This window comes from Larkinella humicola (assembly GCF_008727875.1).
Classification (GTDB): Bacteria; Bacteroidota; Bacteroidia; order Cytophagales; family Spirosomataceae; genus Larkinella; species Larkinella humicola.
This window is the reverse complement of record NZ_VTWS01000005.1, coordinates 288,358-403,700: the sequence shown is the minus strand read 5'-3', so window position 1 is coordinate 403,700 and position 115,343 is coordinate 288,358. Positions and strand designations below refer to the sequence as shown.

The window sequence follows — 115,343 nt, the reverse complement described above, 5'->3', positions numbered from 1 at the left end:
GAAAGACCGTGTCACCGCCGGTTTTGTCCGGTATGTGATGACCGACAGGTTGCCCGCCGAAGGCGGAGGCTGCGATGAACGCCCGCCCGGCAAATACGATTCGTCGCTGGTGGCCGACCCCATCGACCTCACCAGCGTGCTGGATATTCCGCGCCAAACCACGCAGCCGGTGTGGCTCAGCGTTTCAGTTCCGCCAACCACCCCCGCCGGGCAGTATTCCGGCACTGTAACAGTGGGTGGTTCCGCAGCGAAACCGATCGATTTGTCCTACCGGGTTACCGTGCAAAACCGGACCCTGCCTCCGCCGAAAGACTGGAAATTTCACCTGGATCTGTGGCAGAATCCGTATTCAGTGGCCCGCGCTCACGGGGTGAAAGTCTGGTCGAAAGAGCATTGGACGGTCATGCGGCCTTACATGAAAATGCTGGCCGACGCCGGGCAGAAGTCGATTACGACCACGATTATCAACGATCCCTGGCGCAGCCAGACGGAAGATGTCTACGGCTCAATGGTGCAGTGGACGAAGAAAAAGGACGGAACCTGGGCGTTCGATTACACGGTTTTCGATCAATGGGTGACGTACATGATGGAACTGGGCATCGACCGATTTATCAATTGTTACAGCATGATCCCGTGGAACCTGAAATTCAGTTATTACGACGAAGCCGCCCGAAAAGATACCTTTCTCATTGCCAAAACCGGTACGCCCGAATACGACGCCCACTGGCGCCCCATGCTGACCGATTTTGCCAGACACCTGAAGCAAAAAGGCTGGTTCGAAAAAACCACCATTGCCATGGACGAACGTCCGATGGAATCCATGCAGCAGGCCCTGGCACTGATCAAAAGCGTAGACCAGAACTTCCGGGTGTCGCTGGCGGGACTCTACCATCCCGAGCTGGAACAGAATCTGATCGATTACTGCGTCGCCACCAATCAGGTTATCGATGCACCAACCCTGCAGCGCCGACGGCAGGCCGGTTTTAATACCACCTATTATACCTGTTGTACGGAGCGGTATCCGAACACCTTCACGTTTTCGCCCCCGGCCGAGGCCACCTGGATTAGCTGGCATGCGGCCCATAAAGGGTACGACGGCTATTTACGCTGGGCCTACAATTGCTGGGTGAAAAATCCCCTCCAGGATTCCCGGTTTCGGACGTGGCCGGCTGGCGATACCTACATCGTATATCCCGGACCGCGCACGTCGATCCGGTTCGAGCGACTCATCGAAGGCATTCAGGATTACGAAAAAATCCGCATTCTGAAAGGTGAATTCCGGGCGAAAGGCCAGACCGACAAAGCGCAACAGTTGGAAAAAGTCCTGAACCGTTTTGAAATTTCGGCCTTGGACAAAACCCCGGCGGCAACCCTGCTGCAACCGGCCAAAACCGCGCTCAATTCCTTTTAATCTGGCTCACAAGAGCAGTTTTAGCCGTTCGATACGGGCGAATGCCCGTATTCCTGGCCGCGCTTTTTCGAAATTAGTTCGCACTGCCCTCCTGTCTGGCAAAAGCTATCCATCCCAGTGTATTAATCGGTTCGAACATAAACAATCAAATTAGCCTCTATGAAAACAGTTATGCACACGTGTCAGCGCCTGCTCTGCGTCCTGGTTCTGCTGGGTTGCTGCAGCGCCCTGAGTTGGGGGGCGGCATCGCCCCCCGTTCGAAACAACCGGCTGCTGGAGTGGCAGATTTCGGGAAAAGTGACCTCCGAAAAAGGCGAAACCCTGCCCGGTGTTACGGTTATTCTGAAAGGCAGCTCGCTGGGAACCTCGACGGATGCTACGGGCAACTACTTTCTGAAAGTGCCCGAAACGGCCGGAACGCTGGTGTTTTCGTCGGTGGGAACGGTCACCAAAGAAGTTCCGTTCAGCGGTGCCGGGGTGATCAATGTTGCGCTGAATGACGATGCCAAAGCCCTCGAAGAAGTGGTGGTAGTGGGCTACGGAACCGTGAAGAAAAGCTCGGTGACGGCGGCCGTCTCGAAAATTGAAAACAAGATTCTGAACGAAATTCCGGCGGGTCGCGCCGAGACGGCGCTGGTGGGTCGGCTGGCGGGCGTCAACGTGTCGCAGACCCGCAGTTCGCCGGGTTCGGCCCCGCTGATCCGGATTCGGGGCGCGGGCTCGATCGATGCCGGAAACGAGCCGCTGGTGGTGATCGACGGTTTTCCCGGCGGGAGCCTGGGGCAGATCAATATGAACGATGTGGAGTCGATTGAAGTCCTGAAAGATGCGTCGTCGTCGGCTATTTACGGCTCACGGGCGGCTGGCGGGGTCATTATCGTGACCACCAAGCGGGGCAAAACCGGGAAACCCCGGTTCAACTTTAATGCCTACTACGGTTTTTCAAAAGCCCGGCTGCACAACGACTGGCTGTCGACGGAAGACTATTACAACTACGCCGTGAAATACCAGAACCGGGAATATAGCTGGATTGGCGGGGATGCATCCATTCCGGTTTGGGGCGATGCCCGCCGGCCAGCCCAGTATCAGGTGAGCGACACTGTGCGCCGGAGTGCCAGCACCATCTGGCAAAACGAAGTGACCCAGGTTGCGCCCATTCAGAGCTATAATCTGTCGATCGGGGGCGGGAATGATAACGTGAAATATTACGTATCGGGCGTGGTGCTGACCGAACAGGGAACGGTCAAAAATACCGACTACAACCAATACGGTGTCCGGGCCAACCTGGACGTGAAAGTCAGTCCGGTAGTGAGCCTGGGCTTCCTGTTGAACCCGACCTACGCAACCCGCCGGATTGCGCCAACGGACATGGTAAGTCTGGTGAAGTATCCCAACTTCGTAGCGGAGCAGCGGCCGGACGGCACCTACCCGAAAGCCCGCGATTACTGGGGTCAGAATGTGACTTCGCAGGCTAATCCGATGGCCATTCTCGACGGAACGTTCATCAACGCCTATTCCCTGAACAACGTCGGCGAGCTGTTTGTGGCACTTGATCTGATGGAAGGATTGCGGTTTAAATCCTCCGTGGGAACCAACATTTCGTACAACACCAACGAACGGTTTCAGGCGAGTTATGCCACCAACAACGGCATCACCAACGGTTCGGCCAGCGATTCGCGCAGCATCAACCTGATCAACGAAAACGTACTGAGTTACAACAAAACCTTCGGTGGGGTGCATGATTTCAGCGGCTTGCTGGGCGCGTCGTACCAACGCAACACCTCGCGGAACGCCTACATGGCCGCCGTGGCGGGTTCCTACAACAACGACATCATTCATACGCTGAACAACGCCATCATCGACCCGGCTTCAACGGCCACAACCAAGTCGGAATGGGGCCTGATTTCGTATTTCAGCCGGGTCAATTACGGCTACAAAGAAAAATACCTGCTCTCGGCTTCGGTGCGGGCCGATGGTAGTTCGCGGTTTGGACCGGCCAACAAATGGGGTTATTTTCCGTCAGCTTCGGTAGCCTGGCGCGTTTCGCAGGAAGAGTTTCTGAAAAATAGTCCGGCCATCAACGAACTGAAACTCCGGGCCAGCTACGGCGCAACGGGAAATTTTAACATCGGAGACTTCGATTACCTGGGCCGCATCAGCAGCGTTTTCTACGCGCCCAATGGCGTGCTGACAAAGGGTCAGGTCCAAAGCTCGTTCGGCAACAACAACCTGAGCTGGGAAAAAACGAGAGGTTACGATTTCGGGGTGGAACTGGGCATTCTGAAAAACCGCCTGAACATCACCGTCGATTATTACGACAAACGTACCACCGATCTGCTTTACAACGTTTCGATCCCGGCCATTACCGGTTTCACCAGTTCGATTTCCAACGTTGGCGACATCCGCAACAAAGGGATTGAATTTGAAATCCAGTCGAAAAACCTAACGGGCGGGCTGAAATGGCAGACGTCGTTCAACCTGGCCCGCAACCGCAACAAGGTCGTTGATCTGGGCGGAGTTCAGGAGCGAATTACAACCGACACCTACGGCATGAGCTGGATTCTGCGCCTGGGTGAGCCGATGTTCTCCTATTATGGCTACAAAGCCATCGGCGTGCTGCAAAATGCGGAACAGGTGAAAAGTACGCCGGTTCTGGTGGGTTCAAAACCGGGTAACCCGATCTACGAAGACATCAACAAAGACGGCAAAATCGACTCGCAGGACAAAGTAATTCTGGGCAATTTTCAACCGAAACTTTTTCTGGGAATGGTCAATACGTTTTCCTGGAAGGCCTTCGACCTGAGCCTCGCCATGCAGGCATCGCTGGGCGCCAAGATTTACAACTTCGAAAACCAGTTCTATCAGGGCAACACGCTGGGTGCCATGCGTCGGTCGCTCGTCGAAAACCAGTGGTGGTCGGAACAGGAACCGGGCGACGGCAAAACCCCCGCCAGTGCGCTGAGCCAGTTGAATTTCCAGGGCGCGTCGGATGTGTACATCGAAGACGGTTCATTTCTGGCCGTTCGTAACATCAATCTGGGGTATACGCTGCCGGGCGTGCTGGTTCAGAAACTCCGGTTGGGAAGCTGCCGTGTGTATGCCTCGGCTAATAACCTGGTGTTTGTAACGAGCAAGAGCTTCCACGGCTACAATCCGGAAGGCTACACGAGCGGAGAAATCGCCGGGGTGGGCAGCCGACCGGGCTATAATTCCGGTTCCGAGCCCGTCAACCGGGTGGTTACGTTTGGTTTAAATCTGAGTTTCTAACCGAAAACGACATGAAAATCAATCAACTTTATAGCGGTTTCCTGCTGGCTTTGACCCTCGCGCTGTCGAGCTGCCACGACAGTTTGCTGAACCCGACGCCCGAATCAGTCCTGACGTCAACCAATTATTACAAAACCGCCAAGGACATGGATCTGGCGGTGCTGGGAATTTATAACCGGCTGCAAAGCCGGAAACCGGGCGATTATCTGCTGATGGAAGTGCCGGGCGACAACCTCTATATGTCGGCCAACACTTCGGTGGCGGGGGCACCCGAAATCGATCTGCTGGCGCTCAATTCCGACAATCCCATCGTAGCAGACTTCTGGGAAAATACCTACAACGGTATTTTTCGCGCCAACTCCGTGCTGGCCAACATCGAAACGCCGACGGATTACCGAGGTACGCAGAAAGACCAGTTCATTGGGGAAGCCAAGTTCATGCGGGCCTTGTTTTACTTCGATCTGGTCCGCATTTTTGGTGGTGTTCCGAAAGTAACCAGCCTGCTTTCGATTGATGCCGCCAGCACCTTGCCGCGTGCTTCGGAAGAAGAAATCTACGCACTGATTGTGGACGATCTGAAAGACGCCATTGCTAAATTACCGGTGCAAAGTGCGATGGCCAGAGGTCGTGCCAGCAAAGGGGCGGCTACGGGCTTGCTGGCGAAAGCGTATGTGTATCGCAAAGACTGGGCGAATGCCAAAACGTACCTTGACCAGATGGCCACGTTCAACTACAGTTTGCTGCCGAACTTTGCCTCCCTGTGGACGCTGGAAAATGAAGACAATGCCGAGGTCTTGTTTGCGGTCAAATACATCGACGGCACCAATGGACAGAACCTGTCGACGGCGTTCATTCCAAATGCCGGAGCCATCAACATTGTCAACCGGGGTGCCGAAGTCGCCTTGCCGTCCTGGAGTTTGATGAAAAATTACGTGGAAGGCGATACGCGTTATGCCTCCACGGTTACCCAGTTCTGGGTGCCGCCGACCAAACCGACCGACCCGCCGATCTGGTATCCGTTTGTCAGCAAATATGCCGTCAAACACACGTTTGAATCGTCGGGACTGGATTTGCCGGTGATGCGCTACGCCGACGTGCTGTTGCTGAAGGCCGAAACGCTCTATGAACTGAATCAGCCGGAAGCGGCTTTAACCGAACTGAACAAAGTGCGCGCCCGCGCTTTTGGCAACACCACCCACAACTACAAACTGACGGACATTGCCAGCCGGGATGCGTTTGTCGACAAATTACTGCTCGAACGCCAGTTGGAATTTGCGTATGAAAACGAACGCTGGTTCGACCTGACGCGCACTGGCAAACTGACCACTGTGATGACCAAAGAGGAGCGACTTTTCAATTATTCAACGAAGACGCCCGTAACGGTTCAGTTGAACCCCAAAGCATACATGAAGGCGTTTCCGGTTCCGCAGCGGCAGATTAATCAGTCGGCACCCGGTATTTTGACACAGAATGAAGGATATTGACGCAGGAAGTATATCTTCGAAACAACCTTACTTTTCTGAAAATCATGCACCCCAAAACCGCTGACTCACCGAATGAAATGCCTGTGCAACCGGGCCGCACGTCGCCCCGGACACTAAAAGCCTGGCTGTCGTCGCTGGGTCCCAGTATCATCACAGCCGCGCTGGTTTTCGGTCCCAGCAAAATGACGATTACCTCAAAGATGGGGGCCGAATACGGCTATTCGCTGCTCTGGATCATTGTGATGGCCATCTTTTTTATGATCGTTTTCACGGCCATGGCCGCCCGGATCGGTCTGGCAACGAACCAATCCCTGCTGGCGACAATCCGGCAGAAGTGGGGCAATCCGGTGGCGGTCGCGGTGGGAATCGGGGTTTTTCTGGTAGCCACCTCGTTCCAGGCCGGCAACTCCATCGGGGTCGGAATTTCCATCGCCGAAGCCACGCATACCCCGGTTAACAGTTGGATTGGCCTTTTCACGGTTTTGGGAATTAGTCTGCTTTTTTTAAAGTCGTTTTATAACGTGCTCGAACGGCTCATGATTCTGCTGGTTGGCGTGATGCTGGTGGCTTTTATCGCCACACTGACCTTTTCGGGGCCGGATTATGCCGAGGTCGTGACCGGTTTCGTACCGTCGCTGCCCGTGGGTTCGCTGGGGCTGGTCATCGCGTTTACGGCCTCCTGTTTTTCGATTGTCGGCGCGTTTTACCAGTCGTATCTGGTGCAGGAGCGGGTGCGGGTCAATCCGAAGGTGCGGGATGAAAACGTGGATACCGTCACCGGGATGTCGCTGATGGGGTTGATGAGTGCTACGGTTTTGATCTGTGCTGCGGCCGTTTTGCACCCGAAGGGCATCAAAGTGACCAGTGCCTCCGACATGGGAAAAGCGCTGGAGCCGATTTTTGGGCAATATGCCTCGGTGCTGTTTCTGATCGGGTTGTTCGGCGCTTCGTTTTCGTCGCTGGTCGGCAACGCCACCGTCGGCGGAACGCTCCTTGGCGATGCGCTGGGCTACGGCAGTCAGTTGGGTTCCAAACGGGTCAAATACCTGATTGCGCTGGTCATGGTATTCGGGGCTTCGATTGCCATGATTTTCGGAAAGTTGCCGCTCGACCTGATCATTTTTGCCCAAAGCATTACCATCCTGGTGGTGCCTTTCATCGGGGTGGCGATGTATACGATTGCCAACGACCGCCGGATCATGGGCCGCTACGCGAATTCGACCGCCGTCAAAGTGGCCGGGGCATTAGGCTTGCTGGTCATTTTCGGGCTGGCGCTGAGCAATGTCAATCAATTGTTTTTCAAATAAAGGACGCCTTAAGCAGTAAAATGAACGATTTACACGCGTTGGAACAGGAACTGATCAAGCCCTCGACGGCTTTGGTTTCCGATTTACACGAACTGGATGGCGATATCCTCATTCTGGGGGTTGGCGGAAAAATGGGGCCGAGTCTGGCGCGACTAGCCAGACAGGGCATCGATCAGGCTGGTATTCTGAAACGCGTCATCGGCGTTTCCCGGTTTTCGGACCCAAAGCTCCAGGGCGAACTCGAAGCCGATGGCATCGAAACGATTTCGGCTGATTTACTCAACGAAACGGATCTGGCGGCTTTGCCAGCCGTGAAAAATGTGCTCTATCTGGCCGGAACAAAATTCGGCACCACCGGCAAGGAAGCCTTCACCTGGGCGATGAATGCGTATTTGCCCGGCCGGGTGGCGGAGAAATACCGCAACTCGCGGATTGTGGCATTCTCCACCGGCAATGTCTACCCGTTTACACCGGTAACATCCGGGGGCGCAACGGAAGAAACCGCCCCCGAACCCGTCGGCGAATACGGACAATCGTGTCTGGGCCGCGAGCGGATTTTTCAGTATTTCGCGGAGAAAAACAACACGCCGACGCTGATTTACCGCCTGAATTACGCCATCGATCTCCGCTACGGTGTGTTGCTGGAAATTGCCAAATCCGTCATCGCCGAAAAACCGATCAACCTGGCGATGGGCAACGCCAACGTCATCTGGCAGGGTGATGCCAATGAAATGGCCCTTCGGTCGCTGCGGCATTGCGACGTGCCGGCCAAAATTCTCAACGTCACCGGCCCCGAAACCGTCTCGATTCAGTGGCTGGCGCAGGAGTACGGCAGGATGCTCGGCAAGGCTCCGGTTTTTGTCAATGAAGCCCAGCCAACGGCTTTGCTGAGCAATTCGTCGCAGGCCAACAGGCTGTTCGGCTACCCACGCGTCACCTTGCGGCAGATGATGGAACTGACCGTCGCGTGGTTGCAGGGTGGCGGCACAATTCTGAACAAACCGACTCATTTTCAGGAGCGGGACGGCAAATTTTAATCCACAGCAACATGGCATTACGTTCTGATATCCAGCAGTTCTTGCACGCGGGTACGGTAATTCCGGCGCATCCCTTAGCCCTGAACGCGTCCCGGCAGTTTGACGAAAACCGGCAGCGTGGTTTAACCCGTTACTATATGGCCAGCGGAGCCGGTGGGGTGGCGGTCGGCGTTCACACCACCCAGTTCGAGATTCGCGACCCCCGAATCAATCTCTACGAAACGGTGCTGAAAGTAGCCGCCGAAGAAATCGAGAAGGCGCAACTGGATCGTCCATTCATCAAAGTGGCCGGTATGGTCGGACCCACCGAACAGGCACTGAAGGAAGCCGAACTCGCCCTGAAATACGGGTACGATTTGGGGCTGCTGAGCATGGGCGGTTTGCAAAACTGGACCGAAGCGGCCATTCTGGACCGCGTTCGTGCGGTAGCTGAGGTGATTCCGGTCTTCGGTTTTTATTTACAGCCATCGGTCGGCGGGCGCATTTTTAGCTACAATTTCTGGCATCAGTTCGCCGAAATTCCGAATGTTGAAGCCATTAAGGTAGCCAGTTTCAACCGGTATCAGACGCTGGATGTGGTGCGGGCGGTTTGTCATTCCAGCCGCCGGGATGCCATTGCGTTGTATACCGGCAACGACGACAACATTGTGGCGGATTTGCTGACGACGTACCGGTTTACGGTCGACGGCAAAACCGTTGAAAAGCGGTTCGTGGGCGGTTTGCTGGGGCATTGGGCCGTTTGGACGAAAAAAGCCGTCGAACTGCTGGACGAAATCAAAACCTGCCTCAGCAACGGAAACGACGGGCTGGCGGACCTGCTGACGCGCAACGTCGAAGTCACCGACAGCAACGCGGCTTTCTTCGATCCGGCCCACGGTTTTCACGGCTGCATTGCCGGGATTCACGAGGTGCTGCGTCGGCAGGGACTGCTCGAAGGGCGCTGGTGTCTGAATCCGGCGGAGGAGCTGTCGCCGGGGCAGATGGACGAAATCGACCGGGTTTACGCGGCTTATCCGCACCTGAACGACGACGATTTTGTGGCAACGATCGGGTCCGAACACTCCTCACTCCAACGGGCTGATTAAGGATGCGAACGAAAACCGCCGTTGCCCGATTCCGACCGGCAAAAAGAGGGTTGTTCTTCCTTTTTCTGTGGGTAATCACGGGCAAGGCACAGGCTGCTGAGCAGCCGACTCCCGTGGATTCGGTCGCCGTGGACACGGTCTTGACGGTTTCGCTGAAAGCCATCGCGGGTTTGCAATTCGACCGCGTGCGGTTTCGCGTCAAACCGGGTGCGCCGGTTCGCGTCACGTTGGAAAATACTGACGATATGGCTCACAATCTGGTGATTACCAAACCGGGTGCGCGGCAGGAAGTCGTCAATGCGGCTTTGCAACTGGGGGAACGGGGGCCAGCCGCTCACTACATTCCGCAGTCGTCCGCCATTTTGTGGACCATTCCGGTGGTGCTGCCGGAAGAAACCGGTTCAGTCACGTTCATCGCGCCCGCCGAATCGGGCGTTTATCCCTACGTTTGCACCTTTCCGGGACACGGTTTTGTCATGTACGGCGCCATGTATGTGACGGAAGGTCCGCTGCCCGCTCTGAAAGACGATCCGGCGGTTCCCGAAAACCGCCGGAAAGCCGATTCGCCACCGACGGCCAGCCACGCGAATCACGCGCCCGAACGGTTTCATCCCTACGAACCCGCACCTCCTTTTTTGTACCGGATTTTTATGCCGGATGCCAGCCCGGCGGCCATTGCGGTTAGCCTGCCCCACGCGGTGTCGTATTGCTGGGATGCCGGAACCTGTCGGTTGCGTTACGCCTGGCAGGGCGGTTTTCTGGATCAGTCCAAACTCTGGCCGGGGAAAGGCGATACGGAAGCCAAACTGATTGGAACGGTTTTTTTTCGCGATGCAACAGGCTACCCCCTCCGGACCAATTCGTCATCAAAACCGCCCGCAGTTGATTTCAAGGGGTATCAGTTGCTCGACCGCTATCCGGAATTTCATTATTCGGTCGATGGGGTGGAGGTGTACGAACTGATTCGTTCGAAGGAAAACGGCAACGGCCTCCTTCGCCGGTTTAAAATTCCCAACGCCAGCGGCCCCGTCCGGTTTTTGACGGCTCCGGACGATGGCGTGCGCTACCAGGCTTCGGCGGGAAAATGGGCGGATGGCTCTCTGGAACTGTCCCCCAGTGAGGCCCGGGAATTTACCATCACGATGACGAAAAGAATCGATTGAAACCATGCTCAAACCAGGGTTGTTGCTCAGTACGTTAAGTTTTCTGCTGTTCGTAGCCGCCATTCGGGAGGACCCGAAACCGGTGGTAAAAACCGCGTACCGGGTCGAAACGATTCCGATGCCTGAAGGGCTGAGCAGCGAAACCGGAGCCATTGCGTTTCTGCCCGATGGTCGGCTGGTGGCGGCTTTTCACCGGGGCGAGGTGATGATCTACGAGCCCAAAACCCGGAAATGGGCCTTGTTTGCCGAGGGTTTGCACGAACCGCTGGGGATTCTGGTGGTCAGCCCCGCCGAACTGATCATCATGCAACGCCCGGAACTGACCCGCGTGAAAGACCGTGACGGTGACGGGAAAGCGGATCTATACGAAAAAGTGACGGACGCGTTCGGCATATCCGGCAACTACCACGAGTTCAATTATGGCCCCATCAGAGATAAAGACGGCAATCTGTTCATTGGCCTCAACACGGCGTCGCCCAACGGCGGGGTTCGGCGCGAAGTGCGGGGGGCGCTCGATACGCTGGCTGCCGAGCATCCGAAGCAGATGTTTTCGCCGGTTTCGTACCGGGGCTGGCTCCTGAAACTGACGCCCGATAAGCGGCTGGTGCCATACGCCAGCGGTTTCCGGTCGCCGAACGGGCTGGCTTTCGACGCCAGCGGGCATTTGCTTGCCACCGATAATCAGGGCGACTGGGTGGGAACGAGTCCGCTGTACCACGTTCAGGAAGGTAAGTTTTATGGGCATCCGGCCAGTCTGGTCTGGGAAAAAGGCTGGCGGGGTGGGAATCCGCTAAAAATAGAGCCGTCGGAACTCGACAAAAACCGCACGAAAGCCGCCGTTCTGTTTCCCCACGGCATTCTGGCGAACTCGATCACGCAGCCGGTTTGCGACCAGACCGGGGGACGGTTTGGCCCTTTTGTCGGACAGCTTTTCGTGGGCGAAATGAACCAGGACCGGATTTTGCGCGTGATGCTGGAAGAGGTCGGCGGTCAATTGCAGGGAGCCTGTATTCCGTTTCTGGACGGGCAGGGATTGCGAAAAGGGAACAACCGGCTGGCTTTTGCGCCCGACGGCAGCCTGTGGACGGGTCAGAACGACCACGGCTGGGCGGGCGACCGGGGCATCCAGCGGATTGTTTTTACGGGAAAACCGCCGATGGATGTCTACCGCATGAACCTGACTCCCACCGGATTCGACCTGACGTTTACGCAGCCGGTCGATGTGGCTACGGCCCGCCAGCTTAGCCAGTACCAAGTTCGGCACTATTTTTACGAATACCACAAAGCCTACGGTTCTCCACAGTTCGACGTTCAGACGGTGCCGGTTTTGGCCGTCAGCATTTCGCCCAACCGCAAAACCGTCTCCCTCACGCTGGCGGCCTTGAAACCGGGGTTGATTTATGAACTGACCCTCGGCAACATCAAAGGAGCTCAGGGCGAACCGCTGGCCAACAAGCTAATTTGTTATACCCTCAACGCGTTGAAACAGTAGGGCATCGGCTTCCTCTTTATCGGATGACAACCGTCCGTTTTTGCGATGTGTAAGCACTGAAATGGCCCAGCGCACCCCCCGAAAGGTTTGTTTCGGGATTGGTCGGCGATGTGCCCTGGTTGATGTTATTGCCCTGAAGCTTCATTAAACCGTTGAAATAATCAAAAGCAGACTTCGGCAGGCATTGCATATCGACGGTAATGGTATCGCCCGGATGAATCTCTTCTGAATTCAGGATGGTTTGCCGAACCTGATTGCCATTGGTGAACACATCCGAGCGGACAAAGACGTCCGGGGCGGGTAGCCCGTTTCGGGACAAAGTCCAGCGATAGTAATTAGCGACGGCAGCGGGATCCTGATAAACCGCTACCATCTTCGTTTCGGTATTGAAGCGGGTCACCTCTTCATACGTTAACGAATCAAAATGAACCCCTTCGGGCATCGAGGTAGTGGCGGTATAGGTTTGGCCGTCGACCACCACGGTTAGGGCGTACTGGTGGCCCGGAATGCCACGGATTTTCCGGATGGCATACACGCCGGGGGACGATTGGGAAAGCACTTCATTCTGCTGGGTGGCAGCATCGCGGACGGAAACGGTTGCGTTCGTAACGGGCGGGAACTCATTTTTGAGTAGGAAATCGACCGCTGACGTAATCAGAATTTCGTTACCGGTCGAGTCGTCGGTCAGTTTGCCTTCAATGACAAGCTGGTTGCCTACCGCCCTCAAATCCAGTTGAATGGTTTCGACACAGGCGGTCAGACCGAGGGCTAGCAAAAGAAAGAGAGAAAAGGAGCGCATGAGCAAACGAAAAGGAAGACGGGAATCGTCGGCGATTAAAATTTGAAATTGTAGGTGATGTAAGGCACAAACTGGAACAGCGTTACGCGTTGTACCTGTGTGATCGCGGGGTCGTCGGGGCTTTGTTCAAAATTGATCGCATACGGATTGGCCTGTCCATAGGCGTTGTAAAGGCCAAATGCCAGATCCGATTCGAAGTGTCGGCGTTTCTTAAAGTTCACGGTGGCTCCCAGGTCCAGCCGATGGTAGGCGGGCATCCGGTAACCGTTCCGTTCGGTATAATTGAAAAAGACGGCCCCGTCGATGCGGTATTTTCCCGTCGGAAAACTTACGGCATTGCCCGTGTTGTAGACCCAGGTTCCTGACAGGGTCCAGGTCGGGGATAGTTTGTAGATGCCAACGATCGAAATGTCATGCGTGCGATCCTGTTTGGCCGCATACCAGGAACCGTTGTTGATACCTTCGATCTGTTTTTCTGTCCGCGACAGGGTGTAGCCAATCCAGCCGCTGAGGGCCCCGGTTTTTTTGCGGAACAACCATTCGGCTCCGTAGGCCCGCCCTTTCCCGAAGAGTAACTGGGTTTCCAGGTTGTCACTGTACGTAAAATCGGCACCATTGCGGTAATCGATCTGGTTTTGCATGGTTTTGTAATACACCTCCGTGCTGAATTCGTAGGCATTGTCGTTCAGCTTCCTGACGACGCCGAGGGCCACCTGATCCGCGAGTTCGGGGCGGATGACGTTGCTGCTCTGCACCCAGCGGTCGTTGGGCGTCGACGCATTGGCGTTCGAGAGCAGGTGCAGGTTCTGCACGTTCCGGGTATACGACGCTTTAACGGACAGATCCGGTCGGATCGCATACGCCATCGACACGCGGGGTTCGGCATTCAGATACTGCTTCACGACTTCGCCACGGCCATACAGGAGGGTGTCGACGATGGTTTTGTTGGCATCCAGGGTATAATAATGGTTGCCACCCATAACCGAAAAAGCGGTCAGCCGCAGGCCATATTCAATCGTAAACGGATCGGCAGGTTGCCATTTATTGGTAAAAAAAAGGGCACTTTCGAAGGACGTCCGGGCCGGATCACGGGTGTTGTTGATGCTGGAGTTTTCGCCCGTAGCCGTTCGGGTGCGGGGGGTGATGGTATGGTGAATGATGTTTACGCCAAACCGCATCGAATTTTTCGGATTCGGGAAATAGCTAAATTCCTGTTTGAGATTGATGTCCTGAATGGACGACTTGAGATTGAACTGGTTGCTGCCGTTGTTGACCCCTACCTCGTAATCATACTGGCTGTAAATCAGGGAAGTATTGCCAAATAGTTTCGCGTTGTAGAGGTGATTCCAGCGGAGGGTGCCGGTTGCGTTGCCCCAGTTGATGGCAAACAAATCGCCCAGTCCGAACTGGTCGCGTCCGAAATAACCGGAGAGGTAGACTCGGTCTTTGGGCGAAATCGTATAGTTGAGTTTGGCGTTGAGGTCGTAGAAGTAGAGCGTATTTTTGTTCAGATCCGGATCGTTGGAAAGCTTCAGAAAGGCGTCGGCATAGGTTCGGCGGCCCGTCAGCAGAAAAGAACTTTTCCCCTTCTGAATGGGTCCTTCCAGTGCCAGCCGACTCGAGATGAGGCCAATACCGCCACTGGCGTGGAAATCCTGGTTGTTGCCATCGTTCATCTTGACGTCCAGCACCGATGACAACCGCCCGCCATATTGTGCGGGCATTCCGCCTTTGTAGAGGGCCAGGTCTTTGATGGCATCGGCGTTGAAGGTGGAAAAGAAACCCAGCAGGTGTGAGGCATTGTAAACCGGGGCTTCGTCGAGTAGAATCAGGTTCTGATCGCTGTTGCCGCCCCGCACGTTGAAACCGCTGCTGCCCTCGCCTGCCGATTTGATACCGGGCAACAACTGCAACACCTTGAGCGGGTCGCGTTCTCCCATCAACACCGGAATGTTTCGGATGTCCCTGACGGCCAGTCGTTCGATCCCCATCGTCGGGTTGGTGATGTTTTCGTTGGCCGTGGTGGTTTTAACGACGACTTCCTCAAGCATTTGGGACGATTCGGTGAGGACCAGGTCCAGTTTTTGGCTGGACGTTAAGTCAACGGCCACGACCTCATCGGCAAAACCCAGCAGGGATATTTGGAGCTGGTAGTGGCCCTGTGGCAGGGTAAGCGAATAAAAACCGTATTCATTGCTAACCGTTCCGGTTCCGGGCCGTTCTTTCACCCGAATGGTGGCACCAATCATCAATTCTCCTGATTGGGCGTCTTTAACCGACCCGCTGATGGTGAAATTTTGCTGGGCGCAGAGGTTCGTCAAAAAGCGGACTGATGGATCAAACGCTGCTGATGCCCTATCGGCCATGCCAATGAAGCAAAGAATAGTCAGGCCCTTCAGAAAGAAACTGCGGTTCATCTTGTCTGGTGTTAAATCAGGACAAACCTAGCCGTTCCGGATGCGGGCTGTTGGGAAACTTGACGTGAAACAGACAAAGAGAAGCCTGAAACGGACAGAACGATGGGTTATTGTTGCAGCCAGGTCAGGAATTCTCCGGCTTTTGCTTTGCTAATGATCACCGGTTCGGGTACGGGGGCGGTTAATTTGACGACCAGTTTCCGGCTCAAAATACCGCTCTGCATTCACGATGCTCTGTCGATGAATGATATACTGTCGATTGGCGCGGAAAAAGGGTTGCGGAGACAATAAGGCTTCCAACTCATCCAGTGTTTGGGTAAGGACAAAACGTTGATGGGATTGACTGGTTGCCGAGACTAGCCCGGACTCGTAATGAATGAACAGGATGTTGGCCACGGGCAGCGGAATAATCGCATCGCGGTGGTATACCAGCAGCGAGGTCGGAAAGGAGGGGAGACTGAGTTGCTCGAGTACCTGTTTAAAAAAAGGAAGGGTCGGAAGCGGTTGCGGGGCGGCTCGAGTCAGATTTTCGTATTTTTTCAGGGCCGTCGTCAGTCGCTCCGGCTCAACGGGTTTCAGAACATAATCGATGCCGTTGGTTTCGAACGCCCGAATTGCATACTGGTCGAACGCCGTACAGAAAATAACCGGGCATGTGATGGTAACGGTTGAGAAGATCTGGAAGCTAAGGCCATCGGCCAGTTGAATATCGGCGAAGATCAGATCCGGTTGCGGATTGTCGTTTAACCAGCCGATTCCTTCATCGATGGACTGCAGAATCGCAGCGACTGTCCAGTCCGGGCGCAAGCGGGCGAGCAAACCGGTTAGTTCGCGGGCGGCCGGAACCTCATCTTCAATGACGATTACTCTCATACCCTCAGCAACGGGATTTTAACGGTCCAGGTGAATTCATCGGCGATAATATCGATTTTCTGCCGGGCAATCGTCTCATACCGCATCTGAATATTTTTTAAACCCAATCCCGTCGACGGCTCCACCGTATGTTTAGGCTGCCGGTTGTTGCTGACGATGAGGCTATCTTTTTCACTGGAGATGCGGATGTAAAAGGGTTTATGCAACGTGGCTGTATTGTGTTTAATCGCATTTTCAAGGAGAAGCTGGATCACGAAGGGCAAAACAGACCGGAGATACACGGAGGGAGCAATGGCGATATCGCACCGGATGCTATCCCCAAACCGGGCCTTCTGAATGGACAAATACGCTTCTGCAAAAGCCAGTTCATCCTGTACCATGACCACATCGGCGGTCGTATGCCGAAGCAGATAGCGATAGACCTGGGCCAGTTGAATCGTGAAGACCTTCACAGGTTCTTCCTGGCTGATGCTTTTTAGCGTATTCAGGGAATTAAACAGAAAATGTGGGCTAATCTGTTGCTTCAAAACCTCCAGACGGGCTTTCAGATTTTCCTGCTTGAGACGCTCGTTTTCCAATTTAGCCGCCTGTGATTCCTGGTTTTGTTTCAGGTAATAGGCTACAAAAAACATGAAAGAAGACAGCACACTGCCGCGCAGCAGAACCCAGGCCAAACGTCTGGAAGCCGGGATCTCCTTCCAGAGTACACTGAGATTAAATACAGAGGCCATCAGGTAATCATACGGCAAGTAAAGAGCCAGTGTAAAGAGAACGCTTCCCGGGCCGACGGTCCAGCGGGGGCGAAAAACAGAAACGATGCGTGGTTGGTTGAGCACATATTGATGAAAGACCCAGCAACTAAAACCATGGGCGAACGTGTAGGACATGGTCGCTGCATAATGGGTAAAGTCATTGTTTTCCAGTCGAATGAACCGTGGAATAGATACCAGTATGGCGACTGCCAGGGAGAGAAAAAAGCCTATTTTAAGGTGAAAATCGCGCACAGGAAACAGACCGAAAAGGGTTTTAGGCCATCAGGATCATACCCAATTTCCAAATAAAGGTAAGAAATGCCATGCGTTTACCGGATTCTGATCGGGCGTTTTTGCGTACCCGTGAAATCGGGGATTCCTTGCAAATCGTCTCTGCACATTTTGGCACTTTTTTTGTATTAAGTTGAATTTATCGGACAAGTGCCAACGCTGGCTTTGGCGAAGGCATGGCAGAAACCACCGGACTTTGCTGTTCGGGCATTTTGCGAACTTTCAGGGACGCAGTAACCTACAACGGCTTTACCAAATCATGATTCAGTTACCAGTTGAAGACGCGTTAAACGAATTCCTGAAAACCTTCACCGACTTCGGATTTATCCAGGGTAATCACCTTGTCTACTGGAACGAACGGTTTGCGACCGCCGATCCGGCCCGGTTCATCCCGGTTGTTGAAGCCGTGGTTCGCTATGCCATTGATCAGGGCGAATCCGTTCCTTTTGACCGGTTTATGCTTTTCTTGAACAAAGGCAATTTCGATTTGTGTTTCCGCACCGTCAAAGCCTACACCGTCTGGTTTTACGACACGCTTACGGGTATGCTGAACGCTTCTGCCAATTTGGCCAACCCCTTCAGGCAGGAAGCCGATCAAGCGATTTAAGAGACAACGGTCCTGTTTTTCCCAAAAGTAACAGGGATTGACTCATCTGTGACAGGGTTTTTTTGCCCGGAAGCGGACCTTTGGTTCATTCAAAACGGACAACCAAACTAAACTTCTCACGCCATGAAAACGCTCACCAAATCCCTGATCATAGCTTTCCTGTTCACGAGCCTGACGGTTCCGTTCGCAGTAACCAATGCGAGCCAACCGAAACCCGCCGGGAAAGTGCAATCGTATCAAAGCAGTTTATACACCGATGTGGAGGGTAAACTCCGCGTCGCCGTCGATAAAATGATCGGCGGTATCGTTGAAGTCCGGCTGGTCAACAGCACCGGGAAGGAATATTTCGTTCAGCGCGTCGGGCGACGGCAACGGATAGCACGCATCAAGATGGATCTCAATGCGTTGCCCGACGGAGCCTATCAGGTGGTCGTTACCGACGGGTTTGATACCAAGGTCAACAACGTGGTGCTTGCTACCCAACAGCCTGCTATGACGGGGCGGTTGATCGCACTCAACTAATGTACGTTGCAGGATTTAAGCCGTGAGTGTGTCAAGTTGGAATTCGCTAACTTGACACACTTTTCGGGTTTTCTGCGGTCGTGGTTGCTACAAAATGGATCATCGCTACGGGACGAATGGTGCAACCCGGCAGATGGTTTCTCCGACCCGGTTGCTTTTCCATTCAATTACTCGCTTGAGCATGTCATTCCAGTTACTCATAAAGCATTTTCTACTTACCCCTGACTGAAAGAGAAGTGCAGCTTTTTGAAGGCCGGGTTTCACAATGGTAAATCAAATGTCGGCAAGCCATCCTTCAGGAAGGGTTTCCGTGTCAACACTATTCGTTTGTTCTGGGCGGTTGCTTTCGCATGTTTGCGGTCGATCGCAAAGGCGTCGACCATACGATCCAATTCGCGGCTGAAACGAACTGGATTGCCGATATCGGCAGCTTTCATTCGGAGAAACCCAGCGGTCTTTTTATTGAAGCGATTGAGCCATCTCTCATCCTCCAAATCGAGAAACAGGATCTCTATTTTCTCTGTACCAACATTCCTAAACTAGACCGCATTTTCAAAGTCATTATCGAGAACAAGGATGTAGAACTGCAAACCCGCTTCCTGCAAACGATCAGCTCCACCGCCCAGGAACGTTACCTCACCTTTCTGGAACAATACCCCGCCCTGGCCTTGCGGCTCTCCAATACGCCAATTGCCTCTTACCTGGGCATTACTCCGGAGTTTCTGAATAAAATCCGAAAAGACCTCGCTACCGCCCAACGCCATTCTTAACCTTTCTTAAGCCTATTTCTTAAGAAACCTTATTGGTACATCCACGGGATTCGCCGGACCTTTGCAGGGTCAGTTAAACCCGAGCAGGCTGTTCAATCTTTCAGCCGTGCAGACGAGCAGGCTTCCCTGGCCCGAATCGGAGATAGGCAGATGATACTCTTTAACTAAATAAAAAGCATGAAAGCGGCCGTTGTGTATCAACCTGGTGGACCCGATGTGCTACGCATTGAGGAGCGTCCGATCCCCACGCCCGGTGAAGGGCAGGTACTGGTTCGGGTGAAAGCCTTTGGCCTGAACCGCTCGGAACTGATGACCCGGAAAGGCTTATCGCCCCATGTCGGGTTTCCCCGGGTGCTGGGCATTGAGTGTGTTGGTCAGGTGGAAGTTGACCCTTCCGGAGCGTACCCAAAAGGGCAACCGGTTTTAGCCCTCATGGGCGGAATGGGCCGGGAGTTTGATGGTAGCTATGCCGAATACACGTTGCTTCCCAAAGCACTGCTGCACCCGTTTGAAAGCACCCTTCCCTGGGAAATTCTGGGGGCCATACCGGAAATGTTCCAAACGGCCTACGGCTCACTCTATCCGGCCCTGGCCATAGAAACGGGTGAAACGCTGCTCATTCGCGGGGGGAGTTCATCCGTCGGCATGCTGGCAACTCAATTGGCCGGTCTGGCGGGATTGACGGTGCTGGCTACAACCCGCAACCCGCAGAAAGAAAGTGCCTTACGGGCCAATGGCGCTACGCATGTACTGATCGATGAAGGGCGGCTTAGCGAATCCGTACGGTCTATTTTTCCGGAGGGTATCGATAAAGTGCTGGAACTGGTGGGGACATCGACCCTGCATGACTCGCTGCAGTGTCTTAAGCCCGGCGGCCTGGGCTGCATGAGCGGTATGCTGGCTGAAAACTGGACCATTCCCGATTTTGCGCCCATGGAATATATTCCCGCTACGGTTCGCCTGACTACCTATGACAGTGGTCAGATCACGAGTCCAACGCCCGTTTTTCAGGATTTCATTCGCCGGGTCGAAGCCGGTCACGTGAAGCTGGCCATCAGCCGTACCTTTACGCTCGATCAAATCGTGACCGCCCATCACTTCATGGACCATAATCAGGGGACCGGTAAGCTGGTGGTTCTGCCGTAACGAATTGTATTTTTTTTCGACCACCTGACCTCCCGGATCCAGCCCACCTGATTGATCATCAGGTGGCAATGTCGATCGACCCCGTCTTGGAAAAGCAGGCCCTTCGGGCTATAAAAGACTCAACCGGGAGTCGTTATAGGGCTGATAACAGAGTCATGAAACGGGCGTTTATGAGAATCGTGAATCACTTTTGAGAAAGGCCATAATTCAGTGCGGTAGGCGCCATGCCAAACTTTTTCTTAAAGGAATGCGAGAAGTGTGACAGACTTTCAAACCCCAGGTCGAGATAAATGGCCGAGGGTTTTCCATGTTTGGTTTCGATAAGGTGCTTTGCTTCGGTCAGCCGTTTGTCTTGCAGCCAGTGACGAGGTGAAGCACCGAATGTTTTCAGGAAATCGCGTTTGAAGGCTGCCAGGCTGCGACCGGTGAGCTGCGCGAATTTTTCAATGGGAACGTTGAAATGATAGTTACTAAGCATGAACCTTTCCAGGTCGATTTTATAAGGTTCTGAAAAGTCGAATAAAAAGTTGAGAAGTCCGGGTAGGGCAAGCAATAGTAATTTAACGCCTTCCTTCACTTTCAGAATTCCCATCTCATCGGTCATCGCTGCTCCTGAGCTTCGGGCGTACGGAATAATTGATTGAAAATATCCCTGAAGGAATTCGTTGGATGGAATCAGCCTATTGGGCGGACCGATGTATTTCCGTTCTGCTTCAAGCTTTTCTTCCAACACAATCCTGCGCAGCAGGTCCTCCTGCAGGGATATCACGATGGTTTCATAGTTCCCTCCGGGCAGCGGTGTTTTTGTGAGCGTACCCAGCTGGTTTCTGCCAATCAACAGCATTTCTCCTCCGGTCATGGAGATGGTTTGCGAGGAAGTTTCCAAGGTAAACTGTCCTGAAACCTGCAATACCAAGGTATGGTGGTTCCAGAAACAGACTTTCTCTTTCCGCTCGGCAGAGAGGTAAGAGTAAAAGATCACGCCGGGGAGAATTTCTGCTGGACTGGTCATTTAGCGCTGTAAGTAAGTGCCGCCGAGTATAGCACCTGTTGCAAAAGTAGTGTTTAAGGTGTTCATTTCTTCCGGCGTAAACACAATCTCCATGGCCGCGATATTTTCTGGCAAACGCGACCGGCGACTCATGCTTACCAAGGGCATAATGTGATCTCCCTGCTCATTTACCCAGGCGATTGCAAGCTGGGTTGGCGTACACCCTTTATTGCTGGCAAGTTGCTTTAAGACTTCGACTTTTTTCAGGTTGTTGATTAAGCTTTCATCTTGAAAACGGGAGAAATGGGTACGGTAATCATTTTCTGCCAGTGGTGCTTTCATTTCACCGGTCAATAAGCCCTCGGCTGTATTGGCGAAGGCCACTATGCCAATGCCTAATTCCTTTGCTGTTGGCAGCAGTTCGCTTTCTATTTGACGGTCGGCCAGCGAATAGCCGATCTCCAGCGCGCTGATGGGGTGAATGCCGTTGGCTTGACGAAGTTGGTCAGCCGTAATTTCCGATACGCCAAGGTAGCGCACTTTACCTTCCTTAATCAGGTCAGCGACCGCTCCGATGATGTCTTCCACCGGCACGCTGTCATCCATTCGGCTGGGCTGGTAGAGATCAATGGTTTCAATGCCCAAACGGGCTAGCGAGTAGTTGATAAAGTTCTTGATCGCGATGGGGCGCAGATCCAATCCCAGCCATTGACCGTTGTGAAAGATAGCACCGAATTTTACGCTGATGAATGCATCGTCGCGCCTGCCTTTAATGGCTTTGCCTACCAGCATTTCATTATGACCGGCACCGTAAAAGTCTCCGGTATTCAAAAAATTAATACCGCTATCCAGGGCTTCATGGATTGTCGCAATACTTTCTGCTTCGTCCGGGATAGAACCGCCCCAGATCGAAGACATACGCATACAGCCTAAACCAAGCTTGGAGACGGACGGGCCGTTTTGGCCCAACTGAATTTGTTTGATGGTTTTCATGGTACAAAGATCAAGCTTCAAACCACGTTGATAGTTGCTTGCACGGCTCAAATCGTTTGCTCCTACGGCTCATTTAAATTTAAACCAGTGGGGAAATGCTTTTGTGGGCAAAACCGTAGGAATAAGGTGAGTGAGAACTAAAAACTGCCTATGGCTGCATGGTAGCCGTCTCACAAAACCCTCCTTTCTTGGGGCAGGTAAGCTCTGGAAATTGAACTCGCCGACCGGCGTCAGGGGTATGTAGGAGCCTGCCCAAGTGACGAAGCCTGACCTCGATTGCGGCCTGATCGGGAATGGTTCGCCTGGGTGTTGACTGGTTTGGTCAATAATAAGGCATAAACTGGATTAACACATGGGGAAGAATAATCTTATAAGAACCGTGCACCAATCACTAATACGCTATAAAAAGAAAAAAGGCTAATTCGTTGATTTCGAGTTATTAAACTCTACAACGACGTAGCCTTTTTGTAACTTGTGAGCCTCCTACGGGACTCGAACCTGCGACCTACGCATTACGAATGCGTCGCTCTACCAACTGAGCTAAGGAGGCAAAAACGACTTTTTACCGTTTTTGTGGGTGCAAATATAGCGGGTTCTTCACAAACCATGCAAGCAAACGCGGCAAAAATGCGTAAATTTGCCGGTATGATTTCTCTTACAAACCTGTCTTATTATCTCGGAAGCCGGGCGCTCTACGAAAATGCGTCGATGCACATCAAGCCCGGTCAGAAAATTGGTCTCATTGGCCTCAACGGAACCGGAAAATCGACTCTGCTGCGGTTGATCATGGGTGAATACCAACTCGACGGCGGAACGATCTCCAAAGCGGGCGATGTAACCATCGGTTTTTTGAACCAGGATTTGCTTTCCTACCAAACCGACGACTCAATTCTGTCGGTGGCCATGCAGGCTTTTGAACGCCAGAACCACCTGCAAAAACGGATCGACGGCCTGCTGCACGAGATGGAAGTCAACTACCGCGACGAACTGATCGACAAACTGGCACGGGCGCAGGACGAATTTGCCGCCCTGGACGGTTACACGATCCAATCGAAAGCCGAGGAAATTCTGGAAGGGCTGGGCTTCTCGACCAACGATCTGGACAAACCGCTGCGGCTGTTTTCCGGGGGCTGGCGGATGCGCGTGATGCTGGCCAAACTGCTGTTGCAAAAACCGTCGCTGCTCATGCTCGATGAACCGACCAACCACCTGGACTTACCGTCCATTGTCTGGGTTGAAAAATACATTCTGAACTACGAAGGCGCGGTGATTGTGGTTTCTCACGACCGGGAATTCCTTGATAATGTGGTAGACAGCATTGTGGAAGTTTCGGGTGCCAAGCTGAATTACTACGCAGGGAATTATTCCTATTACCTCGAAGAAAAGGCGTTGCGCAACGAAATTCAACAGGGAGCCTACGAAAATCAGCAGGCTAAAATCCGACAAACGGAGCGGTTTATCGAGCGGTTTAAGGCGAAAGCCACCAAAGCCAAGCAGGCCCAGAGCCGGGTGAAAATGCTCGAAAAAATGGACCGGGTCGATGCGGTGATTGATGAAAATGCCCGCGTTAACTTCCGGTTTAACTTTTCGACGCAACCCGGTCGGCACATTCTGCACCTCGATGAAGTAACGAAAAATTACGGCGAGAAAAAAATCCTGACACACACCACCGCCCGACTTGAACGGGGCGATCACGTGGCCCTGATTGGCGCCAATGGTCGTGGTAAATCGACCTTGCTGCGGATTATTGCGGGAACCGAACCGACCACGAAGGGCGAACGGCGGCTGGGTCATAACGTCTCGTTCAGTTTCTACGCCCAGCACCAGCTGGAGTCGCTGAACGTGGAAGACAACATGCTGGAGGAATTAAAATCGGCCAATCCGACTAAATCCGAATCGGAATTGCGGACGGTTTTGGGCTGTTTCCTGTTTTCGGGCGACGATGTTTTCAAGAAAATCAAGGTGCTGTCCGGGGGCGAAAAATCGCGGGTGGCCCTGGCGAAAGTGCTGCTGTCACAAGCCAACTTCCTGCTGTTGGATGAACCGACCAACCACCTTGACATGCAGTCGGTGAATATTCTGATTCAGGCGTTGGATCAGTACGAAGGCACCTTTGTGGTGGTTTCCCACGACCGGTATTTCGTCTCACAGATTGCCAACAAAATCTGGTACATCGAAGACGAACAGATCAAGGAATACCCCGGCACCTACGACGAATACGAATGGTGGCTGGAAGAACGGAAATCGAATCCGGTCGAGACGACCGCCAGTTCTCCGCAACCGAACGTGAATGGTAAACTGGCCGAGGCCAGCAAACCGGCCGATAAGAATGGTCAAAACCGCTCCAACGGTTCTGCCAACGGCAAGAGCATTGCCAATGACGAAGAGCGCAAGGAATGGCAGCGGGCGTTGAAAAAAGCGACGCAGCAGGCCGAAGATTTTGAGCAGCAGATTGCCCGGCTGGAGAAACAGAAGAAGCAACTGGAAACCGAAATGGCCGAGCCGAAAGTCGTTGCCGACGGAAAGCTTTTTCAGTCGAAAACCGCTGATTACAAACGGGTTGGTACGGAACTCGATTCGTTTCAGGAGCAGTGGGAGGACGTGATGCTGGAAGCGGAAAAATTGGAAAAGAAGTTGGGGTAAAGTTCCCTGTTCATCCGCCAAATCGGACATAGAGGAAAAAGATACCGGCTGAAAGAAACGCCCAGGCGACTATTCCAGTTACCGCAGCCAGGGCAGACTTCAAATAGGACGTTGGACGGTCGGGCGGTAAAAATTGGCGATACGCGACGGTTAGATACAGCAGTTGAAAAGCCAGTTGGGCAATGCTAAACCAGTTCCCTTCCGGAAACATCTGCCGGATGGGCGTAAGAACGAGCGTCCAAAACAACGAATAAAAACCGGAAAAGAACACCTGTGCAACCAGGTGTTCGGCATAGTTGATGCCCGTACGGAAAAAAAAGAGCCAATACACCAGAGTAATGACCGGAACCGCCAGGAACGCAACCAGATTGCTGCGCTTTTCGAGAAACAATTGAATCGTTTGCTGTCGTTCGGCCAGCTTTAAGGCAAGCTGCTTTTGCTGTTCGGATTTGTAGTGCCTGGTAGCCGCTACCTGAACCGGATTGTTGGTTCGGGTGTACGGGTGAAAGATGGAGTTGGCAAACAACGTAAGCCCCAATACCAGCACCAGAAACGTGAAGGGATTGAAATATTTTTTTCGCTTCCCCTCCAGAATGTATTCGCGGGCCACCATTCCGGGCCGGATCGCCAGTTCTTTCAGAAGCAACAGAACGCCCTTGTCGGCGTGGGTAATGACGTGGAAAATTTCGTGAATAATGTGCGGCAGATTGAAACGGTGTAGCGATGTCGTTTGTCCGCACCGGGGGCAGTAGTTGAACGAAACGTTCAGGTTCGCCGAGCAGTTCGGACATTCTTTTACCGCATTCAGGCTCATTGCGTTAGGGTGGGGATGAAGCGATTGGCAAAATAGCGGTTTCTCCCCGAAGCTCCAACTCAAAGAAGGCCTGAATTGGAGGGCGTTTTGATGGAGTCCGAAACCGGAATGAGTTGCCGAACCGATTGCCGGATATTCTTGCAGATCGTTTCGGCGGGCAAATCGTTCGCATCTGTCCCAAACGGGTCTTCAATTTCTTCGGCGATGACCTCCAGACTGGCCAGAACGTAGAAGATGAACACGACAAACGGGACGACGAAGTAATGCAGGCTGAAAACGTAGCCGAGCGGAAGCGTAATGCAGTAAATGAAGATGAATTTTTTTAGAAACGAGCTGTAGGAAAACGGAATCGGTGTTTTGTTGATCCGTTCGCAGGAGCCACAGATGTCCATCAGACTTTGTAGTTCGCCGTTCAAAAACAGCAAATGTTCCGGTAAAAAGACACCTTTTCGCTGAAGTTCATAGACTTTGCGGGTAAGAGCCGCCGAAATTTGGGAAGGAATGTGCTCGTGCCGGTTCAATGCAGATAGAGGGAAAAGCGAACATTCGGTAAATTCTTTCTCGATGAATTGCGCCCGCAGGTGGTTTTTCATCGCGTAGGCAAAGTTGGGGATCATCACGCGAAAAAAGTCCCGCTCATCGGTGGCCGCCTGATCCAGTAAGGGTTCCAGCTTCAGGGCCAGGTTGCGGCTGTTGTTGGTGAGCGCCCCCCACATCCGACGCCCTTCCCACCAGCGATCGTAGGCGGTGTTGGTCCTGAAAACCAGCAACATCGAAATGACAAACCCCAGCAAAGAGTGCATGACCGAGATGTGCCTCAAATCCGAATTGTCTTTCATATCGAAGACGTAGAGGAGTGTAAAGGCCACCAAAAAAGAGTAGAGGGTCATCAGGCCTAAAAAAGGCATCAGCTTGCGGACGGTATCGGCTTTGGGGAAATTAATCAGAAACCGGACCCACTCTTTCGTATCGTAATTGACCATCTTCGCCTGAGTTACATCTTGCTGAGTTCAAAAATACATCCTGAAATGTTTTTTATACTGCCTTTCCCTAAAATTTCGTTCCTACCTATACCGATTTATCTATTCTAAATGCGTTCATTCTTCCGACTTTTTTTGCTGCTCAATGGCGTTGTCATGGTTCAGGCTTCCGCCCAAAATCTGCCGACCGAAGACCGGATTGCCGATCCAGCCATCAAAACCGTGATGCTGTATCCGGTGCTTGGCAACGACCCGACCGATCCGGCGCAAACGCTTAACCCGCCCATCATCGATCAATCCGTCGAGACGCAGCTCATGCTGGAATTTGACGATCTGACAGCTACGTTTCGGCCCTTCCGCGCCAAATTCGTGCATTGCAACGCCGACTGGCAACGGTCGATTCTGAATGACATCGAGTTTACGTACGAATACAACGACTATCCGATTCAGGATTATCAGATTTCGCAGAACACCAAAATACCGTATTACCACTACCGGTTTCCGGTACCGAAGGTCAAATTGCCGGGAAATTATGTGTTGGTGGTCTATAACGAGCGGAATCCGAACCAGATTTATTTCAGCCGCCGGTTCAGTACGTACCTCAACCGCGTGGGTGTGTCGGCCACGGCACAGTTTGCCAACGATCCGCAATTGCGCTTTACCGACCAGCAGATCAATTTCGAAATCAGTTACCGGGGCTATCCGCTCATTTCGCCCCAGGACGACCTGAAAATTGTCATTCGCCAGAATTTTCGCGACGACCGCGTGATCACGGGCCTGCGGCCGACCAACGTCCGGGCGTTCGACAACCTGCTGGAATACCGGCTTTTCGATCTGAAAAACACGTTTCCCGGTGGGAACGAATACCGGTATTTCGACACCCGGACGGTTTTGTCGCGCGGCAATTACATCGAACGGATCGATCGTAAGGAAGACCGCAACACGGCGTTTGTGCAAACCGATGGCATCCGAAGTGTGGGTGCGTATGTTCAAACCGACGATTTTAACGGACAATACGTGATCGATCACCTGGAAACCCGTATTGGAGCCACGCAGGCCGACTACATCACGACGGTTTTTACGCTGCGCATGGACGAGGTGCCCAATGCCGAATTGTTTGTGAACAGTGCGTTCAATTTCTGGCGGTTAGATGATCTCAACCGGATGAGCTACGTCCCGGATTTGCATGCCTACCGGGCCGACATTCAACTGAAGCAGGGCGTCTACAACTATAATTATTCCTTAAAAGGCATTCCTCCGCCCGTGTCGCGCTCCGGAATGAACCTGACGGGCAACGAAACCCTGATCGAAGGAAATTATTCGGATACGGAAAACGAGTATGAAATTCTGGTCTACCACCGTCCCCCGGCATCGCGGGCCGATCAATTGGTGGGCTATCGACGGATTGGCTACAACAAGCGGAAGTAAGTTATTTCAGCAGCAGATCGAGTAATTGGTCTTTCATTTCGCCCACTTTCCGCACATACGGTCCGTCGGTGAGCGTTCCCATATTTGTCCCCATGAAGACGTACAGTTGCTTCTCCGGGAAATGATACAGGGCGCATCCGGCACCCAAACCCGCCCCGCCGTGGCCGTAGGCAAGCTGCCCGGAATAATAGACACGGTATAAGCCCATGCCGTAACTCGGTTCGCCGTTTTTGTCGTTCACCCAGGTCATCATCGTCTTCATGCTTTTGTCTGACAACAGTTTTCCTTCCAACAGGCCGCGCAGAAATCTGACGAAATCGAGCGGAGAAGCCACCAGTCCATCGTCGCCCGACAGGGAGTTGACGTTGACTTGCTGCATCTGCGAAACATTTTCCAGCTTGCCGTCGCCAAACCGGTCGAAGTAACTGTTAACCAGATTGGTCTGCTGCTGAACGTTATGGTAAAAGGTTTGCTGAAGGTTCAGCGGAGCCAAAACGCTTTCCTGAATTAGCCGGGCGTGGTCGCCGTGTACCTGGTTGGCGATGAGGGCCAGCAGCAGGTAATTGGTATCGGAATACTGAAAATAACTACCGGGTTTGAAGCGCAGAGGAGACTTTCGAATGTACGACAAATACTCCGCACCCGTGAACGAACGCAGCGGATTTTGCAGAAAAACCGTCACGTAATCGGTATCGAGCGAATAGTTGGGAATACCGGACGTGTGATTGAGCAGCATCCGAACCGTGATGGTTTCGGCATCGGTAATGTTGTCGCTGAGATTTACGGGCAGATAGGTCGTTATCGGCGTATCAAGCTCAATTTTACCGGTTTCAACCAGTTTTAGCATGCCAACGGCCATGTAGCTTTTGGCCACACTCTGGCTGTAGTGCAAATGGCAGATTTGCATTGCGGTTTTATCTTCCAGCCGCGCATAGCCGGACGCTCCGGCCCAATAGCCTTCTTTGGGGGTATAAACCGCCACCGCAACACCCGGTAGTCCTTCCGCAGTGAAACCGTCCAGCAGCGTTTGAATTTGCCGGGCTTTGGAATAATTCGCGTTGATTGGCGTAGTTTCCGTGCAGGAAACCGTAGGCGTGGCGAAATCGTTTGGCTCACAGGCCAGCAGACTGGCCAGCAGGATGCCGATAAAAAAGAATTTCATGGAGTGGTGAGGTGTGAATTAGTGGGAAAAATGAATGCGGGAGCCAATCTGAATCAACTGGTTGGGCAGGAGAGGGACATCCGGGTTGTAGCCTTGCAGAATAAAAAACTGGTAGCTCACGAAGGGCTCCACCAGTCGTTTGGTTTTGGTGCCTTGATAACCGATTGAAAGCCCAACCGGCACCATCAACAGACCTTTGCCGGATTGGCTGGCCGACTGCCATTCGCCGTTTTTAAACACGAGTGTGGTGTTGGGGTGAAAGGCGAAATGGTAGCCCAACCCGGCTTTGACTTCGGTGTAAACCGGCCCAAAATGCGGTTGGTAAGCCGTCTGGGTGAAAACCGATAAGCCGTTTCCGCCGTTTTGGTTCCGGTAAAAACCAAGCTGAACCTGCTGGAGCAGATTGGCCCGGCGGTTGTAGGCCACCTCCGTACCCAGACTGAATCCGACATTTGAAAAGGTGCCTTTCAAAGATTTGAAAGGCACCGAAATGGAATGGAATTGTAAGCTGACGATCAGTGGCCAGTCACGCTTGACAGACTCCGGCGACGGTATGTGTTGCGCAGAAACCGGTATCAAACCCGTCAGGACACAGATAAGAATGTTGAATAAAAATAATTTTTTCATGGCGTGTTCGTATTTGCGTTGGCAAAGTACCGCCAGGAAAAGCATTTGTTGACGGCGTATAAGCCGGTTTTTCGGTGAAGTGTAGCAAAATGATCTGTGAAGTGCAGTTGTATTTATTCAGGAGAAAACCATTTTTTGAAAGCCGGGGCTTTGGTGCGGCTGACCTGAATGCTTTCCGGAAAACCGGGTATATCTTTCAGCCGTACGTTGAGCTTGCCGTTTTCCAGTCGGTCGAAGGCGGTGAGGGTTTGGCGGTGCAGGATGTACTGACGGTTGAGTCGAAAAAACCTCTCGCCCGGCAGTTCATCTTCCAGTTTGTCCAGCGATTGGTCGACCACGTATCGCTTCTGCTGATCGGTTAACACCATCGTGTATTCGCCATCGACGTAAAATCCGATACTTTCATCGAACGGAACGGCAATGCTCTGTTTGCCCGAACGAACGATAAACCCTTCCTGCCGAACGCGGAGCGCTTCGTGTTTGGTGTGGTTGGCCTGTTGAAATTGCTCGTAAAAATGAGCACCGATGTAAATACCGTTGATAGCTAAAATCCAGATGAAAAAAATGAAAATGTCGTGGGTGTAGAAACGGCGCGGAACCGGTTTGTCAGTCGCCAGAAAATTGATCGCTTCCGTCGAGAGGGCAATGACCAGCAGACTGACCACGGACGTAATCACACATTGCAGCAGGATTCGCCGGACGAAATTTCGTTCGTAGGGAAACCGGTGGTCTAACCGCCGAATAATCGCCCGGAGCATCCACCAGGCCGCATACCCCTGAACCGTGTCGATCAGGAACGTAACCGGGAGCCGCCAGCCCGACGGAATGTGGGTATACGTCAGGTAATAATTGAGGACGTTGATAATCGGAATCAGGACCAGAAACAGCGGAATGTCGCGGAACTGGTGGGATTGGGCAGGTTTGACGGAGACTTCTGCCATGGATATAGACGGGTATAAACCAAAAGATAGCGGGCCGGAAGCCCGCTATCGTCATTCATTAAGCGCTGTGCAGAAACTCCATCACATCGCCGTCGGCCACGACGTACTCCTTGCCTTCGACCGACAACTTGCCCGCTTCCCGAACGGCGGCCTGTGATTTGTACTGAACAAAATCCGGAATCTTGATGACCTGCGCGCGGATGAAGTGTTTTTCAAAATCCGAGTGAATCACGCCAGCCGCCTGCGGGGCTTTCCAGCCGCGCTGAATCGTCCAGGCGCGAACCTCTTTGACACCCGCCGTAAAATAAGTAATTAAATTGAGCAAACGGTACGACGCTTTGATGAGCAGATCCAGACCGGATTCCTGCAAACCGTATTCTTCCAGGAACATCTGGCGTTCGTCGGGTTCTTCAATTTCGGCAATCTGGGCCTCAATGGCAGCACACACGATGACCACTTCCGCGCCCTCGGCCTTCGCCATTTCTTTCAGTTGATCGGAATACTGGTTGCCGCCCGGCAGCGATTTTTCGTCGACGTTCGCGACATAAATTACCGGTTTGACGGTCAGCAACTGGAGTTCGCCCACGGCGGCAAACTGTTCTTCGGGCGTTACATCCACGGCCCGGGCGTTTTGTCCGGCTTCCAGGGCTTTTTTGTAGCGGATCAGGATTTCCAGTTCGGCTTTGGCTTTGGCGTCGCTACCGGCGCGAACGGCTTTTTCGGTGCGTTGCAGTTTCCGGTCGATCGACTCCAGGTCTTTCAGTTGAAGCTCGATGTCAATGATTTCCTTGTCAAAAATCGGGTTGACGCGCCCTTCGACGTGGACGATGTTATCGTCTTCAAAACACCGGATGACGTGGACGATGGCATCGACTTCCCGGATGTTGGCCAGAAACTTATTGCCCAGGCCCTGTCCCTGGCTGGCGCCTTTGACCAGCCCGGCGATGTCGACAAATTCGATGATGGTTGGCACCACTTTCTGGGGCTTCACCAGGCTTTCCAGCGTGTCCAGCCGTTCGTCAGGCACCGTGACGACGCCGACGTTGGGATCTATGGTACAGAACGGATAGTTGGCAGCTTCGGCCTTTCCGCTCGAAATGGCATTAAACAAGGTGGACTTCCCAACATTAGGCAGCCCGACAATACCGCATTGAAGACTCATGTATTTTTAATTTTGAATGAGTGAGTGAGTGAATGAGCGAATGAGTAAATAGTTTGACAAGAATCCGGCAGGCTATTCACTCATTCGCTCATTCACTCATTCACAATTGTCTCGCAAAGTTCGGACATTCAGGGGCGAAAAACAAAAAAGCCTCCGGGGATCAGAGGCTAAGTTGTGGAAGAAGAGATAGAGGGGTTATTCCCACTTCAATTCGCTGCCGCCCACATCTTCCAGTTCATCTTTCACGGCGTACTGGGAGAAGTCGAATTCAGGCATCAAATCGGATTTAATATATTGAATGGTATCGTGCAACGCATCAGAGAACTTGTCGAAATCTTCTTTGTAGAGAAACATTTTATGTTTCTCGTAAATAAAACCGTCGCCCTGCGGATGCCGGCGGCTTTCAGTAATGGTCAGATAATAGTCGTTGGCGCGGGTGGATTTGACGTCAAAGAAGTAGGTACGTTTTCCAGCTCTGACGCGCTTGGAAAAGATTTTTTCTTTCTCTTTTTCTTCCACAATCTCTGGTGGTTTGAGGTGATTTAAACGCTAAAATAAGCGGATTAGTATAACTAGCAAAAATATTGCCTTAAATTAATTTTCATAGCGTACGGCCCAAACTGGACAGGTTTAAGAGAACACTAGAATAAAGAAAGAAAACAGTTTGCTTCTTAAGCAGTTGCTGTTATCTTTGTAATGAGGGAATTGTTAAATTTCTGCTAAAGGTGGGGCGTAAGTGTCTGGCGCTCAACCTTTTTTTGTTTTCCACCAAACCTCAAACTGTATGAGTATAATCGTCACGATCATGCTGCTTTTCGGCGGCATGAAATCAACGGAGGCCCAGTCGGGTCTCATACAGAAAGGAAAGGCTTCTTTCTATTCAAAACGCTTTCATGGGAAAAAAACCAGTTGCGGAGAACGTTATCAGAACGACAAACTGACGGCGGCACACATTTCTCTGCCCATGAACACCATGGTCGAAGTGACCAACTTATCCAATAACCAATCCGTTGTCGTTCGGATTAACGACCGGGGGCCGCACGGCAAAGGCCGCATCATCGATCTGGCCTATGCAGCCGCGAAAACCCTGGGAATCGTTAAAACCGGCATCGCCAATGTGGCCATCCGGGTTGTCGGTCATAACCGGAAAATAACCGAGCCTGCCACCGCCGTGTTGTTTCCGCTTACGAACCGTTTAGAACCGTTGCTTGCCCCCATCGATACCATTTAAGCGCGGAGAACGTTTTCATATCGCGGTTGGATCACTGAATCAAAGCGTAGTTTGCGCCGGGCGCATTTCAGACACAAGGCAAATTTGATGTGCCGGATGCCTAAACTACCCTTCGAATCCTTTTGATGATCCGGCCGCGATCTGTATTTTTACGACTATGGCAACGCAAGTAGATTTACTGAAAGTCCGGGAGTACGGTAATGTAGAGTTTCTGGCCCGCCAAATGGTGGAAGGATTCATTACCGGTTTGCACAAATCGCCCTTCCACGGTTTTTCGGTCGAGTTTGCCGAACACCGGCTCTACAACACCGGCGAAAGCACCCGCTACATCGACTGGAAAGTATTTGCCAAATCGGAACGCCTGTTTGTCAAGCGGTTTGAAGAAGAAACCAACCTGCGCTGCCACCTGCTGCTCGACACCTCGTCGACGATGTATTACCCCGAACCGGGCTATGGCAAAATTACCTTCAGCATTCTGGCCGCTGCCTGCATTGCCTATCTGCTCCAGCGCCAGAAAGACGCCGTCAGCCTGACCACTTTTGCCGAAGGGATTGATATTCAGACGCAAACGAAATCGACGCCTTCACACGTTCATAAAATATTCCAGCAACTCAACACGCTGCTGCAACAACCGCCCCCGCTGCGGAAAACGTCGGCGGCCGAAGTGATTCACCAACTGGCCGAAAAAATCAACAAACGTTCGCTGGTGGTGATTTTCAGCGACATGTTCGAGAATGTTTCGGATGTCGACCACCTGTTTTCAGCCCTGCAACACCTGCGCCACAACCTCCACGAAGTGCTGATTTTTCACGTCATCGATAAGAAAACCGAGGAAGATTTCAGTTTTGACGAGCGGCCCTACGAATTCATCGACCTGGAAACCGGCGAAAAAGTGAAAGTGCAGCCTAATCAGGTGCGCGACAACTACCAAACGGCCATCAAGAATTTTTACCACGAACTCAAACTCCGCTGCGGTCAGTACCGGATCGACTTCATCGAGGCCGATATCGCCAAAGGATTCGACCAGATCCTGACGAGCTATTTAGTGAAACGGACGAAGATGAAGTAATGGTTTTCAGTTTTCGGTATACGGTTTTCGCCGGGCCAAGGTTTCGATGGCTGATGCATTCTTAAAATATCGAATAATGAATACCGAATATTGAATAACGAAGTAGCAATGCGTCAGCTACCGTAAACTGAAAACCGTAAACCGTCAATCATTTCCCCTTTACACTCGCCTTGGCATCCTTCATCGGGGCCGGTTTTTTGGTCATTTTCTGCTGTTGGATGAAATTGAAGTAACCTTCCAGATCTTCAACCGGTAATCGGCGGGCCAGGATTTTCTTGTCTTTATCGAGCACATACACCGTCGGGGTGGAATACACGTCGTATTTGGTTTTGTAATCGACCGGCGCACTCGGCCCGTAGACGTTCAGCAGACTCTGCAATTTAAACTCCCGGATAAATTTCTTCCAGATCGCTTCGGTTTTGCCAATGGCTACCGCGTAAATCTGCACGCCCTGGGCTTTGTGTTTATCGTAGAATTTCTTCAGCGAGGGGGCCGACTCCCGGCAGTGTCCGCATTCGGGATCGTAGAAAAATGCAATGGTATACTCCGCTTTGACGTTGTGCAAGGCCTGAAACCGCCCGAGCGTATCCTTCAAACTCACGTTGGGCAGGGTTTTGCCGGCCAGCAGCGGTTTCAGAATCCTGACCCGGTCGCGCATGCTGGTGAGCGTGGAAGTATCGCTGACGGGCATTACCCCGGTCAGCCAGTACTTCTCGGCCATGTGAATGAACAAACCGTCGGTGTTCAGCACTTTCTTTTGCTCTTCATACTGGTTCGTAATGTACCAGATCGTGTATTGCAGAATGTCTTTGTTGGCTTTCGCTTTTTTCACCAGGTAATCAGCCGCCGGAATCAGCGAATCGACGGTTTGCACGGTCAGTTCTTTGAGATAACGGTCGAGTTTGCTTTGAAGAAAAGGCGTCCGCATCAGGCGTTCGTCCGAAAAATCGAAACCGTCGAGAAAGTGATTCCGGTAATAATTAAAAACAAAATTGGAATCCGGGCGTCCGTTCGCCAGCTTCGGTGCTTCCGGAATTTCGGGTTCTTCGGCCGCCCGGAACAGCTTAACCGTCAACGTATTGGCATTTTTGGCCATGAAGTCTTTGCGGTAGTCTTCTACTTCTTTCTGACCGGCGGCAATCTGGCTGGCCGATCCCCCGCTTTTTTGCAAAGCACTGATTTCTCCGTACTTTTTGCTCAGGAATTTCTGGTACCCGTAAAAAAGCTCATTTTCGCGGGAACCGGTCACTTTCATGGATTCAATGACGTTCACTGTATCGGCCTCAATCGAAAACCGCTGTTCGCCAATCACCAGTTGGAGAACCGGTTTGGCATCCACCACGATCATATACAACCCGCCGGGAAGATCCTTCGGCCCGTCGAACACCAGACGTCCTTCGGCGTCGGCGGTAGCGGTGTCGCGGGGCGTAAACTGTGTCTGGCCGTAGAAATGCGCCAGATAAGCGGTTTTGTTGGCCAGTCCTTTGATTTTGGCCGTAACCAGATGACCTTCGGACGATTGCGCCCGTAGACACGGGGCGAAGAGGAGCAGCAGGAACGCCGTAAAACAGAACCGTCGATTCATGAATTGCGTGGTTGGTTGACCAGAGTTTGTCATACAAAGATACGAGTTATAACGATTGGGGCGTTGGCCTTCGCATACACGATGTTCTACTTTCTTTCCAAAGTATTCTCCTTTCTGCTCATGCCCCTGGGGCTGTTGACCATCCTGTTGCTGGTAGCGATCCTCACCAAAAATCATGCCCGCCGACGAAAAGCCCTGCTTTCGGCGGTGGTGTTGCTGCTAATTACCGGCAATGGATTTATTTCCAATGAGGTGGCACGCTGGTGGGAAATTCCGCCGGTTACGCTGCCCGCACCGACGCGCCCCCGCATTGGGGTGGTGCTGACGGGGGGGATGATGAAGGTGGATGGGGAGCCACGCAACCGCATTTATCTGGGCGATCAGGCCGACCGGATGGGACAGGCGTTGCTGTTGTATAAAGCCGGGCAGATTCAGAAAATCCTGATTAGCGGAGGCATTGGGGGGATTTTCCGGAGCGACGTTGCCAATGAAGGGCAATTAACGCGGCAATTTTTGATGCTGGCGGGCGTTCCGGCGCAGGACGTGCTGCTCGAAAACCGGTCCCGCAACACGCACGAGAACGCGCTTTTCTCAGCCCCAATACTCCAAAAACGGTTCAATGGGTATGAATACGTGCTGATCACGTCGGCCTGGCACATGCGCCGGGCGATCGGGTGTTTCGAGAAACAGCACATGGCCGTAACCCCTTACCCGGCGGCTTTTTTCGGCGGACCACGCGAGTTTGCGCCCAACCACCTGTTGCTGCCTTCCGAAAAAGCCCTGTTTAGTTCCTATTGGCTGATCCACGAACTGGTAGGCTACACGGCGTACCGGGTTGCAGGGTATCTCTAAACGCTGAGAATCCGCACCATCCGCAGCAAATCCTCGTTGATCGGCTTGGGCAGCTTGATGGTATCGATGAAGGGCGTGTAGAGAAGCTGGTTATTGACAACGCCGGCCATCACATTCTTTTCCCCGTTTAACAAGCCTTCCAGAGCTCCCAAACCCAGGCGGCTGGCCAGAATGCGGTCGTAGGCCGTTGGAATGCCTCCGCGCTGGATATGGCCCAGGGTCGTCACGCGCATGTCGACATCGACGCCCACCTGCGAGCGGATTTTTTCAGCTACTTCGGCGGCATTGCCTTCTTCGTCGCCTTCGGCCACAATGATGATGGAAGACGATTTGGAACGGCTCCAGCCCTGTTTCAGCGTCTCGACAACTTCCGAAATCGGGGTCAGCACTTCCGGCACCATCACCATTTCGGCACCTCCGGCAATCCCCGACTGAATGGCAATGTAGCCGGAGTCGCGGCCCATCACTTCGATGAAGAAAATCCGGTCGTGTGAATCGGCGGTATCGCGGATTTTGTCGATGGCTTCGAGGGCGGTGTTGACGGCGGTGTCGAAACCGATGGTATAATCGGTGCCGTAGAGATCGTTGTCGATGGTGCCCGGCGCGCCAACGGTGGGAATCTGGTATTCTTCAAAAAACTTTAAAGCTCCGGTAAACGTCCCGTTTCCGCCAATGGCCACCAGGCCTTCGATACCGTGTTTAATCAGTTGATCGTGCGCTTTCTGACGGCCTTCGGGGGTCATGAACTCTTTGCTGCGAGCGGATTTCAGGATGGTTCCACCGCGTTGAACAATGTTGCTCACCGAGTGGGACGTCATGGGAAAAATATCGCCGTTGATCATTCCGTTGTACCCCCGACGGATGCCGAAAACTTCGACGCCGTGGTAAACCGCTCCTCTGACAACCGCCCGAATACAGGCATTCATGCCAGGTGCGTCACCGCCGGAAGTAAAAACAGCTAAGCGCTTCATATTAAAAGTCTATTTTAAATTTACTGTGTGCAAAAAAATATTCGTCTGCCTTTTGCTCGCGAACCGCAAATTTATTTTCATTTTTGGACAAACCGACAAATGTGTTCAACGAAAAACGAATTTAATACGGACGTAATGCTGAAAACCGGTGATTGACAGGTGGTTACTCATTTAAAATACTTAATCAATTAATTGATTAACAGGTGATTGTATTTAGCTTGCCGGTTGCTTGCGGTGGCGTTGTAACTTGCGTTTAATAACGGGATAAACCGCATACGTTATCTTTACGGACGCAATCCCAATGCCTGCTCCGGTCAAAACATCGGCCCAATGGTGCTTTTCGTTGGCCACCCGAAGCACCGCTGTGGCACTCGCCATGGCATAGCCCGCGATGCTGATCCACGGACTCTTGTGTTTATACGCCTGGTGCAGTAATTCCGCCCCCGTAAAGGCTACCGCCGTATGGCCGGATGGGAACGATCGGCGGTCGGAACCGTCGGGGCGGGTGGAGTTAATCGTGCGTTTAAGGACCTCCGTGACACCCCCCATGGCCACGTTCGACAAAACCGTCACGGCAATTTCGTCGCCCAGGTTGACCGCCGGTTTCACGCCCGCCAGTTGCAGCGCGACCCGCAGGCCATACGGCCCGAAACGCAGGTAGTCATCCGCCGAACTGACGTGACCCGTCGAGCGAAAGGGCTCCCGGGTGGGGTGTCCGATCAGAGCTGCTCCGCCCCCTGTCAGCGTGGCCGGAACAATAAAAGACGTTAAGGGATACCGTCGTTCGGTGGGAATGGAATCACCGGCCGTTTGGGCAAAAAGCGGAAGAGAAGTAAGCCAGAAAAAGCAAATAAATAGAATTCGTTGCGTCATTTTATGAGTAAACAAAACGGTTAGAACCGTTGGTCAATTCGAAAAATTTCAATCATTTTATTCCCACGGTTCAAACCGTGGGCTGTGGAATTGCTATTCTGATGACGTGGTTGGTATGAAAACCAGCCCACGGTTTGAACCGTGGGAATAAATGCCAGAAGCTCACCAACCCGAGTCGTTGCAACGACTTCCTGCTTTCAGCTAAAAAACCGAAACCGCACCGCCCGGGCCACAATCCGGACGTGGTTCCACAAGGCCGTTGCCACGCCGAAATGATCGGCCAGCACGGTGAACCGATCCCGGAGCGACTGCCGGTGGCGCTGAACCGACAAACCGCCCACCAGATACTTACACAAGACAAAATCGAGCCAAACTACTTTCTGAGCGGTTTTCAGACAGCGAATTTCCCAATCGACATCCGCGCTGAGATTGTCGATCCGAAAGGGTGGGGCCAGCGTTCGGCGGGCAATAAACGCCTGGTGACAGACTTTCATCCCCAGATTCATGTCGCGCCAGCTCAGGTGGTGGGGCAGGGTGTGGGGCGTAATTTGGCTGCGTAACCCCAGCGCTTTACCCGTATCGTCCACAAACAGTGCGTCGCTGTAATAGACGTCGGCGGGATTGTTCCGGATCTGGTTCAGAAGCTTCGACAAAACCGCTCCGTCGTGAAGCTCATCACCGGCATTCATAAACCAGACGTAGTCGCCCGTGGCCCGTTGCTGGCCTTTGTTCATGGCGTCATACAACCCGCGATCCGGCTCCGAAATCCAGTGGGTGATGTGTTTTTCATACTGCCGCACGATGTCCAGTGTCCCGTCTTTGGAGTTGCCATCGATGATCAGGTACTCCACCTCGGCGCCCGGTTGGTTGGCCAACAGGCTCTGAATGGTGCGCTCCAGAAAGCGTTCGGCGTTGTAGGTGATGGTGATGATGGAAAGTAAGGGCATAGTAAGAGCGCGGGCAATTCACAAAAAAACGGTAATTTTACGTGCTAACCAACGGCTGAATGGAAACGAATTCAACAACCTCATCGGCACTTCAGGACGCATACCGGTCGCAATACGCTGATTCTGACCGCACCTGGCGGAATATGGGCGCCCGGATGAAGGCCGAAACCATTCGTCGCCTGTGTCAATCCTACAACTTTCCGAAAATGCTCGACGTCGGTTCCGGCGACGGGGCGGTTTTGCAGCAACTCGACCAGAACCGGTTTTCGCCGGCGATGTATTCCCTCGAAATCTCGGAAAGTGGCGCCAGCCGAATCCGCGAGCGGGGCCTGTCGTCGTTGCAGAATGTGCAGCTATTCGACGGCTACAAGATACCGTATGGCCCGAAAGAATTCCCGTTGGCGACCTGCTCACACGTCATCGAACACGTGGAACATCCGCGGCTTTTGCTGCGTGAAATTGCCCGGGTTTCGGAGTACCAGTTTTTTGAAGTACCGATTGACTTCAGCTTTTTTGTCGACAGAAAAACCGATCACTTCCTGTCGTACGGTCACATCAATATTTTCACGCCCTCGCTGTTCAAGTTTCTGCTTAAATCCGAAGGGTTCGAAATTCTGGCCGAACACAGCGTTTTCTACGACACGGCCGCCATTCGGCATTCGGCTCCCAACACGCTGGCTTTCTGGGCGATCTGGCTGAAAACTCAAATCCTGAAATCCGTTCCGGCCCTGCGAAAAATCAAACCGAGCGCATTTGCGGTGTTGTGTCGCAAGAAAACCGATCTTACTATTTTTTAAATTAGGTTGTTACACAGGCGGGGCCGCCCGGCGGTTAATCAGAGGTGATCAGGGAACATCAGAGAAAACTTTGATTACCTCTGATGTTCCCTGATTAACCGCCGGGCGGCCCCGCCTGTGTAACAACATCATTGTACAGGCGAATATACTGCCGGGCCACCACGGTTTCGTCATAATGCATCACCACATGGTTTCGGGCGTTTGCCGACAGTTGCTGAAAAGCGGTTTCGGATTGTTCCAGCACCCACTGAATGCCATTGGCCAGATCCTCGACCGAGCGGTAGTTGACCAGATAACCCGTCTGCTGATGCTGAACCATTTCGGGGATACCGCCCACCTCAAAACCGACCACGGGCGTTCCGCAGGCCATCGACTCCATGATGGTGTTGGGCAGGTTTTCTTCCAGCGACGGAATGACGAACAAATCGGCAGCACTGTAGGCCGTGACGATCTGCTGCACACTGTTCAGGGAACCGAGAAAGTGGTAGTTGAACGGTAATGCCTGCAACAAACTTTCGTCGCCCGCTCCGAAAATCAGCAGTTCCAGATCGTCGGGCTGCGCCAGTTGCTGCCGCAACAACCCCAGGGCTTTCTGGAAATACGAAAAGCCTTTGCCCACCGCCGACACTTTCGTAGCGGCAAAAAGAATAAACCGTTTGTGATCCGGCAGTTTCAATTCCCAGCGGGCAACCGCTTTCGGAACCGGAACAAACACCCTGGTATCCAGTGGATTTGGGATTGATTGAACCACTAATTTACCAAACAGGCTGCTTTGCCGCGCCCGGTTCGCCAGCCACTGGCTGCATCCTACCGGCGTCAGCCGGGCGTTTTGATACGCGGTCTGCTTGCGGAGCCAGCCGCTGTGTGAGAGGTCGTCGGGCGCAGCCGTCCGGAGGAACGGGCAGTTGCCGCAGTGGTGTTGGTAGCCCTCGCAGGTGCCGCTGTGGTGGCAGCCGCCCGTAAACGCCCACATGTCGTGCATCGTCCAGACGACCGGTTTTTGCAACGCAAACAGCTTGTTCAACGATCGGGTCGATAAGAAACCAAACGAAGTCCAGTGAAGATGCAGAATGTCAGCCTGTTGCATAAGCGGATGCTGACTGATGTCGGTACCGATCAGCGCAGGCGAGAAGGCAAACCGGACGTCGCGGCTGCGTTCGAAGGGCATAAAGGTCAGACGGTCGAGCGCAAACCGGGCGGTGTGCCAGCGTTTTTGCCAGGGCGTTTGGGCGAGGGACGTCACAAACGGTTCGACCACCGACGTGTCGGCCACCAGCATAGCGGACGAAAAACCGGCCCGATTCAGTGCCTGATTGATCCGGTTGGCGGCAATGGCCGCCCCGCCAAACTGATGAAACGTGCTCAGGTGCAGAACCTTCATTTGGTAGCCGTCAAAACGATGTAGGGCGAAAACGTTTTGGTTTCAACCGGAACCAGTTTGAAAAACACTTTCAGCGGAAGCCACAGGAGCTTTCGGAGCAGGCGACCCAGCAGCGGTTTTTCGGATTCACGCTCAAACCAGAGCATAAACCGCCCGTCGTAGTAGACCTTGATATTTTGCAGGCCCAGCCGTTCGCTGGTGGTTCGGAGCAGTTCCAAATCCATCGACCGGATGTTGTGTTTGGCGTAGTTTTCCGGATCGAAGGTCTTCTGAAACCAGCCGTTCAACCCCCGGAAGTTGGGCAGGGTAACGAGCAACAAACCGCCGGAATTCAGCGATTCGACGTGTTTTTCGAGAATAACCGCCGTGTCGTCGAAGTGTTCGATGAGTCCGTTCGAGGTCACCATGTCAAAACCGCGTTGGGGCGAATACTGAAACAGATCGGTTTCGATCACCCCGACGGAATGTTCCGGCAACCCGTTCGCTTTTTCCAGTTCATGCAGGATTTTCGGATGAACAACGTAGTCGAGCAGCGTGGCGTCGGTGTTCAGGTGTTTTTTCATCCAGACCGAATAATACCCCGGAAAACCGCCCAGTTCCAGCACCGACTGGATGGGGTGAGCCGCCACCAGTTGCCGGATCAGGGGCAGAAACGGGTATTTGTCCGGAATCTGGAAAATGAGCCCTTCTTTTGATTCCCAGTAATTGAGCCAGAAGGCGCGGTCGGTTAAAGTCAAGGTGGTAGGGATTGAGCGGGTGACAGCCCCGCGTGTTGCAAAAATAGACACCCGTCCGACAGATTCAAAGCCACACACCCGAATCCCGGCGCTTATCGGCCTTAAAACGATGCAACCGCCGACCGGGCCAAAAAAAGCCCCGGCCGGGTAGGGCAGGGGCTTGTCAAAAGAAGTTCGTGGCTACGTTAAAATTTCCAGCGGACAAAGGCTTCCATCGCTTCGTATTCGGCCAGACCGAGCTGGTTATACAAACCCGCCGTGGCCCGGTTGCGTTCTTCGGCGCGTTGCCAGAATTCGCGCGAGTCGGAGCCCTGATACACCACGCCGTCTTTCTGCGACTGGTGTTTGAAAATCCCGAGCCGTTTGCGCATCACCTGATCCGGCGACATCGGTACGGCCATTTCAATTTCGTGAATGTCCCACTCAGCCCAGGCACCCCGGTAGAGCCACACCCAGCAATCCTGCATGAAGTCTTCGTTTTTCAACCGGCGAACGGCTTCCATGATGGCGTCGAGGCAAACTTTGTGGGTTCCGTGCGGATCGGCGAGGTCACCGGCGGCATAAATCTGGTGCGGTTTTATCTGTTTGATAACGTCCATCACTACTTGGATGTCGGCTTCGCTCAGTGCACTCTTCTCGACTTTGCCGGTTTCGTAGAATGGCATGTTCAGGAAATGGGCGTTTTCAACCGGAATCCCGACAAAGCGGCAGGTCGATTTGGCTTCGCCTTTCCGAATCAGTCCTTTGATATACCGGACTTCCGTCGAATCCATTTCACTGTCTTTCTTGGCGCGCAGGAACTCGGCCGCATCGCGGAAAATCTGGGTTGCTTCGGGGCTGTCGATTCCGAATTTCTCGTTAAAGTCCACCACATAATCCGCGAACCGCAGGGCTTCGTCATCGGCCACGGCAATGTTGCCAGAAGTCTGGTACCCCACGTGAACCTCGTGGCCCTGGTCGACCAGGCGCTGGAAGGTTCCCCCCATCGAAATGATGTCATCGTCGGGGTGCGGGCTGAAAATCAGGCAGCGTTTGCTGGCGGGCAGGGCGCGTTCGGGGCGCTTCGTATCGTCGGCATTGGGCTTGCCACCCGGCCAGCCCGTAATCGTATGTTGCAGTTGATTGAAAACGTCGATGTTCAGATCGTATGCCTGGCCCACCTGAGCCAGCAAGTCGCTCATTCCGTTGTCGTTGTAATCTTTGTTGGTCAATTTCAGAACCGGTTTTTTCAGCGAGCGCGAAAGGTAGGTCACGGCTTTTTTAACCATGCTGTTGTCCCACTCAACGGTATCGACGAGCCAGGGCGTTTGCATCCGGGTCAGGTCCGACGCGGCCGCCTGATCGATCACAAACAAGGCGTTGGGGTGGGTTTGGAGGTACGAAGCCGGAATGGATTCGGTAACGGTGCCTTCCAAAGCGGCCCGGATCACCGGCGCTTTGCGTTCACCCCAGGCCAGCAGAACCACCCGCCGGGCGCTTAGAATGGCGGCAACGCCCATCGTAATGGCTTTTTTCGGGGTTCTTACCAGACTCCCAAAATCCATGGCCGCAGCCGCCCGCGTCGAGTGATCGAGCATCATCAGGCGGGTGTGTGAATTGATCAGCGAACCCGGTTCGTTAAAACCGATGTGACCATTGCCCCCGATGCCGAGCAGTTGAAAATCCAGCCCCCCGTACGATTGAATTTTTTCTTCGTACGACCGGCTGAACTCGGCCACTTTGTTGACCGGAACGGTTCCGTCGGGAATGTGATAATTGCCTTCCGGAATATCGACGTGGTCGAACAACTGCTCCTTCATGAACCGCACGTAGCTTTGCAGCGAATCGGGTTCCATCGGATAATATTCGTCCAGGTTGAATGTCACCACGTTATGGAAACTCAGGCCTTCTTCGCGGTGTTGCCGGATCAGCTCGGCATACACCGTCTTGGGTGATGAGCCGGTTGCCAGACCCAGCACACACAATTTGCCCTGTTGCTGTTTGGCGCGGATCAGATCCGCAATTTCGTGGGCGACGGCGCGGGACGCATCTTTCGCATCGGCGTAGATGTGCGTCGGAATTTTTTCGTACGTGATGGCCGATTGCACCGGCTCACCCGGTTTACGACCCGACGCATTTTCGACAATGGAAGGTTCAGAAATCATAACGAATGGTAGATTGTGGTTCGTGCGGTGCGGCAAAATTCGGTATACTTATTCGTAACACCAATAAAAATATTTTAAAATTTTTTAAAAATACCGAATGCGATCTAAATTAAGGAATCGCGTTGTATTCTGGTTTATCTTGGTACTCTTTTTACCGCAATTCCTACTACTCGTTTCCGTCCCATGTCGTTTTCCCGCCGAAACTTTTTGCAAATGCTCACCGCTGCTGCGGCCGTCCCGGCTTTTCGCCCACCGCTTTCCGTGATCAAACCCCCGCGGCTTAAACCGGGCGATACGGTGGCGCTGGTAGGCCCGGCGGCTCCGGCTTTCACACACGAAACGGTGCAGGTCGCAGTGGAATCGTTGCAGGCACTGGGGTTCAAAACCGTCATTGCCAAACACGTTTTCGACCGCTACGGCTACCTCGCCGGGACCGACGCCGACCGGGCCGCCGACCTCAACGCGATGTTTGCTGATTCCAGTGTCAATGCCATCATGGCCATGCACGGCGGTTGGGGATGCGCCCGGCTGTTGCCATTGCTCGATTACAACCTGATCCGGCGGAATCCGAAAATTCTGGTCGGATATAGCGACATAACCGCCTTGTTACTGGGCATTTACGCCCAAACCGGTTTGGTGACGATGCACGGCCCGGTGGGTTCGGCGACGTTCAATCCGTTCACGGTGAACTATTTCCGGCAAACGCTGATGGATGGCCAGGCGGTTTTGATGGACAATCCGCACGACAAGGGCGATTTGCTGACGCAGGTCAAAGACCGGATTGACACGTTGAACCCCGGCAAAGCACGCGGGCGGCTGGTGGGCGGTAACCTGACGGTTTTGAGCCACATGATGGGATCAAAATACCTGCCGGACTGGAAAGACAGCCTTCTGTTTCTGGAAGACATTGGGGAAGATGTCTACCGGATGGACCGGATGATTACGCAACTCAAATTGGCGGGCGTTCTCGATCAGATCAGCGGTTTTGTTTTCGGGAAATGCACCGACTGCGAGCCCGGCAAAGGCTACGGTTCGCTGACGCTGGAAGACGTTTTTCGGGATCACATTATTCCGCTGAAAAAACCGGCGTATTCGGGCGCCATGATCGGCCACATTACGCACAAATTCACCGTCCCGCTGGGCATCGAAGCCGAAATGGACGCCAACGCCGGAACGATCCGGTTGCTGGAACCGGCGGTGCGGTAATGGTTTGAGTGCCTGTCCGCCAGCGGTCAATCCAACCGTCCATTTGCGGACAACGTAGCAAAGAAAGGGCTTGTATTTATTGATAATGAACGCATTATTTATTTGGTACGGCTTTTGGAATGGCCTATAATACAGCCTGACCCGGGCTTCGATTCTAATAAGCTTCCGTCTTAAACCTTCAACCCGTTACCGATTATGCTACGCAATTATATCAAAATCACGATTCGGACCTTCTGGAAAAACAAGCTGTTCAGCGGTCTCAACGTCGTCGGACTGGGAATTGGGATGGCTGCGGTAGGGTTGATGGCGCTGTACGTCCTGGATGAATGGAGCTACGATCGTTTTCATACCAAAGCGGACCGCATCGTCCGGGTGGTTCATTATGCCCAGTGGCCCGGTGGAAACCTCAAACTCGCCCCGACTTCCGCGCCGTATGGCCCCGCCTTGAAAAACGAATACCCGGAAGTTGAAAAGGCTGTTCGGTTCAGCACCGAAGGTGGTGGACAGATTACGTTCAACGACAAAAAAATTGAGGTCGGCAACATCTTTTTCACCGACCCGTCGGTATTTGAGGTGTTTACATTTCCGTTTCTGTATGGCGATCCGGCTTCGGCGCTGAGTAAACCGCAAAGCATCGTCCTGACGAAGAGCGTTGCCGAAAATCTGTTCGGCGATGCCCAAAAAGCGGTTGGAAAAGTCGTTGAGTTCAGCAACCATTTTCCCAATACCGTTACGGGGGTGATTGACGATATACCGGCCAATTCGCACTTGCAGTTCAAGGCCTTGCGCTCGCTGCCAACCAATTATACCAGCGGCTGGCAGAGTTTCGAACTCTATACCTACCTGCTGTTGACCGAAGGAAGCAACTCCAAAACGCTGGAAGCCAAGCTACCCGGTTTTTACCAGAAATACCTGAAAAAAGAACTGGGGGAAGGGGTGAATTACCGCATGGAACTCCAGCCGCTCAGGTCGATTCACCTCCACTCGCAGCTCGACTATGAAATCAGCCCGAACGGTAACGCGCGGACGGTGTCCATATTTGCGGTCGTGGCGGCCCTGATTCTGCTGATTGCCTGCATCAACTACGTGAATTTATACACCGCCCGCTCCCTGAAACGGACCCGTGAGGTCGGCGTTCGGAAAGCCATCGGATCGTATCGGCAGCAGCTCATCGGGCAATTTCTGACCGAGTCGATGCTCATGACGTTCCTGGCAGGTTTGGTTAGTACGGGCGTGGTGATGATCGCCTTACCTTTTTTCAATCAATTGGCCGATAAGTCGCTGTCGATTCCCGATGGACCGACTACGGTCCTGGTGGTTGGTGGCCTTTCGCTGGCTCTGGGTGCGTTGAGCGGTCTCTATCCGGCGTTGATGCTGTCGGGTTTTCGGCCTACAGCGGCTCTGCGGGGGCAGGTTGGGTCCCAATCGGGCAGCAACTTTTTTAAGCAATCGCTGGTCGTGTTTCAGTTTGTGGCCACGATTGCGCTGATTGCCTGCTCCGGCATTGTGTACCGGCAAATGGAGTTTGTGATGCACAAGGATTTGGGGTTCAACAAAGAACAGGTGCTCACCTTTCACATCAGCAGTGACGAAACCCGCCAGCGCGTCGAGGCACTCAAAGAGGCCCTGCTGCGAAACCCGTTGATACAGAGTGCGTCGGCCGCCAGCAATCCGATTGGTAACAATAACATCGGTGGTAACGGGATGTTTTTTGAGCAAAACGGGGCGATTGCAGCCAGTACGCAGGTTGTCCAGAAATTTTCGGTCGATTCGGACTACCTCAAGACCCTGGAAATTAAACTGCTGAACGGACGAAACTTTTCTGAATCGTTCAAAAGCGACCTGTTCGGTGCCGTTTTGGTCAACGAAACGCTGGTGAAGCAACTCGGCTGGAAAGAACCCGTCGGCAAGCGGGTGAAATACTACATCGATCAGGAAAAGCACACGGCCGAAGCCCGGGTGGTGGGCGTTGTCAAGGATTTTCATACCTATTCGCTTCAGCATAAAATCGAGCCGCTGGTGCTGCAGATGCCCGCTCCTTTTGAGAAAGACAATGTCTATGTTCGGATTCAACCCACGAAAGTAACCGAAGCCCTGGCCTACATCCGGTCGGTCTACCAAACCTTCGATCCGGCCAATACGCTTGACTTTCATTTTCTGGATGAAAACTTTTCACAGCAGTACAAAGCGGAACAGAAACAGGGCCAAATCCTGCTGACCTTCACGATTCTGGCGGTGTTGATTGCCTGTCTGGGGCTGTTTGGTCTGACGGCCTTTGCGGCCGAGCAACGCACCAAAGAAATTGGCGTTCGCAAAGTGCTGGGCGCATCGGTGGCCAGCATCGTGCTGTTGTTGTCGAAAGACTTTTTAAAACTGGTATTCATCGCCATCGTAATTGCTTCACCCATTGCGTGGTACGCGATGAGCCAGTGGCTGCAGAATTTTGAATACAAGCTGGACCCGGTCTGGTGGGTATTTGCGCTGGCGGGCATGGTTTCTCTGATCATTGCCTTCCTGACCGTGTGTTTCCAAAGTGTGAAAGCCGCCCTGACCAACCCGGTGGAAAGTTTACGCAGCGAGTAAAAACCGGACAAATTATAAGTATGGATAACCCCGGATGCTATCCGGGGCTCAGGTGATCGACCATCAGCCGTCGCAGCCCGCAGCCCCGGATTGCATCCGGGGTTATCCATAGAGCACCCTTCGGGCTTAAATAGGCTGGAAGGTAACAATGATCCAGTTTTAACGCGGAAAAGTCCGGAAATTTTCTAATTTTTGTAGTAGATTTCAATACATTTCCTTTTTCGACTCTTTATAAGGAGTCGAAACCCAGAAACCTGAACTTTTACTTATGAAACCTCAACTCCTGGTGGTTGGCGGGTTGGCCGTGGTGGTTGCGCTTACGCTTTCTTCGTTCCTCGGAATCTTCGAGGATAAGGTGGATTTTAATACCCAGATCAAACCGCTGCTTAACAAAAACTGCATTGCCTGCCACGGGGGCGTCAAAAAGGCATCGAACTATAGTTTACTCTTCAAACACGAAGCCCTCGCACCGGCCAAATCCGGGAAACTGGCCATTGTGCCGGGCGATGCCGATGCCAGCGAACTGATCCGCCGGTTGACGCTCACCGACCACGATGAACGGATGCCGCTGGAAGCCCCTCCTCTCAAACCGGAAGAAATCGACCTGCTGCGGAAATGGATTGACCAAGGCGCCGAATGGGGCGATCACTGGGCGTACCAAACCGTTGAAAAACCGGACGTTCCGAACATCGGCACATTCTGGTCGCGACTCGGCATCGTTGAAAATGACGAACTGAACTGGGCGAAAAATGAAATCGACCATTTTGTGCTGGATAAACTGAAACCGGAAGGGCTGAAACCATCGCCCGAAGCCGACAAAGCCACGCTGATCCGCCGGGTGTCGCTCGACCTGACCGGTTTGCCGCCGACTGAAAAAGAGGTCGCTGATTTTGTCGCCGATACTTCCCCGAATGCCTACGAAAAGGTGGTCGACCGGCTGCTGGCTTCTCCGGCCTACGGCGAACGCTGGACGGGCATGTGGCTCGATCTGGCCCGCTACGCCGACACGAAAGGGTATGAACGCGATCCGGGACGAACCATCTGGCGGTACCGCGACTGGCTCATCAAAGCCTTCAATCAGGACAAACCGTTCGATCAGTTTACCGTCGAACAACTGGCCGGTGATTTATTGCCCAACCCGACGGACGACCAATTGATTGCGACCGGTTTTCACCGCAACACGATGACCAACGACGAAGGTGGAACGCAGGACGAAGAGTTTCGCGTGGCTGCCGTAATGGACCGCGTCAATACGACCTGGGACGTCTGGCAGGGAACCACCTTTGGCTGTGTGCAGTGCCACACCCACCCCTACGATCCATTTGTCCACGAAGAATATTACAAGTACCTGGCGTTTTTCAACAACGCCCGCGACGAGGATGTGACGACCGAAACCCCGACCCTACGGTTTTACAAAAAGGAAGATTCGCTAAAAGTTCAGGCCTTGAATAGCTGGCTGAAAGGGCATGTGAAGCAGCCCCGGCAGGCGCAGGACGTAATGAAATTCGTCCGGATTACCGAACCCAAAATCAACTCGCACGATTTCGATCAGTACGTCAACGCGTCGCTGATTGATGCCAAATTTTTCGGGGTGCAGGATGGCGGTTCGGGGCGGATTAAAAACATCGACCTGACGGGCAGAAACCGCCTGATTATGCAATGGGGAACAAAGGCCAAAAACGCCGTTCTGACCCTGCACCAGGATAGCCCGACCGGCCCGGTTTTGATGAGCTCGCCGACGCCTACCGGCCGCGACACCACCATGATTTTTGCGCTTCCGCCGGTTTCGGGCCGCCATGATCTTTATCTGACGCTGACCAGCCCGGAAACGCCGAAAGATTGGGTCCAGATCAGATGGGTATCGTTTCAACCCGCACTGCCCCATCAACCCGCAACGGAATTAGGCGAGATGGATCTGAAACTGGCGGAAATTTTGAATACCAGGCCCGAATCGACGCCCATCATGCAGGACGGAACCGGTGATCTGGCCCGAAAAACCCACGTTTTCGAGCGGGGCAACTGGCTGGTGAAGGGCAAGGAAGTGAAACCCGACGTGCCGAAATCGCTTCCGCCAATGGCAAAAGAATTGCCTAAAAACCGCTTAGGCCTGGCCAAATGGATGGTGAGCCGCGAACATCCGCTGACGGCGCGGGTGGCCGTCAACCGGTTTTGGGAACAGTTGTTCGGAACCGGCATTGTCGAAACCGTCGAGGACGTCGGAACCCAGGGTATTCAGCCAACGCACCGCGAATTGCTGGATTGGATGGCCGTTGATTTCATGGAAACCGATCACTGGAGTGTCAAGAAATTACTGAAGAAAATCGTGGTTTCGGCTACCTATCGCCAACATTCCGAAGTAGCGCCGGAGCTGCTGGCGAAAGATCCCTACAACAAATTGCTGGCGCGTGGGCCCCGCGTCCGGCTAGCCGCCGAGCAGGTTCGGGATCAGGCGCTGGCGGTTACGGGCCTGTTAAGCAGCAAGTTATACGGTCCCAGTGTGATGCCGCCCCAGCCCGACGGCATCTGGCAATCGCCCTACAGTGGCGAATCCTGGAAGCTGAGCGAAGGCGAAGACCGCTATCGCCGGGCGTTGTATACCTACTGGAAACGAACCGCGCCCTATCCGTCGATGATTACCTTCGACAGCCCCAGCCGGGAGTTTTGCCAGTTGCGCCGGTTGCGCACCAACACGCCATTGCAGGCACTGGTGACGCTCAACGACCCGGTGTATGTGGAAGCCGCCCAGCGGTTGGCCGAGACGATGAAACTGCGCGGAAAAACACCCGAACAGCAGATTCAGGCTGGATTTCGACTGGTGATGCTGCGGGATCTGACGCCGAAAAAACTGGCGGTTTTGACCCGATTGTACCGAAATACCGAAACCTATTATCGCCAGCATCCGGAAGATGCCCACCAACTCTTGTCCTGCGAGGAAGCGACGCCCCAACTGGCGGCTCTGACCGTGACGGCCAATACGATGCTGAATTTGGATGAAGTGATTACGAAAGAATAAAATCCGATGAACAAACTCCTCAAAGAACTCCAGGAAGCGGCTTTGCAACGCGAAACCCGGCGGCATTTTCTGCACACCTGCACCACCGGTCTGGGCGCGATGGCCCTGGGGTCGACCCTGACCAGTTGCGGTTTTTTCGGTGGCAAGGAAGAGAAAACGGCACTCAGCGCGTCATCTGCTTCGGGTGAGCCAATGACGCCACGCCCCTCGCAGTTTTCGCCGAAAGCCAAGCGGGTGATTTACATCCACATGGCGGGCTCGCCCTCGCAACTGGAGTTGTTCGATTACAAACCGGAACTGGTGAAATACCACGGCAAAGACTGTCCGCAGGAATTGCTGGAAGGCAAGAAATTCGCCTTTATCCGGGGCGTTCCCAAGATGCTCGGGCCGCAGGGCAAGTTTGCGCAACACGGCCAGTCGGGTGCCTGGATTTCCGATTATCTGCCGCATTTGCAAACCGTGGCTGATGAGATCACGTTCATCAAGTCTATGCATACCGACCAGTTCAACCACGCCCCGGCGCAGTTGCTGATGCACACCGGCGCGGCCCGGCTGGGGCGGCCAAGCATTGGCTCGTGGGTGACCTACGGGCTGGGGTCCGAAAATGATAATTTGCCGGGATTCATCGTGCTGGCGTCGGGCGGGAAACAACCGGATGCGGGCAAGTCGGTCTGGGGCAGCGGTTTTCTGCCGACGGTGTACCAGGGCGTTCAGTGCCGCACCGACGGGGACCCGGTTTTGTACGTTTCCGATCCGAAGGGCATGAACCGCGACATTCGGAAACAAACCATCGAAGCGATCAACGACATCAACCAGCAGCAGTACGACGACGTGAAAGATCCGGAAATTCTGACCCGGATTTCGCAATACGAAATGGCGTTCAAGATGCAGATGTCGGTGCCGGATGCGATGGACATCAAGAGCGAACCGGAATACATTCTGAATGCCTACGGTGTTGACCCGAATAAGGGTTCGTTTGCCCGGAACTGTCTGTTGTCAAGACGACTAATTGAGCGCGGTGTGCGGTTTGTCCAGCTTTTCGACTGGGGTTGGGACACGCACGGAACCAGCAAGGACGGTTCGATTGAAACCGGTTTGCGGGACAAATGCACGACCTCGGATCAGGCAGTGACGGCCTTGCTGAACGACCTGAAACAACGCGGTTTGCTCGACGAAACGCTGGTGGTCTGGGGCGGAGAATTTGGCCGGACGCCCATGCAGGAAAACCGCGACGGCCAGACGTTGCCGTTCATGGGCCGCGACCATCACCTCGATGCGTTCACCGTCTGGATGGCAGGGGGTGGGGTCAAACGCGGTTTCAGTTATGGCGAAACCGACCCGATTGGCTATTATGCCGTGAAAGATAAAGTTCACGTCCACGACCTGCAGGCTACGATTCTACACCTGCTCGGCTTCGACCATTCCAAGCTGACGTACCAGTTTCAGGGGCGTCCCTTCCGGCTGACGGATGTGGCCGGGAAGGTGGTCAAATCGGTTCTGGCGTAATCACTTAGGGTATAGGAACGCGGATGGAACGGATTTTAATCCGTGCAAATCCGTTCGATCTGTTCCATCCGCGTTCCTATCAATCTGGACTCCAGACTGAAAAAATTAAATTATTTATAGGGGTAAGATAGACACAAAGCCAAAACGCGGTATCATTGTGTTGAAAATACACATTAAGATTACGCCAGATACTTCACCCAATCGTCTATTTTACCGGAATCAACATGAATCGCAGAAACTTTCTTGGAACCTCTTTAGGACTTGGTGCGCTCTCGATGCTTGGCCTGAACGCCTGTTCGGCAAAAGCCAAAACCATAGGCTTGCAATTGTATACGCTCCGGGATGACATTCAGAAACAGGGGATCGAAACCGTCCTGGCGGAGGTAGCCAAACTGGGGTATAAAGAAGTGGAAAACTTCGGGTATGGCGGTGGAAAATTCTTCGGAAAAACCCCTACTGAGTACCTTAAAATACTGAAAGACAATGGCTTGTCGGCTCCTAGCGGACACACTCTGACGGCCCGTTCAACCCAAATGGGCCCGATGGACGGCTTGACTAAAAACTGGCAGCAGGTGGTGGACGATGCGGCCGCTGTGGGTCAGGAATACATCATCATTGCGTATCTGGCCGCCGACGAGCGCAAAACGGAGGACTACAAACAACTGGTCGATCTGCTGTCGGCGGGTCAGGAAACGGCGAAAAAAGCCGGGCTGACGCTGGGCTACCACAACCACGATTTTGAGTTTACGGAGCGCGTGGACGGACAGATGCCGTATGAGTTGATTCTGAAAAATACGACGGTGCAGATGGAAATGGATTTGTACTGGATTTCGAAAACCGGTCAGAAACCCGCCGATTATTTCGCCAAATACCCCGGTCGTTTTCCCCTCTGGCACGTGAAGGATATGGCAAAAACACCGGAGCAGGAATTCGCGGAAGTAGGCACCGGTTCCATCGACTTTGCGGCCATTTTTGAAAAAGCGGGGGAAGCTGGGATGAAGCATTATTTTGTGGAGCAGGACATCTGTAAACGCCCTCCGCTGGAAAGCATCAAAATCAGCATCGACAACATTCAGAAAGCAAGCTGGGGTTGACATTGAAAATCGCCCCTAAATCCCCTAAAGGACGGTCGGCCGCTGCCGGACTTTTTAAATCTGGATTAACCGCGTCCAAGTCCACTTTAGGGGATTTAGGGGCGATTTTCAATGCAAACAGTCGTTCGATGATCCGTCATACCGTTGTCTTTAAACTCAAACATCCGGCTGGTTCGCAGGAGGAACAGAATTTTTTGAACGAAGCCCGGAAGCTGGTCGCGATTCCCGGGGTGCAACAGTTCGAGTGCCTGAAACAAATTAGCCCGAAAAACCCGTATGACTTTGGACTGTCGATGGAATTTGCCAGCCAGGAGCAGTACGACGCGTACAACCACCACCCCGATCACGTCCGCTTTGTGCAACAATTCTGGCTGAACAACGTCGCGGAGTTCCTGGAAATCGACTATCTGGTTTAATTTCGGCTCCATCCTTGTGCTTCAAAACGAAAAAAGCCCGGACGGATCGTCCGGGCGGTCGTTAATAGAGATGGTAAATGGAACTGGTTTGTTCAGGCATGGTGCATAAAATACGTTATACTCTGCACAGAACCCGCAGCACATAAAGAGACGAAGGACCATTTCCTACTGACCCGAAATAAAAAACCGGTAAAGTGTTGAATCAGGTGGGAAGAGACAGGTGAAAAACGCACGGATCGAATGGGCATAGTCTGCCGGAAGTAGGTGGCGATGTAGGAGTCGCCCGGTATAGGGCAGCTCGTTCCGGTTGCCGATAGGACAATCTGTGTGATAGATTAGATATTTCGGGTATTTGTTGGTTCTGCTGGCGGTCGTGTTGGCGAATTCGACGATTTATCCCAAGTTTGCAGTTAGAAGCCAGCGTAGCCACACTGGCTCTGTTTTTGCTGAATAAATCTATTTATTATATAGAATTACTAGCTATAAAGAAGAGTTTACTGAACTGCTTTTTTTATTCACATTTATCTTTCAAATTGCATTAAAAGAAGATTAACCGATTGGCGATGGAACATACCGATGCTGAAGTCTGGGAATTGTTTCGTGCGGGGAGTCCGGACGCCTTCGAACGCTTATACCGGCGGTTCTATGCGGTTTTGTTTCGGTATGGACGGACATTCACCCATGACGATAAGCTGGTCGAAGATTGCATTCAGGATTTGTTTCTGAACCTGCACCGGTATGGCAGTAACCTGAAACCGATTCCCGACGGGGTTGCTTTTTATTTGCTGGGGTCATTGCGGAATACGCTATTCCGCCAGTTGACCCTATTGAACCGGCTGCAGGATTCCTATCCCTTGCCAGAAACCGGGGCGCAGGTCGAACTATCGGTGGAAGATGCCCTGATTATCCGGCAACTATCGGATCAACAATTGCAGCAACTCAACCAGGCCCTGGAGCAGCTTCCCGAACGCCAGCGCGAAGCCATTGTTCTCAAATTTTATTCCGGTCTTTCTTTCGAGCAGATTGCGCAGGTGATGGGCGTGAATCACCAGTCGGCTAAAAACTTCATCCAGAAGGGGTTGCAGGCTTTGCGCCAACGCATTGGCCCGGCTGTTCGCATCTCCCGGATTCTCTATGGAAGTCTCATTCCGATTTTGCCGTATTTTTTCAAAAAATCTTCTAAACGATAGGGTACTTTTTGCCTGAGCCAGACTGTATTCCAAAAAAGCAGGAACGCTTTGGCAACGGAATACGAATTGTTCACGCCCGATGACTGGATTTTTGATACCGCCTTCCGGCGCTGGGTGTTGCATCCATCGGCCATGGAAGACCGGTTCTGGCAGCAGTACATCGCTGCCAATCCGGCCCAGCGGGAAGCCATTGCCCACGCCCGGATTCTCATACTGTATAGCCAACAGCCGCCCGCCGTGCCTGCTGAACAACTCGACCGCTCGTGGCAGTCGTTGCAAAACCGCCTGTCAGAACCGGTTGTGCGCCCGTTGTGGTCCCGTTCGTGGCTTTCAGTGGCGGCTTCCGTAGGTGTAATTCTGTTGTCTGGACTGGCCTGGTGGCTGTACCAGAACACGCCCGAAACCTACCAGACGGCATACGGCGAAACCCGGCAGCTTACGTTACACGACGGAAGCCGGGTGACGCTCAACGCCAACTCCAGCCTGCGACTCGCCCGAAACTGGAAACCGGATGCCGCGCGCGAAGTCTGGCTGGAAGGGGAGGCTTTTTTCTCCGTGACCCACCAGCGAAACCACCAGAAATTTGTTGTTCACGCCCGCCAGCTCGATGTGCAGGTGCTGGGAACGGAGTTCAACGTTTTTACCCGCCCCAAAGCCGTCAAGGTGGTGCTGGAGTCGGGAAGTGTGAAACTCAGCCAACCCGATAAAGCGCCGGATCAGGGCATTACGATGAAACCAGGGCAGTTTTTTGAAGTAAAAGCCGACGGTACCCAGCAGTGGCGAACCATCCGGCCGGAACCGTTTTCGGCCTGGAAAGAAAAACGACTGGTGCTGGATCAAACCACCCTGGCCGATCTGATCGAAATCCTGCAGGATAACTACGGGCTGACTGTTCAGGTACCACAGGAAGAGCTACTGCGGCTGCGGGCGTCGGGATCGATGCCGCTCACCGACGCCGACGATGTGCTCATCCAGATCGAAAGACTTTTCTCGCTGACTATCAAACGTTCCGGAACCACCGTCACCCTCCATAAGCTCTAATTCCTAACCCTTATCGTATGAACCTAAGACGCACTACGCCTAAACTCTATTTTATGGATAGAACAACTCTATTTTGTTTGGTTGTAATCGGGCTATCCATCCGGCAACCGGTCAGCGGTCAGGTGCTGGCGTGGAATCCCAACCGGCAACTGCCGGAAAAACCAGCCAGCCAGGTGCAACGGCGCCTGCTGACCTCCGTGCTGAAAGACATCGAAAACCGGTTTCAGATTTCCATTGCCTATCGGTCGGATTTGCTGGATAACCGCACCGTTGATCTCAAAACCGAGCGGTTTTCGAGTGCCGAAAAGGCGTTGAAAAAAGTGCTGGAAGGGCAACCGTTGCGCTACGAAAAAGTGAACGACGGTTTTTACCTGATTGCGCCCCTGTCGACCGAGAAGAAGGAGAAACCCCAAAACCCGGCTCCGGCTTCCAGCCCGATCAACGGCAACGATCGTTCCGGCGAGGCTTCTCAACTGGGGGGCAGCGGTTTTTTCGCCCCGATCAGTCAAAAAATCGCGGCTGCGCTGGTGCCGGTAACCGGCCGGGTAATCGACCAGAACGGCCAGGCCATTCCGGGTGCCACCGTGCTCTACAAGGAGAATCCGAACCTAGGCACGTCTACCAATGCCGAGGGCCAGTTCAGTCTGAATCTGCTGGAAGTTCGGGGGAGTCTGGTCGTTTCGTCGATCGGATTTCTGAGCCAGGAAGTCGCGCTGGGGCAGCAAACGACTTTTACTATTACACTGGAAGCCGACACCAAGGCGTTGCAGGAAGTCGTCGTAGTCGGCTACGGTTCGCAACGGTCGCAGGATTTGACGGGTTCGGTGGCGGTGGTCGACCAGAAAGCCATTCGTAGCCTGCCGGTTTCGACCATCGATCAGAAGATGATCGGGCAGGTGGCCGGGGTGCAGATTCAGCAGCCGTCGGGTGCACCGGGGGGCGGAACGTCCATCAAAATCCGGGGCAGCGGTTCGCTGGGTGCGGGCAACGAGCCTTTGTATGTGGTGGACGGAATGCCGTATTCGGCGGGCATGAACCAGACACTCAACCCGTTGCTGTTCATCAATCCGAACGACATTGAATCGGTCAGTATTCTGAAAGATGCGTCGTCGACCGCCATTTACGGTTCGCGCGGAGCCAACGGGGTGATCATGATTACAACCAAAAAAGGAAAATTCGACCGAACCGAGGTCAGTGTGTCGTCCATGCGCGGGGTGCAGCAGGTTCCGCAGAGAGGACGCCCCGAAATGCTGAACGAACGCGAATTTGCGGAATTGCAGCGGGATAAAATCGGCATTGTGGTTCGGCAACGCGAAAAACGGGCAGCTACGATCGACGACTATCCGCAGGAATACCGCAACCTCGACAACTTAACCGGTGACGGCACCGACTGGTACGGTTTGCTGCTTCGGCCAGCCGCCATCGAAGACCACAACGTCAGCATTCAGAAAGGTTCCAAAGAATCCCGGCTGAGTTTCAGCATGGGGTATTTCAAACAGGATGGCGTTCTGAAGCACACGGGCGTGGAGCGGTATAGCAGCAAACTGGGTATTGAGTCCAACCTCGGCAAACGCGTCAAGGTCAGCGCCATTCTCCAGCCCACGTTTATTACCCAGAAACGAACCAACACCAATTCCAGCCGGGAGGATATTCTGGGCGTCAGCCTGTGGGCTAATCCGCTGCGGACTCCGTATGACCAGAACGGCAACCTGATTCCGTACATCGTGTCCCCGCAAAGCAAATACCATTCGGCCTGGAGTTTTGCCAATCCGCTGTTTACGTTGCGGGAAACCATCCAGACCGAGAAGGACTTTCAGAACCTCGGTTCGGCTTTTGTGGAGTGGGAAATCATTCCGGGTCTGAAGGCGAAAACGTCGCTGAACACCATCTGGTCAACGGCCAAATACCAGCAGTATATTCCCGCCACGGTCGGCGCGTCCAACACGCCCCCGACGGTCGGCACCGGTCGGTCGAACAACACCCGCAGCGAGCGGTTCGACTGGCTGATCGAGAACACGCTGACGTACGATAAAACGATTGGCAACCACCGGTTCGATGCGCTGTTGGGCTATACGACCCAGAAAAGCACGTCAACGGGCGTTAACCTCACGGCCAATCCGTATACAAACGATCTGATTCAGACCATTAATGCCGCGCAGACCATCAGCGCCTGGGGCGAAACCGTTAATCAGTGGGCCATGATTTCGTACCTGGGCCGTATCAACTACGCCTTCAAAGACCGGTATTTGCTGACGACCACGTTCCGCTCCGACGGTTCGTCGCGGTTTGGGAGCCGGAATCGCTACGCCCTGTTTCCGTCGGTCGCGGCCGCCTGGCGGGTTTCGGAAGAAGATTTCCTGAAAGGCAACCGCATCATCAATGACCTGAAACTGCGGGCAAGCTACGGGCGAAGCGGTAATAACAACATCGGTAATTATTCCCACCTGGCGTCGATCAACGCCGAATCGTACGTCTTCGGAACCACGCAGGTGACGGCTTCCAGCGTGGGTTTGTCCAACCCGTACCTAAGCTGGGAAGTCTCGAATCAGGTGGACGTCGGCGCGGATTTTGAATTCCTGCAAAACCGCCTGTCGCTCTCGCTGGATTATTACTACCGGAAAAGCACGAACATGCTGCTCAACGACGTGATTCCGGCCATCACCGGCTACAACGCCCAAACGGTCAACAAGGGAAATGTGCGGAATACCGGGATCGAAATTGCGCTGGGCGGCACCCCGGTTTCGGGCGCCTTCACCTGGGATGTCAACCTGAACATGGCCTTTAACCGCAACAAAGTGCTCTCGCTCAACGACAACGGCGACCGAATTCTGGCGGGTAGCAACGACAACAATCCCACACACGTTTCGGTGGTGGGCAAGCCCATCAGTCAATTCTTTGGGTACATTTTCGACGGGCTCTACACGGCCGCGGATGTTGCCAATCCGGCCATCATCAAAACCCCGCAGGTGTATGAGGGCAATGTCAAGTACAAGGATGTGAACGGCGATGGCGTGATTACCGACCTGCTGGATTATACGATGATCGGCAGCCCGCACCCCAAGTTCATCTTTGGCGTTACAAACCGGTTTTCCTACAACCGCTTCGATCTGAACGTCATCGTGAGCGGACAGTATGGCGGGCAGGTCATGAACGGCTTGCGGCAGACCGTCGACAACCTCCAGGGCTTTTTCAACGTCAGCAAAGAGTGGACGGCCCGCTGGCGGAACGCCGATACACCGGGCGACGGCCAACACTATGGCATTCCCATTCTGACGCCCAGCCTGGGCCACCGGGTTTCGAGTTTGTGGGTCGAAGACGCGAGCTACCTCCGGATCGGCAACCTGACGCTGGGGTATTCGCTGCCCGAAAGCTGGGTGAAAAAAACCGGGTTTGTCAACAACTGCCGGTTTTACCTGACCAGCCAGAATCTGGCGACGTTCACCCGCTACAAAGGAGCCAATCCCGAAGGGCAGTCGGTGACGGTCAACAACACGCTGGCCCCCGGCTTCGACATGTCATCGTATCCGCTGTCCCGCACAACGTCCATCGGCATCAACCTGACATTCTAAAAACCAGTTTACGGTTTTCGGTTTTCGATGGGCCGTCGCTACGGTGGGTTGACCGCATACTTTCCTTCTTCCACAGTCTAAAAATGTGGTGGCTAACCGTAAACCGAATACAGAAAACCGTAGACGCTAAACCCACTAATTCACAAAATGGTATGAAAAAGATAGTGTATGTGCTGGGCCTGTTTTTCCTGTCGGCCTGCTCCAACGATTTTCTGGAGATTTATCCGGAAACCGCCCTCAGCGAAGGGACTTTTTACAAATCGGAAACCGAATACATTCTGCTGGCCAACGGCTGTTACGTACCGATGCAGACGTACGAAAAAGTGGAACACTGGGTGATGGCCGAACTCATTTCTGACAACGGCAGCTTTCAGTACAGCACCGTAACCGGCGAAGCGTCGAAGGGCGTGATCGACCAGTTCATTCTGGCTTCCAACAACGTCGCCTACGCCAACTTTTGGAATTTTTCGTACAACGGCATCACGCGTTGCAACAAACTGCTGGCCGAAATCGACCGGACGGGCGTAACCTGGTCGAAGGAGTCCTTTAAAAAGCGGTGTGCTGGTGAAGCCCAATTTCTGCGCGCTTTGTATTATTTCAACCTGGTGCGGCAGTTCGGGGGTGTTCCGCTGGTGCTGACCCCCATCGAATCGCGGGAAGCTGTCGGCATCAAACGGTCGACAGAAGAGCAGGTGTACGAGAACATCATCAGTGATCTGAAAGCCGCCGTCGAGAATTTCAACGGAGCCACCGACGTCAAGGAAAACGGACGCGCCAACGAAGGAGCGGCCCTGGCGTTGCTGGGAAAAGTGTATCTGACGCAGCGCAAGTATGCCGAAGCGGCAGCGGCTCTGAAAACCGTGATCGAATCGGGCAAATACAGTTTGTTGCCCAATTACGCGGATGTCTTCAATCCATCGAGCAAAGATTTTAAGGAGACGATTTTTGCGGTGCAGTATTCCGAAAACAGCGCGGCATTGTCCAACCGGTTTCTCTTCTGGTTTGCGCCCTGGACCTCGGCAGGAGCCATCACCGGGCGACCCAGCATCAGCCTGGTCGGCGGGGGCTGGAACCAACCCACTGACGATCTGATCAATGCGTTCGAAGCGGGCGACAAACGCAAGGAGGTATCGATCAAATTCTGGAATGGCGCGGACTGGGACGGCGTCGTGCGGCCCATTCCGTATTGCGCCAAGTACAAGGCCCCGCTTTCGTCGCCCGTCGACCGGAGCAGCGACAACATGCCGGTGTTGCGGTATTCGGACGTGTTGCTGCTGTATGCCGAAGCGCTCAATCAGCAGGGCAACACCGCCGAAGCGATTCCGTATGTACAGCAGGTTCGCAACCGGGCCGGGTTGACGCAGTCGCTGGCGGGTACTGGTAAAACCGCATTGGAAACGCTGATTGCCAAAGAACGCCAGGTCGAGTTCTGCTTCGAAAACCAGCGCTGGTACGATTTGAAACGGACCGGCAAGGCAGTGGAAGTCATGACGGCACACGGCCAGCGCGAGAAAGCGAAAAAATCGTTTCTTTACAATACCGCCTACGAAGTGACGCCCACCAAACTGCTCGCTCCGATTCCGGAAGAACAGGTCCTGGTCAATAAAATTAACCAGAATCCGGGGTATTAAACACGTCAAAAAACCTGACAATAGAATGAAAAGAGCCCTGCAACTCCTTGGTTTCCTTCTGATTGGCGTGAGTCTGCTTTATTGCACGACCCGGCCGAAAACCGCGGTGAAAACCGAAAAACCCAATGTGATCTTTATCTTCTCGGACCAGTGGCGGGCCGATGCCGTGGGCTACGCGGGCAATCCGGATGTAAAAACGCCCTACGCCGACCAACTGGCGAAGGAAAGCGTCAACTTCAAAACCGCCATTGCCACCATGCCCGTTTGTACGCCCTACCGGGCGACGCTGTTGACGGGACAGTATCCGCTCAAGCACGGCGTTTTTTACAACGACAAACCGCTGCCAAACGAAGCCCTGACGATGGCCGAAATCTTCAAAGACAATGGCTACCAGACCGGCTACATCGGCAAATGGCACATCAACGGTCATAAGAACGGCGAACACCCGTTCAGTGCCCGCGACAAGCCGATCACCCGCGACCGGCGGCAGGGTTTCGATTACTGGAAAGTCCGGGAAGTGTCGCACGATTACAACGACTCGTTTTATTTTGATGAGAACGATCGGAAACACCAGTGGCCGGGCTACGACGCGTTTCCACAGACGGACAGTGCCATCGGGTTTATCAAGCAAGCCAAAGAGAAACCGTTTCTGCTGGTGTTGTCGTGGGGACCGCCCCACAATCCGTACCACACGGCTCCCGAAAAATACCGGGCGATGTATGATCCGAAGACGCTGACGATCCGGCCCAATGTGCCGAAAGCCATGCAGGACAGCGCCCGGCGGATTTACGCGGACTACTACGCCCACTGCACCGCTCTGGATGATGCGCTCGGCAAGCTGCTCAAAACCCTGGACGAGCAGGGCATTGCCGACAACACGATTCTGGTATGGACCTCCGACCACGGCGACATGCTGCTGACCCAGGGCGTTTTGCGGAAACAACGCCCCTGGGACGAATCCATCCGGGTGCCGATGCTGGTGCGGTATCCGGCTAAATTCGGGAAGAAAAGCATCGAGATTACCAAACCGATCAACACGCCGGATATTCTGCCGACGCTGCTGGGCATGGCGGGGTTGACAATTCCGGCGACCATCGACGGCAAAGACGTTTCGAAGGGCATTCTCAACCCGGCGGTTTACCCCATCGATGCCGCGCTGGTGTTGTTGCCGGTTCCGTTTCACGAATACAATTTCCAGAACGGGGGCCGTGAATACCGGGCCGTTCGCACCGAGCGGTATACCTACGCCCGGCGGCTGGCCGGTCCCTGGCTGTTGTATGACAACCAGACCGATCCGTATCAGTTAAATAATCTGGTCAACAAAGCCGAATACGCTGCGCTGCAAAAGCAACTGAATGCGGTTCTGGACCAAAAACTGAAGGAAACCAACGATAAATTTTTGCCGGCCGACGAGTATATGAAGCGCTATAACTACACCTATGATAACAAGGATAGTTTGCGGCCGCCGTCGTATTATGCGGAAATTCGTCCCAAGTAGAACCGGGTAGTGTCGAGTCTTCTCACGCTCCAACCCAACGGGGTTGACTGTTGATAACCCCGGATGCAATCCGGGGCAGATGTGGGAGATGAGCAAGATACTATCTGCATCAGGAGACAGACTGATCCGGTGGCCCCGGATTGCATCCGGGGTTATCAACAGTCAACTCCAAACGGGGTTGGGGCCAGTCAAGTAAAGTTAATTAAATTGAAATTTCGATGAATAAAACGGTTTCAATCATTGTCGGTATGCTTGGAATGGCAGCACTGACTGTTCTCTGTGTTTCGTTTATCGCTGGGCCGTCCCGAAAGGAGATGGAAAAACCGCCCGAAAAACCCAACATCATTTTCCTGCTGACGGACGACCACCGCTGGGATGCGCTGGGCGTGATGGGCAATCCGATCATCCGGACGCCGAACCTGGATGCGCTGGCCAAGGGCGGTGTGCTGTTTCCCAACGCCTACGTCACCACGGCGATCTGCTGCGTCAGCCGGGCCAGCATTCTGAGCGGACAGTATGAATCGCGCCATAAAATCAATGATTTTGTGACGGATTTTTCGCCGGAAGCCGTTGCCAATACGTATCCGCTGCTGCTCAAAAAAGCCGGGTATAAAATCGGTTTTGTCGGCAAGTACGGGGTGGGTGATAACCCGCCCGAAAACCAGTATGACTTCTGGGCCTGTAACCGCAAAGGCCAGCCGCCGTATGAATACACCAACCAGAGCGGGAAGAAAATTCACCATACCGACAGCGTGGCGCATGGCGTGCAGAACTTTTTGAACGATTTTGCCGGCAAAGGCCCGTTTTGTTTGTCGGTGAGCTTCAAGGCCCCGCACGAACTGGACGGCAACCCGCCGACGTATCCGGTGCAGGAACGGTTTAAGGCGTTGTACGAAAACATCAAAATGCCGGTGCCGGAAACCGCCGACCCGAAATACTGGGCCAGCTTCCCCGACTTCTTCCGAACCGACCAAAACATTGGACGCGAACGCTGGAAACCGCTGTTTTCCACTCCCGAACTGCACCAGAAAACCGTCAGGGATTACTACCGGCTGATTACGGGGGTCGATGAGGTAGTGGGCAAGCTGAGGGCGCAGTTGAAGCAACTGAAACTGGACCAGAACACGATCATCGTTTTTATGGGCGACAACGGTTTTTACCTCGGCGAACATGGTATGGAAGGCAAGTGGTTTGGCCACGAAGAGTCCATCCGGGTGCCGCTGATTATTTATAACCCGGCTTTATCCGCCAGCCGGAAAGGAACCAAACCGGCCCGGATTGCGCTCAACATCGACATCGCACCCACCCTTCTGTCTTTTGCCGGGGTTCCGATTCCGAAAACCATGCAGGGAACGGACTTGATGAAGCCGAACGCGCCCGCCCGAACGGATTTTTTCTACGAACACACGTTTATGGGCAGTCCGCGGTTGCCGAAAGTGGAAGGGGTGGTCACGCCGGATTTCAAATACATGAAATTCATCGAGCACGGGTATGAAGAGTTGTATACGATCAAAGCCGATCCGCACGAGACGAAAAACTTGGCGACGGCCCCGGCTTTCCGAAAGAAACTGGACGAATTGCGAAACCGCTATCAGGTTTTGAAAGAAACCGTTCAATGAATACGCGTCGCCCGGATCTTTACTGGGTTTTCCAGTGAAGACCCAGGCGAATGCGGAACAGGGTGCCTTCGCCCGTTTTGGTCTCAATTTCCAGGCTGGCCCGCAGGAGTTCGCACAATCGTTTGACAATCGACAGGCCGATGCCTTCGCCTTTGGCGGTTTTGGGTGCCTGAATGACGGCTTTTTCCCGGGCGTCGGCTTCTGGAGTTGGCACGCCAAAAGCGGCACTGGACTCTGGGATAGGGGCCAGCGCCTGCGAATACGAACCGGCTTCCTGATTGGGAAGCCCCGGGCCGGAATCCTGTATGCCGATGAGCCAGCGGTAATCGCTTTCGCGAACCCACGACACCGACACCCAGCCGGATTGGGTATGTTTCAGGGCGTTTAAGACCAGATTCTGTACGATTCGCTGCAACTGGAGGGGGTCACTTTCAACCAGCAGCTCCGCCGGGCCGTCGGCTTTCAGCATCAAACCCGCTTCTTCGGCCATGGGCTGGTAGCTTTCAACCAGTTTATGCAGCAACTGGCCCGCGTTAAAAGACTGAATACTGAGGGATTCCTGACCGGCTTCCAGTCGGGCCAGATCCATTAGCTGGATGACCATATCCCGCACCGTTGTCAGGTTGCGGTTGAGCATTTCGAGCATCTGTTTCCGTTCCGGTTCATCCGCTTCCACCAGATTCAAATACGAAGCGGCTCCCTCGATGATGCCGAAGCTGCCGCGCAGGTCGTGGGAGGCTGTTCGCAGCAGGTCACCCCGTTGACGTGTCAGGTCGTTCAGATCGTCGAGGGCCTGCTGCAGGAGCTGAACCCGGTTGCTGGCGTCCAGGCGCTGTAGTTCCGTATATTGCCCGACACTACCGCTGATGCTGAGTGTTTTGAACCAGGATAAGTATTCATACGATTCGGCGACCCAATCGATTTCAGGTGCCGGATGGCGTTGCCAGTAGTGCCGCAGTTCATCCAGCAGCACCTGATTCAGGTGATGGATTTCAGTCAGCAGTTCCTGCAACGTATACCCTTTCTGCCAGCGGTGCAGACCATGCTCCTCCGACAGCAGCTCAATATCCGCATTCAGAGCGAGTTGCCGCAGCCGCTGATCGAAAACGTTGAGAATAAAAGGAACCTTGTTGTTGAACTCTTCCCGGCTTAAACTGGCGATGGTGTTGCAGGCCGGATCATTTTGACAGGCTGTTCGCCAGGTGTTCAGAATGGCTTCCCGCCGGGCGGCCAGGTAAGTTGCCAGTGCGGCCAGCGAAGGATCGATCGGGGTATTCATAAAGAGTGGGTCAGGTGAAAAGTCCGTTGCCTGAATAACCCGTTCGGGAAAGAATGGTTAAAAATGCAGGTTGATTCAGCGTTTTAGGATAGGTGGAAACCTCGCTAACTTTTTATAAACAACTCCAATCCTCGTCTGTTGATAAGCTACGTTGTCGGGGTATGGAGGCTCTCTCAAACGCCGGCAATCGGGAAATTTTCATCAAAACAACGTTTGAAAACATGGCAACGTCAAAGGGAAACGGAGAAAGCGAATTGAAGGAATTGTTTGTCGATGAGTTAAAAGACATCTACTGGGCGGAAAAACATTTGACCAAAGCACTGACCAAAATGGCAAAATCAGCCACGTCGGACGAATTGCAAACCGCTTTCGAAAAACACCTGACCGAAACCGAAAACCATGTGGCCCGGCTGGAGCAGGTCTTTGAGGTTGTGGGTGAAAAAGCGTCGGCCAAAAAGTGTGATGCAATGGCAGGGTTGATCGAGGAAGCGGAAGGGTTGATCGAAGACACCAAAGAGGGAACGCTAACCCGGGATGTGGCCCTAATTTCGGCGGCACAAAAAGTGGAGCATTACGAAATTGCTTCTTACGGAACGCTGAAAACCCTGGCCGGGGTACTGGGCTATCCGAAAGCGGCTCAACTGCTGGAAGCAACCCTGGCTGAAGAAAAGAAAACCGATTCACTGCTGACGGAAATTGCCGAAGGCTCCATCAATGAATCCGCGAAAGCTGAGTAGTTGATGGAAAATGGGTATGGACGGGTCTTACGCCGGGGCATCATACCGTGGCGTAAGACCCGTTTGCAGGTTACGCAATGAATTGGAGTTGGTTGTGATCTGATTCCAAACGGCGCTTGGGCCAACGAACCTCGGTGGGAAAGACGACGAATGGAGACTTACACGGCAATGTGCCGGATCGCTTTCCGGTAGCTTTGCGGTTGATCGATGTGATCAATAATTTGGGATTTCTGGAAAGACAGCGGTTTTTAAAACCGTCTTTGAAAGCCGCGTAGCCGATTGCGGGTTTGAAAAAACGCGCCCAGGCTTTACAGATTCTGGTCATTTTCGTGAATGACAACGTTGGCCGCTGGCGCTCCGATTCCACGGAAGTGGTGGCGCATTGCCTGAAGGATTGGGATCGACAAACCGCACCGGTTTTGTCGACCCCGACTTCTTTTTACTCCGGAATGAGGGCATGAGCCCGGACGTTTTCCGACGTTTTCAGGTGCTCCTTGATCAGGCCATTCATGCCCGCCCAGGTCAGGTCCCAGGATTGTTGCTGCAAGTGCGCGTCGATCGGCGCCCAGTCGAATTCGGCTTGTTCGTGGAGGGCTTCTGCCATCGCCTGTTCAAACTCCAAAACCGTAGCGGCAATCCGGACGGGCGCGTAGCTGCCGTAGGTAGTGACCACATCCCGAATCGGCGTTGAAACCACCGGAAGCCCGGCGGCCAGGTATTCCGGCGTTTTGGTCGGACTGATAAACCGGGTAGCATCATTGCGTGCAAAAGGCAACAGCGCCACTTGCCAATTGCTGAAATAAGCCGGTAGTACCTCGTACAATTTCATGCCCAGATAATGCAGATTCGGCCCTTGCGGCAACGTGGCCGGGTCAATTTTAACGACCGGCCCCAGCAGAACAAACTGCCAGTCGGGCTGGCGGCTGGCCAGTTCTCGCAGAAGCGTCAGGTCCAGCCGTTCGTCGATGACGCCACTGTAGCCAACGCGCGGGTAGGCAATGTTTGCGTGGTCGGCAGGATCGGCCAACCCCCGACGAGCCTGGGCAAAATGGGGGTTGTCGATGCTGCTGGGAAACGCATGGACAGACCGGTGTCGTTGCTGTTTCGCTTCGAACAGGCTGTAACCGCCGGTGAAGACCAGCCCGGCCCGGTGCATCAGTTCTTCCTCCCGTTCCCGCAACTCGGGCGGGGCTCCGTGAAAGGCCGACAGCTCATCCATGCAATCGTAAAGCGTCAGCCGGGGCCGCAACTGGTCGGTGAAGGCCAGCGCCATCGGCGTATAATACCAGGAAATAAAATCGATAATCCGGTGTTGAACCCGCAGATTGTTGAGCCACTGGCGTTGCAGTTCATGGCCCGCTTCGCCCGCCAGTCCGGGAGGCAAGTGAGGAACCAGAACATGCAGATGAGAATTGACCGCCCGAACTTCCAGCCAGGCATGGTCGTCGCAAACGGGCTCCTCCCAAAACCAGACCCGGTATTGCTGACTGGCCCGACTCATAAGATGCTGAGGGCGCTGATACACAAAGTTCCAGCGTAAATGCGAGAAACAGAGTAAATCGGTGACATCGCGCGCTGAAATTGTTGAAAGGGCCTGAGCCGACAGGACGAATTGGCTGGATTCCTGATGTCCTGACTGACTTCCGGCTATTGATGGAGAATGTGACATTTGTTGATGGTTTATAGATGATTCATTGCGCCGGCAAACCGTATTTACAGGAAGCCATTATCATTTATTCAACTCCATTCGGACGGAAAGGGGAAGGTCGGGCGCTCAGAAGTTAGGAAGCGGCCCGGCTTGCGAAATCAGACGGTTTTGAACCCGGGCTAAAACCGACTGAACTTCCCGTAATGCGTCGGCATACGGCTGGTTCAGCACCTGGTGTGGCGGTTGTTGGGCAACGGTTCCGTCGCTGGTTCCCTCCGCGTCCCACAGCCCCGCCTGGTGCCAGGGCGTCAGGTGATCCCAATCCGGCCGGTCGATGATCGGGTACAGGCAAATTCCCCAGAGTGGCAGGCCCCCGCTCAAGACGGCCGCACTTTCACGGGCCACAAACTGAATCCACTGGGGGCGATCTTCGCCGGGGTGGCTCGTTTCCGAAAGAACGATGGGGCGCTGGTAGCGTCGATACACTTCCCGGAACAGGTCGCGCAGGGGCCGCCAGCGCGGATCGAATCCGTCGTTGGCCCACGGCAAAAACGCTCCGGAACCGGCAATCCACTGGTTGTTGTAATAGTAATTCAAGCCTACCACATCCAGGTAGTCGGGCTGTCCGCCCAGTTCCGGGCACAGCCGGCCACTGAGCATATCCGTAGCCTGAAACTGGTTTTCGTGTGCCAGGGCCGCAAACCCAAGCTGTTCGGGCGTGGCATCCAGTTGTGGTACCACATTGACCAGGGGCTCGGTGGTCAGGATGCGGATGCTGGGGTCGGCTTCCCGCAGGGCGGCCACCCCCTCGATGTAAGCGCGCATCAAACCGTATTTCACTTCCCAGCCCTGCCCCACACAGTAGGGCGACGTACCGCGGGCATCGCCCCCCAGCCACGACAAAAAGCTGACTTCGTTGATCGGGGTTACAATTAGGGTACTGTAGGGGTCCACCGAGCGGTAAAACGCTACGAAACTCCGGCACAGAGCAGCAAACCGGCGCGCAAACAGCGGATGCAGGGGCGTCAGATCGTCGGGAAATCCAAAATGGCAAAGATCCCAGACCTGCTGAATCCCGGCCATCCGGCCCCGTTCCATCATGAACGCCAGCGTTTGCCAGTCATACTGATACGGGCGCTTTTCGACCTGGCTCCAGCGAATGCCTTCCCGGACGGTTTGGATGCCGAACGGGGCCAGATTCCGATAATCATCGTCAATGCGTGGCAGATGACCCGTAATGTGGAGAAAATCGACCCGGTTTCCCCAGGCATTGAGCTGATCGGTGCATTCATACCCCCCCATCCAGAACGACTGAAAAGGGTTGCTGCGTGAATGGACGGGTAAAAAATCGGACGGAACAGGGGAAACGTTCATGCAATTGAACGGCTGGTGTACCGGTAAATGTAAAGAGGAAGATCGGGAGAACCGGGTGTCGAGTAAAAAAAAGAGGCAATGGACTGACGAGGTAGGGGGGGACTGGTTCTTCAGAATTTCACGTTCTACACCGGTTGCCGGAATTTTTACGGACTCCGGTTTGAAGATCGAAACATTCTATTCCGGTCATTGCTTAATACATAGCTGCTCATCCCGGCACGTCCGTTTGCCAACCAGCCTGTCGGTTGACCAACGGTTCTTGAAACAGACTTTATCCGCAGGCTTTACCCGATACTCATGAATAATCCGGTTACTACCTATCGCATCCAATTTCATAGTGGATTTACGTTCAGTGATTTTGATAAAATACGGCCTTATTTGAAGAAACTGGGGGTCGGTACGCTCTATGCCTCGCCCGTTTTTGAATCCGTACCGGGCAGCCAGCACGGCTACGACGGGGTCAATCCGCACCGCATCGACCCGGAAATCGGCACCGAAAAGCAACTGAAAACGCTCAGCAAAAAACTCCGGAAGGAGGGCATCGGCTGGTTGCAGGACATCGTTCCCAACCACATGGCGTTTCATCCCAACAACCCGTGGCTGATGGACGTGCTGGAAAAAGGTCCGTTGTCGCGGTTTATGCCTTTTTTCGATACCGTCTGGACGAGCCAGCTTTTTCACGGACGGCTGGCGGTTCCGTTTCTGGGCGCACCCCTCGATGAGGTCATTAAAAACCGGGAACTTAAGGTCGCTTACCAGGACGGACGGTTGGTTCTGCGGTATTTCGATACGGCCTATCCGTTGCGCCTGCGGTCGTACCCAACGGTTTTGCAGCCTCTGGATGATCAGCCGGTGCTGGAATCGATTCAGCAACTGCTCGACCAGATCCGCCCCCTTCAACTGGTGGAAGAACCCGAAGCCTATGCGCTGGGCATGAACGAATTCCGGCAGCAGCTCACGTCCTTGCAGAAAAGCCCGGTCGTCAAGGCCTACATCAAGTCGTGTCTGAGCGCCCTCAACCGCGACCCGCAGCGACTCCGCCAACTGGCTGACGAGCAGGTGTATCAGTTGAGCCACCACCAGGAAACCGATCGCCGGATCAATTTCCGGCGGTTTTTTACGGTAAGCAGCCTGATTGGCCTGAATGTGCAAAATGACGCGGTGTTTTCCTACGTTCATCAGGGCATCAAGGACCTGGTGGTCGAGGGCGTGTTTACCGGGTTGCGCGTCGATCACATCGACGGCCTGTATGACCCCGGCCCGTATCTGGAACGACTCCGCGAACTGGCCGGGGAAGAAACGTACCTGATCGTCGAAAAAATTCTGGAACCCGGCGAACCGCTGGAACCCGCCTGGCCCATTCAGGGAACCACGGGCTACGAGTTTCTGGCTCAGGTCAATAACCTGTTTACGCAACCGGCCAGCGAGCCGGTTCTGACGCACTTCTACCAGCAACTCGTTGCGGATGCCACGCCCATTCACCAGCAGATTCTGAACAAAAAAGCGTTCATTCTGGCGCAGCACATGAAGGGCGAGTTGAATAACCTGTACCGGTTTTTCCTGGAGTTGAATCTGGTGGATGAGAATGCCCTGACTATTCTACCCCCCGACAGCCTGCAGGCGGCCCTCGGCGCGTTTCTGGTGTATTGCCCGGTTTACCGGTATTACGGCAGCTCGTTTCCGTTGGAGGAGCGGGAGGCTGCAGCCGTGCAGACGATCCTGACCGAAATAAAAAACCAGAAACCGGAACTGGCCACGGCGGTCGATGTGCTGGAAGAAATTCTGCTGCAAAAACCGGCCGATGGCGACGATGCCTACAACCAGCGGGTTTCTCATTTGTATCGGCGGTGCATGCAATTTACGGGTCCGCTGATGGCCAAAGGGGTGGAAGACACGCTGATGTATACCTACAACCGGCTGATCGCACACAACGAAGTGGGCGATTCGCCGGAAACCTTCGGGTTGTCGCCGACCGATTTTCACCGGGCCATGCAGGAACGCCGGCAGCAGTGGCCGCTGGCCCTCAATGCCACCTCGACGCACGATACCAAGCGCGGAGAAGACGTCCGGGCGCGGCTGAACGTGCTGACGGATTTGCCCGACGAATGGCTGAAAACCGTACAGGAATGGCAGCAGCTAAACGCCGGTTTGAAACACAAGGGCGCGCCGGATGCCAACGATGAATACTTTATCTACCAAACGCTGGTGGGGGCATACCCCATGCCGGACCAGGACGACGACGATTTTGAAAACCGGATTCAGAACTACCTGGAAAAAGCCTTGCGGGAGGCCAAACGGCATTCGAGCTGGAACGAGCCCGACGCTGCGTATGAGAAAGCTACCCGGAATTTTGTTGCGCAGTTGCTCGACCGGAAACGACCGTTCTGGAAAAGCTTTCAGAAATTTCACCGGCAACTGGCTGATTTTGGAATTGTCAACTCCCTGGCGCAGGTTGTTCTCAAAGCCACTTGCCCCGGTGTTCCCGACGTGTATCAGGGGTGTGAGTTGTGGGACCTGAGTCTGGTCGATCCCGACAACCGCCGACCCGTCGATTATGACCAGCGCCGGCAATGGCTGGATGAACTGACCAATCCCGATTCGGCACCGTCGGATGCGCTGTTAAGCCATCTGTGGGAAAACCGGTTTGACGCCCGAATCAAGCTCTGGTTGACCCATGCCTTGCTCACCGCCCGAAACCAGGAGTCGACCGAACTCTTTGCCGAAGGTGACTACATTCCGCTGGCGGTGGAAGGGCGTTACCGGGAGCATGTGCTGGCGTTTGCACGCCGACACCGGCAAACCTGGCTGGTGGTCGCCATTCCGCTGCACCTGGCCGTGATGAGCCGCCAGCAAAACAAAAGCGTTCCGGCTCTGGACTGGAAAGATACCCGGATTGTTTTGCCACCGGATGCACCGGACGAATGGAAGCACGTGCTGCTGCCGACCAGCGGAAACACGACGGATGGCATTGCGGTGAAAGATGTTTTCAAAACACTGCCGCTGGCGGTTTTGAAACTACAACCGGCTTTTACCGACCGGAGCGCGGGCCTGCTGTTGCCCGTTACGTCTCTCCCTTCGGCTTTTGGCATCGGCGATTTGGGGCCGGAAGCGCGCACTTTTGCCGATTTTCTGAGCCGCAGCCGCCAGCATTACTGGCAAATTCTGCCGCTCAATCCCACGGAAGCGGGCGCGGGACATTCGCCCTACAGCACCTATTCCAGCATGGCCGGCAACACCCTGCTGCTGAGTCCGGAAGCCCTGGCGCAGGACGGTTTGCTGGATTGGGAGCTGCTGCGCACGCACCAGCTTCCGACCACCGGGCAGGTGGATTATGCCGGAGCCGAGCGGGTTCGGAATGTTCTTCTGGAGAAAGCCTACCGGAATTTCTCCCAACTGAAAGCCAGCCCGTTGCAAAGCCGGTTTCGGGCGTTTTGCCAGCGCGAAGCCCACTGGCTCACCGACTTTGTGCTGTATATGGGCCTGAAACAGAAATTTCAGGGGCAGCCGTGGTATGAGTGGCCGGAAGAATACCGGCTGCGCCAGCCGGAAGCGTTGCGGGCGTTTGCGGAAGCTCATCAGGCCGAACTGGAGAAGGTACGCTGGTTGCAGTTCAGTTTCGACCGGCAGTGGCAGAGCCTCAAAGCCTATTGTAATCAGCGGGGCATTCACCTGCTGGGCGATTTGCCGTTTTACGTGAGCTATGATTCGGCGGATGTGTGGTCGCACCCGGAACTGTTCAGCCTGGATGAATCGGGGAAACTGATCACGGTCGCCGGGGTGCCACCGGATTATTTTAACGCCGACGGTCAGCTTTGGGGGATGCCGGTTTTTCGCTGGGATCGGCTCAAAGAGCGCGGCTACGACTGGTGGATTCGGCGCATCCGGAAAAATGCGGAGTTGTTCGATCTGGTGCGCATCGACCACTTTCGCGCGCTGTCGGAATACTGGGAAATTCCGGCCGGGGAGAAAACCGCCATCCGGGGCGAGTGGAAACCGGGGCCGGGGGGCGATTTTTTCCGGGTTCTGCACCAGGAACTGGGCACTCTGCCCTTAGTGGCGGAGGATTTGGGCGACATCAGCGAAGCGGTTTATCAGCTACGCGACGCGTTTCAGTTGCCGGGCATGAAGGTTGTTCAGTTTGCTTTTCAGGAGGTGTTGCCACTCTCTCCGCACATTCCCCACCAGTACACGCCGAATTTCATTGCCTATACCGGTACGCACGACAACAACACAACCCGGGGCTGGTACCGGCAAAGCCTGAGCCCAACCGAACAGAAAACCGTAGCGGAATACGTCGGTAAACCGGTTTCCGAGAAAACCGTGCATCTGGCGTTGGGGCAACTGGTGTATGCCTCGGTGGCCAGAACGGTGATTCTGCCGGTGCAGGATGTGCTGGGGCTGGACGAAACCGCCCGGATCAATACCCCGGCGGCCACCGCCAACAACTGGCTCTGGCGGCTGCTGCCGGGGCAATTGACCGACGAAGCCGAGAATCGGCTTCGGGCGTGGGCAACGCTCTATAACCGCTGGTAACATAGAATCTGTTTAGGATTTTCTTTTTCTTCAAAACAGAATAAAAAGAAAGGAAATACTAAATGTAAAATGATGAATACTAAATGTAAAATGATGAATGCTAAATGTAAGGGATGCTGGATTGAGAACTCTTTTTACATTTAGCATTCATCATTTTACATCAGTACTGTACGCAGGATTTTTCTCCGTGCTTCAAGGTTGGGATGTTGGCGTAAAATTTTCTGTATCGTATGCATTGAAGCGAACGGTAAGAGACTGGGCCGCGTAGCGGACAGATGCTTGTAGCAAGGCGTGTGCCTGACAGCACGCTGGACTGCGAGCATACCTGCGTCTTGCTACAAACATTCGTCCGCTACGCGGCCCAGTCTGCCCGGGGTTGCTTTATGGTGGCGAAATGGGGGTCAAAAACCAATAGATAAAAAGGTCATTTTAAAAGCATACTTTGCTTAAACCCCAAAGGCTATTCGGCAAAATCAATCCTTCGCACAGTATTAATTTTACATTTAGTATTCTGTTCCTACGCAATCTTAAACAACTTCATTATAAATAGGACTTTCGCTTTCTGCCCCTAAATCCCCTAAAGGGGACTTGGACGCGGCTTAATCTGGATGTTAAAAGTCCGGCAGCGGCCGACCGTCCTTTAGGGGCAGAAAGCGAACGTGTGATTGAATTATCAGACGTAAGTCCTAATAAAAATCAGTGATTGATTAATTGTTCGCCCGTTACAAAATGAATCATCCCTATGGGATTTTTTGGATTCGGTTTTCACATGATTGGTTGGGTTAAAATCCACCGCTACAAGCTGAATCATCTCGGAGGGATGGCCGATCGAATGCCAAAGAACGGGGATTTCCTAAAAGCCAGTTCCGTCCATGCGATTCCAGGGTCTCATCCGTATGACGCTGGCGGACTAAAAAGGGCTCGCTGCCGGGCCGTGGGTGCGGTACAGAGTGACACTGCAGGGCGGCAGACTGATGGGCTGGCCGGGTTCGGCCTGTGCGGGCAGCAGGGCGGTTTCTGACGCGACAACCTCCTGCCAGTTGGGTTCTTTCGAATCCAGGATTTTGTCCCAGGACGATGCCCAGGTGGGCAGTGCGTACGAAACCGCTTCGTCGGACAGATTGAACAGACTGAGGATATGCGATTGTCCGTCAGCCGTTTGGCGATCCAGGACAAAACCGGATTGCTCCAGAACCGTGACGCGCAGGTCGTTTTTAGCGACGTTCTGCAACACCGGCTCGGTTCGGCGCAGGGCGATCAGTGTCCGGTGCCAGTCGAGCATAATTCGGTGTTTGCCTTCCGTGCGCTTTTCCCATTGCAGGATGGAGTCGGCAAACGTCGCTTTGTCAAAGGGATCTTTCGGGTCGTCGGTCCAGCCAAAAGCGGCAAATTCATCCCGGCGGCCTTCCTGCACCGCCCGGATCAGCGCTTCTTCGGAGTGATCGACAAAATAATAGAAGGGGGCCTCTTCGGCGTATTCTTCCCCCATGAACAGCAACGGTACATACGGCGACAGCAAGACGGCGGCTGCGGCCACTTTTTGCCGCTCGAAATCAACCAGCACCGACAGCCGTTCGCCCCCGACGCGGTTGCCGACCTGATCGTGGTTGAGGTTAAAAACCACAAACTGATCGCCCGGCAGGCCCGCCGACGAAGCCCCGAACTTCCGTTTTCGGAAAGAAGCATATTCTCCGCTGACCACAAAACCGTCGGTGTAGGCTTTGGCCAGTTGCTCCATCTGGCCGAAATCGCCGTAGCGGTCTTTGCCTTCTTTATGGATCAGAACGTACAGCGCGTGGTGAAAATCATCGAGCCACTGGGCATCGAAACCGAAGCCACCCATCTCGGGCGTTTTGATGATGCGCGGGTCGTTCAGATCTGATTCGGCCACCAAATGCAGCGAACGCCCCACCCGTTTTTCCAACAGTTTGACTTCCTGGTGAACCAGCTCCCAAATGTGGAATGCACCCATATCGAACACGGCATGAATGGCATCGAACCGAAGCCCGTCGATGTGGTAATGCTCAAACCAGTGCAGTGGATTGTTGGAGAAATAATCCCGTACACCATCCGACCATTCGTCGTCGAAATTGATGGCGTCGCCCCAGGGCGTGTGGTATTTAGGGTTGAAATAAGGCCCAAACTGGCTGAAATAGTTGCCTTCGGGGCCCATGTGGTTGTAGACTACGTCCAGAAAAACCGCCATACCGCGGGCGTGGCAGGCATCTACCAGCTTTTTCAGCCCGGCCGGACCACCGTAGGAATTTTGAACCGAATACAGGTAGACGCCGTCGTAGCCCCAGTTTCGGGTGCCGGGAAACTGGGCGACAGGCAGGATCTCAAGGGCGTTGATCCCGGTTTCCATCAACGCATCGAGCCGGGGAATGATGGCTTCGAACGTGCCTTCGGGCGTAAACGTGCCGACGTGCAGCTCATACAGAATCAGATCGCGGAAGGGCAGGCCCCGCCAGTTCTGATCCTGCCAGGCATGGGCGGAGTGGTCGACCACCGCCGAGGGGCCGTGAACGCCTTCGGGCTGGAAATGAGAGGCCGGATCGGAGTAGGCCTTCCCACCGTCCGGTTTGAAAAAATACCGCGTATCCGGCTGAACGTCCGTCACTTCTGCGCAAAAATAACCCCATTCCACGCGCTGCATGGGAATTTGGCGTTCGGCAGGGTCGAGAAGCTGGAGTATCATGGATTCTTTCTCCGGCGCCCAAACCGTAAAAACACAGGAACCGTTACCGGTATAGTTTGCACCAATGGTTTTCATGATCGTTTAGTCAAGTCGGATGATTATGCCTTCGTCACCACCCATCGTGATGGTTTTGCTTACGGTATTTCCTTCCCGTTCACGGGAAGTGGCCAGGGCAATGACGCCTTGCAGCGACGCGTCTTTCGGTTTAAAATAAGCCGGTCGGTGGCTCAGGTTCAGTACCATCAAAAACCGAGAATGCCCGTTTGCCTGCCGAATGTAGGCCATCAGACTGGTATCGGCATACACCGGCACGTAATCGCCTACCTGGAGCGAAGGCTCCCGTTGTCGCAACACCAGCAGGCGTTTGTGCAGCGAAAGCATCGAGTCGGGATCTTCGTTTTGCACCTGCACGTTTTCGCGGGCGTGGTTTCCGGCCAGTCGGAGCCAGGGCTTTCCGGTGGTAAAACCGGCATTGGGCTGCTGATCCCACTGCATGGGCGTTCGGGCCGGATCGCGGCTCAGGTTTTTGTCCGGCATGTTCAGTCCCTGCGGGTCCTGCACCTCCTCAAACGGAATGGGAACGTCGCGCATGCCAATTTCGTCGCCGTAATAAAGTGTCGGAGTACCGCGCAGGGTCAGCAGCAACAGAGCCGCCACCCGCGCCTGATCGCGGCCAACCCGGCTCGCAATCCGGGGCTGGTCGTGGTTGCCCAGCACCCAGTTGGGCCAGCCATCTGCCGGTAGCAGCCCTTCGTATTGATCAATCGCCGTGGCCATCTGGCGGGCGTCCCAGGGGAGTTGCAGCAACTGGAAATTGAAGGGGAGGTGCGCGCCCTTGCCGTCGATGCCGTAGTACGTCATCAGTCGGTGAATGGGGAGGTAAATCTCGCCGATCATCATGCGCTCGGAATACCGATCGAGGACTTCCCGCATTTTCGACACCAGCGTATGCACATCGGGCTGGTCGGTGGAGTAAACCGGTAAAAGCTGCTCATAGGTTGCCAGGTGCGGCTGATAGTCCGGATTGGGCGGATTATCGCGGAACTGATCGTCCTTGATCATATGCCACATCACATCCACCCGGAACCCGTCAACGCCTTTTTCGAGCCAGAACCGCATGACGTCGACCATCGCTTGCTGCACCGCCGGATTCCGCCAGTTCAGATCGGGTTGTTCTTTCAGAAACGCGTGGTAATAATACTGCCGTGTGGTTTCATCCCACTCCCAGCCACTCCCGCCGAACACACTGAGCCAGTTGTTGGGAACGGAGCCGTCCGGGAGCGCATCCCGCCAGAGGTACCAGTCCCGCTTCGGACTGGTGCGCGACGACCGGGACTCCAGAAACCAGGGGTGCTGGTCGGAGGTGTGGTTGGGAACCAGATCCAGAATCAGCTTCAGGTCCCGCTGGTGTACTTCCGTCAGCAGCGTGTCGAAGTCGGCCAGGGTGCCAAACATGGGGTCGATGCTCTGATAATCAGCAATGTCGTAGCCGAAGTCGGCCATCGGTGACGGATAAATCGGGGAAAGCCAGACGGCGGTAATGCCCAGTTCTTTCAGGTAGTCCAGGCGTTTGAGAATGCCCGGCAGGTCGCCGATGCCATCGCCGTTGCTGTCCTGAAAGGAGCGGGGGTAAATTTGATAAATGACGCCTTCCTGCCACCACAGGGGTTTTGTCGGGTGTTCTTCCATGCGTTTTCGGGGTACGGGATGATTCAGCGTTCCGGTCGTTTCGGAAAGGCGGTTCGCTGCTTAAATAACCCCGATGGGGGTTCAAAGATGGAAAAAAAGGCCAAAAACGATTATGCGGTCCGGTTTCCGGCGTTCGACGAACGCATTGGCCCACTGGTAGAGCCACCCTTTTCGGACGTTGCCCCAACCCGGTCGGGGGGGAGGGCAAGCAGCAGCGCGGCCAGGAACAGACCCGCCAGGATGAAGGCTTTTTGAACGGTAAACCACTCCGTCGGGTTGAACGCAACGTCGGTAAAATGAGGAATGCGAAGGACCAAAAGGAGCAGGACCGACAGAAAGCCCACCGCAAACCGAACCCGCATCAGTTTGCGGTGGGCCGGTATGGCAACGGACTGGATCTGGCTGAAAATCAACAGCAGGGAGCATCCAAAAGCCATCGCCAGCCAACGCCCATAGTCCATGGCAATCAAAGACAGCAATACTGCCATCAACCCCATTCCGCCGATGGCGAGCAGGAGCCGCCCGGGGTTTTGAAACGTCAGGGTGATGTTGAACAGGCGAAACAGCCCGTATAATGCACCGAATTGCGCAACATACAGGAACAAATACAGAAAGGGATTCAAACCGGTCAGATGCACGCGGGCGTTGTTGATGTTGGCCCAGAAAGGTAATTTCTGAAAATAGGCAAACCCATCGAACTGGTGTCGGTTGAAACCCAGAGCAACGTACTGCTCGACAAACTGTTCGGTAATGGTTTTGGAGTTACCATTTAGGGTCGACAGCAGGAGGGTAATGACCGTACCCACTGCAAAATACAGTCCCAACTGGTATCGGGTAGCGGTTTGGTTCAACCAGTGGTAACCCAGCAAAAACGGCAGAAAGAGGAAAAAGAAGCTGTCGTGAACCAGGGCACCGGTTATGATAAACGCGACATTGCCGGGCCAGCTTCTGACGTCATAGATCACCAGCCCGAGAAAGAACAGGTAGAAAAACAGTTCTTTGCGAACCGCCAGCGGGTCTTTCAGGTAGAGGGCGATGCCGAACGGACAGAAGAAAACCAGATAAGCACCGATCAGGCTCCAGACCGCTTCTTTTCCGGATTGAAGGGAACACATCAAAACCAGGGGCGACAACAGACACAGACTGTAGGCCAGTGTGATGAGCGCCAGAAGAAGGCTCCGGTTTTGAAAAAGAACGAAAAAGTTACCCACCAGCGCCCGCCGGTTAAAGCCGAAGCGGTAGTTCATCAGGGTTTCCGCCAGGGTATAGCCCAATTGGTCGTTCGTGAGGGGAATCCAGATGGTTTTCAGGCTCATACCCACGGCAGTGAACAGCAACACGACCAACCACAGACGGGCATACTGCTGCTGGGAAAACGGAATTCGGCCAATCATACGTCCGGGATGCAGAGATCGAGTCGTTTGAAAGCCGGAAAGTTACTGTTTTGTTTATAATGGTAACATAATTTATATCCAGTGGACCGACGGACGTGTCATTGTCCGGCAGGTTGCCGATTCGGAAGCACAACGGTTTGGCTTCTATTTTGACTCTATTTTCTTGTACAGAATATTTTTGTATTGGACGATGAAGGGAGGTCCAGCATGCATTTGAAATCCTAATAACCCCTCTGGAACAAAGTTTTTAGAATCTTCATCGATCGAGATACTCATAACCTGATTATTGATGATGTGGATCATGATGGGTCCGCGGGCGATGATGTGGTAGGAGTTCCAGCCATTCGTATTGACCACCCCCCGCAACAGAACCGGGTCTGCAATCTTTGCCACGGATTTAAAGGTGGGGCCGTCAGCCACCCGCGTTACTTCACCGCGTTTTGCCAAGACCACATGCCCGGTTCTTCCTCGTTCCTCATGCACATTGCCGGTAAATAGATTGGTGAAATCCAGATCAGCCTGATACCCTTTCAGAATCCACTTTCCAACTTCCGGCAGCTCTGTACTTCGATACTGCATCCCGCTGTTGGTTCCGTTGATTTTAAAATCAAATTTGATTTCAAAATCTTTTACTTTTCCTCCGCGCCAGATGAGAAAATTGTTAACCTTAACGACTTTGTCGGGCGTTGTTTCTCCGATGAGTACACCATTTTCGGCGCGCCAAAACGTAGCATCTCCATCCCACCCATTTAAGGTTTTTCCATCAAAAATAGGCACGAATCCCAGGCTGTCATCCTTTACCGTTGCGGGAAATAATCGGCCTGCTCCACCCCCGCTAGCAGGTCTGGCGGCTGAAGTGGGAGCGGGCGTGGTTTGCGCGTCGGCAGCAGAACTCGTTAACAGGGAAAGGGTTGTCAGGCATATTCCTAAAGTAAAAAAAGGTATGCGGTCTATCCAGGATTTTTGCATTTTCGTGGTTGTTTAACTGGTAAATCGATTAGTTTAAAATGACCGTTAAGGAATTTTAGAAGTTAATAAACGACTATCTGTTGCGTCTTCCAACTGTAATAAACCGGATTTTAAGACTGATCCTGTTTTACGGGACCAGTTTCGAATTTACCCGTACGTTTTTGAGTACAAATCCCTCGACTGCGGTTTTATCCATTGCCGCATTTTTGCTTTCCACGAGGAAGTTCTCAAAGGTGAAATTGGCCAGTTTGTCGCGTTCTGAAACCGCTACGTCAAAGAACGTATCACACACCAGTTCAATGTTTTTCAGCGTCACGTGATTCGCGAATGAAAGCGGCTGGTCCTTGCGGCCCTGTAAGTCATAAAACTGGGTCCAGGGTTTGGCATACAGCAGGCTGTGGGCCTGGCCTTTGATGTTTTCGACGGTAATGTATTCGTATAGTTGGGGTGTATCCGGCCGCATCTTCAGCCACAACACCCGGCTGGCCTCGCTGACATGGCAGTTGCGCATCAGAATGTTCCGGTTATGAATGGCTTCACTGCCGCAGGTCAGCGCCGAATGGCAAAAGCCAAATTCACATTCTTCGATGAGGATATTGGTGTTGGCGCCATTGCTGGGCACCCGGTCGGCCCAGGGCCCCTTGCCGCCTTTGAGGGCAATTGCGTCGTCATTGACCGATAGATAGCACCCTTTGATCAATACGTTGGTGCAGGCGTCGATGTCAATCGCATCCGTACTGGGAGCTTTCACGGGTTGGTAGGGCGAATAAATGTGCGCATTCAGCACTTTCACGTTCCGGCACTGGTAATAGTGACTGGTCCAGAAACCCGCATTATGCAGCTTTACATCCTGAACCTGTACGTCGTTGCATTTCCAGATAAAGACTAAGCGGGGCCGGGAAACCTCCAGATTCGTGCAATTCGGATTTTCTTTCCGTCGGGCCCAGAAGGCCTCCCAGAAGCGCAGGCCATTGCCATCAATCGTCCCTTTGCCCGAAATTGTAAAACCGTCGACCTGATAGGCATTGACCAGTGCTGCAAAGTAATCCAGACTCAGTCCTTCCATGCGCGACGGCAATTTCGGGTAATCGGCGATGGTATCAGAGCCTTTCAGGATGGCTCCCTCCATTACGTGTAAATGGGTTTTGGGCTTGAAAAATAAAGCCCCACTCTTAAAGGTTCCTTTCGGGATGACGACAACGCCCCCGCCTTTCCGGGCAGCGGCATCAATGACCTGCTGAATGGCCTCGGTTTGGACGAGGGTGCTGTCTGTTTTTACGCCAAAGTCCGTGATTACATACGTTTTTCCGAGCTGGGCCAGAGTCACTTTCCGGGTCGCCGTAAACCAGGGACTGATCGGACTTCCATCCGGGAAAGACGCTTTTACTGCGTTTTGCGCCAAAAGGGGTGCGCTTAATGCGACCCAATACACCAGGGCAACGATCCTTGTTTTCATACGGACTCCGTTTTGCTCACCGAATTTGTCTGGTAAGCAAACAAGATGCTCACTTCTACTGATTGATCTTTCTTCCCTTTCCCCTATTTTAGCGAAAGTCTTTAGCCCAATCGTTTAACCTGTTGATACCATGCAAAACCGGATGAGTCTGACGATGCGATTTACCCTGCTGCTGGCCCTCTGCCTGGGTGCTACCGGTGCGTTTGCCCAACTGCCGAACACGCCTTTGCGCGTCATCGTCATTGGCGCGCATCCGGACGATTGCGACCTGGGAGCGGGTGGAATTGCCTCCATCTATTCCTCCATGGGCCACCAGGTCAAATTTGTGTCGATGACCAACGGCGACGCCGGGCATCAGGACATGGGTGGTGGCGAACTGGCCCAAAGAAGGTACCGGGAAACCCAGGAAGTGGCCAAACGGCTGGGCATTACCTATGACGTGCTCGACAACCATGACGGAGAGCTGATGCCCACCCTGGAAAACCGGCTGGCGGTTATTCGCAAAATCCGGGAATGGAAGGCGGATCTGGTGATTGCTCCCCGAACCAATGATTATCACCCGGATCACCGAAACACGGGTGTTATCGTGCAGGATGCGGCCTACCTGGTCATCGTTCCCAACGTGCTGAGCAGTGTGCCCCCGCTGACCAAAAACCCGGTTTTCCTCTATTTTCGCGACGGTTTTCAGCGCCCCAATCCGTTCCGGCCCGATATTGCCGTCGATATTACCGAAACACTGGCGAAGAAAGTGGAGGGTCTTGATGCGCACACGTCCCAATTCTATGAGTGGCTGCCCTGGACCAGACAGGATCTGGCGAATGTACCCAAAGACCCCGTGGAGCGCAAAAAATGGTTGCTGGCCGCCATGGAAAAACGTTCTTCCCTGACGCCGGAAATTAAGGCTTCCGTCGAAAAATGGTATGGCCCGGAAAAGGCGGCCAAGATCAAATCGGTTGAAGTCTTCGAAATTTGCGAGTACGGCAGACAGCCTAACCCGGAGGAAATCAAGCGCCTTTTTCCCATGCTGCCACGCTGACGGTATGCCTGGAGGAGCTTTATACGGGTTTGACCGGCATCAGCTTTTTCCGGCTGGCGACAGCCGGTCAGCGAAAAGTTGAATAAACCAGGGCGGTTGGAAACGCCCTGGTTTGGAATGAATCAGAAATAGAGATGGTAGTAAAACGGCACTCGAGGGATGAAAATAGAGATGGTAGTGACGGGGTGAATTTAGCGAAATGCTGCCTTTCCCTACAGCTTTCCGACGGATCGCCAGAGGGCGAGTTCTTCGCTAAACCGGTTGTTGATGACCTCGCATTGGGCATCAATTCGCATGGTTGGGCGGGTTTTCAGGGTATAGGCGGGCCAGGTCGGCACTTCTTTTGCCGCCGGTTTGCCGGTTCGGGCGAAGGTGGTCCACAATTCGGCGAAGTGCCGGGACGCCGTAAACCGTTCGGGCCGGTTGCCACCAAAAAAGCTTTCTTTCGGCTCGGAACCGTCGCGGGGCGGTATTTCATTGTTGAATTTGAACGAAATATCCATCGCGTGAGGTGTTCCCATCGCGTAGTCCGTGCCGGGGATTTTCTTTTCGGACTTATAGCCGAAATTATAGAGATACACCGGTGCCCCGCCCTGCTTCACTTTTTTCTCGGCAATATCGACCGACCCCAAACCCATCATCGTAATGGACGAAACCGCCACGTAAAGATCCGGAGCCGAAGCATTGGGATTGGCTTTGCGGTACGCAGCGACAATTTTCCCGGCATCGGCCCCGTATGGCAGTTCCAGTTTTTTCTGTAGTCCTTCAAAATCCAGTTTGGCAAACTCGGTGTCTTTGCGCTCCCAGGCAAAGAAAGTGTATTCATCCTCGTTCCAGCCCACTAGCAGCGGTTTGTTACGCGAAATGGCCGGGGCGGTCGGATCAAAGGGGTGATGGGGTAACACAACGCCGTCGACCACCGGGCCAAAGCCCCCGTAATTGCGACGCATCATGCCCTGATTCCGGTTTTTTTCCTGAAAAGGCGGCACAAACGGCAGTTTTCCCTGAATGGTCAGCAAATCGGCGGCTGGCACGTCCAGGAGTTTCCGCCAGTCCTTGGGTGCAATATTTAGCTCTTTCAGCAACATAGCCGTCGTTTCGGCCGCAACCTCTTTGGGCGTCATCCGCACCCCCGGACCGCTTTCGATCGAGGCTTTGTTGAAATACGGAGCCGCTTCGGGCATGGCATACAAGCAGGAGGTCTTGGCGCCCCCGCCCGATTCGCCCCAGATCATGACGTTGTCGGGGTCACCCCCAAACCGGGCAATGTTGTCATGCACCCATTTCAGGCCCGTCGTGATGTCGAGCATGCCCATGTTGCCCGACCCGGCATACTCCGACCCACCCAGTTCGTCCAGGTACAGAAAACCCAGCAGCCCCAGCCGGTGGTTGGTTTCGACGACGACCACATCAAAATTCCGGGCCAGATTGGAGCCATCCTGACTGGCCGAGGCTCCCGAACCAATCACAAAACCGCCCCCGTGGCTGTAAAACATCACCGGACGCTTGCGATTATCATTGGCCGGGGTCCAGACGTTCAGAAAAAGACAGTCTTCCGACGGAGCAGGCTCGTTGCGACGGGGTGCTTGAATGGCCGGTGGACCCACCTGCAACGCATCCCGAACCCCGGTCCAGGGCTCGAGTGGGGCAGCCCGGCGAAACCGGCGATCACCGGAGGTACGTCCGGCGTACGGAATTCCTTTAAACAGATTGACGCCGTCTTTCCGAATCCCACGGATACGGCCATAGGCAGTTTCCGTTTCGATGGATTCATCGGCTCGGCTTGCTGTAGAAAAAGCAGCGTGAGAAACAGAAACCGCTGCGGTGGCCAGCGCTAGTTGCGCTAAAAAATCCCGTCTGCCGATTGGGGTCATCTTTCTGTAAAGGGGGTGTTTCTAAAGCCCTGCGCTAAAAAATCATACAAAAAGACAGAAAAGTCACCGAAATGTCTAATCATACTTTCTTACCTTGTGATAAGTTTTTCTTATCAAACCCGATTTCTGATCCAGGGTCGATTCGTATACGATATGGAATTACGCCAGTTAAGATATTTTGTGGGGGTGGCAGATGCCTTGCATTTTGGCCGGGCGGCAAAGCTCCTTTTTGTGTCGCAACCGGCCCTGAGCCAGCAGATTAAGTTATTGGAAGGCGAGTTGGGGGTCGAGCTGTTCGTGACCAGCCAGCGAAACCGACACCACAAAGTGGCGTTAACGGAAGCCGGAAGTTACTTTCTGGCCGAAGCCAAACGAATTTTGCAGCTCAGTGAAAACGCCGTCCGAAACGTGCGACAGGCCGGAGCCAACCAACTGGTCATTACCCTGGGCGTCTTCAAATTGATCCTTCCGGAGCGGATCATGGGGATGCTCGAGCTTTTTACGACCCATTTTCCCTCCCTCGATATCCGGCTGGTGGAGCAACCCAACCCGGTTCTGGTGCAGGATTCGGTGGCGAACGACCAGGTTGATCTGGGCATGACGGTGCTTCCCCTGGAGCGGGAAGGCCTGGTGGCTACGCCTTATGCCGAAGCCGATTACGCCGTTCTGCTGGATAAAAAACATCCACTGGCGACCCAAACGGCCATCCGGCTTACGCAGTTACAAACCGAACGGTGGATCGACCACGGCCCGGTGGCCGGCCTCTATTTTGGCCAGCTTGAGGAGGCCTGTCGGCAGGCGGGCTTTATCCGCCAAAACAACATCGTGCAGTACGTCCCCTCGTTCGATCTCCTGAAAAGCATGGTCCGGCTCGGAAAAGGAATTGCCTTCATTCCGGCCTCGCTGGATTTACGCCAGGAGCCTGATTTGCTGGCGATGCCCCTCATCAATGCCGACGGCAGTGCGTTTAAACAGGTCGTCATTCGGCACGTACTCATTCACAAAGCGGAACACGCCAAACCGCTCGTTCAGGCGCTGAGCGGTTTATTGAACCGGCGGTGATGCGAGCAGGAACAGCCCACGACAGTAATGATTGGCTTTGCGACCAGGCAGCCGCATCCACCCGGTCGTAAAGCGAACGATGGATTCAGTATAATCGGCTCTGCGTCAGCTTTCTGAACCAACTTGACTTTTTACTATGATGACACATTTGGCAAAATACCGGTTCAGAACAAGTGTTTTTCTAGCCGGAGCGTTGTTGATCATGGCCGCGGTCGCGGCTCAAAAACCGCAACAACCGGCCCTGGCCTCCCGTTCGGTCAAGATTTTGACGCAGAAGGGGTTGACCTTTAAAGATCTCAATAAAAACGGTACACTCGATCGCTACGAAGACTGGCGATTGCCCGTTGAAACGCGGGTGAAAGACCTGATCGGTCAAATGACCCTGGAGGAAAAAGTGGGTTTTATGCTCATCAGCACCACCCGAATGGGTGGCGATAATGCCTTTCAACAAAATGCTCCTGCAGCCGGACGCGGCCCGACCGAAATTACCAGTGCCTTTAACGAAGAGGATTTAGTACAGCCCAACAATATATTCACCCGCAAACCGCTTCCGGTGCCGATCATGTCAGCGGCCGGGACCACCAAAGCGGTGACCCAGTTTCACCTGCGCCACTTTATTCTGCGGGCCAATCCATCCGCCCAGACCATCGCCGACTGGGCCAATAATCTTCAGGCACTTTGCGAATCGTCCCGATTGGGTATACCGGCCATCGTCGCTTCCAATCCCCGAAACCATATTACCATCGATGCCGCCGTCGGGTTAAGTGTGGGCACGACGGCGTTTTCCAAATGGCCCGGCGAACTGGGGCTGGCCGCCATGCGCGATTTGAAACTCACCCGTGAATTTGCGGACATTGCCCGTCAGGAGTGGACGGCGGTTGGGTTGCGCAAGGGGTATATGTACATGGCCGACCTGGCAACCGAACCCCGCTGGCAACGGATCGAAGGCACGTTCGGGGAGGATGCCGATTTGGCTTCCGGTATGATTCGTGAGCTCATCCTGGGCTTTCAAGGTACGCAACTGGGTACCAACTCCGTGGCCATGACAACCAAACATTTTCCCGGCGGTGGCCCGCAGGAGAATGGCCTGGATTCCCATTTCGATTGGGGAAAATATGCACATTATCCCGGCGGTATGTTCGAATATCATCTGAAGCCCTTCAAAGCGGCCATTGAAGCGGGCACCTCCGCCATCATGCCCTACTATTCCAGCCCGAAAGGGAAGGAATTTGAGGAGGTTGGGTTTTCCTACAACCAAGCGATTATTCAGGATCTGCTGCGGAAGCAGTTAGGCTTCAAAGGCATCATCAACTCCGATACCGGACCGATTGAAATGATGCCCTGGGGCGTCGAAAACCTCACCATTCCCCAACGCTACCAGAAAGCCCTGGCGGCTGGCGTAGACCTTTTTTCCGGAACCGCCGATCCGACCGTTTTACTGGCAACGGTTCAGCAGGGACTGGTCACGGAAGCGCGCATCAATGAGTCGGTCGAACGTCTGTTGAGCGAAAAGTTTAAATTGGGGCTGTTCGAAAACCCGTATGTGGATGCCCGGAAGGCGCAGCAACTGGTTGGGAATACTCAATTTCAGCAAAAAGCCGATCTGGCCCAGCGGAAGTCCATTGTGTTGTTGCGCAACTCGGCGAAGGTGCTGCCCTTACGGCCCAAAACGAAAGTTTATTTTGAAACCTACTATGACAACGGCCGGAGCGCCAGTCCCATCACGGTTCACAAACCGACCGGGTTTGCGAACGCCCTGGAGTTTGTGTCGAGCAAAGAAGAAGCGGATGTGGTGTTGGTATGGCTGATTCCCAGTGCAGGCGGTTTATTTGCTTCGGCCGGAAAGCCCATTGACCTGAGCTTGTCGAAGAATAAAATTGATGTGGGGCACGTCAATGACCTAATCAAAAGCAAGCCGACCATTCTGGCAATCAATTTTTCGAGCCCCTGGGTGCTGGATGAACTTGACAGTGGTCAGGCAAAAACCATCCTCGCCACTTTTGGTACCACTTCCAATGCCTTACTCGATATCGTCAGCGGCTCCTATAAGCCGACGGGCAAACTGCCGTTTACGATCCCGGTATCCCAACGCGCCGTGGTGGAAAACAAGTCGGATGTGCCGGGCGGGCGGGAGCCTGATGGTTACGCGCTGTTCAAGTTTGGCGATGGGCTGAGTTACGATTCGGTTGATCGATAAACCTGCGAAAGCCCAGTGGCAAACCGCAGCATACCTAAAAATAGCAACGCTTATCGAAACGAAAGTTAATTTGAATTTCTTAACTTTGAGTATGGCCAATCAACGGACACATTCGGTTTCGGAGTTCAATACGGACCTCAAGCTAAAAGGCTTCAATGTCTTCCCGATCGAAAGTGACGGTAACGCCACCCGCATTTACAGTCGGAAAGATTTCTACAAAATTTGCCTGACCACCGGCAAAAGCATCATCCATTATGCGGACCGGAGCTATGAAGCGAACGATACGGTTTTGTTTTTTGGCAACCCGCACATTCCGTATTCCTGGGAAACGATTTCGACCACGTATGTGGGGTATACCTGCCTTTTTTCGGAGGATTTCCTGACGTTATCGGACCGATCGGAGAGCCTGCAAAACTCCCCCTTTTTCAAGCTCAGCGGCACGCCCATCTTAACGATCAGCCCACCGCAACGAGAATTCCTGAATACGATCTTCCAGAAAATGATCGAGGAGCAACAGACGACGTATTCGTACAAGGACGATCTGATCCGCAACTACATCCACCTGATCATTCATGAAGCCCTGAAACTGGAACCGTCCCAAAACTTTGACCACCATACGACTGCGGCTTCCCGCATTACCTCCGTTTTTCTCGAACTGCTGGAGCGGCAATTTCCGATCGAAACCATCGACCGCCCGTTGCAACTGACCACCGCGCAGGACTACGCCCGAAGCCTCCATGTCCACGTCAACTACTTAAACCGGGCCGTCAATGAGATAACCGGCAAATCGACGACAACCCATATTGCGGAACGGGTCATCAGCGAAGCCAGGGCTCTACTGCTGCATACCGATTGGAACATTTCAGATGTTGCGTATGCCCTGGGCTTCGAATACCCTTCCTATTTCAACAACTTCTTCAAAAAATTCACCGGCACTAATCCGCGCAACTTTCGCAAGACGGAAGTTTGAAATGTATAAGTATCGGTTTGAATACTTTTACCTTGCTACCCTTTCATACCCGTAACTTTGCTTCTACATGTCGTCAGAAGCGAAACTAATTGACCCCAGGGACCTTCATGCGCCTGCGTGCGAGTGCTCAAAAGAGACGTGCGCTACCGGTTTGTCATCGGCATGGCGACGCTGTAGCCACTTACCTCATCCGCATCCTAAGCAATAACATGAAAACAAATCACTCAACATTAGGACTCCTAACCGCCAGCGTATTTGCGATCCTGTTCCTGATGGGTTGTCAGAATCAGGATTCAGAAAAAGACGATGAGCAGCAAGCTATTTTTCCCAAAGGCGAACCAGGCCCTGCGCAAAATTTTACCGGTAAGGCCTGGGCTTTGGGTCTGGTCAACAATGACTCCACGTATCAAACCGTTGTGGGCAATGTGTATTTCGAACCGGGAGCCCGAAGTAACTGGCACATCCACCCGGCTGGTCAAATCCTGATTATAACGGCCGGGGTGGGTTACCATCAGTTAAAGGGTCAACCCCGTCAAACGATCAAAAAGGGAGATGTTGTCCAATGCCCACCCAATGTCATGCATTGGCATGGAGCCACGCCCGACAGTGGTTTACACCAAATGTACATACTACCCAACACCGAGAAAGGCATCGTAAAGTGGCTGCATCCGGTGTCAGACGAAGAATATAATACCCCCAATCCGGGTGAATAAAATGAAAAGATCACCGATCAGCTTACTCCCACTCCTTGTTCTTTTAATCGGTAGCATGGCTTGCCATACGGATGGCGAAATCATTTCCCCTGCTACCGGTGTCGATAACAATGGCAACAACAGCCCTGATACGACCGGCAACCGGCTGAGGATCAGGGTCGGGTCCACTACATTCCAGGCAACCCTGCTCAATAATCCAACGGCAAAGGCATTCAAAGCCCGATTGCCGCTGACAGTTTTAATGAGCGAGTTAAACGGCAATGAGAAACTGTACAATTTCCCGCAAAACCTGCCAACCAACTCCGCCAATCCCGGAACGATCCAGACGGGCGATTTGATGCTGTACGGTTCTACTACGCTCGTACTGTTTTATAAATCGTTTTCGACGAATTACAGCTACACGAAGCTGGGGCAAATCGATCATCCGTCGGGCCTGGCTGCGGCCGTTGGTTCCGGAAACATAACCGTTACGTTTGAGTTAGAGCAGAGCAGTTGATACTGCCAGCCGGGTTCGGTCCTAATCTTTCAACCCCTCACGAATTTTTGCTGTATGGCCCAGAACGAACACCCCGGTGACGCGTTGGAAACTCCTGACGCATCCCGCCGGAACTTCTTAAAACAATCCTCCGCTCTGGCTGCCCTGGCCCTGGCTCCACCCGTTGCCGTGAAAGCCATCGATACCGGATGGGATCAAAAAATAGCCACGGCCTTCGACCCGTTGCCACTCCAGGTTACGATCAATGGGACGATGCAAAACTTGTCGATTGAACCCCGCGTCACCCTGCTCGATCTGCTGCGCGAACAACTCCACCTGACCGGCACCAAAAAAGGCTGTGACCACGGCCAATGCGGAGCCTGTACGGTTCATGTGGACGGGCAGCGGGTCAATGCCTGCCTGACGCTGGCGATGACCACCGAAGGCAGCACCGTAACGACGATCGAGGGGCTGGCTCAGGATAACCAGCTCCACCCGATGCAGGAAGCGTTTATCAAACACGACGGTTTTCAGTGCGGTTATTGTACGCCCGGCCAGATCATGTCGGCGGTGGCCTGCATTCGGGAAGGCCACGCCAGTTCGCCGGAGGAGGTTCGCGAGTACATGAGCGGCAACCTCTGCCGCTGCGGGGCCTACGCCAACATTGTGGAGGCAATCATGGACGTTAAACAGGGAGGAAAAAAGGTATGAATCCGTTTCAGTTTACGCGGGTAACAACCCCCCAAGCCGCCATTTCGGCAAGCACGAAAGAAAGCGGAACCTACTTTCTGGCCGGTGGCACCAACCTCATCGACCTGATGAAACGGGAGGTGATCCTTCCCGAACGGCTCATCGACATCAACAAACTGCCGCTGACAACGATTGAAAAAAACGTGACCGGTTTACGCATCGGTGCGATGGCGAAGAACTCCGCCGTGGCTGACCATGAGCTGGTGAAAACGCATTTCCCGCTCCTGTCGATGGCGCTCAACGCGGGCGCTTCGGCGCAGCTTCGGAACATGGCGACGGTCGGTGGCAACCTGATGCAGCGGACCCGTTGCTCGTATTTCTACGATCATTCGATGCCCTGCAACAAGCGCGGCCCGGTGCAGGCCGGTCCCGACAAGGGAAAGCCCAATGGGCCAGCGGGTTGCGGGGCCATCGGCGGTTTTAACCGGATGCACGCCATATTTGGCGCGTCGAGCAAGTGTATTGCCGTTCATCCCAGCGACATGTGCATTGCGCTGGCGGCCCTGGATGCCACCGTGAACGTGTCGGGGCCAAAAGGCGACCGCCGGATTCCGTTCAGCGAGTTCCACCGCCTGCCCGGCGAACTGCCGCAGAAAGACAACACGTTGTTGCCCGGCGAATTGATCATGTCGGTCGATCTGCCCACGAATCGCTTTGCCGATCATTCCCATTATCTGAAAATCCGCGACCGGGCCTCGTATGCTTTCGCGCTGGTGTCGGTGGGGGTTGGTCTGGAGATGAAACGGTCCGACGGGTCGGTGCATACGATTCAGGACGTTCGGCTGGCGATGGGTGGCGTAGCCCACAAACCGTGGCGGCTCTTCGAAGCCGAACAGTTCTTGAAAGGCAAAGAAGCCACCGAAGCCAACTTTAAACAGGCGGCCACGCTGGCCATGAAAGGCGCTAAAAGCTACGGCGAGAATGATTTCAAGCTGACGCTGGCTCCCAACTCAATTATCGACGCCCTGAAAACCGCCACAAAAACCGCCTGATCATGACGAAAGACACAAAAAACCCGCCCATTGATCGGGTCGATGGACGGATGAAGGTGACCGGCGGGGCCAACTACTTCGCTGATTTTGAGTTGCCCAATATGGCCTACTGTGTCATTGTCGGCAGTGAGATTGCCCGTGGCACCATCACCAGCCTGGATACGAAAAAAGCGCAGGGCGCACCCGGTGTGCTGGGCGTGTTTACTCACCAGAACAGGCCGCCCATTCCGGGCTGGGACGCAACCGTGGGAGGACCGGCGGATGGCCCACCGCCCAAACCAAAGACGGAAGAAACCTATCGCATTCTGAGCAGTCCCAAAATCCTGTTCGACGGACAACCCATTGCGATTGTAGTGGCCGACACCTACGAGCGGGCGACTTACGCGGCTTCGCTGGTCAAAGCGACGTATGCCAAACAGGCCGCTCGTACTGATCTGTCGAAACACGTCGCTGAGGGCATTGCGCCCGGCGGCTCAGGCGATTATTCACGGGGAAAAGCCGACGCCCATCAGACGGCCCCGGTGACACTGGAGGCCCAGTATACCATTCCCATTGAAGTACACAATCCGATGGAATTGCACGGTATTCTGGCCCATTGGACGGGGCCGGACACGTTGATGATTTACGCCAAAACGCAGGGCGTAAACGCTACGCAAAACGCTATGGCGCAGGCGTTTAAACTGGACCCCAAGAACATTCACGTACACACCGAGTTCATGGGGGGCGGTTTTGGCATGGGCCTTCGGACCTGGCCGCAGGAAACCGCTGTCGTCGCCATTGCCCGCAAAATCGGTCGTCCGCTGAAGCTGGTGATGAACCGCAGCCAGATGTTTACGCTGGTGGGCCACCGGCCTTACACCGTGCAGACGATCCGGATGGGAGCCGACCAAACCGGTAAGCTGGTCAGTATTTCCCATGCGGCTACGGCGGAAACCGCCCGTTACGAGGACTTTACGGAAGCAACCGTCAACATGACCAAATTCATGTATGCCTGCCCCAACGTCAGCACGCGCTACCGGATTGTGCGACTCGACCGGAGTGTACCGATCTGGATGCGGGGGCCAGGCGAAGCCACGGGGGCTTTTGCGCTGGAATCGGCGATGGACGAAATGGCCCATAAACTGAACCTCGACCCCATCGAATTTCGCCTGCGCAATTACACCGAAACCGACCCGGAACACAACCGGCCTTATTCGAGCAAGCACCTGAAGGAAGCCTACCAGAAAGGGGCCGAAGCCATCGGCTGGAGCAACCGCAAGCCGCAGCCGGGTAGTTTGCGCGAAGGAAACTGGCTCATTGGCTACGGCATGAGCACGGGCGTGTTCAACGCCTTCCGGTGGGAGGCTTCGGCCCGCGCGCTACTGAAGGCCGACGGCTCGCTGACGCTGCAAAGTGCGGTGACCGACATCGGGCCGGGAACAGGAACCGCGCTGACGATGATCGCCCACAACGTGCTGGGCGTACCGGTTGAAAGGATCAAGGTTGAATACGGCGACACCTCCCTGCCGAAAGCCCCCAGCCAGGGTGGATCGGCCATTGTTTCGGCCGTGGGTTCGGCGGTTTTCGATGCCTGCACCGCCATCAAACAGGCACTGATCGAACTGGCCGTGAAAGACGGCGGCTCCCTCGCCGGGCGGCAGGCCGACGAACTGACGCTGGCCGATGGCATTCTTTCGGCCGACAAAGAACCGGGTAAAAAAGTAACCGTGAGCGAGTTGATGCAGGCCAATAACCTGACGGTGATCGACAGAACGAAGGAATCAAAAGCGGGGCCGGACCACCAGAAGTATTCGGTGTATTCATTTTCGGTGCATTTTGTGCAGGTGCGGGTCAATCCCATGACGGGCGTCGTGCGGGTCGCCAAAGCCGTCAGTGTGGCGGATTCGGGCCGCATCATCAGCCCCAAAACAGCCGCCAGTCAGATGATTGGCGGGGTAGCGGGTGGTATCGGCATGGCCCTGACGGAAGAAGCTGTCATCGACCACCGGTTTGGGCGGTTTGTCAACAACAACTTTGCGGACTATCACGTTGCAGTTCACGCCGACGTGCCAGCCATCGAGACGATCATGATCGACAAGCCCGACCCGATCATCAACCCGATGGGAGCCAAAGGCATGGGCGAAATTGCCCTGATCGGGTTTGCCGGGGCCGTTGCCAATGCGGTTTTCAACGCCACCGGTCAGCGGGTTCGTCATTTGCCGATTACGCCCGATAAAGTGATGCAAAAGCTGGTTTAAGATTGACGTATAGGACTTTCGCCTTTGCCCCGTCCTTTAGGGGAACGGGGCAAAAGCGAAAGTATAAAGAATTATCAGACATAAGTCCTAACATAGCGACAAGCTAAAAAGAAGGTATGGAAATTAGTAGAAACGGAACCCAGCCATCAATGGTTGGTCCAGGGGCCTGGTTTACAGGTGCTGTGCGAATAGACCCCTTATTCGCAAAAAAAGAAGCCACGAAAGGGGCTGGCGTGCTGGTCACCTTCGAGCCCGGCGCCCGAACCGCCTGGCATACCCATCCTGCGGGTCAAACGCTCATCGTCGTCTCCGGTATGGGTTGGGTACAGCGGGAAGGGGGGGCCATTGAAGAGATTCATCCCGGCGACGTCATTTGGTTTGCCCCAAATGAAAAGCATTGGCACGGCGCTTCGCCTACAAAAGCCATGAGCCACATAGCCATTCATGAAGAGCTGAACGGTGAAGTGGTAACCTGGCTGGAAAAGGTAAGTGACCGGGATTATTCAAAATAAAAATAACTGGGTTAAAAGAGTACCAGGAAGAGTTTGGCTAACGATGAGTGAAACGGAAAACACACCGACGGGTGCCCCTTCAGCTATCTTTGAGCGGCTACAAGCGGGGGAGCTTTTACGAAAGGATGATCCGGAATATGGCAAATTTGCCGAAGCGGTTTCTCGCACGATCCGGTTATGCGTCGAAATGAATACCACGGCAACCAACGTCGACGAGGTGCGCAACTGGTTGAGTGAAATCATTGGAAGCGAGATTGATCCGTCGACGACGGTTTTCCCGCCGTTTTACACCAACTTCGGCCGGTTCATTAGGTTGGGAAAAAATGTCTTTATCAACCATGCCTGTTCTTTTCTGGATATTGGCGGCATCACGATTGAAGATGAGGTACAGATTGGCCCCCGGGTCAATATTACCTCCGAGAACCACCCGATTGATCCTGCTGATCGCCAAACGCTGATTCCCAAGCCGGTGGTCATCAAACGCAATGCCTGGATCGGGGCAGGAGCCACCATTTTGCCGGGTGTTACGATTGGCGAAAATGCGGTGGTGGCGGCTGGTGCGGTGGTGAGCCGGGATGTACCATCCAATACGGTCGTTGCCGGTGTTCCGGCGAAGGTAATGAAGACCATTTGAAGCAAACATCATCAAAAAAAGAGCGCGGATCTGACTTCCTTTCTGGCATAACCATCCCTAGTCAGTTTTTTCCTAACTTACCGGCCAAACCGCCTGTGGTTAAGTTCTTTTTTTTGAAATGGTTGCCATGATCCTAAACCGTATGATGAAGTTTTCGCTCCTGATTTTCCTCCTTTTGATCGGTGTTTCTGTGACGATGGGGCAGGGTAAAGGCCCGCTCGACACGGTTCTCATTACCTCACTAAAGGGGAGAACCCGCGTATACACAGAAAACGGGGCGTTAACGGTGAACGTAGCCCCAAAGGAGGTCCGCCGGTATAAAGCCGCCGGATTGGTGCGTTACGGCAACTTCGGTGCCAGCGGCAATGGCAAAACCGATGATCTGGACGCGATTGCTGCGACCCATGCTTTTGCCAACCTGCACGGCCTTCCGGTGAAAGCCGACGAGGGGGCTACCTACTACCTGGGAGGGAAAGAGCGCACCGTTCTCATTCGGACTGACACGGATTTTGGCACGGCAGCCTTCATCATTGACGACACTGAGGTGCAAAACCGCAATGCTTCTGTTTTCACGGTCGGTTCGGACCTCAAACCGTTTAAGCTGGAAACGATAACTTCCCTGAAGCGGAATCAGGGAAAGATCGACGTGTCTTTGCCCGGTACCTGTCTGATCACGGTCACGAACGCCAACGTAAAGCAATACATTCGGTTTGGGCTCAACCAGAACAACGGCTCTCCGCAGACCGATATTTTTGTGGTCGACAAAAACGGCACCGTCGACAGGAACGCCCCGATCATCTGGGATTTCGATCAGATCACGGACATTACCGCGCTTCCCATCGACGAAAAACCGCTAAAGATTACCGGGGGACGTTTCACCACGATTGCCAATAAAGCCGAATCAAAGTATACGTATTACAATCGAAACATCGCCATCCGGCGGTCCAATGTGCTGGTGGAAGGGCTGGAACACCGCATTACGGGCGAAGAAGACCACGGTGCGCCCTACGGTGGTTTCATCAACATCGGTGAGTGCTCCTATGTAACGGTCAAAAACACCCTCCTGACCGGACACCGAACCTACAGCACCATTGGAGCGGCTGGCAAACCGGTCACGATGGGTACGTACGATCTCTCGGTCAACCGCGCGCTGAACGTCTCCTTCGTGAATTGCAGCCAGACCAATGACATCAACGACAACCGGTACTGGGGGATTCTGGGTTCTAACTTCTGCAAAAACCTGCTCTACGACCACTGTACCCTCTCCCGATTCGATGCCCACCAGGGGGTTGCCAATGCCACCATCCGCAACTCGACCCTGGGGCATATGGGGATCAATGCCATTGGCAGTGGCATCTTACTCGTGGAGAATTCCACCATCCGCGGCCGGAGCGTCGTCAACCTGCGCTCCGACTACGGCAGTACCTGGCAGGGCGAGCTGGTGATCCGCAACTGTGTCTTTGTGCCGTCGGACGGCAAACCCGTCAGTGCCGCCCTCATCAACGGATACAACTCCGGTCAGCATGATTTCGGCTACACCTGCTACATGCCGGAACGGATTACCATTGAAAATCTTCGCATCGAGGACTCCCGGCATCCGGATCAGTACCAGGGACCGGCCATTTTTGCCAATTTCAATCCGGAAATGACGGATAATTCCTATTTGGAAAAATTCCCCTACGTCAAAACCAAAGAGGTCATTCTCCGGAATGTAACCACGGCCAGCGGGAAAGCACTGAGAGTCAGTGACAACCCGGTTATGTTCAAGGATGTGAAGGTGAGCATGGGTCAGTGACGGTTTCTTCGTCATCTACCATCCGTCGGGTATCGCCACCAGCATACCCGTTAAAATGTCACCACACTCTGAAATGCTTTCTTCGGCTGGCCGTTCGGATCGAATAACAACGGATAATCCTTGCGGCCCGGAACCGGGAAATTATCCAGCCAGGAATACTTGTCAGTCAGATTCCAGAACGTAACGCCGGTAATCTTGTCGCGGTGCTTGCGGAATACCTCGAACAGCATTTTGTAATGAGCGGCCTGTTTGTCGTTCATCTCCGGCGTAAACTCGCTTTTGTCGGTATCTTTTCTGGCACGACGCTCGTGCTCTTTCGGATACACCGACACGTCGACCTCCGTAAACTGGATTTTGAGCCCCAGGCTGGCAAATTTGGTAATGGACTCCTCCAGTTCCTGCGCGGTTGGCTCGTAAATGGACCAATGCGCCTGCAAACCCACCCCGTCGATCGGCACGCCTTTCGCTTTGAGTTTCTTCAATAACTGGTAAATCCGCTCCCGCTTGGCGGCATTTTCGGTGTTGTAGTCGTTGTAGAACAGTTGCGCAGCGGGGTCCGCTTCGTGGGCATACTGAAATGCCTTCTCGATGTAGTCCTCGCCGATGATCTCGTAGAATTTCGATTTACGGTAAAGGCTTTTTCCGGTATCGGGAACGGCTTCGTTCACCACATCCCAGGCATAGATTTTTCCTCTATACCGGCCCATGACGTCGGTAATGTGCCGTTTCAGACGCGCCAGCAACACCTCCCGGCTCACAGTCTTGCCCGTTGAGTCGGTGAAAAACCAGCGGGGCGTCTGGTTGTGCCAGCAGAGCGTATGCCCCCGCAGTTTGATGCTATTTTGCTGGGCAAAGTCGGCGATGGCGTCGGCGTCCTTCCAGTTGTAGCGGTTTTCTTCGGGATGAATCGGGCCCATCTTCATGGCGTTTTCGGGCGTCATGCTGTTGAACTGGGCTTTGATCAACTCCGCATCCGGCCCGGGCTGCACCATGCGCGGGTTGACGGCCACGCCAATCGGAAAATAGTTTTTGTAATAATCTTTCAGCCCTTTTTCGGGGGCCACGAAGCCGACTGACAAGGCAATCAACACACAGGAGCTTAGTTTACGCATGGTCAAAATAGGTTAGTGGCTGATGATGAAACCTGTACGATGAATGAAACCTGCAAGGTCTTTAAGACCTTGCAGGTTTTGTTTCAAGTATCTTACTTATAAGCGTCGATGGTTTTAATCGTTCCGTCCGGATTATAGGTCAGTTCGGTTACCTTCACATTTCGAAGGTGGGTCTTGCCGGAGAGCTGCACGTCGTGATAAAAGAGATACCATTTTTTATCAACCTGCACGATGGAATGGTGGTTGGTCCAGCCCAGAACGGGTTTCAGCACCAGGCCTTTGTACGTAAACGGCCCATACGGATTGTCGCCGATGGCGTAGCAGAGATTGTGCGAATCGCCGGTCGAATACGAGAAGTAGTATTTGCCGTTGTATTTGTGGAGCCAGGCGGCTTCAAAAAACCGCTTGTCGTTGTCTTTCTCCAGAAACGGTTTGCCGTTTTCATCCAGAATCTGCACTTCCCGCACCGGCTCGGCGAAGCTTTTCATGTCGGCACTCAGCCGGGCAACGCGGGGCAGGTAAGCCACTTCGTGTTTCTGTTTCAATGCCCCTTTGGGGTTATACTGGTTGTTGTCCCAGCGTTGCAACTGCCCACCCCAGATGCCTCCAAAGTACAGATACGCTTTGCCATCGGAATCCTGAAATACCGTTGGATCGATGCTGTAGCTTCCCTTGATAGGCTCCGGTTCGGCCTTGAACGGCCCGGTCGGACTTTTGCTGGTGGCAACCCCGATCCGAAAAACATCCTGCTTGTCTTTCGCCGGAAAGTAGAGGTAATACGTCCCGTTCTTGTAGGTCGCATCGGGTGCCCAGAGCTGGCGACCGGCCCAGGGGACACCTTTCAGGTCGAGAGCGACGCCATTGTCCTTGACGGCCCCGCCAATCTTATCCATCGACAGCACATGGTAGTCACGCATCGCAAAGTGGCCCCCTTCGTCGTCTTCCTTGACGTCTTTGGCATCGATGTCGTGCGAGGGATAGATGTAAATTTTGCCGTTAAAGACATGCGCCGACGGGTCAGCCGTGTAGATGTGCGATACGAGCGGCTGCGAAATTGGATTTTTGCCCCCGTTGGTTTGGCCAAAGGTGGTCAGTGAACAGCCCATCAGGGCTGTCAGCACTAGCGTTGTGTAGGCTCGTTTCATCATAGTCGTATAAGGTTAAAAAATAAACTGCGGCATCCGGTTCTGAAACGCTCTTTTACTTGAACAGCACCTGCGAAAAGCCAAACAGATCGTGCCGCCAGACCGGCCAGGTGTGTCCGCCCGCATATTCGCTGTACTGGTATTTAATGCCCAGGTCGTCGAACTTTTTCAGCATGACCTGGCAGTTCTGATGCGCAATATCCTCTTTTCCTCCCATTGATATCCACAGGTTTTTGAGGTTGCCGTTGATGGTGCCGGCATTGGTTTTCATGAATTCGTACTGCGGATCCGACAGCTTGGGATTGTTGGCAAACCAGCCCGAACTGAACACGCCCAGCGACGAAAACAGATCGGTGTTTTTGATGCCCGCGTACAACGTCTGCAAACCGCCCATCGAGAGTCCGGCCAACGCCCGGTTTTTGGCGTCGGTGGCCACCCGGAAGTTGCTTTCGACAAACGGAATGGCGCCTACTTTTAACTCATTTTCAAACATGCGCAGGACGTTTTCGTTGAAACCGGCCAGACCGCCCGCGTTGGGCATGTTGCCGTCCAGCATCACCACCACCATCGGTTTTGCCTTCTTGTCAGCAATCAGGTTGTCCAGAATCATACCCGTTCGGCCCTGCGTGGCCCAGCCGCGCTGGTCTTCGCCACCGCCGTGCAACAAATACAAAACCGGGTATTTCTCCGCCGATTGATCGTAGCCCGGCGGGATGTAAACGTACATTTCGCGCCAGGCATTCGATGCTTTCGACAGGTAGCGTTTGATCCGGATTTCGCCGTGCGGCACGTCTTTCAGGGCGTAATACCCGCCGTCCCGATCCGGGATTTCAATACCACTCGCCATCCGTCCCATGCCATAAAAGGTTTCGCTGGCCGGGTCGACCACCGCAACGCCATCGATCAGCAGGGAATAATAATGAAAACCCCGGCTGATGGAATCCGTCGTGACGGTCCAGAAACCGCTTGTATCTTTCACCATCGCGTACTTTTTACCCAGATCGATCTGCACCTTCTGAGCCTCCGGTGCTTTTACCCGAAAGACAACCCGGTTATCGGGCAAAATCTGCGGGTATTTCGCGGAACGGATGTTGGTCGAAGCGGGGGTACCCAGAATGGAATACGTTGGCAAAGAAGCCACATCGACGGGTTTAAAAAGAAACTGGGAGAACATGTACAGCCCGTTTTTCCAGACTTTGAAGTCGTGGACGCCCGGTTCGATGTAATACACGTGCGGAACCCTGTTTTCGTAGAGGTAATCGTGGGTGCGTTTGCTGAAGGTGATCAGGCCATCGGCATCCCCGCACGAAATCCAAAGCAGTTTCAACTGCTTTTTGGCTTCTTCCGGATTGGGCACCAGTTCTTCCGGCTTTTTCGTGTTGGGGGCCGACGAGAAACCGCCCACCCAAGCAAACCGGTCCAGATTACCCAGACCAAAGTTCAACGATTGCCCGCCCCCCATCGACAGCCCGGCAATGGCCCGGTGTTCGCGGTCTTTCAGAACGGAATACGTCTTCTCCACATACGGAATCAGGTCGGTCAGCAAATCCTTTTCAAACGTCGCAAACGCTTCCACTTTGTCTTTGTCGAACACGTTGCCAATGGCGCGGTCGTCTTTCATGGCGCGGCCGTTGGGCATCACCACGATCATCGGTTCCAGCTTCTTGTCCGCATACAAATTATCCAGAATCACCTGCGGTTTGCCCCCCCGGAGCCATTCTTTTTCATCACCGCCAATGCCGTGCAGCAGGTACAAAACCGGGTATTTTTTCTTTTTCGAATAACCCGGTGGCGTATAAATCAGGGCTTTGCGGTTCGTACCCACGGTTTTTGACGCGTACTGAACCGAATCCAGTTTGCCGGTGGCGATGCCCGCCCGCACCTGATCGAAGCCACTGGGCATTTCTTTTTCGATGGTCTGCGAATAAGCCACCGAGCCCATTAGCAGAGCAACCGTTACGGCTACATACGTCCCTTTCAGGAAGAAACTATTTTTCATGTGTTCGATGCTTTTTTAGGCACTCTTAACTACTTAAACAGCAACGGGGCTACCTCATGCAAACTGCGACGCCAGGTCAGAAACTCGTGGGCGGTTTTCTCGGAGACGTACGAAACCGCGTTGTAACCGGCCGCTTTCAAATCAGCGGTCGCTTTGTTCACCCGATCCGGGTTTTCTTTGCTGCCGCAGCTCAGGAAGATCAGTTTGGCTTTTGGTTTGTCCTTGAGTTCTTCCGGATTGTAGACACCACCGCTCAGCAAGGCGTAAGCACCAAAAACGTCCGGTTTATTAAGCGTAATCGTGTGGGTTTCCATGCCGCCCATCGATAGCCCGGCCATGGCCCGGTTGTCCTTGTTGGCCAGGGTGCGGAAGTTGGCATCCACGTACGGAATCAGTTCGTCGACCAGCACCGTCTGGAATGGCACAATGCTAAAATCCTTCATCCGGCCCCATTTCACTTCGTTGGTCATTCCGTAGGTCATCACAATGAGAAACGGCTTGATTTTGCCTTCCGCCATCAGGTTGTCCATGATCAGGTTCGCGTGTCCCTGGTTGCTCCAGGCGGTTTCGTCTTCGCCCCAGCCGTGTTGCAGGTAGAGCACCGGATATTTTTTCGATTTCTCTTTTTCGTAACCCGGTGGCGTATACACAAAGGCCCGGCGCGAGGTACTGGTGCTTTTGGACGGAAAAAGAATCTGCTGCACGTTGCCGTGGGGGACGTCTTTCAGGGCGTAAAAGTCCTGATCGTGCGCGGGAATTTCAATCCCACTCTCCCACCGGACGGAACCGTAGTAATTCAAAGCGCCGGGATCGTTGAACGTACCGCCGTCGACGGTCAGGTGGTAGTAGTGGAAGCCTTCGTCCAGCGGTCCTTCCGTGGTGCCGGTCCAGAAACCATCTTCTCCTTTGGCGAGTTTGGTTCCGCCCCGTCCGCCCAGCCCCAGGCTCACCCGAACGCTATCGGCTTTGGGGGCCTTGATCCGAAACCGGGCGTACCCCTGGGAGTTTACCTGCGGATATTCCTGCCCCGGCTGGTTCAGGGTAGACGGCTTAAAATCCTCGGCCACTGCCGGTTGGGTGGCCTGCGAAAAACAGTCGACGCTCGATAAAGTGGCTGCGAGTAATACAGTAAGAATCCTGATCATCATATGGTTACTGGTTTAAGGGAAATTACAAGGTTTATTGGAAATGTATTCAAGACTTTCGCTATTGCCCCTACATCCCCTAAAGGGGACTTTTGCATCCGGATCAGTAAGTGTCCAAGTCCCCTTTAGGGGATGTAGGGGCAATAGCCAATAAAACTTATTTAAAAAGCTGCGGCAAGGTTGTAGCCAGATAGAGCTTGCAGTTCATCCAGGTATGGCCGCCCGGCACGATCAGCGGCTCTACTTTCAGGCCCTTTGCTTTGAACATCGCAATGTTTTGTTTTACCGGTTCATACAGGAAATCCTCGGTGCCTACACTGATCGTGAACAGCTTCAATTGCCCGTTCATCTGCCCGGCGTTGGGCGACCAGTCGGTGAAGTTCTTTTTAAACTCTTCCGTCGCGGTGTACGGCGCATACGAACACACGTAGGCAAACTTGTCGGGATTGGTCAGTCCGATGTTGAGAGTCTGGCCCCCGCCCACCGAAAAACCGCCCACCGCCCGGCTTTTGCTGTCTTTACCGACGGGATAGTTCGCTTCGATAAACGGCACAATGTCATTGACCATATCCTTGGTAAAGTCGGGCATCGGTGCCGGGCGGACATTGCCGTACGGCATGACGATCAGCATCGGTTTGGCTTTTCCCTGCGCAATCAAATTGTCGGCAATCAGGTTGGCGCGGCCCACTTTGGTCCAGGTTTCTTCGGTATCGGAGCCGCCGTGAATCAGGTACAAAACCGGGTAGTTGGTTTTGCCATTGGCATTGAAACCGGGCGGGGTGTAGACCAGTACCTGCCGGATCGTCCCCAACGTACCGGATTTGTAGTAGCGGTAGCTGACTTTTCCGTGCGGCACATTCTGGAGCGAATGAATCAGCGGCTGATCGCCCGGCACATCGACGATGCTGCGTTTAAAGCGCTCATTCGCAAAGATATACGTATTGCTCGGGTCGGCGAGATGAACACTGTCCACCGAAAAACTGTACGGATAAATATCCGGTTTGACGGGCGGCACCGTCACGCTCCAGATGCCCGACGTATCTTTCGTCAGGGCGACCGGAGCCTTCAGAAACTCGCCGTTCAGGGTCACTTTCTGGGCTTTCCGGGAAAAATACCGGAACGTAATGCTATGGTCGGGATGCACGTCGGGCGAGCTGATGGACGGCGGCCGCTGCTGGGCAATCACCGCACTGGCCGATAAAAGAAAAGACAGGAAAAGATAGATATGACGTTTCATGAGGTCGGGCGGGTCTTATTGAAAAAGTAAGGGAGCGGTTTCAGCAACGTACTTCTTGACGTTCATCCAGGTATGACCGCCATCCGTGATCAGGCTTTTGAAGACCACGTTTTTCGCCTTCAGGTAGTCCATGAATTCGACGGTGCCTTTGTACAGAAAATCGTCACTGCCCACACTCACCCAGAACAGTTTCAATTGCTTGTTGGTAGTTTCTGGCTTGCCGCCGATGTGCGGAAAGTTCTGGTCCATTTCGGCGGGCGACAGGTACGAGCTGTAGCTGCACACCCACGCAAATTTGTCCAGGTTGCCGAATGCCGTACGGAGCGTTTGCCCACCTCCGCGCGAAAAACCGCCAATGGCCCGGCTTTCCCGATTCGCCACTGCCCGGTAGTTTTTCTCGACATACGGAATAACCTTGCTCACCAGATCCGTCGCAAAGTCGTTGGCCCGTTTGACCGCATCGGCCCCATCCCGCACCGTCGGATCGGCGGGTTTTGCGCCCCCTTTCTGCTCAGCGACCCGGGCCGCCATATTGCCGTAGGGCATGACAATGATCATCGGTTTGGCTTTGCCTTCCGCAATCAGGTTGTCCAGAATCAGATTCGTTTTCCCGACTTTAAAGAAGGTTTCCTCCGTGTCCGTGGTGCCGCTGATGAGGTAAAAAACCGGGTATTTTTTAGCGGGATTCTGGTCGTAACCCGGTGGCGTATACACCACCAGCGAGCCGGTTGTCCCTTCCAGTGACGGATAATATTCGTAATTGATCGACCCGTGGGGCACGTCTTTCATCGCGTGTACCAAAGGCGTATCGCCGGGCACATCGACCAGACTGGCTTTAAACCGCTCGTTCGGAAAAAACGCGACGTTGGCGGGGTCCATCACCGTAACGCCATCCACCTGAAAGCTGTACGGGTAGATATCGGGCTTGACGGGCTCCGATGTTACGCTCCAGATGCCCTGGGCATTTTTAGACATTTCAACGGGTGCTTTCAAAAACTGCCCACTCAACTTAACCTCTTTGGCGGTCGGAGATAAGTACCGGAACGTGACGGTTTTGTCGGCGTTGACCTGGGGTGATACCACCAGCGGACCGCGTGGTGGCTGGGCAATTGCTCCTGTGTAGAGGCAGATTAGGGCGAAAAACAGCCCCAATCGATTGGTTAGTTGTTGGTTCATCGGCAGTTAAGATTTAGGCGTATATAAACCTGCAAGCCGGTCCGCCGGAGCGGTCTTCAAGACCTTGCAGGTTTATTCAAAGTTCACTGGGTAATAATATCCACTTCCGCATAGCCCGGTGCGGAACCTTCCTGCGTATTTTTCAAGGCCCGCAGTTTGATATACCGGGCTTTGGTGGGTTCGAACGGTTTGGTTTGCCAGACCGGGCTGTTTTTAATGTTTGAAAACTCGCCTTCGCTGACGGTTTTCCAGTTGGTATTATCGGCTGAAACCCCAAACTGATACTGGGTAATAATGCTGGCCTCTTCCCACCAGTTCTGGGCAGGCAGATACCGGAAACCGGTCAGATTTTCTTCCTTGCCCAGATCAATGACCAGATCCGCGGGCATTGGTTGGCTTTTGGGTTGTTGCCAGGACGTATTGGGATCGCCATCCAACACCTGATGCGCCGACTTGGCCTCCGTACTCAGGATTTTCCAGCCGGTGCGGGCGATGTCAAATTTCTCTTCACTGACAATGCTGCTTTGTTTCGTAAACGGATTGTAGGCAATCGCCTTCAGGTCTACTTTGCCGGTGCCGGTTTTTACGGGAACCGTATACTTATTCGTGTTGGCGGTTGGCGGGCTGCCGTCGAGGGTGTAATACAGTTCCGATTCCGTATCGCCCGGTTTGATGTGCAGATTTCCGGCCTGGTCACGCCTGACAATGGGTGGTGTTAAAATCAGGGGAGCTTTGTAGACTTCCAGATTTGAAATCAACGGACAACCTTTGGCATCCAGAATCGTCAGCCGCAGTTGCGTGGCTTCGACGGTCGGAAACCGGAGAATGCGTTTATACCCGATCGTCGTTTCTTTGGCAATCTCTTTCCAGTTCCCGTCGACAAAAGCCTCCACGGTAAACGACTTGACCCGCTGCCCCAACCGAATGGGTTCCTGCACCAGAAACCGGTTAAACGCCGTGGGTTTCGTAAACCGGAGCGTCAACGATGCGTTTCGAACGGCATCGTCCGTGGCCCAATAGCTTTCCGGATCGGCATCGATGGCTTTACCGGCGTCGTAAACCGGTTTCTTTCCGCGTACTTGCGAGGCCGTGGCTTTTGCATTTTTAGCCAGATTGACGGCAAAGGCTTCTTTGGTGGCTTTGGCAAATTCCTGTACGGCTTTTTCGTCTTTCTCGTGAATCAGCCCGTTGGGCATGATCGGAAAGTTGAGCAGCAACGTCCCGTTTCGACCGATGGAGTTGTAATACAGATCCATCAGTTGGGGCAAGGTTTTGACTTTTCGGTCTTCCCGCTCGTGGTAAAACCATTCGGGCCGGATGGAGGTGTTGACTTCGCCCGGCACCCAGGTATCCCCATTCTCGACGCCGTGGCGCAGCATTTGCTCCGGCACATCGCCGGTGGCATTCAGTAAGCTCCAGTTGGTTTCGCCCACATACCCGGCTTCGGTGCCCACCCAGCGCAGGTCGGCCCGGTCGCCCCCGTCGTTCCAGATCACCATGTTGGGCTGGAGTTTGCGCACCAGTTTGTACGTGTTCGGCCAGTCGTAATACGTTTTGGAATCGATTTTACGGGTTTCATTCGCCCCGCCATAGTAACCGGAACCGCCGTTGGCACCATCGAACCAGACTTCAAAAATGTCACCGTAGTTGGTCAGCAGCTCCTGCAACTGGTTGCGGAAATACGTGATGTATTCGGGCTTCCCATAGTCGGCATGATTGCGGTCCCAGGGCGACAGATACACCCCGAATTTCAACCCGTATTCCTTGCAGGCATCGGCCAGTTCCCGCACGATGTCGGCCTTCCCGTTTCGCCAGGGCACATTTTTCACGGAATAGTCGGTGTAGTTGGAAGGCCAGAGGCAGAAACCGCTGTGGTGTTTGGCCGTAAAAATGATGCCTTTCATACCAGCCTCCTTACAAATCCGGGCCCACTGGCGGCAATCCAGTTGGGTCGGGTTAAACAACGTGGGGTCTTCGTTGCCGAGGCCCCAGGCCATATCGGTATAGGTGTTGATCGAAAAATGGATGAACGCATAGTATTCCATTTTTTGCCAACGCAACTGGTTTTCGCTGGGAACAGGGCCAACGGGTCGGGGTGGTGTCGGTTGGGTAAATCCCGTATGCTGGAACAGCAGGATCAGGATAATTGCTATCGCAAAACGTTTTTGCATCATTTTCTGAACGTGGGTGAAAGCTTCCGTTTTTGAACAGCCTGAGCGCAGGCAACCAGGCAAAACCGATCGGGTTATTACTCCACTGCTGTCGTTCTGACGCCCAGCAGTGCGAGCATCTGTGCCGCATACCGTTTTCCTAATTCCCGATAACCGGCCGCATCGAAGTGCAGGTTATCAGCCGCGTCGGTACAACCCGCCGACGAAATGACGTGGGCGTTTTTGATGGTTTTTGGGAGCGTCGCAATGATTTTGTTCATACTTGCGCAAATACCACCCTGATCGGCGTGTACGGTTTCTCCGGCCAGCAGCGGCACTTTTTTGGGTTTCAGATTCAGGTCATGCATCAGGTTATCGTAGACCACCTTAACTTTTGCCGTCCACAGCGTGTCGTTGGTATTCGACTCACCCTGGTGCAGCAGAATGCCCTTGATGACCCCGTCTTTCTGCGCCAGTTTCGCCATCTCCACCAGCCGGGCGTAGGGGTTTCCGTCATATTCTTTGATGAAGTTTTTCATCCAGCCCGGCACCGTCGTGACGTACGACTCGTACTGGTCTTTATCGAACAGTTCGATTTTACAGCCCCCCACGGCCACATTAATGACGCCAACCCGGACCTTTTCGGGAAGATTCGTGACCAGTTCCCGACCAAAATAATCGGCGGGCGTCAGGCCCGTCCGGCACCGGCACAAGGGCGGGACTGCCGGATACCATTGCCCCATTGTTCGGCCTAAATCCGGGCAGTTTACGGCTTCCATTACCTGAAACCGACTCGTGACATTGACCGTATCCTGCGGCTCAATTTTGGCATTTCCCTCCATGTTGGATTGCCCCAAACAGAGGAAAATGTAGAAGTTTTTGTCCTGTGCCGAAGCGTTCAGGCTCCACAGCAGGAAGCCAAGCAGAAACGTGGTGGCAGAAAAGCGCTTTTTCATGCGTAAACAAACGTTTGTCGAAACCATGGATCCTGGCGTTAAGGTTGGGCTGCTTCTGAACGAGTAGCCGTAATCCGGAAATAATCGAAATCCGCATACCCGCCCGGCTGCTGCGTGGCATAGTTGAACAAACCAAACCGGTATCCCATGAAATGCGGAATGGTGTACGGCATTTTCAGCGGTTCGCCAATGGGCTTCCAGGATTTCCCGTCCAGACTATAAAAGAAATGAGCGGTGTCGGCCCGGTCTTTAAAATTACACTCGGCTTTTAAATAGACGGTTTTTTGCCCCAGCGGAATCCGTTGGCTTTCCAGCGGTTTTCCGGAGGATGCACTAATCATAACCATGAAATTCTGGCCGTTTTCCCGTTTGATACCCACCAGACCGTAGTTTTTCTGTAACAGGCTCAACCCGGCGAGATCCCCGTCCTTCAGTTTGGATACGTCGAGCAACGTTGACCCGGTACATTCCGGGCCGATGGTCCGCTGCGTCAGGGTGTTTCGGGCCAATACAAACGAGGTGTCGATGCGTCCGGTTTTCAGGCGCAGATAGCCTTTCCGTTCCGTAACCGACCAGAGCTGGTTGTCCGGATTGTGGTTCCACTGCCAGACCAGCGGCAACACCGGTTCCCCTTTCCTGCGGGCGAATTCGTCGGATGCCACGATACCCGGAATCAGGCCTTTGCTGGCGGGCAGATCGAGCGTTTCGGGTGCTTTTCCGTTGACGCCCAACACCGGCCAGCCGTCTTCCCAGTTGACGGGAACCAGATACGGAATGCGTCCGACCCCGCCAAAATCCCGGAAAAGATAGGCGTACCATTTCCCGTCCGGCGTATCGATCAAACCACCCTGCGCGACACCCAGATCCTGCAAGCCGACCCGGCCTTCCCAGGGACCCGTAATTTTGTCGGCCCGGTGAATCACGACCGTCCGCATACCGCCCCGGGGCCATGTAATGTTGAACAGGTAGTATTTGCCCTTCACCTTGAACAGTTGCGAGCCTTCGGCGGGCAACCCTCCGCCCGTGCCGGATGGCGTGCTGGCGTTTTCCATCAGGACTTGTTCGGTGCTGCCCGGCTTCACGCCCGAGGCATCGGCGGTCAGTTCGACCAACCGGAGTTTGCCCGCGCCGTAAATGAGGTACACCCGCCCGTCGTCATCAAAAAACAGGGTATTATCGTGGTAGGACGGTTTGAACGAAGTCTCTTTCCACGGCCCTTTTTCGATATCTTTGGTCGTAAAAACATGGGTTTTGCCGGTGGTTTGGGCAAAGGTGGTCACATAGTAGGTGCCGTTGTGGTAGCGCAGGCTGCTGGCCCACGACCCTCTTCCGTAGGTGCTTTTGCCGTTGGTCAGGTTCAAGGCATCCACATTCGCCAGCGTATCGTAAGCGTAACCAATCAAGTGCCAGTTTACCAGATCGTTTGATTTCATGATGGGCAGGCCCGGACTCAGGTGCATGGTGGTGCTGCTCATGTAATAGGCAGTACCCACCCGGATCATGGACAGGTCGGGTACATCGGCAAAAAGGATCGGGTTGCGGGCGGTTTGGGCGTTCAGCGCGAAACCCGTAACCACCAGCAAAACCGCCATCACAAACCCCGACCGAACAAGACGCTTTTTCATGGAAGAAATGGTAAACCCGGTTTTTCAGGGATCAGTGCAACGGGCCAATCAGTTCAATAAAATTTCCATCGGGGTCCTGCACGAACACAAAGTGCGCTTTGGCATTCAGGGGCGTTGGCGTGCTGCCCAGAAAAGGAACTTTCAGTTGGGTCAGTCGGTCGATGATGGGCTGAAGGGCCTTCACCTGAATGGTAATATACTGCATGCCGGTATCGTCCTGAATGACTTTTGGCTTCGGGTGCGCGGCTTTTTTGCCGAAACTCATCAGCTTCCAGTCGGTGGCGTCGGGACTGTTTTCGAGTTTCAGAATGGTTACGTTCGTGGCCACACCATCCGTCAGGCCCGATCGTTTGCCAAAATCTTCATTGATCGTGAAGCTGCCGGTTTTGACCATACCGATGCCATTCACGTAAAAATCCAGCGACCGTTCGAGGTCGGCGACAACAACCCCTACCCCAATGACCTTGCTGCTGAAATTGGATTGGGCATACGAACTCAGTACACACCCAAACACCAGAAGTGTTAATTTGACCCCTTTACAGGCCGTTATCAATTTTTTGTTCATATCAAAAAGGATTATTCGTTACTGGGTTAAAAGTCTGATCTGATTAAAACGAGGTGTGTTTATTCCCTTAACAGCCACAATTTTTAGTATAACGACCTCTTTATCAGTTGCTCTAAGTCGTATTGTTTTCCCATCGGCAGAAAGAACCTCGGCGGGTCGATCATCGATCAGAACGCTCACCTGATCCGGCTTAATATCGTCTAAAGCGCGGATATCAATGTACTTACCCGTCCGGTTTTTGTTCTGCAACTGGTACGCGATAAACGAACGCGTACGTCGCCAGAATCGCTCGTCGTCGTAGCCCGAATCGCTCTTTTCGCCTTGGTAGTTGTGATCCACTTCGGGTTGCTGTTCTCCACAATTTACCTTGTCGACCGTGCTGGCATCAAGGACCAGTGCTTCGGCTTCCTGCTGTTTCAACCGGGCTTTCTGCTCGTCGAAGGCTTCGCGGGAAAAGGTCTGGAAATACATCTGATAGCGGGCATCATGCACTTCGAAAAACGGTTGCAGCGTCAGCGAGTCCAGATTAAACCGCAGGTTTTCAGCCGGTTTAAGCCTGTTCAGGTATGTTGCCGGGTCACCCACGAGGGCGTGGGCACTGGTGATTGGGAACAGTCTGCCTTTTGTTTCGTGGCCCATCCGGCTGTCGTCGGCAAAAAGCCCTTTCAGGTCGTCGGTCGAGGTTTTGGCGGCCAGCACAATCGGGCCGTTGACAAAAGCCGCCCAGTTCGAGCCATCGGGCAAATACTCCAGCCGCGTCGAGGTCTTGAAGCGGACGGTTACGGTATCGCCCGATTTCCACTTCCGACGAACGGCGACATAACCCGACGGTTTTCCATCGACCGGCTGAGCCTTGCCATTTACCCGAACGTCGAGGTTTTCAGCCCATTTCGGATAGCGGATGTGCAAGGCGAATTCCTGCGGCTTTGTGGTCTCCACGACCAGTTCCGACTGATTTTGATACGGAAATTCGGTGCGCTGCGTAAGCCTGATCTTTTTAGCGGTCCAGTCGACCGTCGACGGAACAAACAGGTTGACAAACAGGTCGCTGGCCGAATGGCTGTAGATCAGCTCGCCGTATTTGGTGTGGTTTTCCAGACCCGACCCCACGCAGCACCACATGCTGGTTTCGGGCTGCGAATACACCCGGTAGTGGTTGGGCCGAATGGGTGTAAAATAAACGAAACCGCCTTTTCCCGGATGCTGGCTCGACAGGATGTGGTTGTAGAGCGTTCGTTCGTAAAAGTCCAGGTAGCTCACCGCATTCTTATCCAGAAACAGGGCTTTGCTCAGGCGCAGCATGTTGAACGAATTACAGGTTTCAGGCCCCTGGTTGGATTGCAGCACCTGACTGAAATCGGTGGTCGGGTTGAAATGCTCGCGTACGCTGTTGCCGCCAAAAGCCACACTCCGCGTCTGCGATACGTTCTGCCAGAAATACTGGGCGGCTTCCGACCAGTCGGTTTTCCCCGTCAGCGTAGCGATTTTCTCAAACCCGATCACTTTCGGAATCTGCGTGTTGGCGTGTAATCCCGTCAGTTTATCCTGTTTCGCCAGTAAAGGGTTCAGCAAAGCCCGGTGCGAAATTCGCTGGGCCGTTTCGAGGTATTTCTTGTTGTTGGTCAGGATGTACAGATCGGCAAAGGTTTCGTTGAGACCGCCGTGCTCGGTGCGCAGAACCTGCTGAATCTGCTCGTCGGACAGGGGTTTGATCAGCTCGATAAACCAGTCTCCCAAGCCGATCAACACCTGTTTGGCCTGCTGATTGCCAGCATATTCGTAGGCATCGCGCAAGCCCGCAAACAGCTTGTGTAGGTTGTAGAGCGGCACCCAGGTGTTGTTCAGTCCGAAGTTGCTGCCGTCGATATCGCCTTTGTGAATCCGCTCCCAGAACACCTTGCCCTGCGGAATGCCGCCCACATAGCCATTGCCGTTTTTGGCCTGACAGCCAGCCAGTTCGGTTACCATATAATCCAGCCGGTTTTTCAGTTCGGCATTCCCGGTCGAGGCATGCATCATCGCCAGCGCCGACAGGTAATGCCCGCCGATGTGGCCATCCAGCCCCGCGCTTTCCCAGTTGCCGTAGCGGGGGGCTTTTATCGGCAACCCGGCATCGATCCGATACGGAGCCAGCAGTTGATCCGGGTTCAGCGCCAGGATGTACCGGAGGTCGACATCCTGCGCATTCTTGAACGGCCCGCCGGTTAGCTTCACCTCCTGCAACGAGAAGGTCTGCATCTGGGCCAGGGCCGGGAAGCTGAGCAGAACGAAGCTAATGATCTGAAATACGTTCATTTTCAAGGCTAACACTGTGTTTGACACGCGATGGGCATCCCCATTTGCTCCGCTTATTTTTTGAACACCGGATCATCCCCCGCGTAGGTCAGGTACCGGAACGAAGCCGAATTGGTGCTGACTTCCCCCGACGACGTCGCGTACATTCCATACAAACAGCCGATAAAGCTGCCCGCTGCTTTGGTACTCAGGAATTTACCGTCCACCTTGTCCTGAAGAAGCTTCCAGTTTTTAGCATCGGTGGAATACTGGAACGCATAGTTATCGCCCTGCGAGGTGATGCGTAACCCCACTTTTCCGGTTTTTCCGGTCAGCGGCACTTCAGTCAGCAGGTCCATTTCCTTGGAGCGCGGTTTGCTTTTGTAGAGTTGCAACACATCCTTATCCTGCGATTTGGATTTACACAGAAAGTAGAAATGGCCCTCATCCTGAAGAATGATCAGCCCGGCTTTTTCTTTTTCCGATGTTGGGGTGAAATCCAGCTCGGTTTCAGCCGTGCTGAACAGGTGCTGCTGGCGTTTCCCGATGAACGCCGGATTGCCGAGTTCCATCACGGTTTCAGGCTTGAGTTTCAGCGTCAGCCCCTGTTTCTTCGACAGCGAATACCTGCTTTTGTCGAGGGTTCGCATGAACAGCAGCGACGGGTCCAGTTCCTTGTCAAACGTCAGCGTATAGGCGAAGTTACCCGACTGCGGCAACGCGCCCTTTTGTTTAATTTCCTTGTAATTAACGGGATAGCTATACGAAATTGCCTTCTCGCCATGCTCGATCATGGGCCAGTCGTTTGTCCAGGTGACGGGCGCAATGAACGTTTCCCGACCGGTGTTGTAGTAATCGCCCTCGTACGGCCGTACCGCCAGAAAAATGCAATACATCTTGCCATCCGGGCCATCGACAAACTGGGCATGACCCGCCGATGTAATGGCGTCTTTCCGGTCGGCGGGCAATTCCCGCTGGGTCAGGATCGGATTGCCTTCAAAAGGCATATACGGCCCCCAGACGTCTCGGCTCCGCAGGATCACTTCCGAATGGTTGACCGACGTACCGCCCTCGGCCGCGTAGAGGTAATACCACCCGTTCCGTTTCAGGAGGTGGGGCGCTTCGATCCAGACCGGTTTTTTACTGAGGTCCACGCCCCCGTTCACCAGTTGTTTTTCTTCGCCGATTACTTTTAAGTTCTGGTAATCAAACTCGTACATGCGGATGGTCCGGTGACCCGAATACAGCGGTTTGTGGTCGGGCGCGTCGCTGTTGTACAGAATGTAGGCTTTGTCGGCGGCTTCGTCAAAGTAAATGGACGGGTCGATGCCTCGTACCGGCGGGATTTTAACCGGATCGCTCCAGGGCCCGGCTGGATTTTTGGCCGTCACCACAAAGTTGCCGTCGTGGTCGATGTCGGTGCAGGTGAGGTAATACGTGCCTTTGTAGTAACTGATGGCCGGTGCAAACAGCCCCCGCGTCAGCCGTTCGCCCATGAAATCCATCTGGGAAGGGCGGTCGATGACATTCCCGATCTGTTTCCAGTTTTTCAGATCCTGGCTGTGAAAAACCGGGATGCCGGGGAAATACGAAAACGTCGAACTCACCAGGTAGTAATCCGGTCCCACCTTGACGATGCTCGGATCGGGGTAAAAACCGGTCAGAATCGGGTTGACCAGCGTGGTGGTCTGGGCGAAAACGGTCGAACTCAGAATCAAACAAACTGCCGTGATAGCGGCCGCGCAAATGCTTTTTTTCATCTTCCTTAGCATAGTAAAATCAATCGATAAGCTACTGGCTCACCAGCGTATATAGTTT

At 53.8% G+C, this 115,343-nt stretch carries 88 protein-coding genes and 1 tRNA gene (2 of these 89 only partly in view); 46 read left to right on the top strand and 43 right to left on the bottom strand.

Annotation, left to right across the window (positions count from 1 at the left end; all coding sequences use genetic code 11):
• From F0P93_RS20535 to F0P93_RS20500, 8 genes are all read left to right on the top strand, one after another.
• Positions 1 to 1,411, top strand: the 3' portion of a protein-coding gene (locus F0P93_RS20535) for a DUF4091 domain-containing protein (RefSeq protein WP_150879422.1). 341 nt of this gene lie to the left of the window's left edge; the window shows 1,411 of its 1,752 coding nt (coding positions 342-1,752); its start codon lies beyond the left edge, outside the window; its stop codon occupies positions 1,409 to 1,411.
• A gap of 159 nt (positions 1,412 to 1,570) precedes the next feature.
• Positions 1,571 to 4,678, top strand: coding sequence for a SusC/RagA family TonB-linked outer membrane protein (locus tag F0P93_RS20530; protein ID WP_225309571.1), 3,108 nt, complete (start codon positions 1,571 to 1,573; stop codon positions 4,676 to 4,678).
• A gap of 11 nt (positions 4,679 to 4,689) precedes the next feature.
• Entirely contained in the window at positions 4,690 to 6,162 is a 1,473-nt protein-coding gene (locus tag F0P93_RS20525) for a RagB/SusD family nutrient uptake outer membrane protein (protein ID WP_150879421.1), read from the top strand.
• Positions 6,163 to 6,206: 44 nt separating this feature from the next.
• Positions 6,207 to 7,469, top strand: a complete 1,263-nt coding sequence (locus tag F0P93_RS20520; protein WP_225309570.1) for an Nramp family divalent metal transporter — start codon at positions 6,207 to 6,209, stop codon at positions 7,467 to 7,469.
• A 20-nt stretch (positions 7,470 to 7,489) separates the two neighbouring features.
• Positions 7,490 to 8,506, top strand: coding sequence for an NAD-dependent epimerase/dehydratase family protein (locus tag F0P93_RS20515; protein ID WP_150879420.1), 1,017 nt, complete (start codon positions 7,490 to 7,492; stop codon positions 8,504 to 8,506).
• A gap of 11 nt (positions 8,507 to 8,517) precedes the next feature.
• The gene (locus tag F0P93_RS20510; RefSeq protein ID WP_150879419.1) at positions 8,518 to 9,591 is read left to right on the top strand and encodes a dihydrodipicolinate synthase family protein; all 1,074 of its coding nucleotides are present in this window, start codon (positions 8,518 to 8,520) and stop codon (positions 9,589 to 9,591) included.
• A gap of 2 nt (positions 9,592 to 9,593) precedes the next feature.
• Positions 9,594 to 10,754 (top strand): plastocyanin/azurin family copper-binding protein, encoded by a 1,161-nt coding sequence (locus F0P93_RS20505; RefSeq protein WP_150879418.1) that lies wholly within the window; start codon positions 9,594 to 9,596, stop codon positions 10,752 to 10,754.
• A gap of 4 nt (positions 10,755 to 10,758) precedes the next feature.
• Positions 10,759 to 12,246 carry a PQQ-dependent sugar dehydrogenase gene (locus F0P93_RS20500; protein ID WP_150879417.1) on the top strand — a complete coding sequence of 496 codons (1,488 nt, stop codon included), beginning with the start codon at positions 10,759 to 10,761 and terminating at the stop codon, positions 12,244 to 12,246.
• 16 nt (positions 12,247 to 12,262) lie between these two features.
• On the opposite strand, the gene F0P93_RS20495 is transcribed toward F0P93_RS20500, so the two are convergent.
• The 4 genes from F0P93_RS20495 to F0P93_RS20480 form a co-directional block, all read right to left on the bottom strand.
• A complete protein-coding gene (locus F0P93_RS20495; protein WP_150879416.1) occupies positions 12,263 to 13,045 on the bottom strand; it encodes a DUF4249 domain-containing protein in 783 nt (260 codons plus the stop codon).
• 35 nt (positions 13,046 to 13,080) lie between these two features.
• Positions 13,081 to 15,462, bottom strand: a complete 2,382-nt coding sequence (locus tag F0P93_RS20490) for a TonB-dependent receptor (protein ID WP_150879415.1) — start codon at positions 15,460 to 15,462, stop codon at positions 13,081 to 13,083.
• A 150-nt stretch (positions 15,463 to 15,612) separates the two neighbouring features.
• Positions 15,613 to 16,335, bottom strand: a complete 723-nt coding sequence (locus F0P93_RS20485) for a LytR/AlgR family response regulator transcription factor (protein WP_150879414.1) — start codon at positions 16,333 to 16,335, stop codon at positions 15,613 to 15,615.
• Positions 16,332 to 17,222 carry a sensor histidine kinase gene (locus tag F0P93_RS20480; protein WP_150879413.1) on the bottom strand — a complete coding sequence of 297 codons (891 nt, stop codon included), beginning with the start codon at positions 17,220 to 17,222 and terminating at the stop codon, positions 16,332 to 16,334. The genes F0P93_RS20485 and F0P93_RS20480 overlap by 4 nt, the downstream gene beginning before the upstream one ends.
• Positions 17,223 to 17,637: 415 nt before the next feature.
• On the opposite strand from F0P93_RS20480, the gene F0P93_RS20475 reads away from it, so the two are divergent.
• The 4 genes from F0P93_RS20475 (at position 17,638) to F0P93_RS20460 (ending at position 20,423) form a co-directional block, all read left to right on the top strand.
• Entirely contained in the window at positions 17,638 to 17,985 is a 348-nt protein-coding gene (locus tag F0P93_RS20475; protein WP_150879412.1) for a hypothetical protein, read from the top strand.
• A 123-nt stretch (positions 17,986 to 18,108) separates the two neighbouring features.
• A complete protein-coding gene (locus tag F0P93_RS20470) occupies positions 18,109 to 18,507 on the top strand; it encodes a hypothetical protein (protein ID WP_150879411.1) in 399 nt (132 codons plus the stop codon).
• A gap of 272 nt (positions 18,508 to 18,779) precedes the next feature.
• On the top strand, positions 18,780 to 19,277 hold the full coding sequence (locus F0P93_RS20465) for a Crp/Fnr family transcriptional regulator (protein WP_225309590.1): 498 nt from the start codon (positions 18,780 to 18,782) through the stop codon (positions 19,275 to 19,277).
• 177 nt (positions 19,278 to 19,454) lie between these two features.
• A complete protein-coding gene (locus F0P93_RS20460; RefSeq protein WP_150879404.1) occupies positions 19,455 to 20,423 on the top strand; it encodes a zinc-binding alcohol dehydrogenase family protein in 969 nt (322 codons plus the stop codon).
• A 184-nt stretch (positions 20,424 to 20,607) separates the two neighbouring features.
• Here the strand turns inward: F0P93_RS20460 and F0P93_RS20455 are convergent, their stop codons facing one another.
• From F0P93_RS20455 to F0P93_RS20445, 3 genes are all read right to left on the bottom strand, one after another.
• Positions 20,608 to 21,435, bottom strand: a complete 828-nt coding sequence (locus F0P93_RS20455; RefSeq protein WP_150879398.1) for a helix-turn-helix domain-containing protein — start codon at positions 21,433 to 21,435, stop codon at positions 20,608 to 20,610.
• A complete protein-coding gene (locus F0P93_RS20450; protein WP_150879391.1) occupies positions 21,436 to 22,407 on the bottom strand; it encodes an aldo/keto reductase in 972 nt (323 codons plus the stop codon). It abuts the gene before it with no gap.
• A 477-nt stretch (positions 22,408 to 22,884) separates the two neighbouring features.
• A tRNA-Thr gene (locus F0P93_RS20445) sits at positions 22,885 to 22,957 on the bottom strand.
• 95 nt (positions 22,958 to 23,052) lie between these two features.
• Between F0P93_RS20445 and F0P93_RS20440 the strand changes: the two genes are divergently transcribed.
• A complete protein-coding gene (locus tag F0P93_RS20440) occupies positions 23,053 to 25,050 on the top strand; it encodes an ABC-F family ATP-binding cassette domain-containing protein (RefSeq protein ID WP_191908872.1) in 1,998 nt (665 codons plus the stop codon).
• Between the two features lie 10 nt (positions 25,051 to 25,060).
• Here the strand turns inward: F0P93_RS20440 and F0P93_RS20435 are convergent, their stop codons facing one another.
• The gene (locus F0P93_RS20435) at positions 25,061 to 25,864 is read right to left on the bottom strand and encodes a DUF3667 domain-containing protein (protein ID WP_150879377.1); all 804 of its coding nucleotides are present in this window, start codon (positions 25,862 to 25,864) and stop codon (positions 25,061 to 25,063) included.
• Positions 25,865 to 25,923: 59 nt separating this feature from the next.
• Positions 25,924 to 26,847 (bottom strand): bestrophin family protein, encoded by a 924-nt coding sequence (locus F0P93_RS20430; protein WP_150879370.1) that lies wholly within the window; start codon positions 26,845 to 26,847, stop codon positions 25,924 to 25,926.
• A gap of 108 nt (positions 26,848 to 26,955) precedes the next feature.
• Between F0P93_RS20430 and F0P93_RS20425 the strand changes: the two genes are divergently transcribed.
• Positions 26,956 to 28,272, top strand: coding sequence for a type IX secretion system plug protein (locus F0P93_RS20425; RefSeq protein ID WP_150879352.1), 1,317 nt, complete (start codon positions 26,956 to 26,958; stop codon positions 28,270 to 28,272).
• Position 28,273: 1 nt separating this feature from the next.
• Here the strand turns inward: F0P93_RS20425 and F0P93_RS20420 are convergent, their stop codons facing one another.
• The 5 genes from F0P93_RS20420 to F0P93_RS20400 form a co-directional block, all read right to left on the bottom strand.
• A complete protein-coding gene (locus F0P93_RS20420; protein ID WP_150879345.1) occupies positions 28,274 to 29,434 on the bottom strand; it encodes a serine hydrolase domain-containing protein in 1,161 nt (386 codons plus the stop codon).
• A gap of 18 nt (positions 29,435 to 29,452) precedes the next feature.
• A complete protein-coding gene (locus F0P93_RS20415) occupies positions 29,453 to 30,061 on the bottom strand; it encodes a hypothetical protein (RefSeq protein ID WP_150879338.1) in 609 nt (202 codons plus the stop codon).
• 113 nt (positions 30,062 to 30,174) lie between these two features.
• The gene (locus F0P93_RS20410) at positions 30,175 to 31,002 is read right to left on the bottom strand and encodes a LytR/AlgR family response regulator transcription factor (RefSeq protein WP_150879330.1); all 828 of its coding nucleotides are present in this window, start codon (positions 31,000 to 31,002) and stop codon (positions 30,175 to 30,177) included.
• A 58-nt stretch (positions 31,003 to 31,060) separates the two neighbouring features.
• Positions 31,061 to 32,164, bottom strand: coding sequence for a redox-regulated ATPase YchF (gene ychF / locus F0P93_RS20405; RefSeq protein WP_150879323.1), 1,104 nt, complete (start codon positions 32,162 to 32,164; stop codon positions 31,061 to 31,063).
• A 195-nt stretch (positions 32,165 to 32,359) separates the two neighbouring features.
• The gene (locus F0P93_RS20400; RefSeq protein WP_114407973.1) at positions 32,360 to 32,683 is read right to left on the bottom strand and encodes a DUF3276 family protein; all 324 of its coding nucleotides are present in this window, start codon (positions 32,681 to 32,683) and stop codon (positions 32,360 to 32,362) included.
• 265 nt (positions 32,684 to 32,948) lie between these two features.
• Between F0P93_RS20400 and F0P93_RS20395 the strand changes: the two genes are divergently transcribed.
• Together F0P93_RS20395 and F0P93_RS20390 are read left to right on the top strand one after the other, a co-directional pair.
• Positions 32,949 to 33,395: a septal ring lytic transglycosylase RlpA family protein gene (locus tag F0P93_RS20395; RefSeq protein ID WP_114407974.1), complete on the top strand. Its 447-nt coding sequence runs from the start codon at positions 32,949 to 32,951 to the stop codon at positions 33,393 to 33,395.
• Between the two features lie 157 nt (positions 33,396 to 33,552).
• Positions 33,553 to 34,464 carry a DUF58 domain-containing protein gene (locus F0P93_RS20390; RefSeq protein WP_114407975.1) on the top strand — a complete coding sequence of 304 codons (912 nt, stop codon included), beginning with the start codon at positions 33,553 to 33,555 and terminating at the stop codon, positions 34,462 to 34,464.
• Positions 34,465 to 34,612: 148 nt separating this feature from the next.
• Here the strand turns inward: F0P93_RS20390 and F0P93_RS20385 are convergent, their stop codons facing one another.
• On the bottom strand, positions 34,613 to 36,049 hold the full coding sequence (locus tag F0P93_RS20385; protein ID WP_150879310.1) for a TlpA family protein disulfide reductase: 1,437 nt from the start codon (positions 36,047 to 36,049) through the stop codon (positions 34,613 to 34,615).
• Positions 36,050 to 36,130: 81 nt separating this feature from the next.
• Between F0P93_RS20385 and F0P93_RS20380 the strand changes: the two genes are divergently transcribed.
• Positions 36,131 to 36,901, top strand: a complete 771-nt coding sequence (locus F0P93_RS20380; RefSeq protein WP_150879303.1) for a YdcF family protein — start codon at positions 36,131 to 36,133, stop codon at positions 36,899 to 36,901.
• Here the strand turns inward: F0P93_RS20380 and pfkA are convergent.
• From pfkA to F0P93_RS20365, 3 genes are all read right to left on the bottom strand, one after another.
• Positions 36,898 to 37,872, bottom strand: coding sequence for a 6-phosphofructokinase (pfkA, locus tag F0P93_RS20375; RefSeq protein ID WP_114407978.1), 975 nt, complete (start codon positions 37,870 to 37,872; stop codon positions 36,898 to 36,900). The genes F0P93_RS20380 and pfkA overlap by 4 nt on opposite strands.
• Before the next feature lie 213 nt (positions 37,873 to 38,085).
• Positions 38,086 to 38,745: a phosphatase PAP2 family protein gene (locus tag F0P93_RS20370; protein WP_150879296.1), complete on the bottom strand. Its 660-nt coding sequence runs from the start codon at positions 38,743 to 38,745 to the stop codon at positions 38,086 to 38,088.
• A 197-nt stretch (positions 38,746 to 38,942) separates the two neighbouring features.
• Positions 38,943 to 39,692, bottom strand: coding sequence for a glycosyltransferase family 2 protein (locus F0P93_RS20365; protein WP_150879289.1), 750 nt, complete (start codon positions 39,690 to 39,692; stop codon positions 38,943 to 38,945).
• Positions 39,693 to 39,751: 59 nt separating this feature from the next.
• Between F0P93_RS20365 and F0P93_RS20360 the strand changes: the two genes are divergently transcribed.
• A complete protein-coding gene (locus F0P93_RS20360; protein ID WP_150879281.1) occupies positions 39,752 to 40,489 on the top strand; it encodes a class I SAM-dependent methyltransferase in 738 nt (245 codons plus the stop codon).
• Positions 40,490 to 40,583: 94 nt separating this feature from the next.
• Here F0P93_RS20360 and F0P93_RS20355 read toward each other — a convergent pair whose 3' ends face one another.
• From F0P93_RS20355 to nagB, 3 genes are all read right to left on the bottom strand, one after another.
• Entirely contained in the window at positions 40,584 to 41,870 is a 1,287-nt protein-coding gene (locus F0P93_RS20355; protein ID WP_150879274.1) for a glycosyltransferase family 4 protein, read from the bottom strand.
• Positions 41,867 to 42,607: a class I SAM-dependent methyltransferase gene (locus F0P93_RS20350; protein WP_150879267.1), complete on the bottom strand. Its 741-nt coding sequence runs from the start codon at positions 42,605 to 42,607 to the stop codon at positions 41,867 to 41,869. The genes F0P93_RS20355 and F0P93_RS20350 overlap by 4 nt, the downstream gene beginning before the upstream one ends.
• Before the next feature lie 185 nt (positions 42,608 to 42,792).
• The gene (nagB, locus tag F0P93_RS20345) at positions 42,793 to 44,751 is read right to left on the bottom strand and encodes a glucosamine-6-phosphate deaminase (protein WP_150879260.1); all 1,959 of its coding nucleotides are present in this window, start codon (positions 44,749 to 44,751) and stop codon (positions 42,793 to 42,795) included.
• Between the two features lie 183 nt (positions 44,752 to 44,934).
• Here nagB and F0P93_RS20340 point away from each other — a divergent pair, with 183 nt between their 5' ends.
• The 12 genes from F0P93_RS20340 to F0P93_RS20285 all read left to right on the top strand — a co-directional run bounded on the left by F0P93_RS20340 (position 44,935) and on the right by F0P93_RS20285 (position 65,117).
• Positions 44,935 to 45,957 carry a S66 peptidase family protein gene (locus F0P93_RS20340; RefSeq protein WP_150879252.1) on the top strand — a complete coding sequence of 341 codons (1,023 nt, stop codon included), beginning with the start codon at positions 44,935 to 44,937 and terminating at the stop codon, positions 45,955 to 45,957.
• 195 nt (positions 45,958 to 46,152) lie between these two features.
• Entirely contained in the window at positions 46,153 to 48,540 is a 2,388-nt protein-coding gene (locus F0P93_RS20335) for an ABC transporter permease (protein ID WP_150879246.1), read from the top strand.
• 268 nt (positions 48,541 to 48,808) lie between these two features.
• On the top strand, positions 48,809 to 51,553 hold the full coding sequence (locus tag F0P93_RS20330) for a DUF1553 domain-containing protein (protein ID WP_150879239.1): 2,745 nt from the start codon (positions 48,809 to 48,811) through the stop codon (positions 51,551 to 51,553).
• 6 nt (positions 51,554 to 51,559) lie between these two features.
• Positions 51,560 to 53,059, top strand: a complete 1,500-nt coding sequence (locus tag F0P93_RS20325; protein WP_150879232.1) for a DUF1501 domain-containing protein — start codon at positions 51,560 to 51,562, stop codon at positions 53,057 to 53,059.
• Positions 53,060 to 53,283: 224 nt separating this feature from the next.
• Positions 53,284 to 54,153, top strand: coding sequence for a sugar phosphate isomerase/epimerase family protein (locus F0P93_RS20320; RefSeq protein ID WP_150879225.1), 870 nt, complete (start codon positions 53,284 to 53,286; stop codon positions 54,151 to 54,153).
• A 128-nt stretch (positions 54,154 to 54,281) separates the two neighbouring features.
• On the top strand, positions 54,282 to 54,569 hold the full coding sequence (locus F0P93_RS20315; RefSeq protein WP_150879218.1) for a Dabb family protein: 288 nt from the start codon (positions 54,282 to 54,284) through the stop codon (positions 54,567 to 54,569).
• A gap of 563 nt (positions 54,570 to 55,132) precedes the next feature.
• A complete protein-coding gene (locus tag F0P93_RS20310; protein WP_150879205.1) occupies positions 55,133 to 55,759 on the top strand; it encodes an RNA polymerase sigma factor in 627 nt (208 codons plus the stop codon).
• A gap of 48 nt (positions 55,760 to 55,807) precedes the next feature.
• Positions 55,808 to 56,800 (top strand): FecR family protein, encoded by a 993-nt coding sequence (locus tag F0P93_RS20305; RefSeq protein WP_150879198.1) that lies wholly within the window; start codon positions 55,808 to 55,810, stop codon positions 56,798 to 56,800.
• Positions 56,801 to 56,853: 53 nt separating this feature from the next.
• Complete coding sequence (locus F0P93_RS20300; RefSeq protein ID WP_150879191.1) at positions 56,854 to 60,369, top strand: SusC/RagA family TonB-linked outer membrane protein; 3,516 nt, start codon at positions 56,854 to 56,856, stop codon at positions 60,367 to 60,369.
• Between the two features lie 152 nt (positions 60,370 to 60,521).
• Positions 60,522 to 62,000, top strand: coding sequence for a RagB/SusD family nutrient uptake outer membrane protein (locus F0P93_RS20295; RefSeq protein WP_150879189.1), 1,479 nt, complete (start codon positions 60,522 to 60,524; stop codon positions 61,998 to 62,000).
• Positions 62,001 to 62,025: 25 nt separating this feature from the next.
• Positions 62,026 to 63,498 (top strand): sulfatase family protein, encoded by a 1,473-nt coding sequence (locus F0P93_RS20290; RefSeq protein WP_150879187.1) that lies wholly within the window; start codon positions 62,026 to 62,028, stop codon positions 63,496 to 63,498.
• Between the two features lie 218 nt (positions 63,499 to 63,716).
• Complete coding sequence (locus tag F0P93_RS20285) at positions 63,717 to 65,117, top strand: sulfatase family protein (RefSeq protein WP_150879185.1); 1,401 nt, start codon at positions 63,717 to 63,719, stop codon at positions 65,115 to 65,117.
• 19 nt (positions 65,118 to 65,136) lie between these two features.
• Here F0P93_RS20285 and F0P93_RS20280 read toward each other — a convergent pair whose 3' ends face one another.
• On the bottom strand, positions 65,137 to 66,396 hold the full coding sequence (locus tag F0P93_RS20280) for a sensor histidine kinase (protein ID WP_150879183.1): 1,260 nt from the start codon (positions 66,394 to 66,396) through the stop codon (positions 65,137 to 65,139).
• A gap of 221 nt (positions 66,397 to 66,617) precedes the next feature.
• On the opposite strand from F0P93_RS20280, the gene F0P93_RS20275 reads away from it, so the two are divergent.
• The 3 genes from F0P93_RS20275 to F0P93_RS31545 all read left to right on the top strand — a co-directional run bounded on the left by F0P93_RS20275 (position 66,618) and on the right by F0P93_RS31545 (position 67,594).
• Positions 66,618 to 67,133 carry a YciE/YciF ferroxidase family protein gene (locus tag F0P93_RS20275; RefSeq protein ID WP_150879181.1) on the top strand — a complete coding sequence of 172 codons (516 nt, stop codon included), beginning with the start codon at positions 66,618 to 66,620 and terminating at the stop codon, positions 67,131 to 67,133.
• A gap of 116 nt (positions 67,134 to 67,249) precedes the next feature.
• A complete protein-coding gene (locus tag F0P93_RS31550) occupies positions 67,250 to 67,408 on the top strand; it encodes a hypothetical protein (protein ID WP_191908871.1) in 159 nt (52 codons plus the stop codon).
• A 12-nt stretch (positions 67,409 to 67,420) separates the two neighbouring features.
• On the top strand, positions 67,421 to 67,594 hold the full coding sequence (locus tag F0P93_RS31545) for a hypothetical protein (RefSeq protein WP_191908870.1): 174 nt from the start codon (positions 67,421 to 67,423) through the stop codon (positions 67,592 to 67,594).
• On the opposite strand, the gene F0P93_RS20270 is transcribed toward F0P93_RS31545, so the two are convergent.
• A complete protein-coding gene (locus F0P93_RS20270) occupies positions 67,573 to 68,802 on the bottom strand; it encodes a glycosyltransferase family protein (protein WP_225309569.1) in 1,230 nt (409 codons plus the stop codon). The two genes, F0P93_RS31545 and F0P93_RS20270, sit on opposite strands and share 22 nt — an antisense overlap.
• Before the next feature lie 105 nt (positions 68,803 to 68,907).
• The gene (locus F0P93_RS20265) at positions 68,908 to 70,155 is read right to left on the bottom strand and encodes an amine oxidase (RefSeq protein WP_150879179.1); all 1,248 of its coding nucleotides are present in this window, start codon (positions 70,153 to 70,155) and stop codon (positions 68,908 to 68,910) included.
• A 297-nt stretch (positions 70,156 to 70,452) separates the two neighbouring features.
• On the opposite strand from F0P93_RS20265, the gene treY reads away from it, so the two are divergent.
• Complete coding sequence (gene treY / locus F0P93_RS20260) at positions 70,453 to 74,688, top strand: malto-oligosyltrehalose synthase (protein ID WP_150879177.1); 4,236 nt, start codon at positions 70,453 to 70,455, stop codon at positions 74,686 to 74,688.
• A gap of 910 nt (positions 74,689 to 75,598) precedes the next feature.
• Here treY and treZ read toward each other — a convergent pair.
• The 5 genes from treZ to F0P93_RS20235 all read right to left on the bottom strand — a co-directional run bounded on the left by treZ (position 75,599) and on the right by F0P93_RS20235 (position 82,894).
• Entirely contained in the window at positions 75,599 to 77,461 is a 1,863-nt protein-coding gene (treZ, locus tag F0P93_RS20255) for a malto-oligosyltrehalose trehalohydrolase (protein ID WP_150879175.1), read from the bottom strand.
• 6 nt (positions 77,462 to 77,467) lie between these two features.
• Positions 77,468 to 79,075: an alpha-amylase family glycosyl hydrolase gene (locus F0P93_RS20250; RefSeq protein WP_150879173.1), complete on the bottom strand. Its 1,608-nt coding sequence runs from the start codon at positions 79,073 to 79,075 to the stop codon at positions 77,468 to 77,470.
• Positions 79,076 to 79,185: 110 nt separating this feature from the next.
• Positions 79,186 to 80,469 carry a hypothetical protein gene (locus F0P93_RS20245; RefSeq protein ID WP_150879171.1) on the bottom strand — a complete coding sequence of 428 codons (1,284 nt, stop codon included), beginning with the start codon at positions 80,467 to 80,469 and terminating at the stop codon, positions 79,186 to 79,188.
• A 144-nt stretch (positions 80,470 to 80,613) separates the two neighbouring features.
• A complete protein-coding gene (locus F0P93_RS20240) occupies positions 80,614 to 81,438 on the bottom strand; it encodes a 3-keto-disaccharide hydrolase (RefSeq protein ID WP_150879169.1) in 825 nt (274 codons plus the stop codon).
• Between the two features lie 127 nt (positions 81,439 to 81,565).
• A complete protein-coding gene (locus F0P93_RS20235; protein ID WP_150879167.1) occupies positions 81,566 to 82,894 on the bottom strand; it encodes a rhamnogalacturonidase in 1,329 nt (442 codons plus the stop codon).
• 130 nt (positions 82,895 to 83,024) lie between these two features.
• Between F0P93_RS20235 and F0P93_RS20230 the strand changes: the two genes are divergently transcribed.
• Positions 83,025 to 83,930 (top strand): PIG-L deacetylase family protein, encoded by a 906-nt coding sequence (locus tag F0P93_RS20230; protein WP_150879165.1) that lies wholly within the window; start codon positions 83,025 to 83,027, stop codon positions 83,928 to 83,930.
• Between the two features lie 212 nt (positions 83,931 to 84,142).
• Here F0P93_RS20230 and F0P93_RS20225 read toward each other — a convergent pair whose 3' ends face one another.
• Entirely contained in the window at positions 84,143 to 85,804 is a 1,662-nt protein-coding gene (locus tag F0P93_RS20225; protein WP_150879163.1) for a carboxylesterase/lipase family protein, read from the bottom strand.
• 153 nt (positions 85,805 to 85,957) lie between these two features.
• Between F0P93_RS20225 and F0P93_RS20220 the strand changes: the two genes are divergently transcribed.
• The 11 genes from F0P93_RS20220 to F0P93_RS20170 all read left to right on the top strand — a co-directional run bounded on the left by F0P93_RS20220 (position 85,958) and on the right by F0P93_RS20170 (position 98,141).
• Positions 85,958 to 86,866, top strand: a complete 909-nt coding sequence (locus tag F0P93_RS20220; protein ID WP_150879161.1) for a LysR family transcriptional regulator — start codon at positions 85,958 to 85,960, stop codon at positions 86,864 to 86,866.
• 202 nt (positions 86,867 to 87,068) lie between these two features.
• The gene (locus F0P93_RS20215; RefSeq protein WP_225309589.1) at positions 87,069 to 89,063 is read left to right on the top strand and encodes a glycoside hydrolase family 3 protein; all 1,995 of its coding nucleotides are present in this window, start codon (positions 87,069 to 87,071) and stop codon (positions 89,061 to 89,063) included.
• 91 nt (positions 89,064 to 89,154) lie between these two features.
• The gene (locus tag F0P93_RS20210) at positions 89,155 to 90,033 is read left to right on the top strand and encodes a helix-turn-helix domain-containing protein (protein ID WP_150879159.1); all 879 of its coding nucleotides are present in this window, start codon (positions 89,155 to 89,157) and stop codon (positions 90,031 to 90,033) included.
• Between the two features lie 209 nt (positions 90,034 to 90,242).
• Positions 90,243 to 90,746 carry a cupin domain-containing protein gene (locus F0P93_RS20205; protein ID WP_150879157.1) on the top strand — a complete coding sequence of 168 codons (504 nt, stop codon included), beginning with the start codon at positions 90,243 to 90,245 and terminating at the stop codon, positions 90,744 to 90,746.
• 1 nt (position 90,747) lies between these two features.
• Positions 90,748 to 91,242 carry a cyclophilin-like fold protein gene (locus F0P93_RS20200; RefSeq protein WP_150879155.1) on the top strand — a complete coding sequence of 165 codons (495 nt, stop codon included), beginning with the start codon at positions 90,748 to 90,750 and terminating at the stop codon, positions 91,240 to 91,242.
• A gap of 54 nt (positions 91,243 to 91,296) precedes the next feature.
• Positions 91,297 to 91,932 carry a (2Fe-2S)-binding protein gene (locus tag F0P93_RS20195; protein ID WP_150879154.1) on the top strand — a complete coding sequence of 212 codons (636 nt, stop codon included), beginning with the start codon at positions 91,297 to 91,299 and terminating at the stop codon, positions 91,930 to 91,932.
• The gene (locus F0P93_RS20190; RefSeq protein WP_150879152.1) at positions 91,929 to 92,963 is read left to right on the top strand and encodes an FAD binding domain-containing protein; all 1,035 of its coding nucleotides are present in this window, start codon (positions 91,929 to 91,931) and stop codon (positions 92,961 to 92,963) included. Before F0P93_RS20195 ends, F0P93_RS20190 begins: the two co-directional genes overlap by 4 nt.
• 2 nt (positions 92,964 to 92,965) lie before the next feature.
• Positions 92,966 to 95,200: a xanthine dehydrogenase family protein molybdopterin-binding subunit gene (locus tag F0P93_RS20185; RefSeq protein WP_150879150.1), complete on the top strand. Its 2,235-nt coding sequence runs from the start codon at positions 92,966 to 92,968 to the stop codon at positions 95,198 to 95,200.
• 116 nt (positions 95,201 to 95,316) lie between these two features.
• Positions 95,317 to 95,712, top strand: coding sequence for a (R)-mandelonitrile lyase (locus tag F0P93_RS20180; protein ID WP_150879148.1), 396 nt, complete (start codon positions 95,317 to 95,319; stop codon positions 95,710 to 95,712).
• 43 nt (positions 95,713 to 95,755) lie between these two features.
• Positions 95,756 to 96,346: a DapH/DapD/GlmU-related protein gene (locus F0P93_RS20175; RefSeq protein ID WP_150879146.1), complete on the top strand. Its 591-nt coding sequence runs from the start codon at positions 95,756 to 95,758 to the stop codon at positions 96,344 to 96,346.
• A gap of 145 nt (positions 96,347 to 96,491) precedes the next feature.
• Positions 96,492 to 98,141, top strand: coding sequence for a hypothetical protein (locus F0P93_RS20170; protein WP_150879803.1), 1,650 nt, complete (start codon positions 96,492 to 96,494; stop codon positions 98,139 to 98,141).
• Between the two features lie 50 nt (positions 98,142 to 98,191).
• Here F0P93_RS20170 and F0P93_RS20165 read toward each other — a convergent pair whose 3' ends face one another.
• The 13 genes from F0P93_RS20165 to F0P93_RS20105 form a co-directional block, all read right to left on the bottom strand.
• Positions 98,192 to 99,253, bottom strand: coding sequence for an endo-1,4-beta-xylanase (locus F0P93_RS20165; RefSeq protein WP_150879144.1), 1,062 nt, complete (start codon positions 99,251 to 99,253; stop codon positions 98,192 to 98,194).
• Positions 99,254 to 99,345: 92 nt separating this feature from the next.
• Positions 99,346 to 100,359, bottom strand: a complete 1,014-nt coding sequence (locus F0P93_RS20160) for a glycoside hydrolase family 43 protein (protein WP_225309588.1) — start codon at positions 100,357 to 100,359, stop codon at positions 99,346 to 99,348.
• A gap of 94 nt (positions 100,360 to 100,453) precedes the next feature.
• Complete coding sequence (locus tag F0P93_RS20155) at positions 100,454 to 102,340, bottom strand: alpha/beta hydrolase-fold protein (protein WP_150879801.1); 1,887 nt, start codon at positions 102,338 to 102,340, stop codon at positions 100,454 to 100,456.
• 86 nt (positions 102,341 to 102,426) lie between these two features.
• On the bottom strand, positions 102,427 to 103,542 hold the full coding sequence (locus F0P93_RS20150; RefSeq protein WP_374756781.1) for an alpha/beta hydrolase-fold protein: 1,116 nt from the start codon (positions 103,540 to 103,542) through the stop codon (positions 102,427 to 102,429).
• Between the two features lie 157 nt (positions 103,543 to 103,699).
• Positions 103,700 to 104,779 (bottom strand): alpha/beta hydrolase, encoded by a 1,080-nt coding sequence (locus tag F0P93_RS20145; RefSeq protein ID WP_150879140.1) that lies wholly within the window; start codon positions 104,777 to 104,779, stop codon positions 103,700 to 103,702.
• Between the two features lie 15 nt (positions 104,780 to 104,794).
• A complete protein-coding gene (locus tag F0P93_RS20140) occupies positions 104,795 to 105,955 on the bottom strand; it encodes an esterase (RefSeq protein WP_150879138.1) in 1,161 nt (386 codons plus the stop codon).
• A gap of 83 nt (positions 105,956 to 106,038) precedes the next feature.
• Complete coding sequence (locus F0P93_RS20135) at positions 106,039 to 108,126, bottom strand: alpha-L-fucosidase (RefSeq protein WP_374756780.1); 2,088 nt, start codon at positions 108,124 to 108,126, stop codon at positions 106,039 to 106,041.
• Positions 108,127 to 108,203: 77 nt separating this feature from the next.
• On the bottom strand, positions 108,204 to 109,061 hold the full coding sequence (locus F0P93_RS20130; RefSeq protein ID WP_150879136.1) for a sialate O-acetylesterase: 858 nt from the start codon (positions 109,059 to 109,061) through the stop codon (positions 108,204 to 108,206).
• A 38-nt stretch (positions 109,062 to 109,099) separates the two neighbouring features.
• Complete coding sequence (locus tag F0P93_RS20125; protein WP_150879134.1) at positions 109,100 to 110,686, bottom strand: glycoside hydrolase family 43 protein; 1,587 nt, start codon at positions 110,684 to 110,686, stop codon at positions 109,100 to 109,102.
• A 31-nt stretch (positions 110,687 to 110,717) separates the two neighbouring features.
• A complete protein-coding gene (locus F0P93_RS20120; protein ID WP_150879132.1) occupies positions 110,718 to 111,251 on the bottom strand; it encodes a VOC family protein in 534 nt (177 codons plus the stop codon).
• 18 nt (positions 111,252 to 111,269) lie between these two features.
• Positions 111,270 to 113,546, bottom strand: coding sequence for a glycoside hydrolase family 127 protein (locus tag F0P93_RS20115; protein ID WP_150879130.1), 2,277 nt, complete (start codon positions 113,544 to 113,546; stop codon positions 111,270 to 111,272).
• Between the two features lie 53 nt (positions 113,547 to 113,599).
• Entirely contained in the window at positions 113,600 to 115,285 is a 1,686-nt protein-coding gene (locus F0P93_RS20110; RefSeq protein ID WP_150879128.1) for a glycoside hydrolase family 43 protein, read from the bottom strand.
• A gap of 31 nt (positions 115,286 to 115,316) precedes the next feature.
• Positions 115,317 to 115,343, bottom strand: the 3' end of a protein-coding gene (locus tag F0P93_RS20105) for a glycoside hydrolase family 95 protein (protein ID WP_150879126.1). It continues 2,463 nt past the right edge of the window; 27 of the gene's 2,490 nt are visible here — the last part of the coding sequence; its start codon lies beyond the right edge, outside the window; it ends in the stop codon at positions 115,317 to 115,319.

What these genes read in the sequence shown, in the direction of transcription:
- F0P93_RS20530 (WP_225309571.1), top strand. Translation starts at nt 1,571, where the DNA reads ATGAAAACAGTTATGCACACGTGTCAGCGCCTGCTCTGCGTCCTGGTT.
- F0P93_RS20525 (WP_150879421.1), top strand. Translation starts at nt 4,690, where the DNA reads ATGAAAATCAATCAACTTTATAGCGGTTTCCTGCTGGCTTTGACCCTC.
- F0P93_RS20520 (WP_225309570.1), top strand. Translation starts at nt 6,207, where the DNA reads ATGCACCCCAAAACCGCTGACTCACCGAATGAAATGCCTGTGCAACCG.
- F0P93_RS20515 (WP_150879420.1), top strand. Translation starts at nt 7,490, where the DNA reads ATGAACGATTTACACGCGTTGGAACAGGAACTGATCAAGCCCTCGACG.
- F0P93_RS20510 (WP_150879419.1), top strand. Translation starts at nt 8,518, where the DNA reads ATGGCATTACGTTCTGATATCCAGCAGTTCTTGCACGCGGGTACGGTA.
- F0P93_RS20505 (WP_150879418.1), top strand. Translation starts at nt 9,594, where the DNA reads ATGCGAACGAAAACCGCCGTTGCCCGATTCCGACCGGCAAAAAGAGGG.
- F0P93_RS20500 (WP_150879417.1), top strand. Translation starts at nt 10,759, where the DNA reads ATGCTCAAACCAGGGTTGTTGCTCAGTACGTTAAGTTTTCTGCTGTTC.
- F0P93_RS20495 (WP_150879416.1), bottom strand. Translation starts at nt 13,045, where the DNA reads ATGCGCTCCTTTTCTCTCTTTCTTTTGCTAGCCCTCGGTCTGACCGCC.
- F0P93_RS20490 (WP_150879415.1), bottom strand. Translation starts at nt 15,462, where the DNA reads ATGAACCGCAGTTTCTTTCTGAAGGGCCTGACTATTCTTTGCTTCATT.
- F0P93_RS20485 (WP_150879414.1), bottom strand. Translation starts at nt 16,335, where the DNA reads ATGAGAGTAATCGTCATTGAAGATGAGGTTCCGGCCGCCCGCGAACTA.
- F0P93_RS20480 (WP_150879413.1), bottom strand. Translation starts at nt 17,222, where the DNA reads ATGTCCTACACGTTCGCCCATGGTTTTAGTTGCTGGGTCTTTCATCAA.
- F0P93_RS20475 (WP_150879412.1), top strand. Translation starts at nt 17,638, where the DNA reads ATGATTCAGTTACCAGTTGAAGACGCGTTAAACGAATTCCTGAAAACC.
- F0P93_RS20470 (WP_150879411.1), top strand. Translation starts at nt 18,109, where the DNA reads ATGAAAACGCTCACCAAATCCCTGATCATAGCTTTCCTGTTCACGAGC.
- F0P93_RS20460 (WP_150879404.1), top strand. Translation starts at nt 19,455, where the DNA reads ATGAAAGCGGCCGTTGTGTATCAACCTGGTGGACCCGATGTGCTACGC.
- F0P93_RS20455 (WP_150879398.1), bottom strand. Translation starts at nt 21,435, where the DNA reads ATGACCAGTCCAGCAGAAATTCTCCCCGGCGTGATCTTTTACTCTTAC.
- F0P93_RS20450 (WP_150879391.1), bottom strand. Translation starts at nt 22,407, where the DNA reads ATGAAAACCATCAAACAAATTCAGTTGGGCCAAAACGGCCCGTCCGTC.
- F0P93_RS20440 (WP_191908872.1), top strand. Translation starts at nt 23,053, where the DNA reads ATGATTTCTCTTACAAACCTGTCTTATTATCTCGGAAGCCGGGCGCTC.
- F0P93_RS20435 (WP_150879377.1), bottom strand. Translation starts at nt 25,864, where the DNA reads ATGAGCCTGAATGCGGTAAAAGAATGTCCGAACTGCTCGGCGAACCTG.
- F0P93_RS20430 (WP_150879370.1), bottom strand. Translation starts at nt 26,847, where the DNA reads ATGGTCAATTACGATACGAAAGAGTGGGTCCGGTTTCTGATTAATTTC.
- F0P93_RS20425 (WP_150879352.1), top strand. Translation starts at nt 26,956, where the DNA reads ATGCGTTCATTCTTCCGACTTTTTTTGCTGCTCAATGGCGTTGTCATG.
- F0P93_RS20420 (WP_150879345.1), bottom strand. Translation starts at nt 29,434, where the DNA reads ATGAAATTCTTTTTTATCGGCATCCTGCTGGCCAGTCTGCTGGCCTGT.
- F0P93_RS20415 (WP_150879338.1), bottom strand. Translation starts at nt 30,061, where the DNA reads ATGAAAAAATTATTTTTATTCAACATTCTTATCTGTGTCCTGACGGGT.
- F0P93_RS20410 (WP_150879330.1), bottom strand. Translation starts at nt 31,002, where the DNA reads ATGGCAGAAGTCTCCGTCAAACCTGCCCAATCCCACCAGTTCCGCGAC.
- ychF (WP_150879323.1), bottom strand. Translation starts at nt 32,164, where the DNA reads ATGAGTCTTCAATGCGGTATTGTCGGGCTGCCTAATGTTGGGAAGTCC.
- F0P93_RS20395 (WP_114407974.1), top strand. Translation starts at nt 32,949, where the DNA reads ATGAGTATAATCGTCACGATCATGCTGCTTTTCGGCGGCATGAAATCA.
- F0P93_RS20390 (WP_114407975.1), top strand. Translation starts at nt 33,553, where the DNA reads ATGGCAACGCAAGTAGATTTACTGAAAGTCCGGGAGTACGGTAATGTA.
- F0P93_RS20385 (WP_150879310.1), bottom strand. Translation starts at nt 36,049, where the DNA reads ATGAATCGACGGTTCTGTTTTACGGCGTTCCTGCTGCTCCTCTTCGCC.
- F0P93_RS20380 (WP_150879303.1), top strand. Translation starts at nt 36,131, where the DNA reads ATGTTCTACTTTCTTTCCAAAGTATTCTCCTTTCTGCTCATGCCCCTG.
- pfkA (WP_114407978.1), bottom strand. Translation starts at nt 37,872, where the DNA reads ATGAAGCGCTTAGCTGTTTTTACTTCCGGCGGTGACGCACCTGGCATG.
- F0P93_RS20370 (WP_150879296.1), bottom strand. Translation starts at nt 38,745, where the DNA reads ATGACGCAACGAATTCTATTTATTTGCTTTTTCTGGCTTACTTCTCTT.
- F0P93_RS20365 (WP_150879289.1), bottom strand. Translation starts at nt 39,692, where the DNA reads ATGCCCTTACTTTCCATCATCACCATCACCTACAACGCCGAACGCTTT.
- F0P93_RS20360 (WP_150879281.1), top strand. Translation starts at nt 39,752, where the DNA reads ATGGAAACGAATTCAACAACCTCATCGGCACTTCAGGACGCATACCGG.
- F0P93_RS20355 (WP_150879274.1), bottom strand. Translation starts at nt 41,870, where the DNA reads ATGAAGGTTCTGCACCTGAGCACGTTTCATCAGTTTGGCGGGGCGGCC.
- nagB (WP_150879260.1), bottom strand. Translation starts at nt 44,751, where the DNA reads ATGATTTCTGAACCTTCCATTGTCGAAAATGCGTCGGGTCGTAAACCG.
- F0P93_RS20340 (WP_150879252.1), top strand. Translation starts at nt 44,935, where the DNA reads ATGTCGTTTTCCCGCCGAAACTTTTTGCAAATGCTCACCGCTGCTGCG.
- F0P93_RS20335 (WP_150879246.1), top strand. Translation starts at nt 46,153, where the DNA reads ATGCTACGCAATTATATCAAAATCACGATTCGGACCTTCTGGAAAAAC.
- F0P93_RS20330 (WP_150879239.1), top strand. Translation starts at nt 48,809, where the DNA reads ATGAAACCTCAACTCCTGGTGGTTGGCGGGTTGGCCGTGGTGGTTGCG.
- F0P93_RS20325 (WP_150879232.1), top strand. Translation starts at nt 51,560, where the DNA reads ATGAACAAACTCCTCAAAGAACTCCAGGAAGCGGCTTTGCAACGCGAA.
- F0P93_RS20320 (WP_150879225.1), top strand. Translation starts at nt 53,284, where the DNA reads ATGAATCGCAGAAACTTTCTTGGAACCTCTTTAGGACTTGGTGCGCTC.
- F0P93_RS20315 (WP_150879218.1), top strand. Translation starts at nt 54,282, where the DNA reads ATGATCCGTCATACCGTTGTCTTTAAACTCAAACATCCGGCTGGTTCG.
- F0P93_RS20310 (WP_150879205.1), top strand. Translation starts at nt 55,133, where the DNA reads ATGGAACATACCGATGCTGAAGTCTGGGAATTGTTTCGTGCGGGGAGT.
- F0P93_RS20300 (WP_150879191.1), top strand. Translation starts at nt 56,854, where the DNA reads ATGGATAGAACAACTCTATTTTGTTTGGTTGTAATCGGGCTATCCATC.
- F0P93_RS20295 (WP_150879189.1), top strand. Translation starts at nt 60,522, where the DNA reads ATGAAAAAGATAGTGTATGTGCTGGGCCTGTTTTTCCTGTCGGCCTGC.
- F0P93_RS20290 (WP_150879187.1), top strand. Translation starts at nt 62,026, where the DNA reads ATGAAAAGAGCCCTGCAACTCCTTGGTTTCCTTCTGATTGGCGTGAGT.
- F0P93_RS20285 (WP_150879185.1), top strand. Translation starts at nt 63,717, where the DNA reads ATGAATAAAACGGTTTCAATCATTGTCGGTATGCTTGGAATGGCAGCA.
- F0P93_RS20280 (WP_150879183.1), bottom strand. Translation starts at nt 66,396, where the DNA reads ATGAATACCCCGATCGATCCTTCGCTGGCCGCACTGGCAACTTACCTG.
- F0P93_RS20275 (WP_150879181.1), top strand. Translation starts at nt 66,618, where the DNA reads ATGGCAACGTCAAAGGGAAACGGAGAAAGCGAATTGAAGGAATTGTTT.
- F0P93_RS20270 (WP_225309569.1), bottom strand. Translation starts at nt 68,802, where the DNA reads ATGTCACATTCTCCATCAATAGCCGGAAGTCAGTCAGGACATCAGGAA.
- F0P93_RS20265 (WP_150879179.1), bottom strand. Translation starts at nt 70,155, where the DNA reads ATGAACGTTTCCCCTGTTCCGTCCGATTTTTTACCCGTCCATTCACGC.
- treY (WP_150879177.1), top strand. Translation starts at nt 70,453, where the DNA reads ATGAATAATCCGGTTACTACCTATCGCATCCAATTTCATAGTGGATTT.
- treZ (WP_150879175.1), bottom strand. Translation starts at nt 77,461, where the DNA reads ATGAAAACCATTGGTGCAAACTATACCGGTAACGGTTCCTGTGTTTTT.
- F0P93_RS20250 (WP_150879173.1), bottom strand. Translation starts at nt 79,075, where the DNA reads ATGGAAGAACACCCGACAAAACCCCTGTGGTGGCAGGAAGGCGTCATT.
- F0P93_RS20245 (WP_150879171.1), bottom strand. Translation starts at nt 80,469, where the DNA reads ATGATTGGCCGAATTCCGTTTTCCCAGCAGCAGTATGCCCGTCTGTGG.
- F0P93_RS20240 (WP_150879169.1), bottom strand. Translation starts at nt 81,438, where the DNA reads ATGCAAAAATCCTGGATAGACCGCATACCTTTTTTTACTTTAGGAATA.
- F0P93_RS20235 (WP_150879167.1), bottom strand. Translation starts at nt 82,894, where the DNA reads ATGAAAACAAGGATCGTTGCCCTGGTGTATTGGGTCGCATTAAGCGCA.
- F0P93_RS20230 (WP_150879165.1), top strand. Translation starts at nt 83,025, where the DNA reads ATGCAAAACCGGATGAGTCTGACGATGCGATTTACCCTGCTGCTGGCC.
- F0P93_RS20225 (WP_150879163.1), bottom strand. Translation starts at nt 85,804, where the DNA reads ATGACCCCAATCGGCAGACGGGATTTTTTAGCGCAACTAGCGCTGGCC.
- F0P93_RS20220 (WP_150879161.1), top strand. Translation starts at nt 85,958, where the DNA reads ATGGAATTACGCCAGTTAAGATATTTTGTGGGGGTGGCAGATGCCTTG.
- F0P93_RS20215 (WP_225309589.1), top strand. Translation starts at nt 87,069, where the DNA reads ATGGCCGCGGTCGCGGCTCAAAAACCGCAACAACCGGCCCTGGCCTCC.
- F0P93_RS20210 (WP_150879159.1), top strand. Translation starts at nt 89,155, where the DNA reads ATGGCCAATCAACGGACACATTCGGTTTCGGAGTTCAATACGGACCTC.
- F0P93_RS20205 (WP_150879157.1), top strand. Translation starts at nt 90,243, where the DNA reads ATGAAAACAAATCACTCAACATTAGGACTCCTAACCGCCAGCGTATTT.
- F0P93_RS20200 (WP_150879155.1), top strand. Translation starts at nt 90,748, where the DNA reads ATGAAAAGATCACCGATCAGCTTACTCCCACTCCTTGTTCTTTTAATC.
- F0P93_RS20195 (WP_150879154.1), top strand. Translation starts at nt 91,297, where the DNA reads ATGGCCCAGAACGAACACCCCGGTGACGCGTTGGAAACTCCTGACGCA.
- F0P93_RS20190 (WP_150879152.1), top strand. Translation starts at nt 91,929, where the DNA reads ATGAATCCGTTTCAGTTTACGCGGGTAACAACCCCCCAAGCCGCCATT.
- F0P93_RS20185 (WP_150879150.1), top strand. Translation starts at nt 92,966, where the DNA reads ATGACGAAAGACACAAAAAACCCGCCCATTGATCGGGTCGATGGACGG.
- F0P93_RS20180 (WP_150879148.1), top strand. Translation starts at nt 95,317, where the DNA reads ATGGAAATTAGTAGAAACGGAACCCAGCCATCAATGGTTGGTCCAGGG.
- F0P93_RS20175 (WP_150879146.1), top strand. Translation starts at nt 95,756, where the DNA reads ATGAGTGAAACGGAAAACACACCGACGGGTGCCCCTTCAGCTATCTTT.
- F0P93_RS20170 (WP_150879803.1), top strand. Translation starts at nt 96,492, where the DNA reads ATGAAGTTTTCGCTCCTGATTTTCCTCCTTTTGATCGGTGTTTCTGTG.
- F0P93_RS20165 (WP_150879144.1), bottom strand. Translation starts at nt 99,253, where the DNA reads ATGCGTAAACTAAGCTCCTGTGTGTTGATTGCCTTGTCAGTCGGCTTC.
- F0P93_RS20160 (WP_225309588.1), bottom strand. Translation starts at nt 100,359, where the DNA reads ATGGGCTGTTCACTGACCACCTTTGGCCAAACCAACGGGGGCAAAAAT.
- F0P93_RS20155 (WP_150879801.1), bottom strand. Translation starts at nt 102,340, where the DNA reads ATGGGCTCGGTGGCTTATTCGCAGACCATCGAAAAAGAAATGCCCAGT.
- F0P93_RS20150 (WP_374756781.1), bottom strand. Translation starts at nt 103,542, where the DNA reads ATGATCAGGATTCTTACTGTATTACTCGCAGCCACTTTATCGAGCGTC.
- F0P93_RS20145 (WP_150879140.1), bottom strand. Translation starts at nt 104,779, where the DNA reads ATGAAACGTCATATCTATCTTTTCCTGTCTTTTCTTTTATCGGCCAGT.
- F0P93_RS20140 (WP_150879138.1), bottom strand. Translation starts at nt 105,955, where the DNA reads ATGAACCAACAACTAACCAATCGATTGGGGCTGTTTTTCGCCCTAATC.
- F0P93_RS20135 (WP_374756780.1), bottom strand. Translation starts at nt 108,126, where the DNA reads ATGCAAAAACGTTTTGCGATAGCAATTATCCTGATCCTGCTGTTCCAG.
- F0P93_RS20130 (WP_150879136.1), bottom strand. Translation starts at nt 109,061, where the DNA reads ATGAAAAAGCGCTTTTCTGCCACCACGTTTCTGCTTGGCTTCCTGCTG.
- F0P93_RS20125 (WP_150879134.1), bottom strand. Translation starts at nt 110,686, where the DNA reads ATGAAAAAGCGTCTTGTTCGGTCGGGGTTTGTGATGGCGGTTTTGCTG.
- F0P93_RS20120 (WP_150879132.1), bottom strand. Translation starts at nt 111,251, where the DNA reads ATGAACAAAAAATTGATAACGGCCTGTAAAGGGGTCAAATTAACACTT.
- F0P93_RS20115 (WP_150879130.1), bottom strand. Translation starts at nt 113,546, where the DNA reads ATGAACGTATTTCAGATCATTAGCTTCGTTCTGCTCAGCTTCCCGGCC.
- F0P93_RS20110 (WP_150879128.1), bottom strand. Translation starts at nt 115,285, where the DNA reads ATGAAAAAAAGCATTTGCGCGGCCGCTATCACGGCAGTTTGTTTGATT.